This window comes from Roseomonas sp. AR75, assembly GCF_005222815.1.
Classification (GTDB): Bacteria; Pseudomonadota; Alphaproteobacteria; order Acetobacterales; family Acetobacteraceae; genus Falsiroseomonas.
In genome coordinates, this window is sequence record NZ_STGB01000002.1 from 497601 (window position 1) to 606976 (window position 109376).

At 70.9% G+C, this 109376-nt stretch carries 113 protein-coding genes and 1 riboswitch (2 of these 114 cut by a window edge); of the genes, 63 read left to right on the forward strand and 50 right to left on the reverse strand.

Annotated elements, in window-relative coordinates; all coding sequences use genetic code 11:
• From E4T13_RS10310 to E4T13_RS10335, 6 genes are all read right to left on the reverse strand, one after another.
• Positions 1 to 1423, reverse strand: the 5' portion of a protein-coding gene (locus E4T13_RS10310) for a long-chain-fatty-acid--CoA ligase (RefSeq protein ID WP_137178177.1). The gene continues 149 nt to the left of window position 1, outside the view; only the first 1423 of its 1572 coding nucleotides appear in the window; it begins with the start codon at positions 1421 to 1423; its stop codon lies beyond the left edge, outside the window.
• The gene (locus E4T13_RS10315) at positions 1423 to 2058 is read right to left on the reverse strand and encodes a TetR/AcrR family transcriptional regulator (RefSeq protein ID WP_137178178.1); all 636 of its coding nucleotides are present in this window, start codon (positions 2056 to 2058) and stop codon (positions 1423 to 1425) included. The genes E4T13_RS10310 and E4T13_RS10315 overlap by 1 nt, the downstream gene beginning before the upstream one ends.
• A 64-nt stretch (positions 2059 to 2122) precedes the next feature.
• Complete coding sequence (locus E4T13_RS10320) at positions 2123 to 3088, reverse strand: tripartite tricarboxylate transporter substrate binding protein (protein WP_170984917.1); 966 nt, start codon at positions 3086 to 3088, stop codon at positions 2123 to 2125.
• 37 nt (positions 3089 to 3125) lie between these two features.
• Positions 3126 to 4073 (reverse strand): phosphosulfolactate synthase, encoded by a 948-nt coding sequence (locus E4T13_RS10325; RefSeq protein WP_137178180.1) that lies wholly within the window; start codon positions 4071 to 4073, stop codon positions 3126 to 3128.
• A gap of 4 nt (positions 4074 to 4077) precedes the next feature.
• Positions 4078 to 5463, reverse strand: a complete 1386-nt coding sequence (locus E4T13_RS10330; RefSeq protein ID WP_137178181.1) for an MmgE/PrpD family protein — start codon at positions 5461 to 5463, stop codon at positions 4078 to 4080.
• A gap of 66 nt (positions 5464 to 5529) precedes the next feature.
• A complete protein-coding gene (locus E4T13_RS10335; protein WP_137178182.1) occupies positions 5530 to 6705 on the reverse strand; it encodes a CaiB/BaiF CoA-transferase family protein in 1176 nt (391 codons plus the stop codon).
• A gap of 80 nt (positions 6706 to 6785) precedes the next feature.
• Here E4T13_RS10335 and E4T13_RS10340 point away from each other — a divergent pair, with 80 nt between their 5' ends.
• From E4T13_RS10340 to E4T13_RS10370, 7 genes are read left to right on the forward strand one after another with little or no spacing between them, the layout of a single operon-like run.
• Positions 6786 to 7640 carry a MaoC/PaaZ C-terminal domain-containing protein gene (locus E4T13_RS10340; protein WP_137178183.1) on the forward strand — a complete coding sequence of 285 codons (855 nt, stop codon included), beginning with the start codon at positions 6786 to 6788 and terminating at the stop codon, positions 7638 to 7640.
• Positions 7637 to 8053 (forward strand): Zn-ribbon domain-containing OB-fold protein, encoded by a 417-nt coding sequence (locus tag E4T13_RS10345; protein ID WP_137178184.1) that lies wholly within the window; start codon positions 7637 to 7639, stop codon positions 8051 to 8053. The genes E4T13_RS10340 and E4T13_RS10345 overlap by 4 nt, the downstream gene beginning before the upstream one ends.
• Positions 8050 to 9219, forward strand: coding sequence for a thiolase C-terminal domain-containing protein (locus E4T13_RS10350; RefSeq protein WP_137178185.1), 1170 nt, complete (start codon positions 8050 to 8052; stop codon positions 9217 to 9219). The genes E4T13_RS10345 and E4T13_RS10350 overlap by 4 nt, the downstream gene beginning before the upstream one ends.
• A gap of 8 nt (positions 9220 to 9227) precedes the next feature.
• Positions 9228 to 10157 (forward strand): SDR family NAD(P)-dependent oxidoreductase, encoded by a 930-nt coding sequence (locus E4T13_RS10355; protein WP_137178186.1) that lies wholly within the window; start codon positions 9228 to 9230, stop codon positions 10155 to 10157.
• Entirely contained in the window at positions 10154 to 11311 is a 1158-nt protein-coding gene (locus E4T13_RS10360) for an acyl-CoA dehydrogenase family protein (RefSeq protein ID WP_137178187.1), read from the forward strand. The genes E4T13_RS10355 and E4T13_RS10360 overlap by 4 nt, the downstream gene beginning before the upstream one ends.
• Complete coding sequence (locus tag E4T13_RS10365) at positions 11308 to 12507, forward strand: CaiB/BaiF CoA-transferase family protein (RefSeq protein WP_137178188.1); 1200 nt, start codon at positions 11308 to 11310, stop codon at positions 12505 to 12507. Before E4T13_RS10360 ends, E4T13_RS10365 begins: the two co-directional genes overlap by 4 nt.
• Positions 12504 to 13781 carry a CaiB/BaiF CoA-transferase family protein gene (locus E4T13_RS10370; RefSeq protein ID WP_137178189.1) on the forward strand — a complete coding sequence of 426 codons (1278 nt, stop codon included), beginning with the start codon at positions 12504 to 12506 and terminating at the stop codon, positions 13779 to 13781. The genes E4T13_RS10365 and E4T13_RS10370 overlap by 4 nt, the downstream gene beginning before the upstream one ends.
• 75 nt (positions 13782 to 13856) lie before the next feature.
• Here the strand turns inward: E4T13_RS10370 and katG are convergent, their stop codons facing one another.
• The gene (gene katG, locus E4T13_RS10375; RefSeq protein WP_137178190.1) at positions 13857 to 16067 is read right to left on the reverse strand and encodes a catalase/peroxidase HPI; all 2211 of its coding nucleotides are present in this window, start codon (positions 16065 to 16067) and stop codon (positions 13857 to 13859) included.
• A 258-nt stretch (positions 16068 to 16325) separates the two neighbouring features.
• Here katG and E4T13_RS10380 point away from each other — a divergent pair, with 258 nt between their 5' ends.
• Positions 16326 to 17234, forward strand: coding sequence for a hydrogen peroxide-inducible genes activator (locus E4T13_RS10380; RefSeq protein WP_137178191.1), 909 nt, complete (start codon positions 16326 to 16328; stop codon positions 17232 to 17234).
• Positions 17235 to 17301: 67 nt separating this feature from the next.
• Complete coding sequence (locus E4T13_RS10385; RefSeq protein WP_137178192.1) at positions 17302 to 18732, forward strand: carotenoid oxygenase family protein; 1431 nt, start codon at positions 17302 to 17304, stop codon at positions 18730 to 18732.
• Between the two features lie 45 nt (positions 18733 to 18777).
• On the opposite strand, the gene E4T13_RS10390 is transcribed toward E4T13_RS10385, so the two are convergent.
• Complete coding sequence (locus E4T13_RS10390) at positions 18778 to 19755, reverse strand: tripartite tricarboxylate transporter substrate binding protein (RefSeq protein WP_170984918.1); 978 nt, start codon at positions 19753 to 19755, stop codon at positions 18778 to 18780.
• A gap of 166 nt (positions 19756 to 19921) precedes the next feature.
• Between E4T13_RS10390 and E4T13_RS10395 the strand changes: the two genes are divergently transcribed.
• Genes E4T13_RS10395 through E4T13_RS10410 form a run of 4 tightly spaced genes read left to right on the forward strand, consistent with a single transcriptional unit; the run spans position 19922 to position 23756 of the window.
• On the forward strand, positions 19922 to 20809 hold the full coding sequence (locus E4T13_RS10395) for an endonuclease/exonuclease/phosphatase family protein (protein ID WP_137178194.1): 888 nt from the start codon (positions 19922 to 19924) through the stop codon (positions 20807 to 20809).
• On the forward strand, positions 20806 to 22029 hold the full coding sequence (locus E4T13_RS10400) for a nitrate/nitrite transporter (RefSeq protein ID WP_170984919.1): 1224 nt from the start codon (positions 20806 to 20808) through the stop codon (positions 22027 to 22029). Before E4T13_RS10395 ends, E4T13_RS10400 begins: the two co-directional genes overlap by 4 nt.
• A gap of 9 nt (positions 22030 to 22038) precedes the next feature.
• Positions 22039 to 22920, forward strand: a complete 882-nt coding sequence (locus E4T13_RS10405; protein WP_137178196.1) for a polyphosphate kinase 2 family protein — start codon at positions 22039 to 22041, stop codon at positions 22918 to 22920.
• Positions 22920 to 23756, forward strand: a complete 837-nt coding sequence (locus E4T13_RS10410) for an alpha/beta hydrolase (RefSeq protein WP_137178197.1) — start codon at positions 22920 to 22922, stop codon at positions 23754 to 23756. The genes E4T13_RS10405 and E4T13_RS10410 overlap by 1 nt, the downstream gene beginning before the upstream one ends.
• On the opposite strand, the gene E4T13_RS10415 is transcribed toward E4T13_RS10410, so the two are convergent.
• From E4T13_RS10415 to E4T13_RS10440, 6 genes are all read right to left on the reverse strand, one after another.
• Positions 23744 to 24223, reverse strand: a complete 480-nt coding sequence (locus E4T13_RS10415) for a hypothetical protein (RefSeq protein ID WP_137178198.1) — start codon at positions 24221 to 24223, stop codon at positions 23744 to 23746. The two genes, E4T13_RS10410 and E4T13_RS10415, sit on opposite strands and share 13 nt — an antisense overlap.
• Positions 24216 to 24488: a nucleotidyltransferase family protein gene (locus E4T13_RS10420; RefSeq protein WP_137178199.1), complete on the reverse strand. Its 273-nt coding sequence runs from the start codon at positions 24486 to 24488 to the stop codon at positions 24216 to 24218. The genes E4T13_RS10415 and E4T13_RS10420 overlap by 8 nt, the downstream gene beginning before the upstream one ends.
• 55 nt (positions 24489 to 24543) lie before the next feature.
• Positions 24544 to 24885 carry a carboxymuconolactone decarboxylase family protein gene (locus E4T13_RS10425; RefSeq protein ID WP_137178533.1) on the reverse strand — a complete coding sequence of 114 codons (342 nt, stop codon included), beginning with the start codon at positions 24883 to 24885 and terminating at the stop codon, positions 24544 to 24546.
• A 125-nt stretch (positions 24886 to 25010) separates the two neighbouring features.
• Entirely contained in the window at positions 25011 to 27362 is a 2352-nt protein-coding gene (gene clpA, locus E4T13_RS10430) for an ATP-dependent Clp protease ATP-binding subunit ClpA (RefSeq protein WP_137178200.1), read from the reverse strand.
• A 205-nt stretch (positions 27363 to 27567) separates the two neighbouring features.
• On the reverse strand, positions 27568 to 27918 hold the full coding sequence (gene clpS, locus E4T13_RS10435; protein WP_137178201.1) for an ATP-dependent Clp protease adapter ClpS: 351 nt from the start codon (positions 27916 to 27918) through the stop codon (positions 27568 to 27570).
• Positions 27919 to 28211: 293 nt separating this feature from the next.
• Positions 28212 to 28730: a phasin family protein gene (locus E4T13_RS10440; protein ID WP_137178202.1), complete on the reverse strand. Its 519-nt coding sequence runs from the start codon at positions 28728 to 28730 to the stop codon at positions 28212 to 28214.
• Positions 28731 to 29088: 358 nt separating this feature from the next.
• On the opposite strand from E4T13_RS10440, the gene E4T13_RS10445 reads away from it, so the two are divergent.
• Complete coding sequence (locus E4T13_RS10445; protein ID WP_206030132.1) at positions 29089 to 30264, forward strand: D-alanyl-D-alanine carboxypeptidase family protein; 1176 nt, start codon at positions 29089 to 29091, stop codon at positions 30262 to 30264.
• Between the two features lie 3 nt (positions 30265 to 30267).
• Here E4T13_RS10445 and E4T13_RS10450 read toward each other — a convergent pair whose 3' ends face one another.
• Both E4T13_RS10450 and E4T13_RS10455 read right to left on the reverse strand, forming a co-directional pair.
• Positions 30268 to 31338, reverse strand: coding sequence for a DSD1 family PLP-dependent enzyme (locus E4T13_RS10450; protein ID WP_240791073.1), 1071 nt, complete (start codon positions 31336 to 31338; stop codon positions 30268 to 30270).
• A 46-nt stretch (positions 31339 to 31384) separates the two neighbouring features.
• Positions 31385 to 32482 carry an aminotransferase class V-fold PLP-dependent enzyme gene (locus tag E4T13_RS10455; protein ID WP_137178204.1) on the reverse strand — a complete coding sequence of 366 codons (1098 nt, stop codon included), beginning with the start codon at positions 32480 to 32482 and terminating at the stop codon, positions 31385 to 31387.
• Between the two features lie 66 nt (positions 32483 to 32548).
• On the opposite strand from E4T13_RS10455, the gene E4T13_RS10460 reads away from it, so the two are divergent.
• Together E4T13_RS10460 and E4T13_RS10465 are read left to right on the forward strand one after the other, a co-directional pair.
• Positions 32549 to 33715 carry an acyl-CoA dehydrogenase family protein gene (locus tag E4T13_RS10460; RefSeq protein ID WP_137178205.1) on the forward strand — a complete coding sequence of 389 codons (1167 nt, stop codon included), beginning with the start codon at positions 32549 to 32551 and terminating at the stop codon, positions 33713 to 33715.
• Complete coding sequence (locus E4T13_RS10465; RefSeq protein WP_137178206.1) at positions 33715 to 34542, forward strand: alpha/beta fold hydrolase; 828 nt, start codon at positions 33715 to 33717, stop codon at positions 34540 to 34542. Before E4T13_RS10460 ends, E4T13_RS10465 begins: the two co-directional genes overlap by 1 nt.
• A 4-nt stretch (positions 34543 to 34546) precedes the next feature.
• Here the strand turns inward: E4T13_RS10465 and E4T13_RS10470 are convergent, their stop codons facing one another.
• Positions 34547 to 35104 carry a PEP-CTERM sorting domain-containing protein gene (locus E4T13_RS10470; protein ID WP_137178207.1) on the reverse strand — a complete coding sequence of 186 codons (558 nt, stop codon included), beginning with the start codon at positions 35102 to 35104 and terminating at the stop codon, positions 34547 to 34549.
• A 66-nt stretch (positions 35105 to 35170) separates the two neighbouring features.
• Positions 35171 to 36100 (reverse strand): sulfotransferase domain-containing protein, encoded by a 930-nt coding sequence (locus E4T13_RS10475; RefSeq protein WP_137178208.1) that lies wholly within the window; start codon positions 36098 to 36100, stop codon positions 35171 to 35173.
• A gap of 175 nt (positions 36101 to 36275) precedes the next feature.
• Between E4T13_RS10475 and E4T13_RS10480 the strand changes: the two genes are divergently transcribed.
• From E4T13_RS10480 to E4T13_RS10500, 5 genes are all read left to right on the forward strand, one after another.
• The gene (locus E4T13_RS10480) at positions 36276 to 37235 is read left to right on the forward strand and encodes a tripartite tricarboxylate transporter substrate binding protein (protein ID WP_170984920.1); all 960 of its coding nucleotides are present in this window, start codon (positions 36276 to 36278) and stop codon (positions 37233 to 37235) included.
• Positions 37236 to 37239: 4 nt separating this feature from the next.
• Positions 37240 to 38007: an SDR family NAD(P)-dependent oxidoreductase gene (locus E4T13_RS10485; RefSeq protein ID WP_137178210.1), complete on the forward strand. Its 768-nt coding sequence runs from the start codon at positions 37240 to 37242 to the stop codon at positions 38005 to 38007.
• 99 nt (positions 38008 to 38106) lie between these two features.
• Positions 38107 to 39078: a tripartite tricarboxylate transporter substrate binding protein gene (locus E4T13_RS10490; protein ID WP_137178211.1), complete on the forward strand. Its 972-nt coding sequence runs from the start codon at positions 38107 to 38109 to the stop codon at positions 39076 to 39078.
• A 145-nt stretch (positions 39079 to 39223) separates the two neighbouring features.
• Complete coding sequence (locus tag E4T13_RS10495) at positions 39224 to 40492, forward strand: aconitase family protein (protein ID WP_137178212.1); 1269 nt, start codon at positions 39224 to 39226, stop codon at positions 40490 to 40492.
• Positions 40489 to 41049, forward strand: a complete 561-nt coding sequence (locus E4T13_RS10500; protein WP_137178213.1) for a 3-isopropylmalate dehydratase — start codon at positions 40489 to 40491, stop codon at positions 41047 to 41049. The genes E4T13_RS10495 and E4T13_RS10500 overlap by 4 nt, the downstream gene beginning before the upstream one ends.
• Positions 41050 to 41217: 168 nt before the next feature.
• On the opposite strand, the gene E4T13_RS10505 is transcribed toward E4T13_RS10500, so the two are convergent.
• The 3 genes from E4T13_RS10505 to E4T13_RS10515 are packed head-to-tail and all read right to left on the reverse strand — an operon-like array spanning position 41218 to position 44177.
• Positions 41218 to 41643, reverse strand: a complete 426-nt coding sequence (locus E4T13_RS10505) for an aconitase X swivel domain-containing protein (RefSeq protein ID WP_137178214.1) — start codon at positions 41641 to 41643, stop codon at positions 41218 to 41220.
• Positions 41640 to 42890, reverse strand: coding sequence for an aconitase X catalytic domain-containing protein (locus E4T13_RS10510; protein ID WP_137178215.1), 1251 nt, complete (start codon positions 42888 to 42890; stop codon positions 41640 to 41642). The genes E4T13_RS10505 and E4T13_RS10510 overlap by 4 nt, the downstream gene beginning before the upstream one ends.
• 12 nt (positions 42891 to 42902) lie before the next feature.
• On the reverse strand, positions 42903 to 44177 hold the full coding sequence (locus E4T13_RS10515; RefSeq protein WP_137178216.1) for an ABC transporter substrate-binding protein: 1275 nt from the start codon (positions 44175 to 44177) through the stop codon (positions 42903 to 42905).
• A 121-nt stretch (positions 44178 to 44298) separates the two neighbouring features.
• On the opposite strand from E4T13_RS10515, the gene E4T13_RS10520 reads away from it, so the two are divergent.
• The 4 genes from E4T13_RS10520 to E4T13_RS10535 all read left to right on the forward strand — a co-directional run bounded on the left by E4T13_RS10520 (position 44299) and on the right by E4T13_RS10535 (position 47349).
• Complete coding sequence (locus tag E4T13_RS10520) at positions 44299 to 44478, forward strand: hypothetical protein (RefSeq protein ID WP_137178217.1); 180 nt, start codon at positions 44299 to 44301, stop codon at positions 44476 to 44478.
• A 64-nt stretch (positions 44479 to 44542) separates the two neighbouring features.
• Entirely contained in the window at positions 44543 to 45097 is a 555-nt protein-coding gene (dcd, locus tag E4T13_RS10525; protein ID WP_137178218.1) for a dCTP deaminase, read from the forward strand.
• Between the two features lie 5 nt (positions 45098 to 45102).
• Positions 45103 to 46359, forward strand: coding sequence for a UDP-N-acetylglucosamine 1-carboxyvinyltransferase (gene murA / locus E4T13_RS10530; protein WP_137178534.1), 1257 nt, complete (start codon positions 45103 to 45105; stop codon positions 46357 to 46359).
• Positions 46360 to 46371: 12 nt separating this feature from the next.
• Complete coding sequence (locus E4T13_RS10535) at positions 46372 to 47349, forward strand: MBL fold metallo-hydrolase (protein ID WP_137178535.1); 978 nt, start codon at positions 46372 to 46374, stop codon at positions 47347 to 47349.
• 9 nt (positions 47350 to 47358) lie between these two features.
• On the opposite strand, the gene E4T13_RS10540 is transcribed toward E4T13_RS10535, so the two are convergent.
• Together E4T13_RS10540 and E4T13_RS10545 are read right to left on the reverse strand one after the other, a co-directional pair.
• Entirely contained in the window at positions 47359 to 48129 is a 771-nt protein-coding gene (locus E4T13_RS10540; RefSeq protein WP_137178219.1) for a short-chain dehydrogenase/reductase, read from the reverse strand.
• Positions 48130 to 48141: 12 nt separating this feature from the next.
• On the reverse strand, positions 48142 to 49683 hold the full coding sequence (locus tag E4T13_RS10545) for an acetolactate synthase large subunit (RefSeq protein ID WP_137178220.1): 1542 nt from the start codon (positions 49681 to 49683) through the stop codon (positions 48142 to 48144).
• A 211-nt stretch (positions 49684 to 49894) separates the two neighbouring features.
• On the opposite strand from E4T13_RS10545, the gene E4T13_RS10550 reads away from it, so the two are divergent.
• The 4 genes from E4T13_RS10550 (at position 49895) to E4T13_RS10565 (ending at position 54393) form a co-directional block, all read left to right on the forward strand.
• Complete coding sequence (locus tag E4T13_RS10550) at positions 49895 to 52165, forward strand: fused MFS/spermidine synthase (RefSeq protein ID WP_137178221.1); 2271 nt, start codon at positions 49895 to 49897, stop codon at positions 52163 to 52165.
• Positions 52166 to 52245: 80 nt separating this feature from the next.
• Positions 52246 to 53094, forward strand: coding sequence for a hypothetical protein (locus E4T13_RS10555; protein WP_137178222.1), 849 nt, complete (start codon positions 52246 to 52248; stop codon positions 53092 to 53094).
• 23 nt (positions 53095 to 53117) lie between these two features.
• Positions 53118 to 53585 (forward strand): hypothetical protein, encoded by a 468-nt coding sequence (locus tag E4T13_RS10560; protein WP_137178223.1) that lies wholly within the window; start codon positions 53118 to 53120, stop codon positions 53583 to 53585.
• Between the two features lie 121 nt (positions 53586 to 53706).
• Positions 53707 to 54393: a PEP-CTERM sorting domain-containing protein gene (locus E4T13_RS10565; protein ID WP_137178224.1), complete on the forward strand. Its 687-nt coding sequence runs from the start codon at positions 53707 to 53709 to the stop codon at positions 54391 to 54393.
• A 21-nt stretch (positions 54394 to 54414) separates the two neighbouring features.
• Here E4T13_RS10565 and E4T13_RS10570 read toward each other — a convergent pair whose 3' ends face one another.
• Entirely contained in the window at positions 54415 to 55551 is a 1137-nt protein-coding gene (locus E4T13_RS10570; protein WP_137178225.1) for a helix-turn-helix transcriptional regulator, read from the reverse strand.
• Between the two features lie 168 nt (positions 55552 to 55719).
• Between E4T13_RS10570 and fdhD the strand changes: the two genes are divergently transcribed.
• Genes fdhD through E4T13_RS30765 form a run of 3 tightly spaced genes read left to right on the forward strand, consistent with a single transcriptional unit; the run spans position 55720 to position 57396 of the window.
• Positions 55720 to 56619 (forward strand): formate dehydrogenase accessory sulfurtransferase FdhD, encoded by a 900-nt coding sequence (gene fdhD / locus E4T13_RS10575; RefSeq protein WP_137178226.1) that lies wholly within the window; start codon positions 55720 to 55722, stop codon positions 56617 to 56619.
• Entirely contained in the window at positions 56612 to 57241 is a 630-nt protein-coding gene (gene mobA, locus E4T13_RS10580; RefSeq protein WP_137178227.1) for a molybdenum cofactor guanylyltransferase MobA, read from the forward strand. The genes fdhD and mobA overlap by 8 nt, the downstream gene beginning before the upstream one ends.
• A gap of 29 nt (positions 57242 to 57270) precedes the next feature.
• Positions 57271 to 57396, forward strand: a complete 126-nt coding sequence (locus E4T13_RS30765; RefSeq protein WP_256370443.1) for a hypothetical protein — start codon at positions 57271 to 57273, stop codon at positions 57394 to 57396.
• A gap of 8 nt (positions 57397 to 57404) precedes the next feature.
• On the opposite strand, the gene E4T13_RS10585 is transcribed toward E4T13_RS30765, so the two are convergent.
• The gene (locus E4T13_RS10585) at positions 57405 to 58811 is read right to left on the reverse strand and encodes a solute carrier family 23 protein (RefSeq protein WP_170984921.1); all 1407 of its coding nucleotides are present in this window, start codon (positions 58809 to 58811) and stop codon (positions 57405 to 57407) included.
• Between the two features lie 313 nt (positions 58812 to 59124).
• Between E4T13_RS10585 and E4T13_RS10590 the strand changes: the two genes are divergently transcribed.
• Complete coding sequence (locus tag E4T13_RS10590; RefSeq protein ID WP_137178229.1) at positions 59125 to 60180, forward strand: IS110 family transposase; 1056 nt, start codon at positions 59125 to 59127, stop codon at positions 60178 to 60180.
• Between the two features lie 424 nt (positions 60181 to 60604).
• Positions 60605 to 60913, forward strand: a complete 309-nt coding sequence (locus E4T13_RS10595; protein WP_137178230.1) for a hypothetical protein — start codon at positions 60605 to 60607, stop codon at positions 60911 to 60913.
• A 222-nt stretch (positions 60914 to 61135) separates the two neighbouring features.
• Here the strand turns inward: E4T13_RS10595 and glp are convergent, their stop codons facing one another.
• From glp to E4T13_RS10650, 12 genes are all read right to left on the reverse strand, one after another.
• The gene (gene glp, locus E4T13_RS10600; RefSeq protein ID WP_137178231.1) at positions 61136 to 62383 is read right to left on the reverse strand and encodes a gephyrin-like molybdotransferase Glp; all 1248 of its coding nucleotides are present in this window, start codon (positions 62381 to 62383) and stop codon (positions 61136 to 61138) included.
• An 8-nt stretch (positions 62384 to 62391) separates the two neighbouring features.
• Positions 62392 to 62925 carry a molybdopterin-guanine dinucleotide biosynthesis protein B gene (mobB, locus tag E4T13_RS10605; RefSeq protein ID WP_137178232.1) on the reverse strand — a complete coding sequence of 178 codons (534 nt, stop codon included), beginning with the start codon at positions 62923 to 62925 and terminating at the stop codon, positions 62392 to 62394.
• Positions 62926 to 63001: 76 nt separating this feature from the next.
• Positions 63002 to 64033 (reverse strand): formate dehydrogenase subunit gamma, encoded by a 1032-nt coding sequence (locus tag E4T13_RS10610; protein ID WP_137178233.1) that lies wholly within the window; start codon positions 64031 to 64033, stop codon positions 63002 to 63004.
• Between the two features lie 20 nt (positions 64034 to 64053).
• On the reverse strand, positions 64054 to 64650 hold the full coding sequence (gene fdh3B, locus E4T13_RS10615) for a formate dehydrogenase FDH3 subunit beta (protein WP_137178234.1): 597 nt from the start codon (positions 64648 to 64650) through the stop codon (positions 64054 to 64056).
• Between the two features lie 15 nt (positions 64651 to 64665).
• Entirely contained in the window at positions 64666 to 67593 is a 2928-nt protein-coding gene (locus tag E4T13_RS10620) for a formate dehydrogenase subunit alpha (RefSeq protein ID WP_137178235.1), read from the reverse strand.
• Between the two features lie 19 nt (positions 67594 to 67612).
• Positions 67613 to 67837, reverse strand: coding sequence for a twin-arginine translocation signal domain-containing protein (locus E4T13_RS10625; protein ID WP_170984922.1), 225 nt, complete (start codon positions 67835 to 67837; stop codon positions 67613 to 67615).
• 32 nt (positions 67838 to 67869) lie between these two features.
• Entirely contained in the window at positions 67870 to 68463 is a 594-nt protein-coding gene (locus tag E4T13_RS10630) for a molecular chaperone (RefSeq protein WP_137178237.1), read from the reverse strand.
• A 132-nt stretch (positions 68464 to 68595) separates the two neighbouring features.
• Positions 68596 to 69261: a DUF3306 domain-containing protein gene (locus tag E4T13_RS29845; protein ID WP_170984923.1), complete on the reverse strand. Its 666-nt coding sequence runs from the start codon at positions 69259 to 69261 to the stop codon at positions 68596 to 68598.
• The gene (locus tag E4T13_RS29850) at positions 69258 to 69767 is read right to left on the reverse strand and encodes a DUF3305 domain-containing protein (RefSeq protein WP_170984924.1); all 510 of its coding nucleotides are present in this window, start codon (positions 69765 to 69767) and stop codon (positions 69258 to 69260) included. The genes E4T13_RS29845 and E4T13_RS29850 overlap by 4 nt, the downstream gene beginning before the upstream one ends.
• Positions 69764 to 70825, reverse strand: coding sequence for a DUF6352 family protein (locus tag E4T13_RS10640; RefSeq protein WP_137178239.1), 1062 nt, complete (start codon positions 70823 to 70825; stop codon positions 69764 to 69766). Before E4T13_RS10640 ends, E4T13_RS29850 begins: the two co-directional genes overlap by 4 nt.
• A complete protein-coding gene (locus tag E4T13_RS10645; RefSeq protein ID WP_137178240.1) occupies positions 70822 to 71391 on the reverse strand; it encodes a DUF6505 family protein in 570 nt (189 codons plus the stop codon). The genes E4T13_RS10640 and E4T13_RS10645 overlap by 4 nt, the downstream gene beginning before the upstream one ends.
• Complete coding sequence (locus E4T13_RS10650) at positions 71388 to 72131, reverse strand: biotin/lipoate--protein ligase family protein (protein WP_240791074.1); 744 nt, start codon at positions 72129 to 72131, stop codon at positions 71388 to 71390. The genes E4T13_RS10645 and E4T13_RS10650 overlap by 4 nt, the downstream gene beginning before the upstream one ends.
• 75 nt (positions 72132 to 72206) lie before the next feature.
• Between E4T13_RS10650 and E4T13_RS10655 the strand changes: the two genes are divergently transcribed.
• The 6 genes from E4T13_RS10655 (at position 72207) to E4T13_RS10680 (ending at position 77774) form a co-directional block, all read left to right on the forward strand.
• Entirely contained in the window at positions 72207 to 74240 is a 2034-nt protein-coding gene (locus tag E4T13_RS10655) for a 4Fe-4S dicluster domain-containing protein (RefSeq protein WP_206030134.1), read from the forward strand.
• A 73-nt stretch (positions 74241 to 74313) separates the two neighbouring features.
• Entirely contained in the window at positions 74314 to 75291 is a 978-nt protein-coding gene (locus tag E4T13_RS10660; protein ID WP_170984925.1) for a tripartite tricarboxylate transporter substrate binding protein, read from the forward strand.
• Positions 75292 to 75358: 67 nt separating this feature from the next.
• On the forward strand, positions 75359 to 75601 hold the full coding sequence (locus tag E4T13_RS10665; RefSeq protein ID WP_137178242.1) for a type II toxin-antitoxin system CcdA family antitoxin: 243 nt from the start codon (positions 75359 to 75361) through the stop codon (positions 75599 to 75601).
• Complete coding sequence (locus tag E4T13_RS10670) at positions 75601 to 75927, forward strand: CcdB family protein (protein WP_137178243.1); 327 nt, start codon at positions 75601 to 75603, stop codon at positions 75925 to 75927. Before E4T13_RS10665 ends, E4T13_RS10670 begins: the two co-directional genes overlap by 1 nt.
• A 4-nt stretch (positions 75928 to 75931) precedes the next feature.
• Positions 75932 to 76951 carry an NADP-dependent oxidoreductase gene (locus E4T13_RS10675; RefSeq protein WP_137178244.1) on the forward strand — a complete coding sequence of 340 codons (1020 nt, stop codon included), beginning with the start codon at positions 75932 to 75934 and terminating at the stop codon, positions 76949 to 76951.
• Positions 76935 to 77774 (forward strand): hypothetical protein, encoded by an 840-nt coding sequence (locus E4T13_RS10680; RefSeq protein ID WP_137178245.1) that lies wholly within the window; start codon positions 76935 to 76937, stop codon positions 77772 to 77774. Before E4T13_RS10675 ends, E4T13_RS10680 begins: the two co-directional genes overlap by 17 nt.
• Here E4T13_RS10680 and E4T13_RS10685 read toward each other — a convergent pair.
• The gene (locus tag E4T13_RS10685) at positions 77722 to 78432 is read right to left on the reverse strand and encodes a pirin family protein (RefSeq protein WP_137178246.1); all 711 of its coding nucleotides are present in this window, start codon (positions 78430 to 78432) and stop codon (positions 77722 to 77724) included. The genes E4T13_RS10680 and E4T13_RS10685 overlap by 53 nt on opposite strands.
• Positions 78433 to 78709: 277 nt before the next feature.
• Between E4T13_RS10685 and E4T13_RS29855 the strand changes: the two genes are divergently transcribed.
• From E4T13_RS29855 to E4T13_RS10705, 5 genes are all read left to right on the forward strand, one after another.
• A complete protein-coding gene (locus E4T13_RS29855; protein WP_170984926.1) occupies positions 78710 to 79135 on the forward strand; it encodes a hypothetical protein in 426 nt (141 codons plus the stop codon).
• Between the two features lie 3 nt (positions 79136 to 79138).
• Positions 79139 to 79909 carry a hypothetical protein gene (locus E4T13_RS10690; protein WP_137178247.1) on the forward strand — a complete coding sequence of 257 codons (771 nt, stop codon included), beginning with the start codon at positions 79139 to 79141 and terminating at the stop codon, positions 79907 to 79909.
• The gene (locus E4T13_RS10695) at positions 79906 to 81288 is read left to right on the forward strand and encodes an ATP-binding protein (protein ID WP_137178248.1); all 1383 of its coding nucleotides are present in this window, start codon (positions 79906 to 79908) and stop codon (positions 81286 to 81288) included. The genes E4T13_RS10690 and E4T13_RS10695 overlap by 4 nt, the downstream gene beginning before the upstream one ends.
• Positions 81289 to 81290: 2 nt before the next feature.
• Entirely contained in the window at positions 81291 to 82688 is a 1398-nt protein-coding gene (locus E4T13_RS10700) for a sigma-54 dependent transcriptional regulator (protein WP_137178249.1), read from the forward strand.
• 153 nt (positions 82689 to 82841) lie between these two features.
• The gene (locus tag E4T13_RS10705; RefSeq protein ID WP_137178250.1) at positions 82842 to 83375 is read left to right on the forward strand and encodes an OmpA family protein; all 534 of its coding nucleotides are present in this window, start codon (positions 82842 to 82844) and stop codon (positions 83373 to 83375) included.
• 63 nt (positions 83376 to 83438) lie between these two features.
• Here the strand turns inward: E4T13_RS10705 and E4T13_RS10710 are convergent, their stop codons facing one another.
• Genes E4T13_RS10710 through pdxH form a run of 4 tightly spaced genes read right to left on the reverse strand, consistent with a single transcriptional unit; the run spans position 83439 to position 86948 of the window.
• On the reverse strand, positions 83439 to 84026 hold the full coding sequence (locus E4T13_RS10710; protein ID WP_206030135.1) for a GNAT family N-acetyltransferase: 588 nt from the start codon (positions 84024 to 84026) through the stop codon (positions 83439 to 83441).
• Positions 84017 to 84895, reverse strand: a complete 879-nt coding sequence (locus E4T13_RS10715; RefSeq protein WP_137178251.1) for a universal stress protein — start codon at positions 84893 to 84895, stop codon at positions 84017 to 84019. The genes E4T13_RS10710 and E4T13_RS10715 overlap by 10 nt, the downstream gene beginning before the upstream one ends.
• Positions 84896 to 84933: 38 nt before the next feature.
• Entirely contained in the window at positions 84934 to 86409 is a 1476-nt protein-coding gene (locus tag E4T13_RS10720) for an AAA family ATPase (protein ID WP_137178252.1), read from the reverse strand.
• Positions 86406 to 86948 (reverse strand): pyridoxamine 5'-phosphate oxidase, encoded by a 543-nt coding sequence (gene pdxH / locus E4T13_RS10725; protein ID WP_240791094.1) that lies wholly within the window; start codon positions 86946 to 86948, stop codon positions 86406 to 86408. The genes E4T13_RS10720 and pdxH overlap by 4 nt, the downstream gene beginning before the upstream one ends.
• A 159-nt stretch (positions 86949 to 87107) precedes the next feature.
• Between pdxH and fabI the strand changes: the two genes are divergently transcribed.
• The 4 genes from fabI to E4T13_RS10745 all read left to right on the forward strand — a co-directional run bounded on the left by fabI (position 87108) and on the right by E4T13_RS10745 (position 89900).
• Positions 87108 to 87953 (forward strand): enoyl-ACP reductase FabI, encoded by an 846-nt coding sequence (gene fabI, locus E4T13_RS10730; protein WP_137178254.1) that lies wholly within the window; start codon positions 87108 to 87110, stop codon positions 87951 to 87953.
• 11 nt (positions 87954 to 87964) lie between these two features.
• Positions 87965 to 88270 carry a hypothetical protein gene (locus E4T13_RS10735; protein ID WP_137178255.1) on the forward strand — a complete coding sequence of 102 codons (306 nt, stop codon included), beginning with the start codon at positions 87965 to 87967 and terminating at the stop codon, positions 88268 to 88270.
• 6 nt (positions 88271 to 88276) lie between these two features.
• A complete protein-coding gene (gene aroC, locus E4T13_RS10740) occupies positions 88277 to 89380 on the forward strand; it encodes a chorismate synthase (RefSeq protein ID WP_137178256.1) in 1104 nt (367 codons plus the stop codon).
• Positions 89381 to 89693: 313 nt separating this feature from the next.
• Positions 89694 to 89900 carry a cold-shock protein gene (locus E4T13_RS10745; RefSeq protein ID WP_137178257.1) on the forward strand — a complete coding sequence of 69 codons (207 nt, stop codon included), beginning with the start codon at positions 89694 to 89696 and terminating at the stop codon, positions 89898 to 89900.
• Between the two features lie 39 nt (positions 89901 to 89939).
• On the opposite strand, the gene E4T13_RS10750 is transcribed toward E4T13_RS10745, so the two are convergent.
• A complete protein-coding gene (locus E4T13_RS10750) occupies positions 89940 to 90182 on the reverse strand; it encodes a DUF6719 family protein (protein WP_137178258.1) in 243 nt (80 codons plus the stop codon).
• Between the two features lie 179 nt (positions 90183 to 90361).
• Here E4T13_RS10750 and E4T13_RS10755 point away from each other — a divergent pair, with 179 nt between their 5' ends.
• The 7 genes from E4T13_RS10755 to E4T13_RS10785 all read left to right on the forward strand — a co-directional run bounded on the left by E4T13_RS10755 (position 90362) and on the right by E4T13_RS10785 (position 97688).
• The gene (locus tag E4T13_RS10755; RefSeq protein ID WP_206030158.1) at positions 90362 to 93202 is read left to right on the forward strand and encodes a molybdopterin oxidoreductase family protein; all 2841 of its coding nucleotides are present in this window, start codon (positions 90362 to 90364) and stop codon (positions 93200 to 93202) included.
• Positions 93199 to 93936, forward strand: coding sequence for a 4Fe-4S dicluster domain-containing protein (locus E4T13_RS10760; RefSeq protein WP_137178260.1), 738 nt, complete (start codon positions 93199 to 93201; stop codon positions 93934 to 93936). The genes E4T13_RS10755 and E4T13_RS10760 overlap by 4 nt, the downstream gene beginning before the upstream one ends.
• A 115-nt stretch (positions 93937 to 94051) precedes the next feature.
• Positions 94052 to 94567, forward strand: a complete 516-nt coding sequence (locus tag E4T13_RS10765; protein ID WP_206030136.1) for a sigma-70 family RNA polymerase sigma factor — start codon at positions 94052 to 94054, stop codon at positions 94565 to 94567.
• A 3-nt stretch (positions 94568 to 94570) separates the two neighbouring features.
• Complete coding sequence (locus E4T13_RS10770) at positions 94571 to 95392, forward strand: anti-sigma factor (protein ID WP_137178261.1); 822 nt, start codon at positions 94571 to 94573, stop codon at positions 95390 to 95392.
• 34 nt (positions 95393 to 95426) lie between these two features.
• Positions 95427 to 96764: a sulfite oxidase gene (locus E4T13_RS10775; protein ID WP_137178262.1), complete on the forward strand. Its 1338-nt coding sequence runs from the start codon at positions 95427 to 95429 to the stop codon at positions 96762 to 96764.
• Entirely contained in the window at positions 96764 to 97135 is a 372-nt protein-coding gene (locus tag E4T13_RS10780; protein ID WP_137178263.1) for a hypothetical protein, read from the forward strand. Before E4T13_RS10775 ends, E4T13_RS10780 begins: the two co-directional genes overlap by 1 nt.
• A gap of 211 nt (positions 97136 to 97346) precedes the next feature.
• Positions 97347 to 97688 (forward strand): cytochrome c family protein, encoded by a 342-nt coding sequence (locus E4T13_RS10785; protein ID WP_137178540.1) that lies wholly within the window; start codon positions 97347 to 97349, stop codon positions 97686 to 97688.
• A 49-nt stretch (positions 97689 to 97737) separates the two neighbouring features.
• On the opposite strand, the gene E4T13_RS10790 is transcribed toward E4T13_RS10785, so the two are convergent.
• Complete coding sequence (locus E4T13_RS10790) at positions 97738 to 97953, reverse strand: (2Fe-2S)-binding protein (protein ID WP_306768486.1); 216 nt, start codon at positions 97951 to 97953, stop codon at positions 97738 to 97740.
• Positions 97954 to 98198: 245 nt separating this feature from the next.
• Here E4T13_RS10790 and E4T13_RS10795 point away from each other — a divergent pair, with 245 nt between their 5' ends.
• The 5 genes from E4T13_RS10795 (at position 98199) to E4T13_RS10815 (ending at position 102508) form a co-directional block, all read left to right on the forward strand.
• On the forward strand, positions 98199 to 99137 hold the full coding sequence (locus tag E4T13_RS10795; RefSeq protein WP_137178264.1) for a DmsC/YnfH family molybdoenzyme membrane anchor subunit: 939 nt from the start codon (positions 98199 to 98201) through the stop codon (positions 99135 to 99137).
• Between the two features lie 81 nt (positions 99138 to 99218).
• On the forward strand, positions 99219 to 99818 hold the full coding sequence (locus E4T13_RS10800) for a hypothetical protein (RefSeq protein WP_137178265.1): 600 nt from the start codon (positions 99219 to 99221) through the stop codon (positions 99816 to 99818).
• Between the two features lie 79 nt (positions 99819 to 99897).
• On the forward strand, positions 99898 to 101103 hold the full coding sequence (locus E4T13_RS10805; protein ID WP_137178266.1) for a hypothetical protein: 1206 nt from the start codon (positions 99898 to 99900) through the stop codon (positions 101101 to 101103).
• Positions 101104 to 101223: 120 nt separating this feature from the next.
• A complete protein-coding gene (locus E4T13_RS10810; protein WP_137178267.1) occupies positions 101224 to 101376 on the forward strand; it encodes a peptide chain release factor 1 in 153 nt (50 codons plus the stop codon).
• Between the two features lie 100 nt (positions 101377 to 101476).
• The gene (locus tag E4T13_RS10815) at positions 101477 to 102508 is read left to right on the forward strand and encodes an ABC transporter substrate-binding protein (RefSeq protein WP_137178268.1); all 1032 of its coding nucleotides are present in this window, start codon (positions 101477 to 101479) and stop codon (positions 102506 to 102508) included.
• Positions 102509 to 102523: 15 nt separating this feature from the next.
• Here the strand turns inward: E4T13_RS10815 and E4T13_RS10820 are convergent, their stop codons facing one another.
• The 6 genes from E4T13_RS10820 to E4T13_RS10845 form a co-directional block, all read right to left on the reverse strand.
• A complete protein-coding gene (locus E4T13_RS10820; protein ID WP_137178269.1) occupies positions 102524 to 102823 on the reverse strand; it encodes a hypothetical protein in 300 nt (99 codons plus the stop codon).
• A gap of 35 nt (positions 102824 to 102858) precedes the next feature.
• Positions 102859 to 102968, reverse strand: a riboswitch (SAM-I-IV-variant riboswitch).
• Between the two features lie 43 nt (positions 102969 to 103011).
• A complete protein-coding gene (locus E4T13_RS10825) occupies positions 103012 to 103323 on the reverse strand; it encodes a DUF4387 domain-containing protein (protein ID WP_137178270.1) in 312 nt (103 codons plus the stop codon).
• Between the two features lie 3 nt (positions 103324 to 103326).
• Positions 103327 to 104697, reverse strand: a complete 1371-nt coding sequence (locus E4T13_RS10830; protein ID WP_137178271.1) for an acyclic terpene utilization AtuA family protein — start codon at positions 104695 to 104697, stop codon at positions 103327 to 103329.
• A 26-nt stretch (positions 104698 to 104723) separates the two neighbouring features.
• Complete coding sequence (locus E4T13_RS10835; protein WP_170984927.1) at positions 104724 to 106583, reverse strand: TRAP transporter fused permease subunit; 1860 nt, start codon at positions 106581 to 106583, stop codon at positions 104724 to 104726.
• Positions 106584 to 106590: 7 nt separating this feature from the next.
• Positions 106591 to 107655 carry a TAXI family TRAP transporter solute-binding subunit gene (locus tag E4T13_RS10840; RefSeq protein WP_137178273.1) on the reverse strand — a complete coding sequence of 355 codons (1065 nt, stop codon included), beginning with the start codon at positions 107653 to 107655 and terminating at the stop codon, positions 106591 to 106593.
• Positions 107656 to 107674: 19 nt separating this feature from the next.
• On the reverse strand, positions 107675 to 108532 hold the full coding sequence (locus E4T13_RS10845; protein WP_137178274.1) for a MurR/RpiR family transcriptional regulator: 858 nt from the start codon (positions 108530 to 108532) through the stop codon (positions 107675 to 107677).
• Between the two features lie 140 nt (positions 108533 to 108672).
• Here E4T13_RS10845 and E4T13_RS10850 point away from each other — a divergent pair, with 140 nt between their 5' ends.
• Positions 108673 to 109170, forward strand: a complete 498-nt coding sequence (locus tag E4T13_RS10850; protein ID WP_170984928.1) for a DUF302 domain-containing protein — start codon at positions 108673 to 108675, stop codon at positions 109168 to 109170.
• 1 nt (position 109171) lies between these two features.
• Positions 109172 to 109376: the 5' end (the start) of a YeeE/YedE thiosulfate transporter family protein gene (locus E4T13_RS10855; protein WP_137178276.1), read on the forward strand. It continues 902 nt past the right edge of the window; the window shows 205 of its 1107 coding nt (coding positions 1-205); it begins with the start codon at positions 109172 to 109174; its stop codon lies off the right edge, out of view.

Below are 109376 nucleotides of genomic sequence, written 5' to 3' on the forward strand. Positions count from 1 at the left end.
TCAGCGCGTCATCGTCCGGTTGCTCCGCACCGGCGCGGAGCACGCAGACGGCCAGCAGCGCTTCCCCCCAGCGCGGATCGGGCACGCCGATGACGGCGACGTCGCCGATGGCGGGATGCTCGGCCAGCGCGTTCTCGATCTCGCGCGGATAGATGTTGACGGCGCCGCTGACGACCATGTCCTTCAGGCGGTCATGCAGGGTGATGTAGCCGTCCTCATCCATGCTGGCAGCGTCGCCGGAATGCAGCCAGCCGCCGCGCAACGCCTCCGCGGTGGCATCCGGATTTCGCCAGTAGCCCTTCATCACGTTCGGGCCGCGCACGACGAGCTCGCCCACCGTGCCGCGCGGCACCTCGCGATCCTGCTCGTCGACGATGCGGATCTCCGCCAGCACCACGGCGCGTCCGGTGGCACGCAGCAGCTCCGGCCGGCCGGCCAGCGCCTTCTGGTGATCCACCTCGTTCAGATAGGCGATGCCGCCGGTGGATTCCGTCAGCCCGTAGCCCTGGATCAGGTCGCAACGGAACACATCGAGCGCGCGGCGCAGCAGCGGCACGGAAACCGGCGCTGCGCCGTAGTAGATGACCTCGAGCGCGGAGAAATCGCGCGTGGCGATGTCCGGCACCTCGTCCAGCAGGCGCTGCAGCATGGCCGGCACCATGTTGCAGGTATTGATGCGCTCCTGCTCCAGCAAGCGGACGAAGGCTTCCGGCTCGAAGCGGTCGGTCAGCACGATGGTGGTGCCGTTGATCGCAGCAGTTGCAATGCGCAGCGCGCCGGCTGCGTGGTACAACGGCGTCGCCACCAGTGCGCGGCTGCCCGGCTGCCGCGCGGCGGAGGACGCAGCCATGCTCTGCTCGACATGCGCGATGATGTTGCCGTGGCTCAGCATCACGCCCTTGGGGTGGCCGGTCGTGCCGCTGGTGTAGATCAGATAGTAGAGGTCATCGGTCGCAACGTCGCGCCGCGGCCGCGTCTCCGCCGCTTCGTCGAGCAGGGCGGCGCCGGCGATCCAGCCCGGCGGCGGGGCGGCGTCGAGGGCGACGCAGGCAAGACCCGGCGGCAGGTCCGGCCGCAGCGCCTCGATCGCCGCGACATGCCCCTCGCCTTGCGCGAACACCATGCAGGGATCGGCATCGCGCAGGATCCACAGCCATTCGCGCGGCGCGAGGTGCCGGTTCAGCATCACCGGCGCAACACCGGCCTTGGACATGCCTAGGAACATCATGCCCATCTCCGGCGTGTTGCCGGAGAGCCAGGCAGCGCGGTCGCCGATGCGCGCGCCGCGCGCGATCAGCGCATTCGCCAGCCGGTTGGCCCAGAGATCCGCCTGCGCATAGGAAACGCTGCTTCCGTCCCGACGCAGGAAGACGATATCGGGCCGCGCGGTCGCATGCGTCTCGAACCAGTCATGCACCCGCATCAGTCGCCTCCGCGATCCTCTCGGGACGGCGCCATGCCGCGCGCGAAGAGGTCCAGGAAGGCGTCCGCAATGCCTTCCGGCGCCATCGGTCCGTCGGACCTGTACCAGTTGCTGATCCAGTTGAAGGCGCCGAACAGCGCGAAGCTCGCCATGCGCGGATGCAGGCTGCGGATGGACCCGTCCGCGATGCCCTGCGCGATGATGCGCTCCACCTCGCTGTTCAGTCGCCGCCTGCCGGCATAGAGCCGCTTGCGCAACTCCGGCGGCAGGGAGCCGGGCGTAGTGCTGCGGATCAGGCAGATGCCGAAATCGGTGCACATCACCCGCGCATAGCCGCGGAACAGCAGGCGCAGCCTGTCCCAGCCGGTGCCGGGCGCGCTGCGCACCTGGTCCAGCACCTCATGCAGCTGTTCCGTCGCGATGCGCGAGCAGGCGAAGAGGATGTCTTCCTTGTTCTTCAGGTAGTAGTAGAGGAAGGGCTTGCTGACGCCGAGCGCCTCCGCGACGTCCGCGACCGATGTCGTGTGGTAGCCGCGCTCGGTGAAGATGCGCGCGGCGGCGCGCAGGATCGCAAGGCGCTTTGCCTCTCGCGGATCCTCGCGCGCTTCCGCGGCGGGCTCTGCTGCACTCTCCATCCGGCGCCCTGCGAACTTCTACCGTAGGGTAGGATAGCGACGCGGGCTTGGCGCCGGAAGAGGGTCAGCCACTGATCTTGGCGTCGGCGATCAGCCGGCGCACGCGGACCAGTTCGCGGCTGATATGCGTCGCGAGTTCCTCGGGCGTGCCGGTCGCGCGCTCGAAGCCCAGCTTCGCCAGGCGTTCCTGCATCTCCGCGCCGGCGAGCGCCGCGATCAGGTCCGCATTGATCTTCGCGATCACCGCGGGCGGCGTGCCCGCCGGGGCGAGCAGGCCGTTCCAGCTGTCCATCTCCACGCCGGGATAGCCGGCCTCGGCCATCGTCATCAGCTCCGGCACCAGCGAGGAGCGCGTTGCGGAGGCCATGGCCAGCGCACGGATGCGCCCGGTCTTCGACAACTCCGCGACGGTCGGGACCGAGCCGAACAGCATGGAGACATTGCCGCCGAGCAGCGCGTTCAGCGCCGGCGCCGCGCCGTTGTAGGGCACGTGAAGGATGTCCACCTGCGCGACCAGCTTGAACAGCTCGCCCGCCAGATGCGGCGCGCCGCCGATCGCGGAGGAGCTGAAGGTGAGCTGCCCAGGCCGCGCCTTCGCCAGCGCGACCAGTTCGCGCACGCTGGTCGCGGGCACAGACGGATGCACCACCAGCATCTGCCGCACCACCGCCAGCATGGAGATCGCCGCGAAGTCGCGCACGGGATCGTAGGTGGGCGTCGTGCTGAGCAGGACGTTGGCGCCGTGCGAGGCGCTGTTGCCCATCACCAGCGTGTAGCCATCCGGCGCCTGGCGCGCGGCATAGTCGGTGCCGATGCTGCCGCCGGCGCCGGCCCGGTTGTCCACCACCACCGGCTGGCCCCAGCGTTCCGACAGGCGCTGCGCCAGCACGCGCGCCATGATGTCGGTGGTGCCGCCGGGCGGGTACGGCACCACCAGCTTCACGGCGCGCGACGGGTAGGCTTCCTGCGCGGATGCGCCATGCGGCAGCAGCAGCAGGCCCGGCAAGGCGAGGGCGTGACGACGGCGCATTCTCGATCTCCTCCCTTCTGCCGCGCTGCGCGCGCGGTCAGCTCGTCTTGCGCGGCGGCACCGGGATGGCGTTCCACCACGCATCGGTCGGCAGCGCGCCCTGGGTGCGCTCCAGCGCCTGCATGTAGGGGTGGTCGCCGAGCGGGCCGAAGCCGAAGACCGGCCAGGTGCCGAGGCGGACATGCTCGAGATACTGCACCTCCTCGAGCCGGACATTGCCCATGTTCACCTCGGGACCGAACAGCCGCACCAGCCAGAACTGCTGCGCGCGCCGCTGCACATAGGGGATCATCGAGGAGACCTCGAAGATGATGTTCTCCTGCCCGACCTGCCGCGCGACCTCCAGCACCTGGTCGGTGCCGTGCGGATGGCGCGCGAGGATGTCGGCCGCCGTGTCGCCCATCACCCGGCGCAGCACATGGCCTTCCCAATACGCCTTGGGCGCGCCGGCGGCGAGCAGCGTGCGGAACTCCGCCACCGTCTCCTCGATGTCGAGCTCGGTGTCGGATTTCCGGGTCTTGTCGCCTTCCGAGAACTTCTTCCCGACCTCGCCGATCGGCGTGAAGCCGCGGCGCGCGACATCGCCGACGAAGGCGGCTTCCTGTTCCTGTTCGCGCTGCGTCGTGGAGGAGGAAGAGACCTCGATATGGTCGAAGCCGAGCGCGGCCAGGCGGTCCAGCACCTCGTCTTCCTTGTGCTGCAGCCGCGCGAGTTCCACGACGATCCCGCCGGGCTGCACGCCGACGCCGGCCGCCTTGTAGAGCGCAACCTTGCGCCTGATCTCGCCGACCGGGCTGGTCAGGTGCAGCTCCGTCAGCTTCACGATGTCGATGATGTGGCCGTAGAGCGCCAGCACGCTCTCCACCATGGCGCAGTTGTAGCCGGTGTCGATCACCATGGTGATGCCCTGCTTGCGCGGCTTCGCGCTGCGCGGATGCAGCCCGATGCCGAGGACGCGGTGGAGCGGCGTGGTGTCGTCTTGCATCGGGTCAGCCTTCCAGCAGGGCGGCGATGTCGTTCAGGCGCGGCGCCGTCTCCAGCGCGGCGAGCGCGGCGAAGGCGGCTTCGGCCTGGGGCAGCGGAATGGTCTGGGTGGCGCAGTCCAGGAACTTCGTGCGCAACTCATCGAGCGACAGCGGGAAGTCGGGGTGGCCCTTCGCTTCCTCGGCTCGGCCGACCAACTCCCGCCCGTCCTTCAGGCGGATGGTGACCGTGCCGGGATAGACGCCGTTGCGATACGCGATGGCGGGGTCCACCGCGGTCGTCACGCGGCGCAGCAGCGCCTGCACGTCGGCGCGCGTCACGCGGTCCAGCTTGAATTGCGCGATGCCGCAATCGCCATCCAGCAGCGCCGCGGCCAGGCAGTATTCCATGCTGAACTTCGCCTGTGCCGGCGTCTCCGGCCGATGGTGCACCAGGATGTCCGGCACCAGCGCGTTCATGGTGCAGTGGATCGAATCCACCGCATCCGGATCGGGTGCATGCGCGGCGCGCAGCGCCAGCAGCGCATCCAGTGCCGAATGCGTGCAGCCGCAGCAGGAATAGCGCTTGATGCCGACGCCGCTGGCAACGACTTCCAGCAGCGCGCCGTCATCGTAGCGCAGCGCGGAGAGATCGGGCCGGTCGGCGCCGCCGAACACATGCACGAAGCCGCGCTCGCCATCCAGCGCATCGGCATCGGCCACCAGGCCATTCGCCGCCAGCAGCGCCGCGACCACGCCGTTGCGCGCGGCGAGCCCGGCATGCAGCGGCTTCACCGCAGAGCCGAAGTTGCGGCGGATGCCAGCGGCCGATGACGCGCCGATACCCACGGCCATGCGCACGCCGCGCGCATCGAGGCCGAGCAGCTTCGCCGCGCCCACCGTCGCCGCCAGCGTGCCGAGCGTCGCGGTCGCGTGCCAGCCCGCGGCATAGTGCGAGGGGTTCATGTTCCGCCCGAGCCGCGCCGCCGCTTCCAGCCCCGCGACATAGGCGGTGACGGCCTGCGCGCCGCCGGCGCCGTTGCGCGCGGCGAGCGCGAAGATCGCGCTGACCAGCGGCACGGAGGGATGGCCGATCATGGGCGGCGAGGAATCATCGTAGTCCAGCGCATGCCCCGCCGCGCCATTCGCCAGCGCCGCCGCAGCGGGCGGCAGGCGCAGCGTCGTGCCGAACAGCAGCGCCTCCGCCGCGCCGCCATCGGCCGCGACCACCGCGCGCACCGGCGTTGCATCGGCGGTGTTCACGCCGGCGAGGATGCAGCCGATCGCGTCGAGCATGTTCGCCTTGGCGCGTGCGATGGCGGCTTCGGGCAGGTGCTCGAAGCGCAGGGCGGCGGCGAAGCGCCCGAGCGAGGCGGTGAGCGAATCCCGTGCCTGGCCGCCCTCATCCGGCATGGCCGTCCTCCCGATCCTACCGCACGGTAGGTTCTGGCGGATTGAAGACCTTGGCTGGCGCCGGTGTCAAGCGGCGGGACCGCGCCCAGACGGCTGAGCCGCGGGATCGCCCTGCACGACGACGCCATCGGCTTCCAGCGCCTCGACCTCCTGCGCCGCGAAGCCCCAGTCGGCCAGGATGGCGCGGCTGTGTTCGCCTGGCGTCGGCGGCGGCGAATTCACGCGGCCGGGAGTGCGCGAGAAGCGCGGCGCTGGAGCGGGCTGCGTCACGCCCGCAACCTCCACGAAGGCGCCGCGTGCTGCGGCCTGCGGCGCGGCGGGCGCTTCCGTGAAGCCGAGCACCGGCGCGATGCAGGCATCGCTGTCCTCGGCCGCCGCAAGCCAATCGGCACGTGGCCGCGTCGCGAGGATCGCGGCCAGGCGCACACGCATTTCCGGCCAGCGCGCGCGATCATGCGCGGCTTCGCGCAGTTCGGCATCCGCGATGCTGCAGCGGTCAAGAAAGAGGTGCCAGAACTCCTTCTCGATCGCGCCGACGGCGAGCCACTTGCCGTCGGCGCAGCGATAGGTGCCGTAGAACGGCGCACCGCCATCGAACAGGTTCTGCTCGCGCGCCTCGCGCCACAAACCCTTGCCGTGATAGGCCCAGATCATCGCGGCGAGCAGCGAGGCGCCCTCGGTCATCGCCGCATCCACCACCTGGCCGCGGCCGGAACGCTGGCGTTCGACCAGCGCGGCGAGGATGCCCGCCACCAGCAGCATCCCGCCGCCGCCGAAATCGCCGAGCAGGTTCAGCGGCGGCACCGGCCGCTCCGCCGCGCCGATAGACGCAAGGATACCGGTGGTCGCGAGATAGGTCAGGTCATGGCCGGCGCGCTGCGCCAGCGGGCCGTCCTGGCCCCAGCCGGTGACGCGCCCATAGACCAGACGCGGGTTGCGCGCCTGGCACGCCTCCGGCCCAAGGCTCAGGCGTTCCATCACGCCGGGCCGGAACCCTTCGATCAGCGCATCCGCCTGCGCCACCAGGCGCAGCACCAGCGCGGCCGCGCCGGGGCGCTTGAGATCGACCGCGAGCGAGCGCCGCCCACGGTTCAGCACATCGCCGCGCGTCTGGTTCCAGCGCGCGCCGGGACGGCCGATGCGAATGACCTCGGCGCCCATGTCGGCCAGCCACATCGCGGCGAAGGGACCCGGCCCGACGCCGACCATCTCGATCACCTTCACGCCGTCGAGCGGACCCATGCGACCCTCCCCAGGGGTTTGACAGTGATTCTACCGCTCGGTAGCATCGAGGCAAGGGCCATAGGGAGCGCACCGCCTTCATGCTGGACGTCGCCGCCGTGATGGATTGGCGCTTCACCCCGGTGGAGCAGGCCTATACGCGGCGCGACGCCATGCTCTACGCGCTCGGCCTCGGCATCGGCGCGGAGCCCACCGATCCACGGGCGCTGCGCTACGTCTATGAGGACGGGCTGATCGCCTTCCCCACCATGGCCGTGGTGCTCGGCAATCCCGGCGCCTGGACACGCGATCCCCGCACCGGCATCGACTGGGTGCGCACGCTGCATGGCGAGCAGGGCCTCGTGATCCATGCGCCGCTGCCGCCCGAAGGGCGCGTGGTCGGCACCAACCGCGTGACCGGGATCATCGACAAGGGCCCCGGCAGGGGCGCGCTGTTGATGCAGGAACGCGAGTTGCGCGACGCCGAGACCGGCGCGCTGCTGGCGGTGCGCAGCACCACCTCCTTCCTGCGTGGCGATGGCGGTTGCGGCGCGCCGGCGCGCGAACAGCCCAGGCCGCCCGCCATCCCCGACCGTGCGCCGGACATGGTGCAGGAGATCGCGACGCGGCCGGAGGCGGCGCTGATCTATCGCCTGTCCGGCGACTGGAACCCGGTGCATGCAGACCCCGCCGTGGCCGCGCGCGCGGGCTTCGAGCGGCCGATCCTGCATGGGCTCTGCACCTATGGTATCGCGGGGCGCGCCGTGGTGGCGACGATCTGCGGCGGCGATCCCGCGCGGCTGCGCGAACTGCATGTGCGCTTCAGCGCACCGGTCTATCCCGGCGAGACCATCCGCGTGGAGCTGTGGGAAGCCGGCGCGGAATGGCGCCTGCGCGCCCGCGTGCCGGCGCGCGATGCCGTCGTGCTCAACAACGGCCGCGTGGTGGTGGCATGACCGAAGCCTATCGCGGCGCGCTGCCCGTGCCGACGCCGGAGACAAAACCCTATTGGGATGCGGCGCGCGAAGGGCGGCTGCTGCTGCCCTGGTGCGAGGATTGCGGCCGCCCGCATTTCCATCCGCGCGCGATCTGCCCGCATTGCGGCAGCGGCCGGCTTGCCTGGCGGGAGGCCAGCGGGCGCGGGCGGCTGCACACCTATGTCATCAACCACAAGCCGGCCAGGGGCTTCGAGGACCGCGTGCCCTATGTGATCGCGGTGGTGGAGTTGGAGGAAGGCCCGCGCCTGCTGACCAACATCGACCTTGCGGACTCGACGCCGGAAGCGCTGCGCATCGACATGCCCGTGGTCGTCGGCTTCCGTGCCGTGACCCCGCAGGTCACCCTGCCCGTGTTCCGGCCAGCGCCATGAGTGGCAAGGTCGCCATCGTCGGCGCGGCGGAGACCGACAGGCTCGGCAAGCTGCCGCATCTCTCGCGGCTCGGGCTGCATGCGGAGGCCGCGCGCAATGCGCTGCGCGACGCGGGCATCGCGATGAAGGATGTCGACGGCATCTTCTCCTCCGTCGCCGATCCGAACGAGCTGTCGGAGTATTTCGGCATCGTGCCACGCTACGTGGACGGGCTTTCGGTCGGCGGCTGCTCCGCCATCATCCAGGTGCGGCATGCGGCGGCGGCGATCGCGGCGGGCTACTGCTCGGTCGCGCTGATCGTGCATGGCGAGAGCGGGCGGTCCTGGATCGACATGGAACGCGGCGGCACCGCGGAGAGCCCCGCCGGCCAGTTCGAGGCCCCCTACGGTGCCGCCGGCGCCGCGACGCTGTTCGCGCTGCCGGTGCTGCGGCACTTCCACGAATTCGGCACGACCAAGCTGCAGATGGCGCATGTGCCGGCGGCGACGCGCGCATGGGCGCTGCTGAACCCGAAGGCGATGATGCATGACGCCGGGCCGATCACGCCGGAGGATGTGCTGGCATCCCGCGTCGTGTGTTGGCCCTTCAACCTGCTGGATTGCTGCCTGGTCGCCGATGGCGGCGGCGCGCTGGTGCTGGTGGCGGCGGAGCGCGCGCGGGATTTCCCGAAGCCGCCGGTCTGGGTGATCGGCACGGGCGAAGGCTCGGCGCATCGGCAGGTCGCGATGATGCGCGACTTCACGACATCGGACAGCACCGTGGTCTCGGCGCGGCAGGCCTTCGCGGAAGCCGGCGTGACGGCCGCGGATTTCCGCCACCTGATGTTCTACGACGCCTTCTCCTTCACCCCGATGATGTTCCTGGAAGACCTCGGCTTCTGCGGCAAGGGCGAGAGCGGGCCCTTCGTCGCGCAGACCACGCGCGATGCGGAGGGCCGCGTGGTCTATCACACCGGTCCCGGCGGTCCGCTGCCGATGAACACCAATGGCGGCGGCCTATCCCACGTGCATACCGGGCGCTACGGCATGTTCGCGCTGATCGAGGCGGTGACGCAGTTGCGTGGCGAGGCCGGCGCGCGGCAGGTGCGCGATCTGAACCTCAGCCTGGTGCACGGACCAGGGCGGCATTTCGCCGCGGCGGGCACCGTCGTGCTCTCGAACCGATAGGACACAGGATGCGGCTGGACGGCAGGACGGCGATCATCACCGGCGGCGCCCGCGGCGTCGGTTTCGCCATCGCGCAGGCGCTGGCTGCCGAGGGCGCGCGGGTGGCGCTGATGGATCCCGGCGGCGCGAAGGATGGCGCGCCGGAAGCGGGCTCGCCGGCGGAGGAAGCCGCCGCGAACATCCGCGACGCTGGTGGCGAGGCCATGGCCATCGATGCCTCCGTCGCCGACCACGAGGCCTGCGGCCGCGCCGTTGCGGCGTGCCTGGATCGCTGGGGCCGGCTCGATATCCTCGTCAACAATGCCGGCGTGCTGCGTCCGAAGATGATCTTCAACATGCCGGTGGAGGATTGGGACGCGGTCGTCGCCGTGCATCTCCGCGGTGCCTACAGCATGATCCACCACGCCGCGAAGGCGATGCGGGATGCGCGCAGCGGGCGCATCGTCAACATGGGCTCCGAGGCGTGGCGCGGCACGGTGGGCCAGGCGAATTACGGCGCGGCGAAGGGCGGCTTGTTCAGCCTGACGCGCGCCATGGCGCGCGAACTCGGCCGCTACGGCATCACCTGCAACACCGTGTGCCCCTCCGCCGCCACGCGGCTGACGCTGGACGAGGCAGTGAAGGAGGGCTTCCGCAAGCGCCTCGCGGCGGGGCTGATCACCCAGGCGCGCTTCGAGCAGGTGATGACCATGGGCGGGCCGGAGCACATCGCACCCTTCGTCGCCTGGCTGGTCTCCGATGCCGCAGCGCATGTGAACGGCCAGGCCTTCCGCGTGGAAGCGGGCATGGTCGGCATCTACAACGAGCCGGAGCTGAAGGCGGCCGTGACCAAGGCGGACCGCGCGCTGTTCAGCTTCGAGGAGCTGTCCACCCTCGTCTCCGGCACGTTGCTGCAGGGCTACGTGAACCCCGCGCCGCCCGAGGCCGCCAAGGCATGATGGAAGGCCGCACGATCTACGAGGCGGAGCACGAGCAGTTCCGCCGCAGCGTGCGCCGCTTCTTCGCGGAAGAGCTGATGCCCCACATCGCGCAGTGGGAGGAGGAGGGCATCATCCCGCGCGAGCTCTGGCGCAAGGCCGGCGCGGCGGGGCTGCTCTGCCCAACGGTCAGCCCGGAATACGGCGGTGCGGGTGCGGATTTCCTCTATCTCTGCGTGGTGGATGAGGAGCTCGGCTACACCGGGCAGATGAGCTTCACCATCCAGACCCACACCGACATCGTCGCCGCCTATGTCGAGATGCTCGGCACGGAGGAGCAGAAGCGCCGCTTCCTGCCGGGCATGGTGCGCGGCGAGATCATCGGCGCCATCGCGATGACCGAACCCGATGCCGGCAGCGACCTGAAGGCGATCCGCACCACCGCGCGGCGCGAGGGCGACCACTACGTGATCAACGGCGCCAAGACCTACATCACCAACGGCATCAACGCGGACCTGGTGATCACGGTGGTGAAGACCGCGCCGGAGCTCGGCGCGAAGGGCGTCAGCCTGCTGCTGGTGGAGGCGGACCGGTCCGGCTTCTCGCGCGGCAAGCGGCTGAAGAAGATGGGCATGAAGGCCTCCGACACGGCGGAGCTGTTCTACAGCGACGTCCGCGTGCCCGTGGCGAACCTGCTGGGCGAGGAAAATCGCGGCTTCGCGCAGGTGATGCACGAGATTCCGAAGGAGCGGCTCTCGATCGCGACCATCGCCATGGCAGGCGCCCAGAAGGCCTTCGACATGACGGTGGATTTCGTGAAGCAGCGCATGGTGTTCGGCCAGCGCCTGGCGGATTTCCAGAACACGCAGTTCAGGCTGGCGGAGCTGAAGACGCAGCTCGTGGCTGGCTGGGCGCTGCTGGACCAGTGCATCGTCCGCCACATGCAGGGCGTGCTGACCACGGACGAGGCCGCCTGCGCCAAGCTGTTCACGACCGAGCTGCAATGCCGGATGGTGGATGAATGCCTGCAGCTGCATGGCGGCTGGGGCTACATGGCGGAAGCGCCGGTCGCGCGGATGTATGTGGATGCGCGCGTGCGCCGCATCGCCGGCGGCAGCAGCGAGGTGATGAAGATGCTGATTGCCCGCTCCATCTTCCCGCGCGAGACGCGATGACGGCGTCGCTCGACGGGCTGCGCCTGCTCGATCTCTCCACCGTCGTGGCGGGGCCCTTCGCCACGGAACTGCTGGGCCATCTCGGCATGGATGTCATCCGCATCCAGCCGCCGCCGGCCGAGCCGCCCTGGCCCGAAAAGCCGCCGGGCGCACCGGTGACGGAAGCGGAAGGCTTCACCTGGTCGCTGGCGCGCAACAAGCGCAGCATCTGCCTGGACCTGAAGAGTGCGGCAGGGCGCGCGGTGTTCCTCGACCTCGTGCGCCAGTCCGACATTGTCTACGAGAATTTCCGGCCCGGCGTGATGCAGCGCCTGCGGCTGGACCATGCGACGCTCGCCGCGGTCAATCCGCGCATCGTCAGCGTCGCCATCTCCGGCTTCGGCAGCAGCGGGCCCTGGGCCGAAGTCGGCGCGTACGACGTTGCTGTGCAGGCGCTCGGCGGGTCCATGAGCATCACCGGCACGGGCGAGCCCGGCTCCATCCCCTGCCGCTGGGGCGTGCCGGTCGGCGACATCGCGGGCTCGCTCTATGCCGCGATCGGGCTGATGGCGGCGCTGGAGGAACGCGCGGTCACGGGACGCGGCCAGGCGGTGGAGGTCGCGCTGCTGGATGCGCAGCTCGCGCTGAACACCTATCGCGTGCCGCAGGCTTTCGGTGCGGGCGCGACATTCGACACGCCCTCGCCGCGGCGCGGCGGCGCGGGCGCGGTGCCCTACGGCCCGTTCCGCTGCGGCGACGGCGCGTGGCTGGTGATCGCCGTCGCGTCCAACTTCTGGCCGGCTTTCCGCGCGGTGATGGCGCTGCCGGAGGATCCGCGCTTCGCGACGCTGGCGCTGCGCCAGGCGAACCAGGCCGCCCTGGATGCGCAGCTGGAGCACCTGTTCCTCGCGCGCAGCGCCGCAGCCTGGGAGGAGGCGCTGGTCGCGCGCGGCGTGCCGGCGGGGCGCGTGAACGACATCGCGGACGCCTTCGCGCAGCCACAGGCGGAAGCGCGCGGCATGCGCGTGGCGCTGGATGCGCCGGGCGGGCGGCAGGTGTTCGTCGCCGGCGATCCGATCCGCTTCGCCGGCGAAGCCCCCCTGCCCCAGCGCGCGCCGGTGCCGAAGGGTGCCGACACGGATGCGGTGCTGGGCGCGCTGCCCGGCTACGACGCCGCGCGCATCGCGGCGCTGCGCGAGGCGGGCGCGGTGGCATGAACGCGATCGCTGCGCTCGCCGGCCGCGCCGGGCCGCTCGCCGGGCATCTCGTGCTGGAGATGTGCGGCGACGAACCCTCCGGCACTTTCGGCACGCAGATCCTCGCGGATCTCGGCGCGACGGTGCTGAAGATCGAGCGCCCGCCGCGGGGGGAGCCGGCGCCGACCGTGCTGGCGGAGGGCGATCCCGTGCCGCGCGACATCGCCTATGCCTTCGGGCTCAACCGCAACAAGCGCAGCCTCTGCCTGGACCTGAAGCAGCCGCGCGGGCGCGACGTGTTCGAAGCGCTGGTCCGCATCGCCAGCGTCGCCTACGACAACTACACGCCGGCCGCGGCGCAGCGCCTTGGCATCGACGCGACGGCGTTGCGCGCGATCAATCCGGCGCTGATCTGCTGTTCGGTGTCCGGCTTCGGGCAGACCGGCCCCTGGGCGGCACTGCCGGCCTATGACGCCACGATCCAGGCGCTCGGCGGCGGGATGAGCATCACCGGCACCGGCGACGCGGATGACCCGCCGGTGCGCTGGGGCAACCCGATCGGCGGCATCGGCGGCGCGCTCTATGCCGTGCTCGGTATCCTCGTCGCGCTGCGGCGGCGGCGCGCGGAAGGCCAAGGCGCGTCGCTCGACATCGCGCTGCTCGATGCGCAGCTTGCGATGCACGCCTATCGCGTGCCGCAGGTGCATGGCGGCGCGCGCTTCTCCGCCTCGCCGCATCGCGGCGGCAATGGCGCGATGCCCTACGGGCCGTTCCTGGCGCGCGATGGCCGCTGGTTCGTGCTGGGCATCACCGCGCAGTTCTGGACGAAGGCGTGCGAGGTGCTCGGCCATCCGGAATGGCGCGACGATCCGCGCTTCCGCACGCAGGAGGATCGCCAGGCCAACGAGTCCGCGCTGAACGCGGCGGTGGGCGCGGCGATGCAGGACGCCGATGCGGATGAATGGCAGCGCCGCTTCGTCGCCGCCGGCATCCCGGGCGCGAAGGTGCAGAGCATCCCGGAGGCCTTCGCACATCCCCATGTCGCGCTGCGAGACATGTTGGTCGGCTTCGACCATCCGATCGGGTCGCGGCTGAAGGTGGCGGGCGATCCGGTCAAGCTGTCCGCGCATGGGGGCGCGGGATTCCGCGCGGCGCCGGGGCTGGGCGCGGATACGCGGGCGGTGCTGCGGGATCTGGTCGGGATCGATGAGACGGAATGCGCGGCGCTGCGGGAGGCGCGCGTGGCGTGGTGGCCGCGCGAGGGCGAGGTGCAGACGCGGCCGAGCGTGGTGTAGGCCGCCGCCGATACCAAGCGCCGCGCCCAACCCTCTCCCCCAATGAAGGGAGAGGGCCGAGGCGCAGGCCCGACCTCAGGCGAGGTCGAAGCGGTCGAGCATCATCACCTTGTTCCAGGCCGCCACGAAGTCGCTCACGAACTTCGCTTTCGCATCGTCCTGGGCATAGACCTCGGACAGCGCGCGAAGCTGCGAGTTGGAACCGAACACCAGGTCCACCCGCGTCGCGGTCCACTTCACCGCGCCGGACTTGCGGTCGCGCCCCTCGAACTCCTCCTCCGTCTCGGAGGTCGCGGACCAGACCGTGTCCATGTCCGTGACATTGGCGAAGAAGTCGTTGGTGAGCTGGCCCGGGCGCTTGGTGAAGACGCCATGCGGCGAGCCGTTGGTGTTGGCACCCAGCACGCGCAGGCCACCCACCAGCACCGTCATCTCCGGCGCGCTCAGCGTGAGAAGCTGGGCGCGGTCCACCAGAAGCTCCTCGGCCGAGACCGTGTAACGGGCCTTCTGGAAGTTGCGGAAGCCGTCGGAGGTCGGCTCCAGCGGCTCGAAGCTGGCCGCGTCGGTCTGCTCGGCCGTCGCGTCGGTGCGGCCCGGCGTGAAGGGCACGGTCACGTCATGGCCGGCGGCCTTCGCCGCCGCTTCCACGGCCGCGCAGCCGCCCAGCACGATCAGGTCGGCGAGCGACACCTTCTTGCCGCCCGCCGCGGTGGCGTTGAACGCCTCCTGCACGCCCTGCAGCTTGGCCAGCACCTCGGCGAGCTGCGCCGGCTGGTTCACCGCCCAGTCCTTCTGCGGCGCCAGGCGGATGCGCGCGCCATTGGCGCCGCCCCGCTTGTCGGAGTTGCGGAAGGTGGAGGCGGAGGCCCAGGCGGTGGCGACGAGCTGCGACACGCTGAGGCCGGAGGCGAGGATCTTCGCCTTCAGCGCCGCGATGTCGGCCGCGTCCACCAGCGGGTGCGTCACAGGCGGAACGGGGTCCTGCCAGATCAGGTCCTCATTCGGCACCAGCGGCCCGTGGTAGCGGACCTTCGGCCCCATGTCGCGATGCGTCAGCTTGAACCAGGCGCGCGCGAAGGCATCCGCGAACTGCTCGGGGTGCTTGTGGAAGCGCTCGGAGATGGGCCGGTAGATCGGGTCCATCTTCATCGCCATGTCCGCCGTGGTCATGATCGGCGCGTGGCGCTTGGTGGGGTCGTGCGCGTCCGGCACCAGCGTGTGCGCAGCCTTGTCCGTCGGCACCCACTGCCAGGCGCCCGCGGGGCTCTTGGTCAGCTCCCACTCGTAGCCGAGCAGCATGTCGAAGTAGCCATTGTCCCACTTCGTGGGGTTCGGCGTCCACGCACCCTCGATGCCGCTGGTGATGGTGTGCACGCCCATGCCGCTGCCGAAGCTGTTGCGCCAACCGAGGCCCATCTCGACGATGCTGGCGCCTTCCGGCTCGCGCCCGACATGCGCTGCGTCGCCGGCGCCGTGACACTTGCCGAAGGTGTGGCCGCCGGCGGTCAGCGCGACGGTCTCCTCGTCGTTCATCGCCATGCGCGCGAAGGTCTCGCGGATGTCGCGGCCGGAAGCGACCGGGTCCGGCTTGCCGTTCGGGCCTTCCGGATTCACGTAGATCAGGCCCATCTGCACGGCGGCCAGCGGGTTCTCGAGCTCACGGTCGCCGCTGTAGCGCTTGTCGCCGAGCCAAGTGTCCTCGGAGCCCCAGTAGATGTCCTGCTCCGGCTCCCAGATGTCGGCGCGGCCGAAGCCGAAGCCGAAGGGCTTGAGGCCCATCTGCTCGATCGCGACGGTGCCGGCCAGCACCATCAGGTCGGCCCAGGAGATGGCGTTGCCGTACTTCTTCTTGATCGGCCACAGCAGGCGCCGCGCCTTGTCCAGGTTGGCGTTGTCCGGCCAGGAATTCTCCGGCGCGAAGCGATGCGCGCCGGAGGAGGCGCCGCCGCGGCCATCGGCCGTGCGATAGGTACCGGCGCTGTGCCAGGACATGCGGATGAAGAACGGGCCGTAATTGCCGTAATCCGCCGGCCACCAGGGCTGCGAATCGGTCATCAGCGCCATCAGGTCGCGCTTCAGCGCCGCGACGTCGAGCTTCTTCAGCGCCTCGGTGTAGCTGAAGCCGGCGCCCAGCGGATTCGCCTTCGGCGTGTGCTGGTGCAGGATCGCCAGATTGAGCTGGTTCGGCCACCAGTCACGGTTGGAGCGCGTCGAGAAGCGCGCGCCGGTCGGTGTCGCATGCATCACCGGGCATTTGCCGGCGGCCTGGCTACCATGTCCGTCCATCTTTCCCTCCAATACTGGCAATGTTGACTGGCGCGGGACTTAACTCTCAACCGCGAAAACTTCAAACGACATCGCGATGACATAGTCCCGGCCAAACGGAAGCGCCAGATACACCGCCGCCGATGGCGGCGTCTGCCGCATCGGTGCCCGGTGTATCCATACCGCGGCGAAACTACCCGCATCTGACGGATAGAGGGAAGAGCTATCCTGCCGTAGGTTTCATAGATACAGTCTATCGCCAATGGCAACCATCCTCCGATGAACCTGCGAGACCTCCGCTACCTGCTCGCCGTCGCCGAGCACGGCCATTTCGGCCGCGCCGCCGAAGCCTGCGGGGTCAGCCAGCCGACCCTGTCGGTGCAGATCCGCAGGCTTGAGGACCAGCTTGGCGTTGCCCTCTTCGAGCGCAGCAGCAAGTCGGTCTCGCCCACGCCGGCCTGCGATCGCCTGCTGGGCCATGTCCGGGCCGCGGTGGCGGAGACGGACGCGATCCTCGCCGCGGCGCGCGACCTGCGCGATCCGCTGGCCGGTCGCTTCCGCCTGGGCATCATCCCGACCCTTGCCCCCTATCTGCTGCCGCTGGTCTTCGCGCCGCTGCACGAGGCACTGCCGGCGCTGGAGATCGAACCCTGGGAGGACCAGACCGGCGCGCTGCTCGAACGGCTGCGGGCGCATGAACTGGACGCGGCGTTGCTCGCCACCGAGGTCGAAGGCCCCGACCTTGCCAGCATGGTCCTGTTCTCCGAGCCGTTCCTGGCGGGCCTGCCGCCCGAGCATCCGCTCGCGACGCGGCCGGTCGTGGCGGAAGAGGATCTCGCCGGCGACATCCTGGTGCTGGCCGATGGCCACTGCCTGCGCGACCAGGCGCTGGCAGCCTGCGGACGCAGCGGCGCGCTGGGCGGCTCGCTGCGGGCGGCCAGCCTCTCGACGCTGCTCAACATGGTTGCGGCAGGCTACGGCACCACGCTCATCCCGGGGCTCGCCGCCGGTGTCGCCGAAGATTCAGGCATCGTGCTGCGCCCGCTCGCGGCCAGGGCGGGGCGACAGGTGCGCATCGCCTGGCGCAGCCGCTTCCCGCGCCGCGCCGCGGTGGAGGCGGTGGGCGCGGTGATCGCTTCGCGCCTGCGCGGCTTCTCGGAAGCGGCGGCCCGCGGAAGCTGGAGTTGAGGCGTCGCCATAATCCCGGCGCGAAGCCCAGGCAGGGTCGAGGCAACGGTCCTGCCCCGAGGTCGCGATGAGCACCCCCCCGCCCTGGACGCTGCGCCGAACCCCGCTCGACTGGGTGTCGGACGACCCGCATCTCAGCGGCGCCTTCGCGCCGGTCGGGCCGGAGATCGATGCCGAGGACCTGGAGGTGGTCGCCGGTCGCATTCCGCCGGCGCTGCGCGGCACCTACATGCGCAACGGGCCGAATCCGGAATTCAAGCCGATCTCCTACACCTACCCCTTCGACGGCGACGGGATGATCCATGCCGTGCGCTTCGAGGATGGCCGCGCCCGCTACCGCAACCGCTTCGTCCGGACGCGCGCGCTGACGGTCGAGCGCCGCGCCGGCCGCGCCGTCTATGGCGGCATCATGCATCCGGTGCCGGTGGACCCCACCCTGGTCGGGGAGGATGGCCAGAAGGGGCCATACAAGATCGGCGCCTACATCAACGTCCTCCGCCATGCCGGCCAGATCCTGGCGCTCAACGAGGCCTCGCCCGCTTATGCGATGACGGCGGAACTCGAGACGCTCGGCGAATGGTGCCCGGGCACGGAGCAGCCGATCAGCATCGGCGCGCACAACCGCCGCCACCCGCGCACCGGCTCGCTGTTCGGCATCAGCTACGCGGTCACCATGCCGCTGGTCGATGTGCACGAGATCGGCGCCGACGGCCGCAGGCTGCGCAGCTTCCCCGTGCCCCTCGCCGCACCCAGCATGATCCACGACTTCGTGCTGACGGAGCGCCACCTGGTGCTGCTGGTGGGGCCTGCGATCTTCGATGCCGCCGCGGCGGCCGAGGGCAAGCCCTTCCTGCAATGGCGGCCGGAGATCGGCACGCGGATCGGCGTGGTGCCGCTGGATGGCGGGGCCGTGCGCTGGATGCAGATCGAGCCCTTCTTCGTCTTCCACTTCGCCAACGGCTTCGAGCGCGGTGGGGAGATCGTGCTGGACTATGTCCGCCATGCCGCGCTGAGCCTCGGCCCGACATCGGGGCCGCGCGTGCCGCCGCGGCTGCACCGCCTGGTGCTCGACCTTGCCGGCGGGCCGGTGCGGGATGCGGCGCTGGTGGAGTTCGGCGCCGAGTTCCCGCGCGTGAACGACCTGCGGGAAACGCAGCCGACCCGCTTCGTCTACCTGCCGACGCGCAGCGCAAGCCTGGCGCAGCGCGACCTGCCGACCGGCAGCTTCAACACGCTGGTGAAGGTGGATTGCGAGACCGGCGCCACCTGGCGGCACGATTTCGGCAACCGCGTGATCGGCGAGGCGGTGTTCATCCCCGATGGTGGCGAAGCGGAGGACGCCGGCTACCTCGCCACCTATGCCTTCGAAGGCGCAAGCGGCAGAAGCGACCTTGTGCTGCTGCACGCAAGCGACTTGGCGGCCGAGCCGGCGGCGGTGATCCGCATGCCGCAGCGCGTGCCGCAGGGGCTGCACGGGAACTGGATTCCCGCCGCCTGACCCGGCGCAAGGCCCCTCCCGCTGCGGCGGGAGGGGGCGGGGCGGCTACTGTTGGGGGACGTTCGCGGCGCGCAGGATCGAGCTGTACTGCTCGACCCCATCGGCGACCACCTTCATCACCTTGTCCGGCGTGTCGAAGCCCTCGCGCGGCGACACGCCGGCGAGTTCGTTGAGCTTCGCCGCGCTCTGCTGGATCGCGGTGCGGAAGGCCGTGCCCAGTGCCGTGACGATCGGCGCCGGCGTGGCGGCAGGGGCGAGGATCGGGAAGAATTCCTCGACGATGACACGGGGGATGCCCGCCTCCACCGCGCTCGGCACGTTCGGCAGCGCGGGCGAGCGCTGCTCGGCAAGCACCGCCAGCGCCCGCACGCCGCCGCCGCGCACCTGGCCGAGCGAGGAGGCCATGGTCGGCGCGCCGAACTGCGACTCGCCCGCGACCAGCGCCGCGACGCTCGGCCCGCCGCCGCGGTAGTGCACCAGTTCCACCTTCACGTCGGTGACCGAGCAGAACAGTTCCGCGGCCACGTGCACGCCGCTGCCGATGCCGGCGGTGGCCATGTTGTAGCGGCCCGGATTGGCCTTCAGCAGCGTCACCAGTTCCTGGATCGAGCGCACCGGGAAGTTCGGGTTGGCCACCATGACATAGGGCGAGAAGCCGGCGATCGCGATGCCGACGAAGTCCTTCACCGAGTCATAGGGCACGCGCGCGACGATCGCCGGCACGGTGGAATGGGCGCTGTTGATCAGCAGCGTGTAGCCGTCCGGCGCCGCACGCGCCGCCACCTCGGCGCCAAGCATGCTGCCGGCGCCGGCGCGGTTCTCGATGACGATCGGCTGGCCGAGGATCTGGCTGGCATTCTCCGCCACGATGCGGCCGACGATGTCGTTCGAGCCGCCGGGGGCGAAGGGCACGATCAGTCGGATGGGGCGCGTGGGGCGCCAGGCCGCGCCCTGCGCGCGAACCGCGCCGGGTGCAAGCCCAGCGGCCAGGGCCAGCGAAAGAGTGCGACGGCGCGTCGTCATCCCAGGACGTCTCCCCACTTCGGATCGCGGCAGACCCGGAATTGGGGGCCGGTCCATCTTCTGCGACAAATGATAACCCAGGTGACGGCGACCGCCAAAGCCCGCCGCGTACCCCGACGCATACCGGGGCGGGACGCGCGCGGGGCAGCCTGCTAAGCTCTGCCACATGCGCCGCATCGCGTTCCTGCTCCTCCTCCTCATGCTCGCGACGCCCTTCGCGCCGCCCGCGCGCGCGGCACAGGAGATCAAGCTGGCGACCTGGAACATCGCCTGGCTCACCCTGAAGCCCGCCGGGCATCCCGACCTGCCGCGCGACCTGCGCACCCGCTCGACCGAAGACCTGCGGCTGCTCCGCGGCTATGCGGTGCGGCTCAACGCCGATGTCATCGCGCTGCAGGAGATCGACAGCGTCGAGGCCGCGGAGCGCATCTTCGACCCCGCGACCTATGCAATCCACCTGACCAGCGAATCCGACACGCAGCGCCCCGGCTTCGCGGTGCGCCGCAGCCTGCGCGTGCGGCGCAACCCCGACCTGGCGGAACTCGACATCCGCGCCGGCGCAAGGCGCAGCCTGCGCCGCGGCGCCGACATCACCGTGGAGGGGCCGGGCGGCGAGGCGCTGCGCCTGCTGTCGGTGCATCTCGATGCCGGCTGCCGCGACGATCCGCTCGACCGCGACCTTTCGCGCGACTGCGAGGGGCTCGCGCGCCAGGCGCGCATCCTCGCACGCTGGGCACAGGCGCGGCGCGACGAGGGCGTCGGCTTCGCCATCCTCGGCGACTTCAACCGCGTGATGGGGCGCGACGACGACTTCCTGCGCATCGTCGCGGAAGGCCAGCCGATCCTGCGGCCGACCGCCGGCTTCTCCACCCCCTGCTGGGCGGATGCGCGGGGCGGGCGCCCCTTCATCGACCACATCCTGCTCGGCGGCCCCGCGCGAAACTGGTTCGTCGCGAACAGCATGTCCGTGATGGCCTATGCCGAGCGCGACCGCAGCTTCCGCGAGCGGCTGTCCGACCACTGCCCGGTGAGCGTGCGGCTGCGGCTGCCGTGAACCCACCCTCCTTCTTCCGGCTGACCCTGCCGCTGGCGGGGCTGAATTTCGTCAACCAGGCCTCCCGCACGCTGATCGCCACCATCGGGCCTTTGCTGGCGGTGGAGTTCGCGCTGTCCGCCAGCGAGCTCGGCTTGCTCGCGGCGATGTTCTTCGCGGCCTATGCGGCGGCGCAGCTTCCGGTGGGGCTGGCCATCGATGTGTGGGGCGCAAGGCGCGTGCAGACGGTGCTGGCGCTGGTCGCCGCCGCGGGCTTCCTGCTCTGCGCGGCGGCGACGGGGCCGCTGACGCTCGCCATCGGTCGCGTCGTGACGGGCTTCGGGATCTCCGCCGGGCTGATCGCGATGCTGAAGGTCAACACGCAATGGTATCCGAAGGAGCGCGTGGCGGGGCTGACCGGCCTCGGCGTCTTCGTCGGCGCGATGGGCAGCGTGGCGGCGACGCTGCCGGCGGCGCTGCTGGTGCCGCTGCTGGGCTGGCGCGGCGTGTTCCTGCTGCTGATGGCGATGGCGGTGGCGGTCTCCGCCTGGATCTTCCTCTCCGTGCCGGACCGAGGACCCGGGCCGGCTGCGCCGCGGCGCAGTCTGGCCATCGAGACGCGCGAGTTCGGCCGCATCTTCGGCCACCCGGCGTTCCTGCGGCTGGCGCCCTCCATCGCGCTGCTCTCGGCGATGAACTTCACCTATCAGGGCCTCTGGGCCGGTCCCTGGCTGCGCGACGTCGCCGGGCTGGAGAACCAGGCCCGCGCGACGCTACTGCTGGTGTACGCGCTCGGGCTGATGGCGGGCAGCGCGGGGCTGGGCCAGGCGGCTTCCGCGCTGCAACGCCGCGGCTGGTCGGCCATGGCGGTGCCTTTCGGCGCGATCGGCGTGATGGCGGTGGTGCAGGCGGCGCTGATCGCGACGCCCTCGCACCATCCGGCGGCGCTGGGTCTGCTGTGGTTCCTCTTCGCCTTCTGCGGCGCCGGCGGGCCGGCTGGCTATGCGGCGGTCGGCCAGCGCTTCGGGCCGGAACTCGCCGGGCGCGTCGCCACGGCGATCAACGTGACGATGCTGGTGCTGGTCTTCGCGCTGCAGAACGCGACAGGGTGGATCCTCGACCTGTGGCCGCGCAACGCCTCAGGCGGCTGGGCGCCGCAGGGTTACGGCTGGGCGCTGGCGCTGACACTGGCCTTGCAGCTTGCCTCCATCGCCTGGATGCTGCGGCCGGAACGCCGATAGGAAACCGGCATGGACAAGACGATCGAGAAGGTCCTGGCGCGCTACCGCGTGGAATCCGGCAAGGGCTTCCGGCTGAAGGACCACGATCCGCAGGACGATGGCGGGCTCGGCCTCGACAAGGAGAACGCGCCGGAGATGCTGCAGCGCGGTGTGCAATTCCTCGCCGAGAAGCAGGACATGCTCTACGCGCAGGACCGCTGGTCCGTGCTGTGCATCTTCCAGGCGATGGACGCGGCGGGGAAGGACAGCGCGATCAAGCATGTCTTCTCCGGCGTCAATCCGCAGGGCTGCCACGTGGCCAGCTTCAAGGCACCGAATGCCACCGAACTCGACCACGATTTCCTGTGGCGCCACCAGCAATGGCTGCCGCAGCGCGGCCAGATCGGCATCCACAACCGCTCCTGGTATGAGGAAGTGCTGGTGGTGCGCGTGCATCCCACGATCCTGGAGGCGCAGAAGCTGCCCCCGCGGCTGGTGACGAAGCGCATCTTCGACGAGCGGCTGGAGGACATCGCCGCCTATGAGCGCTACCTGGCGCGGCAAGGCGTGGTGGTGCTGAAGTTCTTCCTCAATGTCAGCCAGGCGGAGCAGCGCAAGCGCTTCCTGGCGCGGATCGAGGAGCCGGAGAAGAACTGGAAGTTCAGCGCGGCCGACGTGGCCGAGCGCGGCCATTGGGACGACTACATGAGGGCGTATCAGGAGGCGATCCGCGCAACGGCCGCGCCGCACGCGCCCTGGTATGTCGTGCCGGCGGACCGCAAATGGTTCACGCGGCTGGTCGTGGTGGCCGCCATCGCGCGCGCGCTGGAAGGGCTCGGGCTGCACTACCCCGAGGTGACCGCGAAGCAGCGCGAATCCCTCACCCAGGCGCGCGAGGCGCTGGACGCGTGATGCTGCGCAGGCTGCTTGCCGGCAGCCTGCCACGCCTGCTCGACAGCGGCGCGCCGATGCGCCTCGCCGCACTGATGACCCCGCGCGCCGGCGCGGAGGAGGTCCGCGGCCTGCGCTATGGCGCGGGGCCGCGCCGCCTGCTGGACCTGACGCTGCCACGCGGCGCGACGGCGGCGACGCCGCTGCTGGTCTTCTTCCATGGCGGGGGCTGGCAGACCGGCTCGCGCGCCGACTACGCCTTCCTTGCCCGCGCCTTCGCCGCCGAAGGGATCGCGGTGGCGCTGCCGGACTACCGGCTCTGGCCGCAGGCACGCTGGCCCGATTTCCTCGCGGATGGCGCGGCCGCGCTTGCGTGGCTGCGCGGCGCGCCCACCGTGCCGCGCGGGCCGCTCTTCGTGATGGGCCATTCGGCCGGCGGATTCATCGCCGCCGCGCTCGCGCTCGATCCTCGCTGGCAGGTGCGGCAGGCGCTGGCCGGCGCGGTGCTGGTCTCCGCCCCCATCGCCTGGCAGCCGACGGACGAGCCGATCCGCAGCATCTTCGCACCCGCGCCGGGCGGGCGGATCGAAGCAATGCCGGACAGTGCGGCGATGCGCGGGGCCCCGCCCCTGCTGCTGATCCACGGCACCGCCGACACGGTGGTCGGCCCGTTCCACAGCGAGCGCCTGGCGGAAGGCGTGGCGGAGGCGGGCGGCACCGCGCGGCTGGTGATGATGGAGGGTGCCGGGCACATCGCGCCGATGGTCGCGCTATCGGCGCCGGCGCGCCGGTTCGGCTGGGCGAAGCCGGCGGCTTGGCACGCGACGCTCGGCTTCCTGCGGGATTATTCGGGCTGAGGCATCAGCAGGCCGAAGGCGCGGCCGAATGCGTCGAAGGCAGGCGGCAGTTTGGCAAGCAGGCGGCGCGCGGCCTCAACGGTGTGATCAGCCTGGCGCATCTCGAAATCGAGATACGCATCCATCGCGACGTGGCGGAACCGCCGAAGCTGCTGCAGAGGCTTCCACAGATGCGGGGCGAAGGCAGGCCGGCTGTCGCTCGCCGCGGTCACGGTGAGCAGCAACTGCTCATGCCATCGCTCGCCATCCGGTCGGATCTCGTCGCTGATCTTCAGGATGTAGAGCGCAGCCTGCTCGAAGGTCGAATAGGCATCCTGCTGTGCCTTCTGGAATACCTTCTCCTCGGTCGCGAGATCCCCCTCGGCCTTCGTCCAGTCACGGCCATCCCAGATCGGGATCGCCAAAGCGAGGTTCGCGGTGGTCGCGTCGCGGTAACGCTCGAGTACGGACCAGCGGGCATCAGCCACAGCGGATCCCCTCCGCGAGCGCCGCGTCGCGGACAGGGCCGGCAAGATCGTCGAAATGCACGATGTCGCCCTTCAGCCCGAGCGACGTGCATATCTCGCTGGCAACCGCTTCGGCCGCCACCCACGCATCGCCTGCCGCGACGACAGCGATATCCGCGTCGCTGCCGCGCCGGGGCGTGCCGCGCGCCATGGAGCCGAACAGCGGGTCGCTCGCCGCCCGGAGGCGGTCGGCGATGCGGCGGTCGAGCTCCTGGATGGTCGGCATGGCCGGCAGCGTAGCACGCGGCCCCGCCCCGCATCACGCCGGACGACGCACTCGCCTACCCCTGCCCCGCCCCGTCCATCGCATCCAGCGCGTGGAAGGAATAGGTCAGCGCGGCGCCGGCGTTCAGCGCGACGGCCACACCGAGCGCCTCGGCGATCTCGGCCTTCGTCGCGCCCGCCGCCTTGGCCTTGCGGACATGCGCGTCGATGCAGCCCTCGCAGCGGGTGGTGACGGCAACCGCTAGCGCGATGAACTCGCGGGTCTTGGCATCCAGGTGCTGCGTCGTCGCGGCGCCGCGGCTCAGCGCGCCGAAGCCCTTGATCAGTTCCGGATGAAGCTGGCTGAACTCCTTGCCACGCTCGCGCAGCGCCGCGCTGTAGCTGTCCCAGTCCTCGATGCGGGTATCGGTGGTCATGCTGGTTCCTCGGTCATGCGAAAGGCGCCGCCCGATGGGACAGCGCCTTCCGGCCAAGGGGATGTCCCCCACCCTGCCCCTCCCCCGCAAGAGCGGGAGCGGGAAAATCACTCCGCGGTTTCGGGCTCGCGCTCCGGCGCGTCGCCTTCACCCTCCTCGGGCTTCGGCAGCGCGGGCGGCGGGACCTCGATGTAGTCGAAGGTCAGCCCGCCATCCTTCAGCCCGACCTTCACCGCGCCGCCCTTGGCGAGCTTGCCGAACAGCAGCTCCTCCGCAAGCGGCTTCTTGATGTGCTCCTGGATCACGCGGGCCAGCGGCCGAGCGCCGTAGAGCGGGTCGTAGCCCTTCTCCGCCAGCCATTCGCGGGCAGCGGAGGACAGCTCGATCGTCACGTTGCGGTCGGCGAGCTGCGCTTCGAGCTGCATGACGAACTTGTCCACCACCCGCGCCACGATCTCCGCACCGAGGCCGGCGAAGGAGATCACGGCGTCGAGGCGGTTGCGGAACTCCGGCGTGAACAGGCGCTGGATCGCCTCCTGGTCCTCGCCGACGCGCGTGTCGCGGCCGAAGCCGATGGCGGGCTTCGCCAGATCCGCGGCGCCCGCATTGGTCGTCATGATCAGGATGACGTTGCGGAAATCCACGGTCTTGCCGTTGTGGTCGGTCAGCTTCCCGTGGTCCATCACCTGCAGCAGGATGTTGTAGAGATCCTGGTGCGCCTTCTCGATCTCGTCGAGCAGCAGCACGCAATGCGGGTGCTGGTCGATGCTGTCGGTTAGCAGGCCGCCCTGGTCGAAGCCGACATAGCCCGGCGGCGCGCCGATCAACCGGCTGACGCTGTGCCGTTCCATGTATTCGGACATGTCGAAGCGGATCAGCTCGATGCCAAGCGTCTTCGAAAGCTGCTTCGCAACCTCGGTCTTGCCGACGCCGGTCGGGCCAGCGAACAGGTAGTTGCCGATCGGCTTCTCCGGGTCGCGCAGCCCGGCGCGGGACAGCTTGATCGCGGCGGCCAGCGCCTCGATCGCCTTGTCCTGGCCGAAGACCATGGCCTTCAGGTCGCGCTCCAGGTTCTTCAGCGTCTCCTTGTCGTCGGTGCTGACGGATTTCGGCGGGATGCGCGCGATCTTCGCGACGATGTCCTCGACATCCTTCAGCGTGACGGTCTTCCGGCGCTTGTTCTCCGGCAGCAGCATGCGCGACGCGCCGACCTCGTCGATCACGTCGATCGCCTTGTCCGGCAGCTTCCGGTCGTGGATGTACTTGGCCGAAAGCTCCACCGCGGCGCGGATGGCCTCCGGCGTGTAGCGGACCTTGTGGTGCTTCTCGTAATTGGTCTTGAGGCCCTGCAGGATCTTCACCGCGTCCTCGACCGTCGGCTCGTTGACGTCGATCTTCTGGAAGCGGCGGACCAGCGCGCGGTCCTTCTCGAAGTAGTTGCGGTATTCCTTGTAGGTGGTGGACCCGATGCAGCGCAGCGTGCCCTGCGCCAGCGCGGGCTTCAGCAGGTTCGAAGCATCCATCGCGCCACCGCTGGTGGCGCCGGCGCCGATGACCGTGTGGATCTCGTCGATGAAGAGGATGGAGCCCGGCTGGTTCTCCAGCTCGTTCACCACCGCCTTCAGCCGCTCCTCGAAATCGCCGCGGTAGCGCGTGCCGGCGAGCAGGCTGCCCATGTCCAGCGCGTAGATCGTGGACTTCAGCAGCACCTCGGGCACGTCGCCCTCGACGATGCGCTTGGCCAGGCCCTCCGCGATGGCGGTCTTGCCCACGCCGGGATCGCCCACATAGAGCGGGTTGTTCTTGGTGCGGCGGCAGAGGATCTGGATGGTCCGCTCGATCTCGCTGTCGCGGCCGATCAGCGGGTCGATCTTGCCCTGCTGCGCCTTCTTGTTGAGGTTCACGCAGTAGTTGGAGAGCGCGTCCTGGCCGCGGCCGCCCCGCTGGGGCTTCTCCTCCTTCTCCGGCGATTCCTCGTTGTTCGGGGTCTGGCTTCCCTGGACCGGGCGCGTCGTGGAGCGGCCCGGCGCCTTGGCGATGCCGTGGCTGATGAAGTTCACCGCATCCAGCCGGGTCATGTCCTGGAGCTGGAGGAAATACACTGCGTGCGACTCGCGCTCGCTGAACAGGGCCACCAGCACATTGGCGCCGGTGACCTCGTCGCGGCCCGAAGACTGCACATGGATCGCGGCGCGCTGGACCACGCGCTGGAAGCCCGCCGTGGGCTTGGCGTCACCGGCGCGGTCGGAGACCAGGCCGGCCAGGTCCTTGTCCAGGAACTCGGACAGGTCGCGCTTCAGTTTCTCGGCGTCCACGCCGCAGGCGCGCAGCACGGTGGCGGCGTCGACATCGTCGGCGAGGGCGAGGAGCAGATGCTCGAGGGTGGCGTACTCGTGCCGGCGCTCATTGGCGAGACCAAGGGCGCGGTGGAGCGTCTGCTCGAGGTTACGGGACAGCATTGGCTTGACGCTCCCTAACGGGTGGCCGAGGCGTTCAACGGAACGCCTCCGCCGGGGTTGCCCACCATGTGGTCACTCCCTCCCCAACTCGACAGAGGCGCCCTGCTTCTTGCGTCGGGTCGCGCGACCGTCCGGTACCCCTCCATGGCAGTGTCCCACGCAAGCGGCGCGGGAAGAAGCCCAGGCCTGTCGGTCCCGGGCCGCCTCATTCCTTCTCGATCGTGCACTGGAGGGGATGCTGGTTCTGGCGGGCCAGGTCCATCACCTGCGTCACCTTGTGCTCGGCGACCTCGTAGGTATAGACGCCGCAGACGCCCACGCCACGACGATGGACATGCAGCATGATCCGGGTGGCTTCCTCCCGGCTCTTGCTGAAGAATCGTTCCAGGACGTGGACGACGAACTCCATGGGCGTGTAGTCGTCGTTCAGCATCAGCACCTTGTACATGGACGGCTTGCGCGTCCGGGGGCGGGCCTTGACGACCACGCCGGTGTTCGGCCCTTCCGTGCCGCCGGTGCCGCCGCCCTGCCCATTCCGCTTGTCGGTGTCGCTCATGCCTGCCCTGAGTGCGCGCCTGGTCGCCTGTCCTGAAAACCGGAACACGCCAACCGGCGGGAGATGCCGCGGCCGGTCGGCGCGATGGAGTCTCGCCCCGTCCGATGGGGCCTGAACTAGGATATCGGACTCACCGGCCTTCAGTGAAGGGCTTGACGCGATATCCCACCGCGAAGAGGGGCGGCTGATACACAAACGCACGAAACCCGGCCCGGCTGCCCCGTAAGGTGGGCAGCCCGGCCGGGCCCGGCAAGCGGACCGGGCGCCGCATGGCACCCGGATGGCTGTCTTGGTCAGGCCGCGAGCGGCTTGCCGAACTTCTCGACCGCGAGCGTCATGCGGGCGGTCAGCGGGGCGTAGGCCTGCTCGGCGAGCTTGAAGGTCGCCTCCTGCAGCTTCGCCGCCTCGCTCATCGAGCGCTCCATCGACGCCTTGGCGAAGGCGGCCTGGATGTCCGCGGCCTCCTTCAGGCTCTTCACGGCGGCCAGCGCCTTGGCCGACTCCATCGCGTGGTCGGTCAGGGCCTGCTGGACGGCGAAGACCTGCTTGCCGATGTCCTGCATGCCCGTGGCGAAGGTCTGCGCGGCCTTCGTCATCGCCTCGATGTTGCCGCGGCCGAACTCCGCCGCCTCCTCAGCCGCCTTGAAGAAACCCTCGGCCGTCTTGGTCACCTGTTCCATATTCTTCTCCATCGCCGCGCGCGCCTGATTGGCGCCCTCGTCCATCATCGTCTTCGCCTGGGCCGCACCCGCCGTGGCATTGCCCGCCACCAGCGCGATCGCCCGCTTGCTTTCCTTCGGCTCAGCAGCCATCCCGTTGCTCCTTCAACCTGCCTTGCGGCGCGGCCCAGAGGCCTGCCGGGAGCCGAACTCCCGGCCCCGAGGATTTTGCTGCACCGCAGCACGAAGGCCTTGTAGCCCCCTGCCACGCATGGTCGCAAGCTTTTTTTGCGGTGCAACATAGCAGGACGCTGTCACGGATTCGTGGCGCGGGAAGGCTATCCCGGCGACGTTTCGGCGCGGGGTCCGATGGCACTGCAAGTGTTGCCGCCAACCCTCTGCGCTAACTGAAAGTTCTGCATACGTCCTGCTATACAGCCGGGCCGCCGATCCCCTAGGCTCACCGCACAGCGCGGGACCGGGGGGTGCCGCGGCAGGGGGACCAGTACGGATGCGTTCAGGCCAAAAGGCCCTGCACGCGGGCCTTTTGGCCTGCGGCATCCTCGCCATCCTGGCTTTCGCCGGCGTGCGACAGGCCAGTGCCCAGATCGGCAGCGAGCGATACGCGGCCATCGTGCTGGACGCTCGCACGGGCGCGGTGCTGACGGCCGCCAACCCCGACGAGACGCGACATCCCGCCTCCCTCACCAAGATGATGACGCTCTACATGGTGTTCGACGCGTTGCGGGAGGGCCGCGTGCGCCTCGATTCGCGCGTGCCGATCTCCGAGGAGGCGGCGTCCCGCCCGCCCTCGAAGCTCGGCGTGCCGGCGGGCATGTCGATCAGCGTCGAGCAGGCGATCCTGGCGCTGGTCACGCGCTCCGCCAACGATGTCGCGACCGCCGTGGGCGAGCGCCTGGGCGGGTCGGAATACCGCTTCGCGCAGATGATGACGTTGCGCGCGCGCTCGCTGGGGATGAGCCGGACCCTGTTCCGCAACGCCTCCGGCCTGCCCGACCCGGACCAGGTCACCACCGCGCGGGACATGGCGACGCTCGGCCGGCGGCTGATCCAGGATTTCCCGGATCGCTACCAGTATTTCGGCGTCAGCCACGCCGAATTCGGCAATGTGCGGATCCGCAACCACAACCGCATGCTGATGACCTATGAGGGCGTGGACGGCATCAAGACCGGCTACATCAACGCCAGCGGCTTCAACATCGTGACCAGCGCCCGCCGCGGCGGGCAGCGCGTGGTCGGCGCGGTGTTCGGCGGCAGTTCCTGGGTGGAGCGCGACGCGCATATGGCGAGCCTGCTCGACCAGTCCTTTGCGCAGCTTGGCGTCGCCCCTCGCGACGTCGCCGGCGGGCCCGGCGTGCTCCGCACGGCGCAGGCGGCCCCGCTGCCGCGCGGGCCGGCTGCGGCGACCGCCCGCACCACAACGACCAGTCGCCAGACCGCCACGCGCCAGACGGCAACCTCGCGCCAGGCTTCGACGCGCCAGGCGGCCAGCCGCCAGACCGCGACTCGGCAGGCCAACACACGGCAGGCCACGACCCGGCAGGCCGCCAGTCGCGGCACCGGGACTACGCGCACCGCGACCGTGCGCGCCCGCGGCACCCAGCCGCCCACCGCCTCGGCGGCGCAGAGTGCAGCGCCGGGCCGAAGCAGCAGCCGGTCGCGATAGGCCTCAGGCCATCGCGCCGCGGGCGGTGATCGGCCAGAGGCACTCCACCCGGCCGTTCCGCACGCCGACATACCAGTCGTAACGGTCTACCGTTGGGTCACAGTGGCCGGGGATCAGCCGGAGCTTCTCGCCGAGCCGCGGTACGCCCTCCCCCTGCAGCGTGCCGTGCTCATCCGCCGCACGGACATAGGTGACTCCCGGGAAGCCGTGGACTACCGGCATGCCCGAATCCGTCGGTAGCGCCTTGTGGCCGGCATCCACCACGGCGACGCCCGGCCGCGGCGCGCTCATCACCTGCGCCAGCACGAACAGCGCCTGGCGGAAGGGCGGCGGGTCGTCGTTGCGGGCGTAGTCGGCATCCATGAAGGCGTAGGAACCGGCCTGGATCTCCGTCCAGACGCCGCTCGCCGCCTCCAGCGCGAAGGTGCCGGTGCCGGCACCGCCGACGATGGCGCAATCCAGCCCGCGCTGCCGGCACTGCTCCACGGTGCGCCGCGTGCCGTCCGTGGCGGCGGCGATGGCCGCCACGCGCTCCTCCGGCTTGCGCCGGTGCTGCGCGCTGCCGTGATAGGCCTGCAGCCCGCCGAAGATCAGGTGCGGGCTCGCCGCGATGCGCTCGGCGAGCGCAACCGCCTCCGGCCCCGGCTGCACGCCGCAGCGGCCGGAGCCGACATCGATCTCCACCAGCACGGTCATGCGCAGCCCGGCCGCCTCCGCCGCCGCCTCGATCGCCGCGATTCCCGCTTCGTCATCGGCGCAGACCGCGACCTTGGCGATGCGCGACAGCGCGGCGAGACGAGCCAGCTTGCGCGGCGCGATCACCTCGTTGCTCACCAGGATGTCCGGCACGCCGCCCCAGGCCAGCGCCTCGGCCTCGCCCACCTTCTGCGTGCAGTTGCCGACCGCGCCGCGGCGCATCTGCTGCAGCGCGACCACCGGCGACTTGTGCGTCTTGGCATGCGCGCGGAGCTTCGTGCCGGTCGGCGCGAGCAGCGCGGCCATGGTGTCGAGGTTGTGCTCGAAGGCATCGAGGTCGAGCAGCAGCGCGGGGGTGTCCACATCCTCCTCGCGCATGCCGGGTTCCGCCGGCGGCCTTTGCATCATTTCTTTCGTCCGTCTTTCACAGAGTGCTGCGCAGGGCGTCCATGATGCGGTCCAACTCGGCCGCGTCGTTGTAGCCGTGGAAGCTGAAGCGGATGCGGCCGCGGCCGTTCCAGGCGAGCACGCCCTGCTCCGCCATCGCCGCGACGATGGCGGCGGCGCGGTCATGCGCGATGCAGACATTGGCACCGTGCCGCGCCGGATCGCGCGGCGTGGTGGAGGCGATGCCGGCGGCGTCGAGCCGCGCCAGCAGGTCCACGGTCAGCGCCTGCACATGCGCCTGGATGGCGCCCCGCGGAAACGCCTCCAGGAAATCCAGCGCCGCGTGCATGACATAGGCGCCCGCATGGCTCGGATTGCCGCGGGTGAAGCGGCCGGCGTCGTCGCGCAGCGCGACCGGCCGCGCCCAGTCGGGCTTGCCCGCCATGCGGATCGAGTACCAGCCTGCCGTCGCCGGCGCCCAGCCCGGCTGCCGCGCGCGGTTCCAATACGCCACCGCGATCCCGGTGATGCCCAGCATCCATTTGTAGCAGGAGGCGAAGGCGAAATCGGCGACCGAGGCCTCGATCGGCATCCAGCCGCTCGCCTGGGTGAAATCCACCACCAGCATCGCGCCCGCGCCATCCGCCACGCGCCGCAGCGCTGCCAGGTCGTGCCGCCTGCCATCCACCATCGAGACGGCGCTGACCGCGATCATCCGCGTGCGCGCATCGCAGGCGGTCGCCACGGCCTCGGCATCCATCATGTCGGCGAAGCGCAGCGCCACGCCGCGCCGCAGCGCCAGCGGCGCGACGACCGAGGGATACTCGTCCGCCGCGACCACGACATTGTCGCCCGCGCGCCAGTCCAGGCTCTCCACCAGGATGGACATCCCCTCCGCCACCGAGGAGACCAGCCCGATCTCCGCCGGCGCCACGGACCAGAAGGCCGCGAGCCGCGCGCAGAGCCGCTCGGCCTCCTCGTCCACCCGCGGCCGGCTGGCCGGGCCCATGGACTTGTCCGCGCCGTAGCGTTCGAAGGAGGCTGCATGGCTGCGCAGCACCGGCGTCTCGCCGCCGGCGCAGACATGCACCGCGCCCGGCGGTATGCGGAAGGCAGCGGGATCGAACAGCGGCAAGCCGGCCTCGCGGGGTTGCGTCCTGCGCCGAGACTGGCACGGTCGGGGGGAAGGAAACAGACCGGCATGGATTTCAGCGAAACCGACACACAGCGTTCCGTGCGCGAGGCGATGGAGCGCCTCTGCGCCCGCTTCGGCGACGCCTATTGGCTCGATTGCGACAAGGCGCACCGCTTTCCCCACGAGTTCCACAAGGCGATGGCCGAGGAAGGCTGGCTCGGCATCTGCATGCCGGAGGCGGTGGGCGGCGCCGGCCTCGGCGTGGCGGAAGCCAGCGTGATGATGCAGGCGATCGCGCAATCCGGCGCCGGTATGACCGGCGCCTCCGCCGTGCACATGAACATCTTCGGACCGATGCCCGTGGTGGTGTTCGGCACGGATGAGCAGAAGGCCCGCATGCTGCCCCCGCTGATCGCGGGGACCGAGAAGGCCTGCTTCGCCGTCACCGAGCCCAACACCGGCCTCGACACCACTCGCTTGAAAACCTTCGCGGAGCGGCAGGGCGACCGCTACGTGGTGAACGGCCAGAAGGTGTGGATCAGCACCGCCCAGGTCGCCGACCGCGTGCTGCTACTGGCCCGCACCACGCCGCTCGAGCAGGTGCGAAAGCGCAGCGAGGGTCTCTCGCTGTTCTACACCGCGCTCGACCGGTCGCGCGTCGAGGTGCGCGAGATCCCGAAGATGGGACGGCATGGCGTGGATTCGAACCAGCTCTTCCTCGACGGCCTGGAAGTCCCGCTGGAGGACCGCATCGGCGAGGAAGGCAAGGGCTTCGACTACATCCTGCACGGCATGAACCCCGAGCGTATCCTCGTCGCCGCGGAAGCCGTGGGCATCGGCCACGCCGCGATCGCCCGCGCCGCCTCATATGCGAAGGAACGCGTGGTGTTCGGCCGCCCCATCGGCCAGAACCAGGGCGTGCAGCATCCGCTGGCCGCCTGCTGGATGAAGCTGGAAGCGGCGCGGCTGATGACGATGCAGGCCGCTTGGCGCTACGACCAGGGCCTGCCCTGCGGCGCCGAGGCGAACGCCGCGAAGTGGCTCGGCGGCGAGGCCGGGTTCGAGGCCGCGCAGACCGCCGTGATGACGCTCGGCGGCTATGGCTATGCGCAGGAATTCCACCTGGAGCGGCTGCTGCGCGAGAGCTTCATCCCGCGCATCGCGCCGGTCTCACCCCAGCTCATCCTCTGCCACATCGCCGAGCGCGTGCTCGGCCTGCCCAAGAGCTACTGATGCAGATCCTCGACGACCTCGCCGCCGCGGCCACGCGCTACGAGACGCCTTGCGGCGAGGGCACGATGGTGTGGCACGCCTGGAACGATGGCGCGGGCGATCCGCTTGTCCTGCTGCATGGCGGTAACGGGTCGTGGCGGCACTGGGTGAAGCAGATCCCGCTCTATGCCCGCACGCGCCGGGTGATCGCGGCGGACCTGCCCGGTCTGGGCGAAAGCGCCGACCTGCCGGGCGAGCAGGACCCGCTGAACGGTGCGCGCATTGTGCTGCCGGGGCTGCGCGATCTGCTGCGCGGGCAGGTGGCGGACCTCGTCGGCTTCTCCTTCGGATCCAACGTCGCCGGCCAGCTTGCCGCGGCGATGGGCGGGGAGCTGCGTTCCCTGACGCTGGTGGGCGGCGCCGCGCTCGGCGTGCCGCGCAACCCGACGCCGCTCGAAAAGATCCGCGACAAGCAGGGCGAGGCGCGCATCGCTGCGCATCGCTTCAACCTGGCATCCCTGATGATCGCCGATCCTGCGAAGATCGATGATCTGGCCGTGGTGATACAGGAATGGAACACGGTGCATGCGCGCTTCCGCAGCCGGAGCTTCGCCGGCACGCCGCTGCTGAAGCTGGCGCTGGCGCAGACGACGCTGCCGCTGACGCTGATCTGGGGCGAACGCGACCAAGTGGCGGTGGGCAATATCCACCGCCGCTTCTCGGCCGCGCAGGAAGTTCGGCCCGATGCGGTGCTGGAGGTCATTCCGAAGGCCGGCCACTGGACCGCCTATGAGGCGCCGGAGGAACTCAACGCCGCGCTGGATCGCGCGCTGCGGCGCGCGGGTTGAGGGCTCAGTCGCGGCGCCGCGCCACCAGCAGCCCCGCGATGCCGGCCAGCAGCAGTCCGAAACCAGCCGGGGCCGGCACCGGCGTCTCGACGATGGCGGCGCTGAAGGTGATCGGCAGCTCGGTATTGCCGTTGCCGACCCCGTTGCTGAAGGGCGGCACGGAGCGGAATTCCAGATAGCCGGGCGTCGGCAGGAAATCGGCGAAGAAGGGATTGGCATAGGTGCCGTCCGCCATCGCGAAGCCGATGCCATGCGTGCTGAGCTGCGCCCCGGTGGTGCGCACCAGGTTGTCCACCGCGAAGGGCGCATTGCCGGGGATGGCCGTGCCGGTCGGCTGCAGCGCCGTGATGGCGATGCCGTTGCGCGTGCCGGTGATGCCGGTGATCGCGTAGAAGCCGGCGCCATCCGGCGTCTCGCCAGTGGTGAAGGTGCCGCTGGCGGCGATGCCGGCGCCGCTGTAGCTCCAGTTCCACAGCAGCTCGGCGTGCGCCTGCAACGGCGCCGACAGCGTCGCCGCGAGCAGGGCCGCCCCGATCACGCGCACCGCATTGACCCCGCGCATCCTTGCCTCCTGGCACGATGCGCGGAGCCTTGCCGATCCCGGCGTGCGGGTCAAACGTGCCGCGCGCTAGGCCGCCTGCGGCAGGTCGAAGGCGAAGCTGTCCATCGCCAGCCAGGCGGCGCAGGCCTCGCCGAGCTTCGCGCGGGCCATGTTCTCGTAGCGCTGGTTGTCCTGCGGCGTCAGCACGTCGCGCCAGCGGCCATTGGTGCCCTTGTGCACGAAGGTGCCGGCACCGCCATCCCACAGCGCGCCGCCCAGCGGCACGGATTTCGTGGCGTTCGCCTTCATCCATGCGAAGCCGCATTGCTGCACGATCCTGGGGAAGCGCGCCTCGTCGATGGCGATGTCGAGGAAGGCGGCGATGCGCCGGATCGAGCCCGGCAGGTCGGCCTTCAGCTCCGCGAAGTGCAGCAGCAGCATGTTCGGCAGGGCGCGGATCTCCCACCAGCTGCGGATGTTCTCCCAGAACGGCCAGAGCGGATGGCCGTCGCCCTCCAGCCAGTCCAGGAAGAAGCGCCGCACATCCGCGGGCGGCCGCTGCATCGCCGGCCCGATGCGGCCGGGCGTGTCGTTCAGAAGCTGGTAGAGCAGGTCGTTGGCATTGGCGAAGTGGTTGTGCATGCTCCACACCACGTCTCGCCCGTCGCGCGCGATGTAGATGTATTTCGCCTTCGGCGCGTAGACCAGCGCATCCACCGGCAGATGCGTCTTGATGAAGCGGCGATGCGCCTGCGCCTCCACGGCCGGCAGCTTCACCTCGGCGGGCGGGACGCGCAGATCCAGCCAGGGCGACATCTCCGCCACCTCCAGCCCGGACTCGCCGTTGAAGATCAGCTGGGAGACGATCTGCTGCAGCCAGGTGGTGCCGGATTTCGCATAGGTGGCGATGACGATGTCGTCGTCGCGGAAGCGGAAGTCGTTCCAGATCGTGCTGTCCATGTGGTGGTTGTGGATCTCGCGCGTCTTGATCGGCCAGCCGGCCTCGTCCGTATGCATGGTCCGCTTCCTTCCCTCGCGCCCCTGCGGCGCCGGGGCGCTGGTTAGGCGCGGCGGATGTCACCCCGATGTCGCGAACGGTTTCGCGTGTGACAGCAGCGAAGGCCGCGCTGGCGGTGCCCTTCGCCCTGCTGTAGGAAAAGGGCAACGTCTGGAACCCAAAAGAGAGGCCCCCATGCTGCGCCGCCGCGCCGTGCTCACCCTGCCCGCCCTGCTTGCCGCCCCGATCGCCGCTCATGCCCAGGCCGCCTGGCCGGCGCGCAACGTGCGGGTGATCGTGCCCTTCCCGCCCGGCGGCACCACGGATGTGGTTGCGCGGCTGGTGACGCAGCGTCTGTCCACCGTGCTCGGTCAGTCCTTCGTGATCGAGAACCGTGCGGGCGCCGGCGGCACCGTCGGCTCGGACGTGGTGGCTAAGAGCCCGCCGGACGGCTACGCCTTCGTCATCTCCAACATCGCCTCGCACGGCGTCGGCCCGAGCGTCTATCCGACGATGCCCTATGACAGCGTGCGGGACTTCACGCATGTCGCGCTGATGGCGGAGGTGCCCTCGGTCCTGGTGGTGAACGTGAATTCGCCGATCCGCACGCTGGCCGATTTCATCGCCGCGGCAAAGGCGAAGCCGGGGATGACGGTGGGCTCGCCGGGCAACGGCACCTCCTCCCACGCGAAGCAGGAGATCCTGAAGCGCTCCGCCGGCATCGACACGACGCATGTGCCCTATCGCGGCAGCGGCCCGATGATGAACGACCTGACCGCGGGCAATGTGGACGCGATGATCACCACGCTGGTCGAGGCCGGCCGCAACGAGCGCTTCCGCCTGCTTGCCGTCACCGCGGATCAGCGCGTGCCGGGCTGGCCGGACCTGCCCACCTTCAAGGAACTCGGCCATCCCGACCTGGTCGCCTCCACCTGGTTCGGCATCTCCGGTCCTGCCAACCTGCCGCCGGCGATCACGGAGAAGCTGAACGCCGAGGTGCTGGCGGCGCTCGCGCAGCCGGACATCGCGCAGCGCCTGCGCGAGGCCGGCGCCACGCCGCGGCGGATGAGCGCGGCGGAATACCAGGCCTTCGTCGCATCCGAGGTCGCGCGCTGGCGCAAGGTGGTGCAGGAAGCGAACATCCGCGTGCAGTAGCGCCATGTTCGCGCTGGACCTGACCGGCCGTGCGGCGATCGTCACCGCGGGATCGCGCGGCATCGGCGCGGCAAGCGCGGTGGCGCTGGCGCGCGCGGGCTGCGATGTCTGCGTGAACTACCGCGCCGATGCCGCGGCGGCCGAGGCGGTGGCCGGGGCGGTGCGCGCGGAAGGCCGCCGCGCGCTGGTGGTGCAGGCCGACGTCGCCGACAGCGCCGCGGTCACGGCGATGGTGAGCCAGGCGCAGGAAACCTTCGGCCGGCTCGACATCATCGTCAGCAATGCGGGCGCCGGCACGAAGGTGCCGATGCACGAGATCGCCGACGAGGAATATCGGCGCGTCTTCGATATCAACGTGAAGGGCTTCGTGGCACTCGCCCGCGCCGCGCTGCCGGCGATGCGCGCCGCGAAGTCGGGGCGTATCATCGCGATCAGCTCCGTGGTCGGGCGCTCCGGCAAGGCGTTCATGTCGCCATCGCCGACCTATGCCGGGGCGAAGGCGGCGCTGATCGGCTATGTGCGCGGGCTGGCGCGGGAAGTGGGCGGCCTCGGCATCACCGTGAACGCGGTGTGTCCCGGCTGGGTCGATTGGGGCAGCAAGCACGCCGCCGCGCCGGCGGAGGTCCGCGCCAGCGCGCTGTCGCAGATCCCGCTCGGCCGCACCGGCACGGCGGAGGACATTGCGAATGCGGTGGTGTTCCTCGCCTCCGACCAGGCGAGCTACCTCACGGGCGTGTCGCTCGATGTGAATGGCGGTCTCTACATGGCTTGAGCGCGGTCACCTGCAGAAAAGGCCAGTGATCTAGGCTTTCGGCCCAAGCCATGCGACGCTTCCCCGCCGCCGCGCGCCGGCGGAGGAGGAAATCGGTCCATGCCCCGCCTGTCGCGGCGCCAGATGGCTGCGCTGCTCGCCCTTCCCCTCGCCGCGCCGGCGCGCGCGCAAGCCTTCCCGACCCAGCCGCTGCGCATGATCGCCCCCTTCCCGCCCGGCGGGCCGGTGGACACCTTCGCGCGCATCCTCGCCCCCGCCATGTCGGACCAGCTTCGCCAGCCCGTGGTGGTGGAGAACCGCGCCGGCGCCGGCGGCATCGTCGGGCTGGAGGCGGTCGCGCGCGCCGCGCCGGATGGCTACACCATCGGCCTTGGCGGGCCGGGCGCACTGGTGGTCTCGCAGCACCTGCTGCCGCGCATGCCCTATGACACGCTGCGCGACTTCACGCCGATCGCGCAGGCCATCGGCGTGCCGGAGATCCTGGTGGTGCATCCCTCCGTGCCCGCGCGCGACATCGCCGCGCTGGTGGCGCTGGCGAAGGCGCAGCCTGGCGCGCTGAACTACGCCTCGGCCGGCAACGGCACCTTCCCGCACCTGGCGGCCGAGCTGTTCAAGCTGCGCGCCGGCGTGGATATCACGCATGTGCCCTATCGCGGCGCCGCGCCGGCCATCACCGACCTCGTCGCCGGCCGCGTGCAGATGATGATCGCGGATGCGCCGGTGGTGCTGCCGCAGATCCGCTCCGGCAACCTGATCGCGCTCGGTGTCGCCAGCCGCGCGCGCTTCGAGGGGCTGCCGGACCTGCCGACCATCGCGCAGGCTGGCGTCGTGGGGATCGAGGCGGATGCCTGGTACGCGCTGCTCGGCCCCGCGGGCATTCCCGCCGACCGCCTGGCGACGCTGCACGGCGCGCTGGTGGCGGCGCTCGCCACGCCGGAGGTGAAGCGGCTGCTCGCCGCGCAGGGCGCGCACGGCATCGGCGACAGCCCCCAGGATTTCGCCGCGCATCTGCGCAGCGAGATCGCGAAGTGGGGCGAGGTGGTGCGCAGCGCCGGGGTGAAGATGGAATGATGCCGCGCACACGAATTGCCGGCCTGCGGCCCGAAGGGCCGAGCGCGCGAAGGCGCGCCGCCGCAGGTGCGGCGAAGCCAAGCGGCACGGAGGTGCCGCGCCCGGCGTCTGAGGGGCACGGAGGCGAAGCCTTCGTGCGCACGCCATGACGGGCCAGACTGCGACGCAGAAGATCATCGCGCGCGCCGCCGGGCTCGAGCGCGTCGGCGCCGGCGACTACGTCACCGTCACGCCGGACGCCACCGTCAGCATGGAGCTGAACTGGCCCGTGCAGATGGCGGACATGAAGCGCACCCGCATCACGCGGCTGCCGCGGCCGGACAAGGCGGTGATCGTGGTGGACCACACCACCAGCGCCGCAATGGGCTCCGCGCACCATGTCTCGCACCAGCGCATGCGCGACTTCTGCGCGGAGCAGGGCATCACGCATTTCTACGGCCCCGGCAGTGGGCTGCGCCACCTGATCCTGCTGGAGAAGGGTATCGCGCGCCCCGGCGTCTTCGTGTTCGGCGACGAGCAGAACATCGCCAGCATCGGCGCGGTCGGGGCGCTCTGCATCCCGATCTCGCGCGAGGTGCTGGTCCCGCTTCTGACCGACGAGACCTGGGTGCAGGTGCCGCGCGGCGCGCGCATCACGCTGACGGGCCGGCTGCCCTTCGGCGTCACCGGCCGCGACCTGGCGCAGGCCTTCCTGCGCGACTTCGGTCCCACGGACAAGCTGCTGCAATGCTCGGTCGAGTTCGTCGGGCCGGGCGTTTCGACGCTGTCGCTGGACGACCGGCAGACCGTGCTGTCCGTGCTCTACCATGCCGGCGCCGACACCGGGCTTATGGCGGTGGACCAGGTCGCGCTGGACTACGTCCGTGCCCGCGACGCCGGCCGGCCCTGGCAGGTCGTGCAGGCCGATGACGACGCCGACTGGCATGTCGAGGCCGCCTACGATCTCTCCGCGCTGGAACCGATGGTCACGGTGCCGCCCGAAGTGCATGGCGGCGTGCCGCTCTCGGAGGTCGCCGGACGGCGCGTGACGCAGGCGACGATCGGCTCCTGCGCCGGCAACCGGCTGGACGACATGCGCGCCGCCGCAGCGATCCTGCGCGGGCGGCGCCTGGCGGATGGCGTGACGATGTACATCACGCCCGGCAGCCGCGAGGTCTACGGCGCCGCCGCGCGGGAAGGCTTGCTGGAAGTCTTCTCCGACGCCGGCGCCACCATCCTTGCGCCGGGCTGCACCACCTGCTGGGGCTATCACGGCCAGCTCGCCGATGGCGAGGTCTGCATCTCCACCAACCAGTACAACTACGCCGGCCGCAACGGCAGCCGCACGGCGGAGATCTTCCTTGCGGGTCCGTACGCCGTCGCCGCCGCCGCGGTCGCCGGGCGGATCACCGATCCGCGGGAGTTCCTGCGATGAGCGGAACGCTTCGCCGCGGCCGCGTCTGGAAGTTCGGCGACCATGTCAGCGGCGATGACGGCATCATCGACTTCGCCGCCGTCGCCACCGGCTTCGGCAAGGCCTTCGACACCGAGAAACTGCGCCGCATCTGCTTCACCCTTCTGCGGCCCGAATTCCCCGACCAGGTGCAGCAAGGCGACATCGTCGTCGCCGGCGTGAATTTCGGCCACCACAACCACGTGGACGCCTCCGTCGCCATGCGCGTCTCCGGCATCAGCGTGGTCATCGTGGAATCCTGCGAATCCGGCCTGGTCCGACGCGCGCTGAATGTCGGCCTGCCCATCATGACCTGCCCCGGCATCACCGCCGCCGTCGCGGACGGCGAGATCCTCGAAGCCGACCCCGCCACCGGCACCATCCGCACCGCCTCCGGCCAGACCCTCCAGGCCCGCCCCTTCTCGCCGCGCATGCTGGACATCTGGCAAGCCGGCGGCGTGATCGAATTGCTGGAGCAGGAAGCGGTGAGGCGCGGGGAGGGCGCTGCCCTCCCCGAACCCCTCCTGCCAGGAGCCTGAGGCTCCTGGACCTGCCTTCAATGGGTGGGAGAGGGAGGGGGCGAAAGCGCGTTCCGGCGCAAGCGGTCGCTCAAGCCCGCTCCCTCTCCCACCCATGAACTCAAGGGTTCCAAGGGGCCACTGCCCCTTGGTGGGGAGGGTCCGGGAGGGGCAAGGCCCCTCCCGCCTTCACCCGCCCCGCCGCAGCAGTTCCACCACGCGGCGGCTCGGGTCCAGGCGGACGTGGTCGCCGGTGCGGATGATCGTGCGCGGGTCCGGCGACCAGCCTTCGGTGATGGGGATGCCGGCGAGCACGGCGCCTTGCACCATCACGGGGTTGGTCACGCCGAAGACGAAGGCCTTGGGCGCGATGCCCTTGGCCTTGATGTCGTTGAACGCCCAGCCGGCGGCGATACCGCCCTTGGCGGTGGGGAAGAAGCAGATCTTCTCCTTGATGCTCAGCCCTTCCAGCTTGTGCCCGGGCTTGGTGATGAGGCCCGTCCAGCGGTCGAGGTCGTAGCGCGGGGAGAAGCCCTCGTCGGAGACGATCGCCTCGCCTTCCACCACGGGGCCGAAGGCGCGGGCGAGGGTGATCGTGGCCAGCGGCGCGCTCATGAGAGTTTTCCCGTGCAGGCGATCTCCACGCAGTCCGCGGTGCGGCGCAGGATGGTGCGGAATTTGTGCGCGCCGATGATGTTCACGATCTTCGCGCTGTTGCTGATCATGTTGCGCCAGCCATTCTTTTCCCGCATCGGCGTCAGGTTCTGCAGGATGTAGAAGCAGACGCCTTCCAGCACGGCGACGCCCGCCTTCTCCAGCGGGTCGAGGTAGCCGAGCTTGCGCGCCGCGCTCAGCACGCCGTTGCTGGTGGTGACGAAGCAGGCGCTGCCGCGCGCCACCTGCCGGCCGGCGAAGAGCTCGGACAGCGTCTTCATCTCGAACAGGGAGAGTTGCGGGCCGCTGAACACCACGAGCCGCGCATCGCCATCGCCGAGGTCATAGCCGCGGTACACCGCCTCGATCCGCGCATCGTCCACGACCATGCGCTCGACATCGGCGGGCACGCTGCCGTGGAAGGCGGCTTCCAGGGTCGGCGCCTCCGGCGTCACGCCGATCATGTGGTACATGCCCATCGAGCCGTAGGAGGCCAGCGCGCAGCCGAGCTGCTTCAGCTCGTCCGACAGCGGCGTGCGCCGGAAGCCGGTGAAGACCGGCACGGCGAAGTAGTTCTGATGGCTCTCGCCGACCAGCTTGCCCACCGCGCCCCAGTCGGCGAGGTCCGCCAGCGTGGCGTCGGAGAGGTCCACGATGAAGCTGCCGCGGCGGTGCTCGTCGAGCTGGAAGCCGTATTCCGGCGTGCGTCCGGTGATCGCCGCGGCCAACGCGGCGGGGCCGGATTCGAAGTTGGTGCGCGCACCGCACAGGCTGTTGGCGTGGATGCAGGTGCCGGTGTCGCCCCAGGCCACGCGCTCCCCGACATGCGGCTGGTAGAGCGTCTGGTAGTTGATGCAGGTGTCGGTCGTCAGCACGTTCATGCCCTGCATCGTCGCGATCACCTCGCGTTCCTTGGCGCATTCGCCGGCGTCCTGGCCGAGCCGCTCGGCCCAGGCGAAGTCGATGCAGCGGGCGTTGGTGGTGATGGGAATGCGCGCGCGGGCGCCGAGCTCGCGCATCTCCTTCAGGAAGGACAGGCCGGCATCACCCAGCACCTCGATGTCGCCCATGACATGCGCGTTGGTGATCGGCACGAAGCGACGGGCGCCGAAGAAGCGGCCGACCTCGATCTGGTAGGCCAGCGCACGGCGCGCCGCCTCGCCGGACTTGCCGGCGAGGATGTCCTGTTCGTCGGCGGTGAGTTCCACGTTTCCCCCTCTTCAACCCAGCAACGGCCGCACGCGGCGCGCGATGTTGGCGGCGATCTCCAGCGCGGGCTGGTTGCGCACCAGCATCGCCTCAACTTCCTCGCGGAAGATGTCCTCGGCGCGCGCCGCATTCTCCCAGCCCGGCAGCGGCGGGCGCGCATCGCGCAGCGCGGCGGCCTCCACCACGGCCCAGGGCACGGCGGCGGCGTAGCGCGGGTCACCCAGCGTGGAGAGCCGCACCGGCCCGTTGCCGTTCAGCGCAGCGCGCAGCGAGGCATCGGCGCTGCCGAAGCCACGCAGCGCCTTGACCGCGCCATCCCGGTTGCGGGCATTGCGGGGAATGGCGAGCGCCCAGATCTCGCTCTTCACCGGCGCCACGGGGAAGCGCGAAACGATCTCGGGCGCCGAAGGCACCGTCGCCACCTGGATGCGGCCGGGATAGCGGCTGGAGGCCGGGTTGTTCAGCGCGGTGAAGCGGCTGATCGGCGAGATCGCGAAGGCCGCGCGGCCCTGCTGCATGGCGGTGGTGACCTGCTCGGTCGAGAAGCGCGGAAAGGTGCGCGGCAGCACGCCTTCGGCGAAGAACGCGCGCAGCAGATCCAGCGCCTTGAGCATCGCCGGCTCCTCCACGCGGAGCTGGAGATCCGACGAAAGGAAATCGCCGTCCCACATCCGCGCGAGGTCGATCATCTGCGACGGCCCCGGCCCGTCCAGCACCAGGCCGTTCACCGCCAGGCCATCGCCGCGGCGGAAGGTGGCGCGGCGCACTGCCGCGGCCAGCGCATCGGGCGAGGCCGGCGGCGCAACCTCCATCCCGCGCTCCTCCAGCAGCGCGGCGTTGAGGAACAGGCCGGAGGTCGCCTGGCGGAAGGGCAGGCCATAGAGCCGGCCGCCGAAGGTGAAGGGGCGGCGCATGCCCTCCGGAATGTCCTCGACCGCCAGACCCTGGAGGACGCCTTCCGGGCCATCCAGCGGGACGAACAGCTCCGCCACGCGCGGGGCGACGTAGCGGTTGAGCAGGAAGGCGAGGTCCACCGCGCCCTCGCGCAGGCTGGCCTCGCGGAACAGGCGGTCATGGATCTCCGGCACGCCGAAGGTCAGCCACTCCACGCGCCAGCCGGCGGGGCCGGCGAGTTCGCCGAGCATGTTGCCGCCGGGGCCCTGGCTGACGGCATTGCGATGGACCGAATGGCCGATGATGCCGAGCCGCGCCTCGGCCTGGGCCAGCGCGGGCGCGGCAAGCGACAGCCCGGCGGCGCCGAGCACGGCGCGACGGGTGAGCGTCATGGCCGTCTCCTCCTTCGCCGCGCTCCTCTGCCGGCGCGGTGCCGGTGCAGCATGACGCCGGCCGGGGCGATGCCACAAGCCGGGCCTTGACCCTGGCCGCGCGCGGCGCTTCTGAGCCGGCATGGACAAGAAGGACACGCCGCCCGGCCGCCCGGCCGAGCGCCCCGCAAGCAGCGCGCGGGCGGAGCGGGAGGCCCGGCTTGCCGCCGCGCTGCGCGAGAACCTGCGGCGCCGCAAGGCGCAGGCACGCGCCCGTGCGGCGGAGGCGCCACGCCGAGACGACACGGCGAAGGAAGGCTGAATGGACGCCGCCCGAGGGTTCCGCTAACCCGGCCGGGACAGCGCGCCTGGGGGTCGTTACGCTCATGCCCATCATGCCCGACAGCTGGATCCGCCGCATGGCGACGGAACACGGCATGATCGAGCCCTTCGTGGAAAGCCAGCGGCGGGAGGGGGTGATCTCCTTCGGCCTGTCTTCCTATGGCTACGACGCGCGCCTGGCCGACGAATTCAAGATCTTCACCAATGTCGACAACGCCATCGTCGATCCGAAGGGCTTCTCGGAGCAGGGCTTCGTCACGCGGCGCGGCGAGACCTGCATCATCCCGCCGAATTCCTTCCTGCTCTGCCACACGGTGGAATACTTCCGCATCCCCCGCGACGTGCTGGTGATCTGCCTCGGCAAATCCACCTATGCGCGTTGCGGCCTGATCGTGAACGTCACCCCGCTGGAGCCGGAATGGGAAGGCCAGGTGACGATCGAGATCAGCAACACCACCCCCCTGCCCGCCCGCATCTACGCGAACGAGGGTATCTGCCAATTCCTGTTCCTGCAGGGCGCCGCGCCGCCCGAGGTCAGCTACGCCGATCGCAAGGGCAAATACATGGGCCAGCGCGGCGTCGCGCTGCCGAAGCTCTGATGGCCATGGACCGCATCCGCATCCGCGGCGGCAAGCCGCTCAACGGCACCATACCCATCAGCGGCGCGAAGAACGCGACGCTGCCTCTGATGACCGCCGCGCTGCTCTCCGACGGGCCGCTGGTGCTGGAGAACGCGCCGGACCTGGCTGATATCGCGACCATGCGCGCACTGCTCGCGCAGCATGGGCTGCTGGTGGAGCACGACCGGGCGGGACGACGCCTGATCCTGCAGGGCAGCGCGACCAACCTGGAAGCGCCCTACGACATCGTGCGCAAGATGCGCGCGAGCGTGCTGGTGCTGGGGCCGCTGCTGGCCCGCTTCGGGGAGGCGAAGGTCTCGCTGCCCGGCGGCTGCGCCATCGGCACGCGGCCGGTGGACCTGCACCTCAAGGGCCTCGAACAGATGGGCGCGACCATCGCGCTCGACAGCGGCTACATCGAGGCGAAGGCGCGAGCGGGCGGGCTCAAGGGCGCGAAGATCATCTTCCCGCAGGTCAGCGTCGGCGCCACCGAGAACCTGCTGATGGCCGCCTGCCTGGCCGATGGCGTGACCGAGCTGGTGAACGCCGCGCAGGAGCCGGAGATCGGCGACCTCGCCATGTGCCTGATGCGCATGGGCGCCCGCATCGAGGGCATCGGCACGGGCAAGCTGACGGTCGAAGGCGTGAAGAACCTCGGCGCGGCGACGCATCCGATCATCCCCGACCGCATCGAGGCCGGCACCTTCGCTTGTGCCGCCGCGATCACGGGCGGGCAGGTGATGCTGGAAGGCGCGCGACTGACCGACCTCGGCGCCGTCGCGCGCGTGCTGCGCGACGCCGGCGTGGATGTCGCGGAGCGCAATGACGGGTTGATGGTCAGCCGCCTGAACGGGTTGCACGGCACCGACGTGATGACGGAGCCCTTCCCAGGCTTCGCCACCGACATGCAGGCGCAATTCATGGCGCTGATGTGCGTCGCCGACGGCGCTTCGATGATCACCGAGACGATCTTCGAGAACCGCTTCATGCATGTGCCGGAGCTGATGCGCATGGGCGCGCGCATCAAGTATCACGGCCAGAGCGCGATCGTCCGCGGCGTGCCGAAGCTCTCGGGCGCGCCGGTGATGGCAACAGACCTGCGCGCCTCCGTCAGCCTGGTGCTGGCGGGACTGGCGGCGCAGGGCGAGACCATCGTGAACCGAGTCTATCACCTAGACCGCGGCTATGAGGCGGTGGAGCGCAAGCTCGCCGCGGTGGGGGCCGATATCGAGCGCATCTGAGGGGGCGTGGCGATGCTGCAGCCGGTGGACCGCCTGGAGATCCAGGTGCTGGTGGACAACGTCACCGACAGCCTCTCCCGCGTGCCGCCCTTCGTCACCCGCGAATGGAACGTGTTGCGCCGCTTCGGCCTGACGCGGACCAGCGGCGGCGCACTGTGCTGCGCCAATCACGGGCTTTCCCTGGTGATCACGCTTCATCGCGGGGCCGCGCGCCATCGATTCCTGTTCGATGGCGGCCCCGATCCCTACGCGATCGCGCGCAACGGCCCGAAGCTCGGCGTGCCCTTCGGCGAGATCGAGGCGGCGATGCTGAGCCACGGCCATTGGGACCATGCGGGCGGCATCCCGAAGGCGCTGGAGTTCATCACCGCGGCGAATGGAGGGCGGGCCGTGCCGCTCCACCTGCATCCCGGCATGTTCCGCGAGCGCGGCGGCCGCCAGCCGGATGGCGGCGTCTTCCCGATGGATCGCGTTCCGGCGCCGCAGGATTGGGCGGCGATGGGTGCTGCGCCTGTCGTCACCGACCGGCCGGCCGCGCTGTTCGACGAGACGCTCTGGATCAGCGGCGAGATCCCGCGCCGCACGCCCTATGAGCGCGGCCTGCCCGGCCAGGTGGCCCGCGCGACCGAGGCCGACCCGTGGGAATGGGACGAGCTGCTGATGGATGAGCGCTTCTGCGCCGTGCATGTCCGCGGCCGCGGCCTGGTCGTGTTCAGCGCCTGCTCGCACGCCGGCATCGTCAATGTGCTGCATGCGGCGCGCGAGAGCTTCCCTGACGTGCCGCTGTTCGCCGCGATGGGCGGCTTCCACCTCTCGGGCGAGAACGAGGCGATCATCCCGGAAACAGTCGCCGACCTGGCGCAGTTCGACCTGCCGCTGCTCATCCCGGCGCATTGCACAGGCTGGCGCGCCGTGAATGCGCTGGAGCGCGCCTTCGGCGAGCGCGTGGTGCCGGCGGCGGTGGGGAAGCTGTTCGTGCTGGAACCGTAGCGCCAGCCCTCAGCGGAACATCGCGCCGCCATCCACGTCCACGACCGTGCCGTTGACATAGCCGCCGCGGGGCGAGGCCAGGAAGGCAGCGAGGTCGGCGATCTCGCGCGGCTCGATGGCGCGGCCGAAGGGCAGCCCCGTCAGCGTCTCCGCCCAGCGCGCCTCGTCGCCGAACTGCTGCTGCGCATTGGTGCGCGCCAGCGTCATCATCCGATCGGTGCGCGTCGCGGCGGGGTTGATGCCGAAGACGCGCACGCCGTGCGCGACCGAAGCGCCGCCGAGCGCGGAGGTGAAGGCGATCAGCGCGGCGTTCGCCGTCGCGCCCGCAATGTAGCCCGCGCGCGGCGTACGGCCGGCCATGCCGATGATGTTGCAGATCACGCCCGCCTTCCGCGCCTCCATGCCCGGCAAATAGAGCTGGCACAGGTGGATGTAGCCCAGCAGCTTGAGGTCCCAGGCCGCGCGCCAGCGCTCCATCGGGATGTCGGAAAGCCGCCCGCCGGGGATCGCGCCGGCGTTGTTCACCAGGATGTCCGGGTCGGGATGCGCCGCGTGCAGGCTGGCGCGACCCGCATCGGTCGAGAGGTCGGCCGCGAAGGTTTCCACCGCCACCTGCGCCTTGCCGCGCACAACGTCGGCCGCTTTGGTCAGTGCGGCCGCGTCGCGCGAGACGAGGATGATGTCGCAGCCGGCCTCCGCGAAGGATTCCGCGCAGGCCAGCCCGATCCCCTTCGAGCCGCCGGTGATGAGAACGCGCTTGCCGGTGAGGCCGAGGTCCATCGACATAGCTTCTCAGATCTCCAGCTCGATCACGAACGGACCCTCGCGCGAGAAGGACTGCTTCATCAGGTCGGCGCAGCCTTCCAGCGTCGCGGTCTTCGCCGCCTCCACGCCCATGCCGTTGGCGAGCTTCACCCAGTCGAGGTCCGGATTGCCGAGGTCCATCATGTCCATCGCCGTGCGGCCCGGATTGGCGCCGACGCCGCGGTATTCGCCCAGCAGGATCGCGTATTTGCGGTTGCTCAGCACGATGGTGGTCACCGGCAGCTTCTCGCGTGCCTGCGTCCACAGCCCCTGCAGCGTGTACATGCCGGAGCCATCGGCCTGCAGGTTGATCACCCGGCGCCCCGGCGCGCCGACCGCCGCGCCGGTCGCCAGCGGGATGCCGCAGCCGATCGCGCCGCCGGTGATCTGCAGCCAGTCATGCTTCGGCGCGCAATGGGTTTCCTTGAAGAAGCCGCGGCCGAAGGAGACGCTTTCATCCGCCACGATCGCCTCGTCCGGCATCAGCGCGGCCAGCGTCCGCGCCAGCCCCTCGGGTGTCGGCGCGCCGCGCGCGGGCTCCGGCCGCGGGCCGGGATCGGGCAGGTCCGCGGCCGGCGCGCGCAACTCCTCCGCCAGCGCAGTCAACGCCTGGATCGGGTCGGCCTCGTAGCGCGTCAGCAGCACGGCCTCGGCGTCCTCGCGGCAATGCAGTGACGGCTTGCCAGGATAGGCGAAGAAGCCGACGGGCATGCGGCTATTGACCAGCACGATGGTCGTGTACGGCTTCAGCGCCTCCAGCGCGACGTCCACGGGATAGGGCACGCGCTCCAGCGGCGGGCGGCCGCGGCCCCGCTCGAAGCGGCCGTTCGAGCCCTCCGCCATCAGCGCGGCGCCCGTATGCGCGGCGATGCGCCAGGCGAGCTCCTGCGCCTCGGCCGTCAGCGCCAGCCCGCCGAGCAGGATCAGCACGTCCTTCCGGTCCCGCAGCACGCGCGCGGCGTTGCGGATCGCCATCGGGTCGGCCTGCGGCGCGGCGGGCACGGGCAGCGCGGCGGCGGGGCCGACCGTCGCCTCGTCCCAGCAGGTGTCCGACGGCAGGATCAGCGTCGCGACCTGCCCCGGCGAGGTCCGTGCGGCCTGCACCGCGACTGCGGCGTCGCGCCCGACCTCGTCGGCGCGGCGGACCGTGCGGGTCCAGGCCGACACGCCGCGCGCGAAGCCCTCGGTATCCGCGGTCAGCGGCGCATCGAAGGGCCGATGATAGGTCGCCTGGTCGCCGACGCAGTTCACCATGCCGGACCGCGCGCGCCGCGCATTGTGGATGTTGGCCAGACCGTTCGCGAGGCCGGGCCCGCAATGCAGCAGCGTCGCCGCCGGCTTGCCCGCCATGCGCCAGTAGCCGTCCGCCATGCCGGTGACGACGTTCTCCTGCAGGCCGAGGACGCAGCGCATGCCGGGGATGCGGTCCAGCGCGGCGACGAAATGCATCTCGCTGGTGCCGGGGTTGGCGAAGCAGACCTCCACCCCCGAGGCCAGCAGCGTATGGACCAGACTTTCCGCGCCGTTCACCCGACCGCTTCCCTGTCACCGTGAGGCGGGGAAGCTGCGCGGGCCGCGCCGCGCCGGCAAGAGGGCCCGCGCCGACAATCCGGTGGGGCGGCTCGCGACACCGTGAGCCCCCCTTTACGAACCGTCATGGTGCCGCAATCCTGCCTCCATCAGGGGGCAAAGGGAAACGATCGGTCCCGGGGGGGGGGCCCGGTCGAGGGGGACGGGGGACATGCCGCGGCTCGCGGTCGCATTCTTCTGCTCGGGCTTCGCTGCGCTGCTGTGCCAGATCGTGTGGCAGCGCATGCTGGGCATCTTCGCGGGATCGGACACGGTCTCCGCGGCGCTGGTGGTGGGTGCCTTCCTGGCGGGGCTCGGCCTCGGCTCGATCCTGGGCGCAAAAATCGCGGACCGGCTGACGGCCGCGCAGGCGCTTGTCGGCTTCGCGCTGGCCGAGGCCGGTGTCGGCGCCTTTGCCCTGGTGTCGAAGCTCTTCCTCTACGATTTCCTTGCCACTGACCTGGCCGGCGTGGTGGACGCGCCGGCGGCGATCTTCGCGCTCTGCTTCGCCGGGCTGGTGCTGCCGACGACGCTGATGGGCGCGTCGCTGCCGCTGCTGGCGCGGGCCATCGCCACCAGCCTCGACACCGTCGCGGAACGGGTTGGCACGCTCTACGGGCTGAACACGCTGGGCGCGGGCCTCGGCGCCCTGCTCGGCGGCTGGCTGCTGGTGGGCAATCTCGGCTTCGTCGGCGCGCTGGTGCTGGCGGCCGGGCTGGACGCCTTCGCGGCGCTGCTCGCGCTGACCCTGCTGCCGGCCTTGCGCCGCACGGAAGCCGCGATGCCGCGTGCGGCGGCAACGCCGAAGGCCGTGGACACCGAGCCCTTCGGCAGCCTTCGGCTGTGGTGCCTGCTGGTCTTTCTTTCGGGCTACGTGATCGTCGCGCTGGAGATCGTCTGGGTGCGGCTGATGGGCCAGGTCGGCCAATACCACGCCTATCTGTTCCCCACCGTCCTCGGCGTGTTCCTGCTGGCCGACGGCGCCGGCATGGCAGTGGCGGCGCGCATGGTGCGCCGCATGAAAGACCCCCGCCCGGCCTTCTTCATCACCCAGGCCGGCGGCTTCGTGCTCGGCGCGGCGCTGATCCTCGCCCTCTACTGGGCGCTGCCGCATTGGCCGATCAGCAGCGTCGTCAATGCCGACATCCAGCGCCTGCGCGGCGAGGGCCTGGCCACGACGATGCTGCTGATCGTGCTGGTGGTGGGCCCGCCCAGCTTCGTCATCGGCATGACCTTCCCCTTCGTGCAGCGCGCCGTGCAGCAGGACCTGGCGAGCGTCGGGGCGCGCGTCGGCTGGGTGCAGCTTGCGAACATCCTCGGCAACGCCGCGGGCTCGATCGGCACGGGCATCGTCACCTTCCACCTGCTCGGGACCGCGGGCACGCTGCAGCTTCTCGCGGTGCTGTCGCTGCTGCTGGTCCTCGGCTGGCTGTGGAAGGCGGGCTGGCGGCGCCGGCCGGAGGTTGCGTTGGCCGCCGCCTGCGTGCTGGCGCTGCTGGCGCTGCCCTCCAACGCGGCGCTGTGGTCGCGCCTGCATGCGGAACAGCCGGGCCATCGCACCGCCTGGGCCGAGGACCGCTCCGGCGTCGCCTTCTTCCGCGATGACTCGGCCGATGCGACGCAGCCGCATGGCCCCTTCTTCATCCAGGGCTTTGCGCAGGGCCGCATCCCGTTCCTGCCGATCCATCAGTTCCTGGGTGCGGTCGGGCCGCTGCTGCATGCTGATCCGGAGCGCATCCTGTGCATCGGCATCGGCTCCGGCGGCACGCCCTGGGCGGCCGGCATCGCGCCGGAGACGGCGAGCATCCGCGCCATCGAGCTGGTCGGCCCGGTGATCGCCGCGCACCAGGAACTGGCCGAGCGCAACCCGGATGGCCCGATCGCCGAGATGTTCCGCAACCCCCGCTGGACGCTGGAATACGGCGACGGCCGTCGTGCCCTGTCGAAGGGGGAGACGCAGTACGACGTGATCCAGGCGGATGCGATCCTGCCGGAGGGCTCGCATTCCGGCCTGCTCTATTCCCGGGAATTCCTGGAGCAGGTGCGCCGGCGGCTGGCGCCCGGCGGGATCTATGTGCAGTGGGGGCCGACCCGGCGCGCGGTCGAGACCTTCGCCGCGGTGTTCCCGCACACGCTTCTGCTGATGCCCGGTTCCGTCCTGATCGGCTCCGACAGCCCCATCGATTATGATGCGGAGCGGCTTGCGGCACGCTTCGCCGATCCGCGGGTCGCCGCGCACCTCGCCCAGGGCAACCGCGACTTCGCCGACTACCGCAGCTTCTTCACGCGGCCGCCGCTGCGCTGGGAGCCGGGCAGCCCGCGCGCCGAGGCGTCCCTGACCGATGTGTTCCCGCGCGACGAGTTCTACCTGAACAATCCGGTCCGCATGACCGTGGACCTGACAAGGCCATCCGACCTCATGGTCCAGGCGGAGTCTCGCTGACGCCGCACGCAAGATATTTCCACGGCCGCGGAACCATTGCTAATCTGTGGCAATGCGGCGCGGCGAAGGCGGGTATGCACTTGCCCCGCGACGCGGAGGGGGGCGTCGCAGCCATGCCCGCGTCCGGTATCGCGCGTTTCGGCGCGCTCGTCATCGTCCTGCTCGCGACGACCTGCCTTGAAGCCAGGGCGGGCATCCTCGGCATCGCAACCGGGGTGGCGCCGCAGGCAAACCCGGCGGCGAACCTGATCGCCAATGGCGGCTTCGAGAGCGGTGCCGCGGGCAACCAGATGTGGACCGGCAACGGCCCCTACACGGGCGCGAATACCGGCGGTCCCGGCGTCTCGATCCCATCTTGGAGCGCCAGCTACCCCAGCGGGGCCTATGGCTGGTGGGGCCCGCTGCCCATGGCCGCCGCGCCCTGCGCTGAGGGAGCGAACTGCGTGTATTTCGGCAATTGGATCACCGCGGCATCGCAGACACCCAGCTTCGCGGCGAACGGCATCGTGACGTTCCCGGGGCCCGTCGCCTTCACCAACACGGTGCCCACGAATCAGGGCCAGGTGACGCTGTCGCAGACTGTCGGCCTGACGCCCGGCGCGACCTACCTGCTCGATTTCTGGGTCACCGGGGAAGGACCGCCGAGCCTGCCAAGCGGCGTGTTCGGTCTGGGCATCGGCACGCAGTCCGTCTTCCTCGAAGTCACGACCGGGACGCGGCGCTACTACGTCACCTTCACGGCCGATGCCGCGGCCACCCCCATTGCCTTCACCAATTGGGGGCACATCCAGACAGGCCCCGGCGTGACGACGGAACTGGTACTCGATGATGTGATCCTCAACCGCGTGCCTGCGCCCGGCGGCCTTACATTGTGCGCGGTCGCACTGGCCGCCCTCGCGGCCGCGCGGCCGAGAGCGGCACGCCGCTAGGCGCTGCGGGATCTCGTCGCCGTATGTGGCGGACCCTCGTGATCGGCTTCCTGTGCGGCGCCATAGCCGTGCCGCTGTTCCATGAAGGCACGAATTTCCTGCTTTTCCACAACTACTTCTGGCTGCGCACGACGCTCGGCGTGCCGGAGGGCCTGCGCCCGCCATCGGCCGGCTTCAGCTTCCGCTTCGCGCCGCCGGTCGGCCTGCCGGAACTGCTGAACCTGCTGTTCTGGGGCGGTAGCTGGGGCGTGTTGCTGGGATTCGTACTGTGGCTGCTGCGTCCCCCGGTGCTGCTGGCCGGCTTTCTGTTCGGCGCTTTGGTGTGCACCGGTTTCGGCTTCGCGCCGTACTACGGCGAACAGGGCCTGCCGATCTGGAACGTCATCTATGTCTGGAACTGGGCACGCATCGCGCTGGTGAACGGCGCATGGGGCTGGGGCGCGGCTGCACTGATGCAGGCCGCAGGTCTCGGCGCGCGATTCCGCCGCTGACGGCGCAACCGCTTCCGCTACCGCCGCGTGCAGGTCGCGCGAAAAGTTTACAACCTCACGGTTCTATTCATTCGCTATACGGTGCGTTATGATGTTCGAACTTGTAAGGCGAGGTGTGGACATGTTCCGGACAGCGATAGCGGCGGGTGCAGCGGCTCTTTCCTTCGCGGTGGCATTGCCCGCCACGGCGGACACGATCTCGGTCGAGAGTATCCAGTTCAGCAATCAGTCCCGGCAGGTCAAGATTGTCGGGCTGGGCGTGGACGAGACGGTGAACGCCGGGCGGTTCATCGTTCGCACGGTGACGCAGCAGGAGCTGTTTCTCTGGTGCGTCGACATCTTCAACTCGCTGAACCGCGGCATCTACAGCCCGCCGCAGCTGTTCGAGACGGGCGACCTGACGAATGACGGCGCCACCCCGCCCAACCCGCTCTCCGCCGCGCAGATTTCTCGCGTCAACGGTCTGGTGACCGAGGGCGATGCCGCGCTGGCCAACCCGGGGACCAACACCTCGCTGTACTCGGCGGCCTATCAGGTCCTGATCTGGGAGACGATCTACCCGACCGTCACCTTCGATGCCGTGAGCAACGACGTGGACGCGCTGGTCGCAAGCCTGCGGCCCGGCACCTACGATGGCGGCGGCGGGACCCTCTACACGCCGATCCTTGCGAATGGCGATCCGGACGACAAGCAGAAGCTCTTCGGCGGCGGCCCGGACCCGATCAACCCGGTGCCCCTGCCCGGCGCGCTCGGCCTGTTCGGCTTCGCGCTCGCCGGCCTGATCGTGGCGCGCCGCGCCACGGCCTGAAACCCTGCACCGCCGCCCGGCTCATCCGGGCAGGCGGGACAGCAGCGCGACGAGATCCGCCTGACGCCGGCATCCGGTCTTGCGCCGTATGCCGGCGAGTTGCGTACGGACCGTCTCACGCGAGACACCACGACGCTTCGCGTGTTCCTCGAGCGTCCGGCCCGCCGCCAGCGACGCCGCGAGCGCCGATTCGGCCGCCGTCAGCCCGAACAGCCGCGCCAGCAACGCCGCATGCGGCCGCGCCCGCTTCTCGCCATCCGTGACCAGCAGCATCGCGCCGCGGAAGCCAGGGGCCTCGCCGGCCGCGGCGCGCGCCGTGACCGGTATCGCGCGGATGGTCCAGGGCGCGCCGCCGGACCGCCGCGGCACCGCCAGGCTGCCCGCCAGCGGAAGCAGCCCCACCCTCCCCTCCGCCGCGGCAAGCCCTGCCGTCACCGCCCGGCCCAGCGCCGGCCGCGCCGCTGCATCGGTGGCGTCCAGGCCGCGCTGGCCCAGCGACAGCCCGTCGCCCTGCGCAACCATGCCCAGCAGGGACGCATTGGCGAAGACCAGGTGCCGCTCCGCATCCAGCAGCGCGACGCCGTCCGGCAGCGCATCCAGCGCCGCGCGCAGCCCGCCTTCCGGCACGCTGCGCAGGTTCGCGAAGCCGGATTCCGCCGCGAAGCAGCGCCGCAGATGCGGGAACAGCGCCTCCATCAGCGCCAGATCGCCCGCGTCGAAAGCCGCCTCGTCCGCGCGGCGGTGGAACGCGAGGCTGCCGATCGCCTCGCCGGAACGCAGCACCGGCACGCCGATGGCGTGGAACGCCGCGTCGTTGCGCTTGCCCCATTCGTTCCAGAGCCGGCTGCGGCGCAGCGCCTCCGGCGGCACCGCGCGCGCCATGTCCCATACGCCGAGCGACAGGCGGGGAACGGCCTGCGCCCAGGGGTCGTGCCGCACCCAGTAGCGCGAATACTCCTCCAGCGCCGCGCCGCCGACGCCGCCTTGCGTGGCGGAGACGCTGCGCACCGGCCGTCCGGCCCGGTGATGCACGAGATGCACGGCATGGCCGGAGGCGCCGACGCGATCGGCGACGTCGCGCAGCGCGGGCAGCAGGCCGCGCCCGTCCAGCAGCGCTTCATACAGGCCCAGCGCGAGGGTGGAGACGTCTGTTTGCACGGGTGTTGTTTCGCGAGCGGTTGATCCGTCGCACAAATGCGCCCGGACCTGTTTCACCTTGCAAGGAGATTGGTTGAGAAAGAACGAACGTTCTCACCCTTTCGGGTGAAGCCGATTGCAGGCTGCACGCTTGCGGTGGCGCCCGCGCCGCACCACCCTTCCCGCGTCATGACCACGCCCCTGTTGCGCGTCCAGCCCGACCCGACCGACCCCCGCCTCACCCGCCGGGTCGCCGGCATCGACCAGACCGGCGCGCGGATCGAGACCGCGGTCACGGTCGAACGCCCGCTCACGCTCTATCTGAACGGGCAGGAGATCGTGACGATGATGACGATCCTGGACCGCCCGGAGGACCTCGCGCTCGGCTATCTGCTGAACCAGGGCATGCTGCGCCGGTACGATGCGGTGGCCGGCGTCGAGTACGACGAGGATCTGGCCGTCGTCGTCGTCCGCACCGACCGGCAGACCGATTTCGAGGCGAAGCTCAGGAAGAAGACGCTGACCTCCGGTTGTGCCCAGGGCACCGCCTTCGGGGACCTGATGGAGGATTTTGCCTCCGTGCGGCTGTCTCCGACAGCCGAGTTGCGGACAAGCTGGCTGTATCGCCTGCTCCACCGCATCAACACGCTGCCGAGCCTGTACCTCGAGGCCGGGGCGATCCATGGTTGCGCGCTGTGCCGCGAAGACGAGCCGATCGTCTACATGGAGGATGTCGGCCGTCACAATGCGGTGGACAAGATCGCCGGCTGGATGTTCCGCGAAGGCGAGCAGCCGGAGGACAAGATCTTCTACACCACCGGCCGGCTCACCTCGGAGATGGTCATCAAGACCGTGCGCATGGGCATCCCGATCCTGGTTTCGCGCTCCGGCTTCACCGCCTGGGGCGTGGAACTGGCGCGGGAAGCGAACCTGACGCTTATCGGCCGCTGCAAGGGCAAGCGCTTCGTCGCGCTGGCCGGCGAACAGCGCATCGTCTTCGACGCGGATCTCGCCTATGTGCCGGAGGAAAGCGCGAAGCACTGGCGCAAGAACAGCGCGGACGCCATCGCCGGTTCCGACGATGCGTGACGACACGCTCGGCGTGGTGCTCGCCGGCGGGCTGGCGCGGCGCATGGGCGGCGGCGACAAGCCGCTGCGGCGGATCGGCGGCCGGCCGATCCTCGATCATCTGCTGGACCGGCTGCGTCCGCAGGTGCCGGCGCTGGTGCTGAACGCCAATGGCGATCCCGCACGTTTCGCCGCGCATGGCCTGCCGGTGATCGCGGACACGCTGCCAAATCACCCCGGGCCGCTGGCGGGCATCCTCGCCGCGCTGGAGCATGCGGCGGCGGTGCACCCGGACCTGCCCTGGGTGGTCTCCGTCACCGGCGACGCACCCTTCATCCCCGGCGACCTCGTGGCGCGGCTGCATGCGGCGCGGGAGGACGCGGGCGTGCCGCTGGCCTGTGCAAGTTCCGCCGGCCGCACCCACCCGCCGATCGGCCTCTGGCCGGTGGCGCTTCGCGCCGAGTTGCGCGCCGCGCTGCTGGCGGGCGAGCGCAAGATCGACCGCTGGACGGCGCGCCATGGCTGCGCCGAGGCGGCCTGGCCGGCCGCGCCCCACGACCCCTTCTTCAACGCGAATGCGCCCGAGGACCTGGCGGAGGCCGAGATCATCTTGCGCGCCGCCCACGCCGGTTTTACTTCGTAGATGCAAGGTTCAGCGGGGAGGCCGCGCCCATGAAATCCGTCCTGATCGGCTGCATCGCGGCCCTGGTCGTCGCGATCGGCGCCTATGCCGTGCTCGACACGCGCGTGCAGCAATCCGCGGACCAGCGCTTCAGCACCACCAGCGTCCGCCTGTAGCGGCCGCTTCAGTCCTCGAAGACCAAGCGCATCTCGCAGTCCTCGCCGCTGTTGCGGCGGGTGACGGCCAGCGCCTCACGCGTGGCGAGCCAGAGCGCGAAGGTGTCCTGTGCGGAATCATCCTCCAGCAGGTCTTCCGCCTGCGGTGGGCGTGCCGCCGGCTCCGGCAGCGGGCTGCCCTGCCAGGCGAGCAGCAGGTCCACCCGATCCTCGCCGCGCCGCGCGCTGACCTCCAGCGCCGCCACCCGGTGTCGTCCCAACACCTCCGCGATCTCCACCAGCGCGCGCTCGATCGCGCGTCCGGTCTGGGGCCTGAGGCCCCAGCCGCGCGCCGTCTCGGCCGCCCATTCGCTGGCCTCGCGCCCCGCATCCAGCCCGGGTGACAGGCGCACTGCGGCGCGCTGCGTCACCAGCGGCATGGTCGCGAGATTGGCCAGGAAGGCCAGCATGGCACCAAGCGCGAGCGGCGAGGCAAGCGCCGGCACATGCGCGGCGAAGGCCACCGGCGCCGTGGCCGCGGTCATGCCCGCCCCCATGCCGAGCGCCACCACCATGGACCGACGCGCATCCAGCAGCCGCACTGTCGCAAGCTGTGCGCCCTGCACGATGATGAAGCCGGAGACATAGATCAGCGTCGCGGCCTTCACCGAAGCCGGTGCGACCACGAACAGCGCGACAAGCTTCGGGCAGAAGGCGACCAGCACCAGGATCGCCGTGCCGATCCAGACGATGCGCCGCGCCAGCGTGCCGGTGGCAACCGAGAGGCCGGCAGCCGCCGTCGCCGGGCCGGGTGCGGCGGCGCCGAACGCGCCCGCGGCGATGATCGCGATGCCGTTGGCCAACAGCCCGCGTTGCACCGGCGGCGGGTCCGGCCGCGTCCAGCCGGCATCCGCGGCGCGCTGGATCATCAGGAAGCCGCCGGCGGCGGAAGCCTTCGCGGCGACCAGCGCCAGCAGGAAGGCGGCGAGCGGCGCCGGCTGCATGTCGCCGAAATCCGGCAGCCAGGGGTGCGGCAGGTCAAACCAGGGACTCGCGGCGACCACCGCGGCCGCGTTGGCCGGCACCTCGCCCAACAGGATCGCCAGCACCACGCCGAAGGCCGCGCCGACCAGCACCGAGAGCCGGGCGAGCTTCGTGCGGCTGAGCGCCACCACCACCATCGCCAGGATGCTCGCCAGCATCACCACCACGCCCATCGGCCCGGGCGCGCTGCCACCAGCTTGCAGGCCGAGGATCTGCGTCGCCAGCAGGATCAGCGAGACGCCGATCAGCATCACCACCACGCCGGCGACCTCGTTGGGGATCAGCACGCGCAGCCGGCGCATCGCGAAGCTCAGCAGCGCGGCGACGATGCCGGCGATCAGCAATCGCGGCGGCACCACCGAAGCCGACCCCGGCGGCGCCCGCAGCCGCATAGGCGCCGAGCATCGCCGGCGCATGCGTGCCCGGCACCGGATAGCCCGAGCCGAGCGGCCCCCGCGTCAGCAGTTGAAGCCCCTGCCACAGCGCGACGGCCAGGATGGAGAGGCACAGGAAGCGCGTCGCCTCGGCCGGGTCGGGCGAGAGTGCCGCGGCCGGCGCCGCCGCCAGCACGAAATACACCGACTGCACCGCGACATGCTGCAGCGCCAGCCAGAAGCTCGGGACATGGCGTAATCGCGGGCGGGATGCCGGCTGACGGCCGGCGGTAGCGTCCGCAAGGGGATCGACCCCGCAGGAGGACGCGCCATGGACCAGCAGCAACCCGCCCGGCACTACGCCGGCCTCGACGTTTCGCTCGACAACACCGCCGTCTGCGTCGTGGATGATGCCGGCGCCGTGGTCTGGCGCGGCAAGTGCCCGTCCGAGCCGAAGGCGATCGCCGCCACCCTGGCCGAGCGCGCCCCGGGCCTGGTCCGGACCGGGCTCGAGACGGGCCAGCTCTCCAACTGGCTCACCCTCGCCCTCCGGCGCCTGCACGTGCCGGTCGTCTGCCTCGACGCCCGGCACGCCAAAGCGGCGCTGGCCATGCGGATCAACAAGACCGACGCCAACGATGCCCTCGGCCTCGCCCAGGTGGTCCGCACCGGCTGGTATCGGGAGGTGGCCGTGAAGGGCATGGCCGCTCAGGAACTGCGGATGCTCCTCGTCGCCCGCGCTGGGCTCGTCACGCAGCGTCAGGCGATGGCCAACACCATCCGCGGCCTGTTGAAGTCCTTCGGCTTGACCATCCCCCGCGGCCCGAAAGGCCTGTTCGAGGGGCGCGTGCGCGCCGCGGCCGAGGGGAACGACGCGCTGCTGGCCATCGTCGAGCCGCTGCTGGTCGCCTGGCGGACGCTGCGCGAGCAGGCGGGCGTGCTCGACAGCCGGATCAACGCACGCGCCAAGGCCGACGCCGTCGCCCGGCGCTTGATGACCATCCCCGGCGTCGGCGTGGTGGTGGCGCTCGCCTACACGGCAGTGGTCGACGACCCCGAACGCTTCCGGAAGTCCACCTCGGTCGGCGCCTACCTCGGCCTCACGCCGCGGCGCCAGCAGTCAGGCGAGACCGACTTCTCGAGCCGCATCTCGAAATGCGGGGACGGCCTGCTGCGGTCCTACCTCTACGAGGCCGCCAACGTGCTGCTGACCCGCCACCCGCGGCCGAACCCGATCAAGGCGTGGGGCCTCGGCCTCGCCGCGCGCATCGGCATGCGGCGCGCGAAGGTGGCTGTGGCGCGCAAGCTCGCGGTGGTGATGCACAGCATCTGGCGCAGCGGCGGCGAGTTCCGCTGGGAGGCGCCGGTGGCGCCCGCGGCCGCATGACGGCCGGAAGCGGCCAGCACGGGATCCGTCCGGCGTAGCGGCGCCGGGCGGTCGCCTGTCCCCACCGGGACGAGGCTTGGCGACCCCGAGTTCCTCGTTGCGGCGTGCCCCGGCACGACCGCGTTCGGGACATACGGGCGCCGGCCTCCCCCCGATGCCATGGTGCGGCTGCTTGGCGGACCGCGGAAAGAACCATGCCCTGGTGGTGGGTGGGCTGACCTGACTTGGTGCCCCGGCTGGACAAGCGTCGGGCCGTGCTCGCGCCGGTCAAGGCCGCTACGGGCTGCGCCCTCCGCGCCGCCTCTGGCGGTGGCCTGCGGCCAGCCCTGACCGCCGCTGCGCGCGACCCGCCTGGAGAGGATGGCCGGGACGGAGAAACGGCCCCTTCGACCGAACAGACAAACTCGTGCAGGATTGCGGTGCGATGTCGAACGGCCGGAACAAGTACCAGTCACGGGAGAACCGGGCGAAGGTCCGCCAAGTGTTCATGGACAGCTGGGACCCGATAGGTGTGCGCGAGGTCCCGGAGGCGCAGGACGAGTACGATGCATACGTCGGCCGGGTTTACGTCATGCTGATGGATGAGAAAGCATCGGCCAAGGAAATCGCTGACTGGCTGTACGCCGTGGCCACCGGCCACATGGGTCTCTCGCCATCAACCTGGCTGGAGGAACGGGGCCGCGAGACCGCCGAGGCGCTCGTCGCCCTACGACCGAGCTTCGCAACGCACTGACCATCCATTGCCCCCTTGCGCATGGCGACGCGATTAAAGAACGAGGGGCGAGGGCGTGTCGAGCCAGTAGACCAGTCCGGTCGGCCGCTGCATGCGCCGGTCCGCATCGCGGCTGAGGCTGCTGAACAGAGCGGAGACGAGCGACATGGCGTGTCCGGGTCGTTTCGTCCCAGCCTATGCTGCAACTTCGCCTGTAGCCAATTGCCTCGGGTGCCCCGCGGCTCAGAACACCGCGCGGAAGGGCAGCACGTGGACGCGGTCGCCCGGCGCGACCTGAGTGACCTCCTCCGGCAGTTCGGCGAAGGCGTCGGACTGCGTGAGGGAGGTCAGCAGCCCCGCCCCCTCGCGCGGATACTTGCGGGCGACCGGCAGGTCCGCGCCGAAATCGAGCGACACGCGCACATATTCCCGCCGCCCCGCCTTCTTGCGATAGGCGAAGTCGGACAGCGCGGTGAAGCGCGGCAGCGGCTCCGCCGCGGCGCCGGCCAGGCGCAGCAGCAGCGGGCGCGCCAGGTGCAGGAAGGTGACGACGGCGGCCACCGGATTTCCCGGCAGGCCAACCACCGGCGTGCCGTCCACCACCCCCATCGCCGCAGGGCGCCCCGGCTTGATCGCCAGCCGCCAGAACACGAGGCGGCCGCCGGCCTCGATCGCCGCCTTCACATGGTCGGCCTCGCCGGTGGAGACGCCACCGGAGGTCAGCAGCAGGTCATGCGATGCGGCCGCCTCAGCGAGCGCGCGCGCGGTCGCTTCGCGATCATCGGGCAGGATGCCGAGATCGGCGATATCCGCTGGCAGGCCGGCCAGCAGGGCCATCAGCGTGAAGCGATTCGAATCGTAGGTCTGCGCAGCGCCGAGCGCAGCGCCGGGCTCGGCCAGTTCGTCGCCGGTGGAGAACACGCCAACCCGCACGCGCGGCCGCACGGCAAGGCGCGTGCAGCCCAGCGCTGCGGCAAGCCCGATCTCGGCCGGGCCGAGGCGGCGCCCGCCGGCGAGCGCGACCGCGCCGCGTGGCACGTCCTCGCCTTCCGGCCGGCAATTCGCGCCGCGCTTCAGGCCGGGCGGCAGCAGCACCGCGCCGGCATCCTCCCGCGCATCTTCCTGCATCATCACGGTATCGGCCCCAGGCGGCATCGGCGCGCCGGTGAAGATGCGGATCGCCGTGCCGGGCGCGAGCGGCGCCGCGCTCGCACCCGCCTGCAACCGACCGGCCACGGCCAGCCGCGTCTCGCCCTGCGCGGCGAGGTCGGCATGGCGGAATGCGTAGCCATCCACCGCCGAATTGAAGAAGGGCGGCAGCGCAACCGGCGCGGCGAGATCCTCCGCCAGCACGCGCGCCAGCGCGGCGGCGAGCGGAACCGTCTCGGTGCCGGGCAGCGGCGGCACGCGCTCGGCGATCAGCGCCTCCGCCTGTTCCACCGCGAGCAGCTTGCCGCCGAAGGCGAAGCAGTCGTCGCTGAGCTGGGCCATCGACGTATCTAGCGCGCGGCGAGCACGGCTTCCAACGGAGACGCCTTCTCCAGCACCAGCGTCGCGATCGCGGCGATGTCGTCCAGATGCGCCCAGGGCAGCGCCGCGCCGGGCAGCGGGACACCGGGCGGCGCCGCATCGGCGGCGATGGCGGCGACGAAGGGGTCCTCCGGATGGATCCAGGGCTTGCGGTTGGCGGCGCGATGCACCTCCAGCTTCGGGTGCCGGTCGCGCTTGAAGCCCTCGACGATCACCAGGTCCACGGTATCGAGCCGGCGCAGCAGTTCGGCCAGCGTCGGCTCCGCCGCGCCGCGCAGCTCCGTCATCAGCGCCCAGCGATTGGCGCTTGCCACAAGCACCTGCCGCGCGCCGGCGCTGCGATGGGCGTAGCTGTCCTTGCCGGGCTGGTCGATGTCAAAGGCGTGGTGCGCGTGCTTGAGCGTGGAGACGGAGACGCCGCGTGCGGCGAGTTCCGGAATCAGCCGCGTCATCAGCGTGGTCTTGCCGGCGCCGCTCCAGCCGGCCAGTCCGATCAGGCGCACCGCGCGCTTGCTCCCCTGCATGAAAAAGGGCCGGGCGCGTCGCCGCGACCGGCCCGGTCCGTTGCGGCGCCGCCGGTCAGTCGGCGCCGGCGGCCTTCGCGCCGGCGGGACCATGCACGGTCGCGCGCGCCTTGGCCATCTCCTCCTCGACCCAGAGGGAGTGATGCTCCTTCGCCCAGTTCACATCCACCTGGCCGGAGCCCATCGCGTCGAAGGCGCCCTCCATGCCGAGCGAGCCGATGTAGATGTGGCCCAGCATCGCCGCGATCATCAGCACCGCGATCACGCCGTGCACCACATGCGCAAGCTGCTGGCCTGCGATGTCGGTGAAGAAGAAGGGGAACATCAGCAGGTAGCCGGAGACCGCGACGGCGGTGCCGCCGATCACGGTGATCCAGAACACCATCTTCTGCCCGGCATTGAACCGCCCAGCCGCCGGATGCCCCGCCGCGAGCAGCCCACCGCCCGCCTTCATCCAGGAGACATCGGTGCGGTTCGGGATGTTGTCCTTCACCCAGGCGAGGAACAGCACGACGATGCCGAGCGCGAAGGCGAAGGACAGGTAGTTGTGCGCGAACTTGCCCCACAGCGTGATCGTGGCGAAGGCCTCCGACCCGATCAGCGGCAGCACCAGGTGCCGCCCGAAGGTGAGGTTCAGCCCGGTCAGCGCCAGCACGACGAAGGAGCTTGCAGTCATCCAGTGCGCCGCGCGCTCGATGCCGTTGAAGCGCTGGATGGTGCGCCCGGACTTGCCGCTGTCGATGCGGATGCGGCCCTTGGTGGCGTAGAACAGCACGATGACGGCAAGCATGCCGAGCACCGCGACGCCGCCGATCCAGGCCAGCGTCACGTTGTGGAACTCGCGCCAGTCGCGACCCATCGGCTGCACCAGGCTGGCGGCCTGCTCGTCGGGGATCGAGATGCGCCCGCCGATCCGCCCGCCCTGCAGCGCCTTCTGCAGCTCGAGATCCTCCGCCGTGAAGCCGGGCGGCGCGGGGTTGGTGGGCGTGCCGGTGACCGGCCCGCCGATCTGCGCGAAAGCCGCCGGCGCCGGCGCGGCCATGAGGCCAAGGCCGAGCGCCAGCGCGGGCAGGATGCGTGCGAACATGGTGGTTCTCCTCCTGCCCATCAGACCGTGATGGTCTCCTTGTAGGCGGTGCGCCAGCCCCAGGCGCCGGAGCCGTAGCCGCGCTTCTGCACGCGCTCGCGATAGATCGTGGCGATCATCTCGCCATCGCCGGCGAGCAGCGCCTTGGTGGAGCACATCTCCGCGCAGAGCGGCAGCTTGCCCTCGGCCAGGCGATTGGCGCCGTACTGGATGTATTCGACGGCGGTGTTGTCCTGCTGCGGACCACCCGCGCAGTAGGTGCACTTGTCCATCTTCCCGCGGCTGCCGAAATTGCCGACGCGCGGATATTGCGGCGCCCCGAAGGGACAGGCGTAGAAGCAGTAGCCGCAGCCGATGCAGGTGTCCTTGTCGTGCAGCACGACGGCATCCGCCGTGGTGTAGAAGCACGCCGTCGGGCAGACCGCCGCGCAGGGCGCGTCGGTGCAGTGCATGCAGGCCATCGAGATCGAGCGCTCGCCGGGCTTGCCGTCGTTCAGCGTGACGACGCGGCGGCGGTTGATGCCCCAGGGCACCTCGTTCTCGTTCTTGCAGGCGGTGACGCAGGCGTTGCACTCGATGCAACGGTCGCTGTCGCAGAGGAACTTCATGCGGGCCATGGTCTGCGCCTCCCCTTACGCCGCGCGGATCTGGCAGAGGGTGACCTTCGTTTCCTGCATGAAGGTCACCGGATCGTAGCCATAGGTCGTGACGGTGTTGACGGATTCGCCGAGCACGATCGGGTCCGTGCCCTGCGGATAGTTGCCGCGCTGGTCGACGCCCTGGAAGAAGCCGGCGAAGTGGAAGGGCATGAAGGCCACGCCCTTCGCCACGCGCTCCGTCACCAGGGCGCGCACGCGCGCCTTGGCGTCGTTCTCCGGGCCGCTGACCCAGACCCACTGGCCTTCGCGGATGTTCCGCTCGGCCGCATCGGACGGGTTGATCTCGACGAACATGTATTGCTGCAGCTCGGCGAGCCACTTGTTCGACCGCGTCTCCTCGCCGCCACCCTCGTATTCCACCAGGCGTCCGGAGGTGAGGATGATCGGGAAGTTCGGCGCCACCTGACGGGAGCGGTTCTGCACCGTCACGCCAAGCTGCGGCATGCGGAAGGCGCGGCGGTCGGCCAGCGTCGGATACTGCGCCAGCAGGTCGAGTCGCGGCGTGTAGATCGGCTCGCGATGCACCGGGATCGGGTCGGGCAGGTTCCAGGCATTCGCCCGGGCCTTGCCGTTGCCGAAGGGGATGCAGCCATGCGCGATCGCCACGCGCTGGATGCCGCCCGAGAGATCGGTCGCCCAGGAGAAGGTGCCGCCGTTCGCTTCGATCCAGCCCTTCTCCTCCGCGGTCAGATCGTCGTACCAGCCGAGCCGCTTGAGCACCGCGGTGGTGAATTCCGGATAGCCGTCCTCGATCGCCGAGCCCTTCGACCAGGACCCCTGCGCCAGCAGCGTCTCGCCGTTGCGCTCCACGCCGAAGCGGGCGCGGAAGGTGCCGCCGCCATCCTTCACTTCGAGATTGGTGTTGTAGAGCACATGCGTGCCGGGATGGCGCATCTCCGGCTTGCCCCAGCAGGGCCAGGGCAGGCCGTAGAAGTCGCCGCGGATCTCCTCCGGGGCGTCCGCGGCGGCGCGCAGCGTCACCAGATCGAACTTGTCCTGGTGCGCCATGTGCGCCTTCAGCCGCTCCGGCGACTGGCCGCAATAGCCGGTGCTCCAGCCGCCGAGGTTGATCTCGCGCAGCACGCTCTCGGGCGTCGGCTGGTTGCCCTGCATCTCGAAGGTCTTGAACATGTCCGCGGTGAAGCGGATCTCCATGTTCCGCTTCTCTGCCGCGGCGTCGAGCGCCTTGGAGAGAAGGTACATCGCCTCGAGGTCGTTCTTCGATTCGAAGATCGGGTCGACGACCTTGTAGCCCCATTGCAGCGAGCGGTTGGACGCCGTGCGGCTGCCGTCCATCTCGAAGCTGGTGCAGATCGGCAGGAGGTAGGTGCCGTCCTTGCGTTCCGACAGCGCGGAGAAGGTGGTGGGATGCGGGTCGGCCACGACCAGCAGCTCCAGCTTCTCCATGCCCTTCGCGGCTTCCGGCATGCGGGTGACGGTGTTGCCGCCATGCCCGAAGACGATCATGCCCTTCACGTTGTCGGGCTGCTGCACCTGGTCCTTCGGCAGCAGCACCGCGTCGAACCAGCGCGTGGAGGGGATGCCCGGGCCTTCCATGAACTGCTTGTTCACGAAGCGCGCCAGCATGCTCTCGTAGGAGACGTTCCAGACGCGCGACCAGTGCTTCCAGGCGCTGTCGGCCAGCCCGTAGTAGAGCGGCAGCGTGCCGACATCGAGGCCGAGGTCGGTCGCGCCCTGCACATTGGTGTGGCCGCGGAAGATGTTCGCACCGTTGCCGTTGCCGCCCACATTGCCGGTGGCCAGCAGCAGGATGCAGAAGGCGCGCACATTGGCGGTGCCGACGGTGTGCTGCGTCGCGCCCATGCACCAGATCAGCGTGGAGGGCTTCTGGGTCGCGAACATCTGCGCGACCTTCTTGAGCTGCTCGCCCGGCACGCCGGTGACGCGCTCCACCTCGGCCGGGTTCCACTTCGCGACCTCGCGCCGGACATCGTCCATGCCGTAGACGCGCTGCTGGATGAACGCCTTGTCCTCCCAGCCATTCTCGAAGATGTGCCACAGCATGCCCCAGATCACCGGGATGTCGGTGCCGGGACGCAGGCGGACATATTCGGTGGCGTGGGCCGCGGTGCGGGTGAAGCGCGGATCGATGACGATCATGTTCGCGCGGTTGATTTCCTTGCCGCTCAGCACGTGCTGCAGGCTGACCGGATGCGCTTCCGCCGGGTTGCCGCCCATGATGATCATGGTCTTGGCGTTGCGGATGTCGTTGTAGGAATTGGTCTGGGCGCCGTAGCCCCAGGTGTTCGCCACGCCCGCGACGGTGGTGGAGTGGCAGATGCGCGCCTGGTGGTCCACCGAGTTGGTGCCCCAGAAGGCGCCGAACTTGCGGAACAGGTAGGCCGCCTCGTTGGTGAACTTGGCGCTGCCGAGCCAGTAGACGCTCTCCGGCCCCGATGCGGCGCGGATCGCCATCATCTTGTCCGCGATCTCGGTCATCGCGACGTCCCAGCCGATCCGCTGCCACTGCCCGCCGACCAGCTTCATCGGATACTTCAGGCGCCGGTCGCCATGCACCAGCTCGCGCACCGCCGCACCCTTGCAGCAATGCGTGCCGCGGTTGATCGGGCTCGCCCAGCTCGGCTCCTGGCCGACCCAGACGCCGTTCTGCACTTCGGCGGTCACGGTGCAGCCGACCGAGCAATGGGTGCAGATGTTCTTGATCGTCTGCACCGGCTTCGCATGGTCGATCACGCCCATCGCGGCGCCGGCGGCCTTCGCGCGGGTCGGCGCAAGACTGCCGATGGCGGCGAGGCCCGCACCGGCGAAGCCGGCCTGGCGGAGGAAGGCGCGGCGGTCGAGGCCGCCGGAGGAGAGTCCCTGATAGGCAGCGGCCAGCCGCTGCCTGGCGGCCTTGCCTTCGGAGCGCTTGATCAGCATCGGCGATGTCTCCCGGCGCTCAGTATTCGTAGCGGTTGGTGCGATAGAAGGCCTGCACGTCGGCCGCGTTGGGCCGGTAGCGCGCGGCGAGGCGATGCGATTCGTCCTCCTTGCGCGCCTCGGCCGCGGGAACGCTGTCCGCGCGCTGGGCCAGCGCCGGCGCCGCGGCCGCCGCGGCCGTGCCCAGGCCGAGCGCCTTCAGGAAGCCGCGCCGCACCGACTTCTCCTCCCCATTCGCAGCCATGGTCCCAGCTCCCCTTTGTTCGGGTTGATGCCTCATGCCGGCAGGTCGGCCGCCGCCGCCTCCAGCTCGACCGCGATCCGACCGAGCCGGCCGACCGCGCGATAGAAATGCGCCCCGTCCGCCTTCTCCAGGTCGGCGAAGAGCCGGCCGGCCCAGGGGCGGATGTGGCGGGCGAAGAAGGGCTGCGCGTCCTCCGGGCCGGCGGCGAAGGCGCCGACGATCAGCCCGGCATGGGTCTCGCAGAGGAAGGCGATGTGGTCCTCGGGGTCCGACACGCCCTCGGCGCGTTCGATGCCGAGCCGCCTGAGGTCGCCGCGCAGGTCGGCCAGCGGCCGCTCATGCAGGAAGCCGGTCAGGTAGTAGGAGGCGTAGGGCAGGATCTCGCCGCGGCCGACCCCGATGAACAGGTCGAAATACTCGCGCTCGACCGCGTCCGGCGTGGTCGCGGCGGCGGTGGCGAGCGCCGCATAGGCCTCGCCCAGCTCGCCGGGTACGCCACGCAGCAGGCGCAGCCGGGCCAGCAACGCGGCATCCGGCGCGCTGCCCATGAGGCGGCCGAGCAGCGCGAAGAGCCTGCCGCGCTCCGCGTCCAGCTGGTCGTGGGTGGTCGAATCCGTTCCCTGCATTCCGCCCGCCTCGTGGGGACGCCGCGGTTCCGTCTCACGCGTCAACGAAGCGCCTCCCCTTGGGATGCAGGCAACAGCACCCGGTGCAATTTCGCAAGGCTTTGTGCCCGGCAATAAGTGGAATTATCCGGTTCATGCTGGCAGGGCCGAGCCGTGGCGCCGCCGCGGCGGCGGCGCGGACCCGGCCAGGGCGGCGTCCGGCGGCACGCCCGGGCCCGGCATGGCGCCCACGGCAGCATCGAACGCGGCCGGCGCCTCGGCGATCGCGGGGGCAGGCTCGGCCTCCGGCGCAGGGGACGCCGGGTCCGCCGGGTCCGCCCCAGGCCCCGCCTCGTCCGGCTCGGCCTTGCCGATCGCCTGGGCCAGCAGCTTGCGCGCCTCGCCCACCAGTTCGTCGGCGAAGCCCGGCGGCAGGCCGCCCGGGGTGTTGAAGTCCCATTGGTAGTCCGCCGTCTCGATGAAGTCGCGGATCGAGGGATCGAGGCTCCACATCCGCCGCAGCGCCGCACCGCGCAGCGCGGCCGGGACGCCGGGGCGGAGGAACGGGGAGAAGTCGCTCTCCGGCGTCAGGCTCTCGATCGGCGGCAGGCTGGCCGGGTCGATGGCGGGCAGGTTCGGGATCGGGCAGGAAGCGCGCTCCGGCACGGGCGGCGGTTCGGCGGCCGGCGCCAGCCCCGGCTCGGCCTGGGCCTCCTTCGCCTCCGTGCTCCCGGCCTCGGACCCATCGCGCTTGCGGCGCGACCAGCGGGCCCAGAAGCCTTCCCCGTCCGCCTCGGTTCCGCGCTCCGCGCCGCTCACGCCCCGCCGCCTTCGCCGGGGCCGCGGCGGGCGAGCGCCTGGGGGTCGGCGCGGTCGCGCTTGCGCTTGTGGAACTGGCGTTCCTTGTGATGCGCCGCGACAAAGGATTCGGCGGCGGCGCGCAGGCCGGGCGGCATGGGCAGCGCCTCCAGCAGGTCGTCGCCGGCATCGGCATAGAGATGCGCCTCGCCCGGATCGACCGTGACCGTCTGCAGCATCACCCCAGGCGCCGATTCGGCCGGGCGCAGCGTGACCCAGACCAGGGGCTCGGCGGCTTCCAGATTGTGCTTGTAGTTCTCGGTGTCGGTCGGATGCAGGGCAACCTCCGACACGCCGGCGAAGAACAGGGCGCGGCCATCCTCCTCGCGCAGCAGCGTCCAGGGCGGCACGGGCGGCGCTTCCTCCAGCACCTGCACGGCGCGCCAGACTTCCGCCACCCATTGCGTCACGCCAGGCCGGCGCTCGGCAAGGACCGCAACCGGGATGCGCAGGCTGTCGGGCGTCATGCGCCGGCCTCGCGCGGCAGCAGCGGCAGGCCGGCCATCAGGTTCTGCGGCTTCATCCGCAGCTTCTGCGCCCCATCCATCGCCAGCGCCAGATACACCGGCCGCCCCGCCACCTGCGGCAGAACGCGGGAGGCATCGGCGAAGTCCAGCACGCCGAGCCACAGGATGCGCGCCAGCCTGGCCTGCGCCACTTCCCGCCCGTTCCAGAGATCGTTTGCGATGGCGGTCGCCTCGGTGTCGAGGCCGACATGCCAGGTCCAGTTCGCATCCTCGATCACCGGGACCGGCCGGATCGTCACGGCCTCGCCCAGCATGTGGCGGATGAAGACCTCCAGCGCGCGGCCGAGCGCCTTCTGGCCCGCGCTGTCCTGCACGATGTCGAGCGCCAGGTCGTGCGCGTCGGAGCGGGCGAAGTAGCCGGGCGCGTTGGCCTCGGTCAGGACGTCGATCTCGATCTCGCGCGGCGCCGCGCCCGCCTCGACCAGCAGGTTGCCGAGCGGGCCGAGATCGCCCGCGGCGGCTTTCATCTCCAGCACCTCCTCGTCGGCGAGCAGGGTGGAGCCCTGGTGGATGCCGGCGCGCTGCGGGCGGAACAGGCATTCGGCGGCGCGCAGCACGAAGGGATCGCCTTCGCCCTCCATCGCCGACCGGACGACGAGATGCGTCAGCATCTGCAGGAAGAGCGGCGGGATGCCGGCCACGCCCTGTTCGTAGAGCCGCAGCCACGCCGCTTCGAGGTTGGGCGCCGCCGCCACGCGATCGCGAAACGAAAGAAAAACCTGCCAGTTCTCGCGGGCGTCGGGGTCGGCCAGGGCGGCGATCTCCGCCGCCGGCACGGCGCGCAGCGGGTCGGCGAGCAGGGCCGCGTGCAGCGCGCGTTCCGCCGCGCAGGCCTCGTCCGGCGGCACCAACTCGGGCCGGGCGCAGAAGGCGCGCCAGAGATCGGGCGTGGCGTGGATGCGCCCGTCCTCGCCCAGGTCGCAGAGATGATGGCCGCAGGCGACCCAGAAATCGCCGGGAGCGAGCGCGGGATGGTGATGGTGGTGCGGGTGCGTCATGGGCGGGCGGGCCCCTTGCCCGCTGGCAAGGCCTGGCCAAGCGCGCGGAGGTCGGGCTGCTCGGACGGCTCCTCCTCGCCTTCCACCACGGCCATGCCGAACACGGGCAGGCGATCGAAGGCGGCGTGCGGCGTGTCGCGGCGGTGCAGGGTGCGGAAGCGCTCGCGCTGCGCGCCCTCCTCGATGCTGCGGGTCAGGGCCAGGATCGTGCCTGGCTCGTGGTCGCAGAGGCTTTCGGCGAAGGCGATCTCCTCCTCCGCCGCGGCGCGGGCGGCCGCGTCGTCGGGCGCGCCATGTGCCGCGCGCAGATGCGCGGCCAGCGCCGAAACGGCGGCCTCGCGCTCGGCGGCGCCGGCCTCGGCCACCTCCACAAGGGTGGACCAGCCGAAGCTCGCCAGACCCAGGAACCCGCCGCGGAAGGCCTGGCGGCGGCGGCCGGACATGGCCGCAGGGTCCTCGTCCCAGAAGGCAAAGCCGCCGGGCACCGCCCATTCGCCGGGCTCGGCCGCGGGCTCGTAGATCAGCGTGTCAGAGGAATCGAGGCGCAGGGTGCGAGGCAGCTTCATGCCAGCGCCTCCCGCAGCACCGTACGGCGCCGCACGCCCTCGCGCTCCGTGACCAGGTCGCCGGTGGCGGGGTCGAGGCCATGCCGCCCGGCCGCCTGGTCCATTTGCAGCCGCGCGAGGTAGCGCTCGGCAAGACGCGTAAAGCCCCCGGTCGGGCCGCCGCGCTGCCATTCCGCCAGGTTGGCCATCAGGTGCCGCGCCCAGGCGGCGGTGAGTTCCCGCGCCGAGGCGTGCTCCGTATCCCAGCCCTCCTCGGCCAGCGCGGTCTGGTGGACGCCATGGCCGGGCTCCCAGCCATGCGGGAAGGCGAGCCGCGCCTCCACCCCCACCACAATCCAGTCCGGCACCGCATCCTCGGCGCAGCCTTCCGGCCAGGCGAGGCGCGCGCCGCCGACCTCGCCAGTATTCACCAGCAACCGCGCCGGCCAGGCGATCTGCATGGGGATCTCGGGCGGCCCGAAGGCGCCGAGCGCATCGGCCAGGGCGGAGACGGCGACGAACAGCGCGGGGCGGGCGGCGGCCAGCGGCAATTCCGGCTCCAGCACCACAGCCGCCTCCATCCGGGCGGCGGAGCGGACCCAGGCGAGCGTGCCGGCGCCATGCTCCGGCGCCAGCGCCACGGCGCGCGCGAGCGCATCCCCGGCCTCGCGCAGCGGCACCACGGGCGTGAAGACGGAGGGCAGCTCCGACAGGTCGGTGCTTGCGGATACGGCCGGAATGCTCCCTTCCCTCCCTCGCAACGGCGCGACAGCGGCGATATATGCGCCGGGAATGACCCAGCCTAGGGGTCGGGAACAGGGACGCGCCAAGCCCGCATGACCGTTTTCGTCTGCAGCTGCGAGGACACGATGCCGCTCGACCGCCGCGCAATCGGGCGCGGCTGCGGCGGCGAGGGCAACCTGCGCGATGCCGAGCAGCTCTGCCTGGCGCAACTCGACCGGTTCCAGGCGGCTCTCGCCGAGGGCAGGCCGATCACCGTCGCCTGCACCGCGCAGGCGCCACTGTTCCGGCAGGAGGCGGAGGCGGCCGGCTTCGCCGAGGCGCTGGACTTCGTGAACATCCGGGAGACCGCCGGCTGGTCCGACGAGGCGAAGGCGGCCGGGCCGAAGATGGCCGCGCTGATCGCCGCCGCCGCGGTGGAGATGCCCGCCGTGCCGCTGGTGCCGCTGGCGAGCGAGGGCGTGACCCTGGTGCTGGGCCGCGACGCCGTGGCGCTCGAGGCCGCGCGGACCCTGGCGGATGTGCTCGACATCACCGTGCTGCTGACCGGCGCCGAGGCGGTGGAGCCGCTGCGCGCCGCGGAGTTTCCCGTGGCGCGGGGCGTGGCGCGTGCCGCTACCGGCTGGCTCGGCGCTTTCGAGGTGACGGTGGATGGCTATGCGATGCCGCGTCCCTCCTCCCGCGCCGCCTATGCATGGGGGCCGCACCGCGACGGCGCGGCCAGCCGGTGCGACGTGATCTTGGACCTGACGGGCGGCGTGCCGCTGTTCCCGACGCATGAGCTGCGCCAGGGCTATCTGCGCGCCGACCCGGCCGATGGAACCGCGGTGGCACGCGCGGTCGCCGCGGCGCGGGAGCTGGTCGGCGCCTTCGACAAGCCGCGCTTCGTGAACTTCGACGCTTCGCTCTGCGCGCACAGCCGCAATCGCCGCACCGGCTGCACACGCTGCCTCGACCTGTGTCCCACCGGCGCGATCACGCCGGGCAAGGATTCGGTGGTGATCTCCGCCGAGATCTGCGCCGGCTGCGGCGCCTGCGCGGCGGTCTGTCCCACAGGCGCCGCCAACTACGCGCTGCCGCCGGCCCAGGCGATGCTGCAGCGGCTGCGCACGCTGCTGCTCACCTTCCGCGAAGCCGGAGGCGAGGCGCCGCTGGTCCTGGTGCATGACGAGGCCGGCGAGGCGATGATCGAGGCGCTGGCACGGCACGGCGACGGCCTGCCCGCGCGCGTGCTGCCGCTGCGGGTGAACGAGGTGTCGCAGCTCGACCTCGGCTTCCTGCTCTCTGCCTTCGCTTGGGGCGCCGCGCAGCTTCGCCTGCTGATGAAGGCGAAGCGCGCGCATGGCACGGAGGGCGTGTTCCGCAACCTCGACTACGCGACGCATGTCCTGGCGGGGCTCGGCATTGCCGATCACGGCGCGGCGCGGGCCGCGGCGATCGAGACCGACGATCCCTTCACCCTGGGCGAGGCGCTGCGCGCCGTCCCGCGCCGTGGCCTGCCCTTCCCGCCTTCGACGCATCTGGCCCTCGGCGCGCCGCGGGAGATGCTGCGCCAGGCGGCGCGCGCCCTGGCCGAGGGCGCGCAGAAGCGCGAAGGCGTGATCGCCATGCCCGCGCTGGCCCCCTTCGGCGAGGCGCGGGTGGAGGTGGCGGGCTGCACGCTCTGCGTCGCCTGCACCAGCGTCTGCCCGACCGGCGCCTTCAGCGCCAATCCGGAGCGGCCGCAGCTCAGCTTCCTGGAGGATGCCTGCGTGCAATGCGGCCTCTGCGCCGCGACCTGCCCGGAGAAGGTGATCTCGCTGGTGCCGCGGCTGAACCTGGCGCCCGAGGCGGCGCAGCCGCGCGTGGTGAAGGAGGAAGACCCCTTCTGCTGCGAGCGATGCGCCAAGCCCTTCGGGGTGCGCAGCCAGATCGAGCGCGTGACGCAGAAGCTGCAGGCCCAGGGCCATTGGATGTTTGCCGACCCCGCGCGGCTGCGCGTGCTGCGGCTCTGCGAGGATTGCCGCGTCTTCGAGGCGACCGACGGTGGCCTCGACCCCTATGCCGGACCGCCTCGCCCCATTGCGAAGACCAGCGAGGACTACCTGCGCGAGGCGGAGCGGGCGAAGCGCCAGGCCGAGGAAGGCTGAGAAAGGCATCGCGGCGGTTCCCTTTCGCCGCGACCTCCCGCAGGCTGCCAGCCGCAACGCCAGGAGCCAGCTCATGACCCGCCTCACCCGCCGCGCCGCGCTGGCCGGTCTTTCCGCAATTCCGCTGATGCGCCCGGCGGTGGCGCAGGGCCCCTGGGCGCCCACGCGGCCGGTGCGGCTGCTGGTGGGATTCCCGCCGGGCGGCGGCGCGGATATCCTCGGGCGGCGCCTGGCGGAGAACCTGGCGCCGGCGCTCGGCCAGCCCGTGGTGGTGGAGAACCGGCCCGGCGCCGGCGCGCAGATCGCGGTGGACGCGGTTGCCAAGGCGCAGCCGGACGGGACGGTGATCGGTCTTTCGCCGCTCGGGCCGCTGACCGTGAACGCCTTCCTGCGGCCGGGGCAGCTGCCCTACGACCCCGCCACCGACTTCACCATGCTCGCGCATGTCTGGGACCAGCCGAACCTGCTGGTCGGCTCGCTGAACGTGCCGGATGGCTGGCCCGCCTTCCTGCCCTGGCTGAAGGCGCGGCCGGAGGAGCCCTTCGCCTCGGTCGGGCCCGGCACCTCCAACCACCTGACGGGCGAGCTGCTGTCGCGCGCGCTCGGGCTGAAGCTGCAGCACGTGCCCTATCGCGGCACGCCGGCGGCGCTGACGGACATCCTGGCCGGCCGCATCAACCTGTTCGTGGACAACGTGCAGGGCTCTATGGCGCTGGCGAAGGACGGCAAGGTCCGGGCGCTCGCCGTCACCACGGAACGCCGCGTGGAGGTGCTGCCGGAGGTGCCGAGCATGGCGGAGCTCGGCCTGCCCGACGTGACCGTCTCCTCCTGGCAGGTGGTGATCGGCCCGGCGCGGCTGCCGCCGCCGGTCGCCGCGCGCCTGGCCGCGGAGCTCGACAGGGTGATCCGCGCACCGGAGACGGTGCGCTGGATGGCCTCGATCGGCGCGCAGGCCGCGGGCGGCGGGCAGGCGGCAGCGGAGGCGATGGTGGCGCGCGAACGCGAGCGTTGGGGCCGGGTGATTCCCGCGATGAACCTGCGGCTCGACTGAGCGACAAGCGGCACTGCTTGGTGCGGCCGGGGCGCGGGCCTATCTTCGGCGGCGTGGAGGATCGCGGATGAACGCGCCGTTCGGGCCGAAGCGCCGCCTCGAGATCGAACTGGACGAAGAGCTTGCCGCTCGCGCAGAGGCGCTCGGCGTCAACATCTCTCGCGTGGCCGCCGACGCCGTCGCGGCGCGCGTCGCGGAGACCACTCCGTCGCTTCAGGAGCGGCGTGACCGAGCCGAGGCCCACGCCAGGTTCAGCAAGGCGTTCATCGAACGCTATGGCGGCTGGGGTGACGAGTTCTCGACGCTCTGATGGCGCAGTTCGACGTGCATCGGAATCCGGGCCGCGCGACGCGCGAAGTTCCGTATGTCGTCGTCCTGCAATCCGCTTGGTTCGACAGTCACCCGCGACGCCTCGTGGCGCCCTTGCTGCTCGTGAGCGCCGGCAGAACACTTGGCCTTGCCACGCACATGCCGCAGTTCGAGATCGAAGGTCACGCCGTGCTGCTCGACCCTCTTCAATGCCAGCCGGTGCCACGCACACAGCTCGGCGCCCCCGTCGCATCGCTCGCGGATGATGAGAGCGCGTCCCGCATCATCGCCGCGATGGATGAAGTCCTCACTCGCGTTTACGGCTGATCCCATGACCCAGACCAATCGCCGCATCCTGCTCGCCCGCCGCCCGCAAGGCGCGCCCGTGCCCGAGGATTTCCGCCTCGACGAGGCGCCGCTGCCCGACCTCGCGGAAGGCGAGGTGCTGGTGCGGCATCGCTTCCTCTCGCTCGACCCCTATCAGCGCGGCCGCATGGACGACGCGAAATCCTACGCCAAGCCGGTGGCGATCGGCGGCGTGATGGAATGCCAGGCGGTCGGCCAGGTCGCCGCCAGCCGCGATCCGCGCTTCAAGGAGGGCGACTGGGTGCTCGGCGGCTTCGGCTGGCAGACGCATTCCGTGCGCCCCGCAAAAGCGCTGATCGCGATCGACCCCCAGGAAGCCGCGCCCTCCACCGCGCTCGGCGTGCTCGGCATGCCGGGCCTCACCGCCTGGGTGGGCCTCAAGGACATCGGCGAGCCAAAGCAGGGCGAGACGCTCGTGGTCTCGGCCGCGTCCGGCGCGGTCGGGCAGGTGGTCGGGCAGTTGGGACGTATCGCCGGCTGCCGCGTGGTCGGCATCGCCGGCGGCGCGCGCAAATGCGCGTATCTGAAGGACGAACTCGGCTTCGACGTCGCGGTGGACCACAAGGCCGACCTCGACGCGCAGCTCGACACCGCCTGCCCGGAGGGCGTGGACATCTACTGGGAGAATGTCGGCGGCGCGGTGCAGGCGGCGGTCTTCCCGCGCTTCCGCGACTTCGGCCGCATGGTGATGTGCGGCATGATCGCGCAGTACAACACCGCATCCGGCGCCGCCGCTGCCGGCGCGCCGCCCGGCCCCAATCTCGGCCCGGTCGTGCGCAAGCGGCTGCGCATCCAGGGCTTCATCGTCGGCGACACCGGATGGAAGCGCTACGCGCAGTTCCGCGCGGAGATGCTCGGCCACATCGCGGCAGGCCGCCTGCACTATCGCGAGGATATCGTGCAAGGCCTGGATGCGGCCCCCGACGCCTTCATCGGCCTGCTGCAGGGTCGCAACTTCGGCAAGCTGCTTGTCGGCCTCGACTGATCCGGCCGACGCGGCGCTCGCCGCGCGGCTCGACGGCCACCGCCTGCTGCTGTGCAACGGGCTGCTCGGCGAGGTCATCGCCGGGCTGCACATGGACTACATGTCCACCCAGCTCGACTGGCTGCGCGGCCTCGGCCTGAGCGTGGCGCGCGCGCCGATCCCCACGGCCGCGCGCATCGCCGAGAACGCGGCGCGCATCGCGACGATCATCGAGGGCGACGACGCGCCGATCATCCTGATCGGCCATTCCAAGGGCGGGCTGGAGGCGCTGTCGGCGCTGCTGATGCCCGGCATCGCCGCGCGCTGCCGCGGCTTCCTGGCGCTGCAATCGCCGTTCCACGGCTCGCCCGTGGCGGATGCCGCACTCGGCTACGGGCCGTTGCGCGACCTGGCGGATCACGCGCTGCGGCTCGCGCGGCTCGGCGACGGGCAAGGGCTGGCGGATCTCACCTGCGCGGTGCGGAAGCCCTGGATGGCGGCGCATGAGGCCGGGATCGCCACGCTGACCGCGCGGCTGCCGGTGGCGAGCCTGGCGACGGCGCTGTCCGATCCCTGCCCATGGCGCGACCGCGCCTACCTGCCGCTGGCGCGCTGGATGGAGGAGAAGGGCGCAGGGCCGAATGACGGCCTCGTTCCCGTCGCCTCCACCCGCCTGCCCGGCGCGCGGCACGCGGTGTTCGCGGGCGGGCACCGTGCGCTGGTGGCCACCGGGGCGGGGCGCGACCCGGTGGCCTTCCTGCGCGCGGAGCTTTCGGCGCTGCTCGGGCTGGCTACTCCTTCGCCACCTCCACCAGCACCAGTTCCGCATCCTCCTCCGCGGTGATGCGGATCTCCTTCTCGTCCACGATGCCCGCACCGTCGCGCGCACCGAGCTTCGCGCCGTTCACCGTGACGGCGCCCTTTGCCGGCACGAGATAGGCCGCGCGGTCGGCGCCGAGCGTCTGCACCAGCGTCTGGCCCGCCTTCAGCGTGGTCGCCATCACCGCGCCATCCACGTTCAGCGGCAGCGCGCCGTTGCCCTGGTCCTGCGGCCGGCCGGAGGCCAGCACCTCGAAGCCGGCCTCGCGCGCCGCCTTGGGGAACTGCTTGGCGCCCCAGTTCGGCTTCGCGCCGCGGCGGTCGGGGATGATCCAGATCTGGAAGATCTTGGTCGTCTCCGGCTCCAGGTTGTACTCGGCATGCACCACGCCTGTGCCGGCGCTCATGATCTGCACGTCGCCCGCTTCGGTGCGGCCTTCGTTGCCCATGTTGTCCTTGTGGGTGATCGCACCCTCGCGGACATAGGTGATGATCTCCATGTCGCGGTGCGGATGCGGGTCGAAGCCGGTGCCGGGCGCGATCTCGTCGTCGTTCCACACGCGCAGCCGGCCCCAGTTGGTGCGATCGGGGTCATGGTAGTTGGCGAAGGAGAAGTGGTGCTTCGCCTTCAGCCAGCCATGGTCGGCGCCGCCGAGGCTGCCGAAGGGTCGGATGTCGATCATCGCCTGGATCTCCTCTGGGTCGCGTGCTGCGGCCCTCTCGTTCGCCGCGCAAGATGGGGGCGCGGCACCGCCGGCACAGCGGGGCGGTGCGGATCGGCGGCATTCATCGCGCCAATGACGGTGGGGCAAGGCTGGTGGGGCATATCCCCCAGCGGGGGGCCGAACCCCCAATTTAAAGTGTTCATTTTCAATGGATTGGCATGCGGCGAGCGGTTGGCACGCGCGGTGCAGTGACCCTGGCATCCGGCATCCCGCCGGTGTCGAGGGAGACCCTGCCATGTCCAGCCGCCTTCTCGTTGCCGCCCTGCTCGGTGCCTCCGCCCTGGCGCTCTCCGGCCTGCCGGCCGATGCCGCGAGCCGCTTCCAGACGCCTGCCATCGGCGAGCAATCGGTCGCGATCACCCCCGCCCGCGAGGCGTCCGAAGGCCCGCGCCGCGAGGACCGCCGGCAGGACCGGCGCAATGACCGCCGCAATGATCGCCGCAGCACCGAAGCGCCGTCCGACCTGCAGCTGCTGCTCGCCCGCGAGGCGTCCGAGGGCCCGCGGCGCGAGGACCGTCGCCAGGACCGCCGCAACGATCGGCGCAACGACCGCCGCGGGGCCGCGCTCGACAGCGCGGACGACGGCTTCATCCTGCTGGTCCGCGAAGGCTCCAGCGGCGGTGGCCGGCAGCGCCGGAACGGCGGCCGGACCGGGCGCTGAGCCATGCGGGCATGTCGGCAAGGCGGGCTGGCGGCGCTGCTGGCGCTGCTGCTCGCCTCGCCGGCGGGCGCGGTGGAACTGCGGCTGGCAGCCGCCCGCGAATTCTCCGATGGCCGCGAGGGCACGGGCAGCGGTTCCGCACTGGTACCGCTGCAGGCCACCCTGTCCGGCGACGGCGCCTATGCCACGCTGCGGCTGCCGGCGATCGCCCCTGGCACGCCAAGCGCGATGCCCTTCGATGCGGCTTCCAGCCGCGATGCACGCATTGACGGGCTCGGCGATGCAAGGCTGACGCTCGGCCACCGGCTGTTCGAATCCGAGGACGGTGTCCTGCTGGAATTCGCGCTGCGCACCCGCCTGCCTTCGGCCTCGACGCCGGCGCTGGCCGGCGGCGTCACGGAGCACCTGCTGCGGCTCGATGCCTCCGTGCCGCTCGGCGAACGGGCAACGCTGGATGTCTCGGGCGGCAGGCGCGTCGCGCCGCTCGCCCCGTCCGCGCTGCGCGGCAGCGACTATTGGAGCCTGGCCGGCGTGCTCTCGGTCCAGCTCGACGCGGACTGGAGCGCCGGCATGATGCTGGAGGCGCAAGACCGCCAGACCTATACGGACGCGCCGATGCTCGACCTCGGCGCCTTCGTGGAGCGCGCGGTGGCGCCGGACCTGACGCTCGGCCTGGTCGCCTGGCATGGCGCCGCGGGTGGAGGGCCCGCCTTCAGCCTGGGACTTCGCCTCGCCTACCGGGTCAGCCTCGGGCTTGATAGGCTGGCGCGATGATGGACGGGCTGGTGCAGCCGAGCGGCAGGGAGGCCGCCCGCACGGAGGGACGGCGCGGCTTCAACCTGCTGCGCTGGTTCGCGGTGCTGAGCCTCGCCTGCGTCCTGGCCTTCGGCATCGGCACCGCGACGGTGCTGAGCCGCTTCCTGACCGAGCAGATGCTCGACCGGGACGCCGAGGTCAGCGCCGAGTTCCTGCAGAGCATCGTGCAAGCGGAGCGCACATGGTCCTGGTTCTCCGACCCCGCCTCCGCCGCCGCGCGCCTGCCGCTGGAGAGTTTCTTCAACCATGTCGCCCAGCTCCCGGGCGTCGTGCGCGCCAATGTCTTCGCTGCCGACGGCACCGTCCTGTGGTCGAGCAATGCCGAGATGATCGGCCGCCGCTTCGACGACAACGCCGAACTCGCCACGGCACTCGGCGGTCGCATCGCCGTGGAATCCGGCACCGTACCCAAGACCGAGCATGTCGCGCTGGAACAGGATGCCGGCGGGAACCGCTTCACCGAGGCCTATCTGCCGGTCTGGGACGAGGCGCATCGCCGCGTCATCGGGGTGGTCGAGATCTACCGGCTGCCCGATGCGCTGTTCGATGCCATTGATGGCGGCGTGCGCCGGATCTGGATCGCCGCGGGGCTTGGCATGCTGCTGCTCTACGCCGCGCTGTTCGGGCTCGCGCTACGTGCGCAATGCCTGATCGCCCGCCAGCAGCAGGCGCTGCTGGAGGCGGAGGCGCTGGGCGCGGTCGGTGCGGTCGCCTCCGCCGTCGCCCATGGCGTGCGCAACCCCCTCTCCTCCATCCGCTCTTCCGCCGAGCTGGCGGCGGTGGAGGATGCGGATGGCGCGCGGCAATGCCTCGCCGACATCCAGCGCGAGGCCGACCGGATGGAGGGTTGGGTGCGGGACCTGCTGCTGCAGGCCCGCGGCGAGGCCGTGGCGCCCGCCGCGGTGGATGTGAACCTGGTCCTGGAGGAAAGCGCGCGCACCTTCCTTTCCGCCGCAGCGCGCCAGGGCGTCGCGCTGCGCGTCGCGACCGCCCCGGTGCCGCTGGCGCGCGCGGAACCCGGCGCGCTCGGCCAGGCGATCGACAACCTGCTGGCCAATGCGATCGAGGCGATGCCGGAAGGCGGGGCACTCGATCTCTCCACCGGCGTCGCGGCCGGCGGGCGGCAGGTGGAGATCGTCGTGGCCGATACCGGCGGCGGGCTGCCCAAGGCGCTGCGCGACGGCCGGCTCTTCTTCTCGACCAAGGCGCGCGGCACCGGGCTCGGCCTCGTGCTGACGCGGCGCATCCTCGCCCGCCACGACGGCGCGCTGCTGCTTGAAGGCCGCGCCGGCAGTGGCACGCGGGCGGTGATCCGCCTGCCGGTGGCGAGCGCCTGAGCATGGGCCACGGCATCCTGCTGGTCGAGGACGAGGCGACGCTGGCGCGCAACGTGCAGCGCTACCTCGAGCGCGACGGCTTCGAGCTGCGCATCGCGGCCACGCTGCGCACCGGCTGGCGCGACTTCGAGGAGTTCCGCCCCGACGTCGTGCTGCTGGACCTCAACCTGCCCGATGGCAGCGGCCTCGACCTGCTGGCGCGCATCCGCGGCGTGGACCGCCAGGCCAAGGTCATCGTGCTCACGGGCCATGGCAGCGTGCAGACCGCGGTGGAGGCGATGAAGTCCGGCGCCTGGGACTACCTGGCGAAGCCGATCGCACTCGGCGAGCTGAAGCTGCTCGTGGACAAGGCGCTCGGCCAGGGCCGGATGGAGGAGACGCTCTCCTACTACCGCGGGCGCGACGCGCGGCAGGGCGGGCTCGAGGCGATGCTCGGCGCCTCGCCCGCCATCGCCGATCTCAAGGCGCGCATCGCGGGCCTGCTGCAGGCCGAGCGTGCGATGGCCGAGGGCGACGCGCCGCCGCCCGTGCTGATCCGCGGCGAGACCGGCAGCGGCAAGGAGCTGGTCGCGCGCGCCCTGCACTACGATGGCCGCCGCGCCGAGGCGCCCTTCATCGAGGTGAACTGCGCCACGCTGCCGACGCAGCTGGTGGAAGGCGAACTGTTCGGCCATGAGCGCGGCGCCTTCACCGACGCGCGGGAGCGCCGCATCGGACTGGTGGAGGCCGCGCATGGCGGCACGCTGTTCCTCGACGAGATCGGCGAGCTCGATCCCGCCGTGCAGGCGAAGCTGCTGAAGCTGCTGGAGGATCGCACGGTGCGCCGGCTCGGCGCGGTGCGGGAGCGTCGGGTGGATGTGCGCTTCGTCGCCGCCACGCATCGTCCGCTGGAGGCGCTGGTGAAGGAGGGCCGCTTCCGCGCCGATCTCTACTACCGCCTGTCGGTCGTGCAGCTCGCCGTGCCGCCGCTGCGCGACCGCGCCGGCGACGCGGCGCTGCTGGCGGCGCACTTCCTGGCGCTGCACGGAAGGCGCTACGGCCGCCCCGGATTGCGGCTGGATGCGGAGGCGCTGGCGCTGATCGCGCGCCACCCCTGGCCGGGTAATGTGCGGGAGCTGCGCAACGCGATGGAGCAGGCGGCGCTCTCGGCCGGGGAGGACCGGGAGCTTGGCGCCCTGCATGTCGCGCTGGCCCCCGCGACCGTCGCGGGCGCGGGTGCGGCGCCCGGCCCGACGCTGCGGCAGATGGAACGCGACAGCCTGGTGCAGACGCTGGACCGGACGGGCGGCAATGTCTCGCAGGCGGCGCGGCTGCTCGGCATCAGCCGGGACACGATGCGCTACCGCATGACGAAGCATGGGCTCGACGCGGCGGCCGGCGCCCTGACGGAAGGCGACTGAACCGGCCTCCGGCGGATTTGCCGGAAAGGGATAGCGTCGGCGGCTGCACGAATCGATCCGCCTGGCGCACAGTCCGGCGCTCGTCCGGGATGATGGCCAGGCGCCCCGCCCTGCCCCGCCCGCTTCCGACGTCTCCCGAGGAGGAGTTCCCCCATGCGTCGCACCTTCCTTAAGCTGGCGCTCGCCCCGGCCGTGCTGGGTCTCGCCGCCTGCGTCTCCGAGCAGCGCTACGACGAGCTGCAGCAGGCCTACACCCAGCTGCAGTCGCAGTACAACGCCGACCAGGCCACGATCCAGATGCTGCAGGGCCGGCTCAAGGTCACCATGACCGACCGCATCCTGTTCCCGTCGGGCGGCTACCGTATCACGGAAAGCGCGCGGCGCGAGCTGGCCAAGATGGTTCCCACCTTGCAGGGCCTCCGCCAGACGCGCGTGATCATCGAGGGCTACACCGACAACACCCCGGTCGGGCCGGAACTGCGGCGGGAAGGCATCTCCTCCAACCTCGATCTGTCCTCGCGCCGCGCGGACACGGTGGCGGACGAGCTGATCCGCCTCGGCGCGCCGCGCGCCATCATCTCGGCCGATGGCCGCGGCGATGCGAACCCGATCGCGCCGAACGACACGCCAGCCGGGCGCGCGCAGAACCGCCGCATCGAGATCACGCTGGTCGGCCCGGGCAACTGAGGGCCTCGGCCAGGCCGGCCGGACCTCCACCCCAGCCCTCCCCTGCTACGCGGGGGAGGGAGGCTATCGCGGCAAGGGAGCCCGGCTCAGGGCGATGCGGAAGCGCAGCGCCTCGCCGCCGCCGAAGCTTTCGGGGCGGGTGAACCGCTCCACCAGGCGACCGCCATGCGCCTCGATCACCCTGATCGAGGCGACGTTGCCGGGATCCGTGCTGAGCTCGACCCAGGGCAGGCCGAGCGGCGCGATCTCCGCCAGCAGCAGGCCCAGCGCGCGCGTCGCATGGCCTTCGCGCTGCCGCCAGGGCACCACCAGATACCCGATATGGCCGAGGACATGCGGCGGCAGTGCGGTCGTACCGCGCTGCCAGCGGAAATGCACCACGCCGCAGAAGCCATCGGCCTCGATCCAGCGGGTGAAGCCGGGCAGGCGCGGCACCTGCCGTCCATCCGGCAGCGTGACGCTGCCCTGCCCCACCGGATCGTCCAGCGAGGCGACGAAGGCGGCCGCGTCCTGGTCGATCGCCGCCACGTGCTTCGCTGCCACGGCCGGGCCGAGGAAGGTCGAGGGCTCGAAACCCCGCCGCAGCGCGTCGGCGTAGCCCGGCGCCAGCTCGGCGGCCGGGCGCAGCAGCCTGGTTGGCGCTAGCGGCACATCAGGACGGGCAGGTCCGCATTCTCCAGCACATGTCGCGTCACGCCGCCCAGGATGAGCTGGCGCAGCCGCGAATGGCTGTAGGCGCCCTGGCACAGCAAATCCGCGCCGAAATCCCGCGCGGCGCCGAGCAGCCCGGCGCCCACTTCGCGCGTGGCGGGCTTGAAGGGCACCACCTCCGCCTCGATCCCGTGCCAGCGCAGATAGGCGCGGATGCCCTCCGCCGCCGGCCCGCGGCGCTGGTAGTCGTCGGAGCAGAGGATGCGGACGGCCTGGGCGCGGTGCAGCCAGGGCAAGGCCGCGGCGACGGCTGCGGCGCTCTCCGCGCTGCCATTCCAGGCGACGGCGACGCGCGTGCCCATGGTCTGCGGCGCGACGCGCGGCGCGATCAGCACCGGGCGGCCGGAATCGAACAGCACGGCATGCAGCGCGTCCGAGGAGGACACATCCTCCTCGGCCTCGGGGTGCGGCACCACGGCCATGTCGAACAGCCGCGACTGCTGGGCGACGATGTCCTCCTCGCGGCCGGAGATGGTCTCGAAGCTGATCGTGACGCCCTGGGTCTTGGCCGCGGTGTTGGGATCGCTGGCCAGGACGATGTCGCCATGCGTCGCGGCGAAGCGGTCGAAGAGCGAGCGCACGCGATTGGCGCGCTCGCCGCTCTCGCGCTCGGTCGCGGCCATCATCTCCTCGATCATGGCGCCCGAGAGGCCCTCGCCGGCGAGCGGCGCGACATCGCGGGCGTCCACGCGGACATGCAGGCAATGCAGATGCGCGTGCCAGATGCGCGCGACGTCGAGCGCGGTGGCAAGCGCCGCCTCGCCGGCAGCGGTACCCGTCAGAGGCAGCAGCAGACGACGGTAAGCCATCGCGGCTCTCCCTTCCTCGAAACCTTCCCTGCGAAACTTTATGCCTCGATTTTGCCGTTCAAGGCCAGAGCAGCGAAAGCCGCGGTGCGCGAATCGCCCGACGAATCCAGCCGCTGCCAGTCGACCGGGCCGGGATCGGCCTGCGCCGCGCGCTCCAGCACGGCGACCGTGGCGTCGGATGCGTCGTGGCTGCGGCCCTCGACGCGGCGGCGCAGCACCGCCATCGGCGCCTCGAGCCAGAAGCCGTGGAAGGGATGCGGGCCCGCGGCGGCGCGGGCGGCCTGGCGCATCGCGGGATCGAGGAAGACGGCGTCCACCACGACCGAATGCCCCGCATCGAGCGTTGCGCGCGCGGCGGCGAAAATCTCGCCATGCACCGCGGCGCTTTCCGCCGGCGCATAGGCGCTCTCGGGCAGGCGTTCCTCCGGCGCGATGCCGGCGCGGCGCTTGCGCACCTCATCCGTGCGCAGATGCAGCGCACCGGGCGCGACGCCGAGCGCCGGCGCCAGTGCGCGGGCGAGCCAGGTCTTGCCGGTGCCTTGCAGTCCGCCCACCGCGACCAGGCGCGGCGGCACCGGGCGCAGATAGCCCGCGGCGGCATCGAGATAAGGCGCGCCATCCCCGCCGCGCCGCGCCTCGACATGCGCGCGCACCATGGCGCGCAGCGCCAGCCAGACGGGCAGCGCGCCGAGCATCCCGATGTCGAAGCCCCGCGCCAGGATGCGGTTCATCACACGATTCGCCGCGGCGCGTCCGAGGCGGACATCCAGGTCCATCAGCAGGAAAGCGAGATCGTAGCCGACATCGATCCGCGCCAGCGCCTCGTCGAATTCCAGCGCGTCGAAGGCGACCGGGCGGCCTTCCCACAGGCAGAGATTGCCGAGATGCAGGTCGCCATGGCAGCGGCGGACGAAGCCCTTGGCCGCGCGATCGGCCAGCAACGGCGCGGCGGCGTCGATCCGCGCGGCAAGCGCCGCGGCGATGGCGGCGACGCGCGCCTCGTCCAGCCCGGTGCCGGCGCAGCTTTCGACATTCCCGGCGAGCACCGCGCGCATCCGCGCCGGTGCGTCAACGCCTGCGGTTACCGGCGCCCGGGCGTGCAGCGCGACCACCGCATCGGCGACCGCGTCGAGCAGCGCACCATCCAGCCGGCCGCGCGCCGCGATCCTGTCCAGGAAATCCTCCGGCAGGACGGGCGCCATGCGCAGCACCCAGTCCACTGCCTCCCCTTCCCCATCCAGCGCCAGGCTGCCATCGGAGGCCCGGGTGACCGGCAGCACGTCGCGATAGATGCCGGGCGCGGCCGGCTGGTTCAGCTCGAGCTCGCGCCGGCAGAATCGTTCCCGCGCGCCGAGCGTGGAAAAATCCAGGAAGGGCAGGCGCACCGCCTTCTTCAGCTTCAGCGCTGCATCCTGCCCGACATAGACGGCGGAGATATGCGTCTCGATCGGCGCCGCGCCGGTGATCCGGGCGAGCAGCGCGGCGACGGCCTCCTGCTCCGCCGGGATGGTCACGGGTAGAGCATCTCCGTCTCCCACCCGCCACCGGCACGGTGGAACACGCGCCGCTCGTGCAGGCGGAAGGGCATGTTCCGCCAGAACTCGATCCGGTCGGGCACGAGGCGGAAGCCCGACCAGAACGCCGGCCGCGGGATCTCGCCGATGCCGAACTTCATCGTGTATTCCGCCACCGCCTTCTCCAGCGCGAAGCGCCCTTCCAGCGGGCGGGATTGCCGGCTGGCCCAGGCGCCGATGCGGCTGCCGCGCGCGCGGGAGGCGTAGTAGGCGTCCGCCTCCTCCGCGCTGACCGCCTCCACCGCGCCTTCCACGCGCACGCTGCGCTGCAGCGACTTCCAGTGGAAGGTCATCGCGGCGAAGGGATTGGCGGTGAGCTCCCTTCCCTTGCGGCTTTCGAGGTTGGTGTAGAAGACGAAGCCGCGCGCATCCACGCCCTTCAGCAGCACCATCCGCGCCGACGGCCTTCCCTCCGGCGTGGCGGTGGCCAGGCAGACGGCGTTGGGGTCGTTCGGCTCGGATGTCGCAGCCTCGGCCATCCAGGCCTCGAACAGGGCGATGGGATCCTCATCGGCCTTCAGGCGGGCGGGCTGGTCCAAGTCGGGCTCCCTCGGCGGGTGGCGGCCGGGTGGCTTGCCCCGGCCAGGGGCATGTGCCATCCCGGCCAGACCCCCGCAACCAGTCGCCGGTCCGCAGAAATGCCCTCATCGGAAGTCCCCGAACCCAGCGTTGCGATTCCGACCGGCACGCTGATGGCCGGGCGGCGCGGCGTGGTGATGGGGGTGGCGAATGACCGCTCCATCGCCTGGGGCATCGCCCAGGCGGTCGCGGCGCAGGGGGCGGAGCTGTGCTTCACCTACCAGGGGGAGGCGCTGGAAAAACGGGTGCGCCCCCTGGCCGAGCAGGCCGGCTCGAAGCTGGTGCTGCCCTGCGACGTGACCGACGACGCCAGCGTGGATGCGGTCTTCGAGCGGGTGAAGGCGGAGTGGGGCGGGCTGGATTTCCTGGTCCATGCCATCGGCTTCGCCGACAAGCAGTATCTGCGCGGCCGCTACATGGACACGCCGCGGGAGGCCTTCCTGCAGGCGATGGACATCTCCGTCTATTCCTTCGTCTCCGTCGCGCAGCGCGCGGTGCCGCTGATGAAGCCGGGCGGCAGCCTGCTGACCATGAGCTATCTCGGCGCGGAGCGGGTGACGCCGCACTACAACGTCATGGGCGTCGCCAAGGCGGCGCTGGAAGCATCGGTGCGCTACATGGCGGCCGATCTCGGCAAGGCGGGCATCCGCGTGAACGCGATCAGCGCCGGCCCGATTAAGACGCTCGCCGCCAGCGGCATCGGCGATTTCCGCTACATCCTGAAGTGGAACCAGTACAACGCGCCGATGGAGCGCAACGTCACCATCGAGGATGTGGGCGGGGCGGGTTTGTATCTGCTTTCCACACTGTCCTCGGGCGTGACGGGCGAGGTGCATCACGTGGATTGCGGCTATCACGTCGTCGGCATGAAGAACCCGGACGCCCCGGACATCGCGACGGTCTGAAGGAGGACGCCATGGCGCGGGCGGCGATCGCGGCGGTCCTCGGCGTGCTGGCGGGGCCGGCCGTTGCGCAGGAGCCTCCGGTCTGCAAGGCCTCCGGCTGGACACCGCTGCGCAGCGCCGCCGAGGTGCAGGCGGCGGTGCGTGAGCATGCCTGCCCGCCCGGCAGCCGGCTCGATGCCGGGATGACCGTGGCCGGGCAGGCGGTGGTGCTTCAGATGAGCGGTCTCTGCACGCCCGACAGCGTCCGGACCCGTACCGTCCGGCCCACGCCGGATGCGCGCGTACTGGGCTTCACCTGCATCCTGGCGGCGCGCTGAGCGAGCATGTCCCACAACAGCTTCGGCCACCTGTTCCGCTTCACCACCTGGGGCGAGTCGCATGGCGCGGCCATCGGCTGCGTCGTGGATGGCTGCCCGCCGCGCATCCCGCTGACGGAAGCCGACATCCAGCCCTTCCTCGACCGCCGGCGCCCGGGCCAGAGCAAGTTCGTCACGCAGCGGCAGGAGCCCGACCAGGTCAAGATCCTGTCCGGCACCTTCGAGGGCGTGACGACGGGCACACCGATCTCGCTGGTGATCGAGAACCAGGACCAGCGCAGCAAGGACTATGGCGAGATCAAGGACCGCTTCCGCCCGGGCCATGCCGACCTGACCTATGAGCTGAAATACGGCGTGCGCGACTACCGCGGCGGCGGACGGTCCAGCGCGCGGGAGACGGCGATGCGGGTTGCCGCCGGCGCCATCGCGCGCAAGGTGCTGGAGGGCGTGACGATCCGCGGCGCGCTGGTGGCGATCGGCGGCGACTGGGTGGACAACGCCAACTGGGACTGGTCCCAGACGCACGAAAATCCCTTCTTCTGCCCCGATGCCGTCGCGGCCGCACGGTGGGAGGAGAAGCTTGGCGCCGCCCGAAAGGCGGGCTCCTCGATGGGCGCGGTGATCGAGGTGGTGGCGGAAGGCGTGCCGCCCGGCCTCGGCGCGCCGATCTACGGCAAGCTGGATGCCGACATCGCCGCCGCGCTGATGTCCATCAATGCCGTGAAGGGCGTGGAGATCGGCGCGGGCTTCGCGGCCGCCGGCTTCTCCGGCGAGGAGAATGCCGACGAGATGCGGATGGGCCCGGACGGCCTGGTGCGGTTCGAGAGCAACCATGCCGGCGGGATCCTCGGCGGCATCAGCACCGGCCAGCCGGTGGTGGCGCGCTTCGCGGTGAAGCCGACCAGTTCCATCCTGACGCCCCGCCGCGCCGTGGACCGCTTCGGCAACGAGGTGGAGGTGATGACCAAGGGCCGCCACGACCCCTGCGTCGGCATCCGCGCCGTGCCGGTGGGGGAAGCGATGATGGCGCTGGTGCTGGCGGACCACCTGTTGCGCCACCGGGCGCAGAACCCGGATGCGCCGGGCCAGGCGCGGCTGCCGCGGAACTGAGGCGGCGACGGCGGCACGGCCTGCCAGGCCCCCACCCCGACCCTCCCCCGCGCCGCGGGGGAGGGAGCAGAAGCGAAGCCAGGCGCGGCTGCCGCGGGACGGACCCGCGGTCTTCATCACGGATCCGTCAGCATTTCGGGCTGGCGCCGAGGGGCGGAAACCTCCATATGAAAGGGGTCACGCTTTCCGTTGGCTCGGCCTGTTCTCCAATCTCCGTCCCGGGGTGCCGAGCCCGGAGCCGCACCAATCAGGCCGGCTGATCCGTTGTGCGACGTTCGCGCAGCGGCCTCGTGCGTTACGGAACATACCCATCATGGCCATCGGCACCGTCAAGTGGTTCAACGCCACCAAGGGCTACGGCTTCATCCAGCCCGACGACGGCTCCAAGGACGTTTTCGTCCACATCTCCGAGGTTCAGCGCGCCGGCATGCAGGATCTGCGTGAAGGCGACAAGATCGATTACGAGCTGCAGCAGGGCAACCAGGGCAAGTCCTCGGCCACCCGCCTGCAGCGCGCCTGACGCTGGCGGCGCGGCCTCCGGGTCGCGCCTCTTTCAGCGTCAGGATCGCGGCACGCACCGGATCTGGCGCGGCTGGCCCGGTATCGTGGCGCCAGACTGCGTGCGGTTGCTGCCCCCGACGATCTCCCTGATCTGTCCCGCGGGGCAGGAGCCGTCATCCACCCAGACACGCTCGCCCTGGCGCAGCGTGCCTGGCGCGGGCGTTTGCGTGACGATGCGCGGCGTGCCGCCATACTGAACCAGCAGAAGCGCGGCAGCGAGGGTCGGCGGAAGCGCGATCATCGCGGCAGCGTATCGCCGGCCGCCGGCCGCGGCGAGAGCCGCCCGCGCGCCTGCCCTGAATCTTTCCCGGTCAAGGGCTTTTCGCCTCGCGCCGCTGCCCCGATACTTGCAGCCCTCGGGAGAGCGTGATGCCTGACACCAACCTGCCGCGCGACGATCGCGCGGCCCTCCCGCGGCGCATGACGGGCCATGGCGAGGTCATCGAGACCTCCGCCCCCATCGGCGACGCGGTCAAGACCACGACCTGCTACATGTGCGCCTGCCGCTGCGGGATCAAAGTGCATCTCAAGGACGGGCGCGTCCGCTACATCGAGGGCAACCCGGACCACCCGGTGAACCGTGGCGTGCTCTGCGGCAAGGGCTCGGCGGGGATCATGACGCAATATGCGCCGTCCCGTCTGCGCGCGCCGCTGAAGCGCGTCGGTCCGCGTGGCTCGGGCGAGTTCGCCGAGATCTCCTGGGCCGAAGCGATGGAGATCGCCACCGGCTGGCTGCGCAATGTGCGCGCCACCGATCCCCGGAAGCTCGCCTTCTTCACGGGACGCGACCAGTCGCAGAGCCTGACCGGCTTCTGGGCCGCGCAGTTCGGCACGCCGAATTTCGCCGCGCATGGAGGCTTCTGCAGCGTGAACATGGCGGCCGCCGGGCTCTACACCATCGGCGGCAGCTTCTGGGAGTTCGGCGAGCCGGACTGGGAGCACGCGAAATACTTCATGATGTTCGGGGTCGCCGAGGATCATGATTCGAACCCCATCAAGATCGGCCTCGGCAAGCTCAAGGCGCGCGGCGCGAAGTTCGTAAGCGTGAATCCGGTGCGCACCGGCTATTCCGCCATTGCCGACGAGTGGGTGGGCATCCGCCCCGGCACGGACGGCCTCTTCGTGATGGCGCTGATCCACGAGTTGCTGCGCACCGACCGCGTCGATCTCGACTTCCTCGTCCGCTACACCAACGCGCATTGGCTGGTGGTGAAGAACCCGGGCGGCGCCGATGACGGGCTGTTCGCGCGCGACGCGGATGGCAAGCCGCTCGCCTGGGACCGCGCGCGCGGCGCGATGGATGCGGCAACGCCGGCGATGCAGCCGGCCATCGTGGGCGAGCAGACGCTGCCGGATGGCCGCGTCGCCGTGCCGGTCTTCCAGCTGATGGCGGAGCGCTACCTCTCGCCGGACTACGCGCCCGACAAGGTCGCGGCGACCTGCGGCGTCTCCGCCGAGCGCATAAGGCGCCTGGCCGCGGAGATCGCCGACATCGCCTTCAACCACACCATCACCATCGACCAGCCCTGGACCGACAGCCTCGGCCGCCGGCACGAGACGATGGTGGGGCGCCCCGTTTCCTTCCACGCGATGCGCGGCATCTCCGCCCATTCCAACGGCTTCCACACCTGCCGCGCGCTGCACCTGCTGCAGATGATCCTGGGCGCGATCGATGTGCCGGGGTCCTGGCGCTACAAGTCGCCCTTCCCGCGGCCGATCCCGCCGGGGCCCGGCCCGGCCGGCAAGGGCGCCAAGCCGAACACCCCGCTGGCCGGCAATATTCTCTCGTTTCCGCATGGGCCGGATGATCTGCTCGTCAATGACGACGGCAGCCCGATCCGCATCGACAAGGCCTTCTCCTGGGACGCGCCGCTGGCGCTGCACGGGATGATGCACATGGTCATCGGCAATGCGGGCAAGGCCGATCCCTACGAGATCGACACGCTGTTCATGTTCATGGCGAACATGGCCTGGAACAGCGCGATGAACCCCGGCGAGGTCATCCGCATCCTGACGGAGACGCGCGAGGACGGTGAGTACCGCATCCCGCACGTGATCTACTCGGACGCCTATTTCTCCGAGACGGTGCCCTATGCGGACCTGATCCTGCCGGACACGACCTATCTGGAACGCTGGGACGCGATCTCGCTGCTCGATCGTCCGATCGGTTCCGCGCATGGGCCGGGCGACGCAATCCGCCAGCCGGTGATCCAGCCCGACCGCGACGTGCGCGGCTTCCAGGAGGTGCTGATCGAACTCGGCGCCCGCCTCGGCCTGCCGGCCTTCGTGAAGGAGGACGGCTCACCGAAGTTCAAGGACTATCCCGACTACATCATGAACCACCAGCGCATGCCCGGCGTGGGCCCGCTGGCCGGCTTCCGCGGCGAGGACGGCACGAAGAAGGGCGTCGGCGAGCCGAACCCGAACCAGCTGCAGAAATACATCGAGAATGGCTGCTTCTGGCGCCATCACCTGCCGCCCGAGCAGCTGTATTTCAAGCACGCCAACAAGGCGTATCTGGAAGACAGCAAGGCGATGGGGCTGATCGGCAAGTCCGATCAGATCGTGCTGCAGATCTACAGCGAGCCCCTGCAGAAATTCCGCCTCGCCGCGCAGGGCCATGGCGCGAAGCAGCCGCCGGACGAAGCGACGCGCGCGCGCATCGCCACCTATTGCGACCCGCTGCCGCTCTGGTACGCGCCGCTCGAGCAGCAGCTTCACGACACGTCCGGTTTCCCGCTTTCCGCGATCACGCAGCGTCCGATGGACCATTATCATTCCTGGGGCAGCCAGAACGCCTGGCTTCGGCAGATCCGCGGCGCCAACAAGCTCTACATGCACCGCATGACGGCGCACCGCCTGGGCCTGCATGACGGCGACTGGGTCTGGGTCGAAAGCCGCAACGGGCGCGTGAAGGGCCAGCTTGCGCTGATGGACGGGGTGAACCCGGATACCGTCTGGACCTGGAACGCCATCGGCAAGCGCGCCGGTGCCTGGAACCTCTCGCCCGACAGCCCGGAGGCGACGCGCGGCTTCCTGCTGAACCACGTGATCAGCGAATGGCTGCCCGCACAGGAAGCCGCCTACCGCTTCGCCAATGCCGACCCGGTGACGGGCCAGGCGGCGTGGTACGACCTGCGCGTGCGCGTCACGCCCTGCGCGCCGGAGGAGATCCCCGTGACCGACCCGCATCCCACGGCGCTGGAACGGCCGCCGGGCATGAAGCCTGCACCCGACCTGGTGCGGGAGCCGGGCAAGTGACCGAACTCCCGCCGCCCACCGCGCGAAAGCTCGGCCTGGTCATCGATCTCGACACCTGCGTCGGCTGCCAGGCCTGCGCGACGAACTGCAAGCAGTGGAACACCGGCGGCCATCTCGGCCCGCTGCCGGACTTCAACGCCTATTCCGCCGGCGCCGAAGGCGTGTGGTTCAACCGCGTGCATTCCTATGAGGCCGGCGAGGGCGAGGAAGGCCGCACGGTCCACTTCCCGCGGTCGTGCCTGCATTGCGAGACGCCGGCCTGCGTCACCGTCTGCCCGACCGGCGCAAGCTACAAGCGCGCCGAGGACGGCATCGTGCTGGTCAACACGGAGACCTGCATCGGCTGCGGCCTGTGTGCCTGGGCCTGCCCGTACGGCGCGCGCGAACTGGACGAAGACGAGGGGGTGATGAAGAAATGCACCCTCTGCGTGGACCGCATCTACAACGAGACCATCCCGGAGCCGCAGCGCCAGCCCGCCTGCGTCATCACCTGCCCGGTCGGCGCGCGTCATTTCGGCGATCTCGGCGACCCGACCAGCAAGGTCTCGCGCCTGGTGGCGGAGCGCGGCGGCTATGACCTTATGCCGGAGATGGACTACGCGCCCGTCAACAAGTACCTGCCCCCGCGGGAGAAGCCGGTGATGCGCGTGCGCGACCTGGAGGAGGACGCGCCGACGCCGATGGACATCCGGAACCCGCTGCTGCGCTGGCTGGACCGGGCGCTGTCGCGCTAGGCGCACGGCACTTCGCGAAAATCTTCGGCGGTCCGGAATAACCTCGCCGTCCCGCGCGTCTCATCCGGCATAACGGCATCGCGGCGAAGCAGATGCGCGCATGGGGATGGAAGCGGTGAGCGAGCGGGACAGGCGCATGGAAGCGCTGGTGCCTGCATTGCGCCGCTTCGCCTGGTCGCTCACCCGCAACGCCGACGTCGCCGACGACCTGGTGCAGGACTGCCTGGAGCACGCCCTGGGCGCCTGGCACCGGCGTCATGCGGACGGAGACCTGCGCGCGTGGCTGTTTGCCATCCTCTACAACCTGCATGTCTCCGGGCGGCGCCGCGACGCAAGGCGATCGCGGCTGCTTGGCGAGGCGACGGCCCACGACACCGGCGCCCAGGCCTCCAGCCAGGATGCCGCGGTGCACTGCGCCCAGGTGCTGGCCCAGCTCGACACCCTCCCCGAGGAGCAGCGCGCGGTGCTGCTGCTGGTCGGCGTGGAGGGGCTTGGCTACGGGGAGGCGGCGCAGGTGCTGGACCTGCCGGTCGGCACGGTGATGTCGCGCCTGTCGCGCGGGCGCGAGCGATTGCGGCGGATGTCGGATGCGAAGCCGGCCGGCGTGCCGGCGTTGCGGCGGGTGGTCTGAGCCATGGCCGCTGACCCGACCCCACCGATCGGCGAGGACGACCTGCACGCCCTGGTGGATGGCGTGCTGGATCCGGCGCGGCTGCCGGCGGTGCAGCGCTACCTGGCCGAACGGCCTGACGAGGCAGCGCGGGTACAGGACTTCACCGCCCAGCGCCACGCGCTGCGCGCCGCGCTGGACTTCAAGGCGCGGGAGCCGATCCCCGCCCGTCTGCGCGTGGCGAATCTGCGGGAGGCGCGCGGCCGCGCCGCGCGGCAGCGCTGGCGCATGGCGGGCGCGGCGGCAGTGCTGGTGGTGATGGGCTCCGGCCTGGGCTGGACGCTGCGCGGCAGCATGGAGCCTCGGCCGGACGCCACCGCCGCGCTGCAGCGCGCCACGGCGGAGGCGCCTGCGCCGCCGCTGCAGGCAATGGCGCGGGACACGGATCTCGGCCTCTGGCTGTTCCGGCGTCTCGGCGAACCCTTCCCGCCGCCGGACCTGACCGGCTTCGGCTTCGCGCTGGAGACGGCGTTCGTCCTGCCCGGCCGCGACGGCCACGCCGCGCAGCTGCGCTACGTGGATGGGGCGGGCACCGCGCTCAGCCTCTGGCGGCGGCCATCACCCGACCCGGTGCCCCGCCAGCTTCGCTGCGTGGACGAGCCGGGTGGCCTGCTGACCTACAGCTGGTCGAATGGCGAGACGCTCTACGCCGTGACCGCGGCGCTGGAGCGCGACCGGCTGCGCCCGATCGCCCAGGCGCTGGAACGCGCGATGGAAGCACCCGCTTCCGTCGCCGGCCCGCTCGCCGGCCGCGCCCGCCGCCCCTGCGACGCCGCGCTGGGCTGACACGACCACCACCAACAGACAGGGAGAGAAACGGATGCCACTGCGCCACGGCAAGGCCGAACGATCCATCCAGGAACTCTATCGCGACGATCCCGAGCGCGGCGACGCGCTGGCCTTCGGGCGGCGCGGCGCGCTGAAGGGCGCGGCGCTGGCAGCGATGGGCGCGACGCTCGGCGCCGCGATCCCCTTCGCGCGCAGCATGCCCGAAGGCACGCTGCCCGCGCTTTTCGCCCGCCCCGCTGCCGCCCAGGGAGCATCCGGCAGCGCGGCGCCGCAGACCCTGCAGATGCCCGGCAAAGGCCCGCTGATCCTGCAGGGCGAGCGGCCGCTCAACGCGGAGACGCCGGAGCACCTGCTCGACGAGCCCGTCACGAGCTACGCGAACTTCTTCATCCGCAACAATGGCGGCGTCCCGGACGCGGCGGCCGATCCGCGCGCCTGGAAAATCCGGGTGGATGGCGAGGTGAACACGCCGCTGGAGCTCACGCTGGGCGAGCTGGAAAGCCGCTTCCCCGTGGTGACGCGGCAATTGCAGATGGAGTGCGGCGGCAATGGCCGCGCCTTCTTCCAGCCGCAGGCGCGCGGCAACCAGTGGGGCAATGGCGCGATCAGCTGTGCCGAATGGACCGGCGTGCGGCTGCGCGACGTGTTGCAGGCCGCCGGGCTGAAGGACAGCGCGCGCTTCACCGGGCATTTCGGCGCCGACCCGCATCTTTCCGGCGACCCGAACCGCGCCGCGATCAGCCGCGGCATGCGTATCCAGAAGGCGCTGGACGAGGACACGCTGATCGTCTTCCGCATGAACGGCCAGCCGATCCCGCAGGTGCATGGCGCGCCGGCGCGGCTGCTGGTGCCGGGCTGGCCGGGCAGCCTCAGCCAGAAATGGTTCACCCGCATCACGCTCTCCGCCGAGCCGCATCGCGGCCAGGGCATGGGCGGCACCTCCTACCGCGTGCCCACCACGCCGATCGTGCCCGGCAGCAACAACAACGGCGCGAGCTTCCACGACCTGGAGAGCATGCCGGTGCGCGCCATCCTCTCCTCCATCGCGCATGGCACGCGCCTGCCCGCCGGCACGCGCAGCCTCGACCTGCGCGGTGCCGCCTGGGCCGGCGACCTGACGGTGCGCGCGGTGGATGTCAGCGTGGACTATGGCGCGACCTGGGTCGCGATGAACGTCGCCGCGCCGGCGAACCGCCACGCCTGGCAGCGCTGGACCGGCCGCGTCGCGCTGCCCTCCGACGGCTATTTCGAGATCTGGTATCGCGGCACCGACAGCGAAGGCCGGATGCAGCCGCATGCGCCGCCGAACTGGAACCCGCAGGGCTATGGCGGCAACCCGATCAGCCGCGCCGCGATCCTGGTCGGCTGATGCGGACAGCGATGTTGGTCGTGCTGGCGGCGGCGCTCGGAATCGGCGTCGCCGCCGCGCAGCAGAACGCCGAACGCGACGCCGACGCCGCGCATGCCATCCAGGCGACGCCGGAGGAGGAGACGATCCTGCCGGATGGCGAGGGCCGTTCGGAAACCTTCGCCTACTGCACGGTGTGCCACAACACCGCGCTGATCCGCCGCAGCCGCTTTTCGCGCCAGCAATGGGACGGGCTGATGGACTGGATGGCGGAGCGGCACGGCATGAACCCGCTGGAAGGCGAGTTCCGCGACACCATCGTGAACTACCTGGCGCAGCATTTCGGCCCGTCCCAGGCGCCAGCGCGCGGGCGCAACCCCTTCCTGAATTGACCGTTTCCCCACTGACGAACGGCCGGGCGACCGCCTGCGCCGCGAAGCCGTGACGTTTGCAGCGGCGGGAGTTCGCCTACATCAAAGGAGCGCGTCGCGCGGAGACAACCGAGTCGCCAAGCAACGCGATGAAGACCAGAAGACCGGGAGCAACAAGTTGGGCACACAATTCCTTGGCGGGGCGCTTGGCGCCTGCCTCATCCTGGCCGGCATGGGCGCCGCGCAGAACGCCGCGGCACAGGACGCTGCGGCGGGACAGCGCGTCTTCAACCAGTGCCGCGCCTGCCACACGATCGATCAGGGCGGACGCAACGGTGTCGGGCCCAACCTGCATGGCGTCGTCGGCCGTCGCGCCGCGTCCATCGAGGGCTTCCGCTACTCCGCCAACATGCGCGAGCTGGCGGAGGGCGGGCTGACCTGGACGACGGAAAACCTCAATCGCTACCTGACCAACCCGAAGGACGTCGTGCCACGCGGCTCGATGGCCTTCGCGGGGCTGCGGCAGGAGCAGCAGCGCAAGGACCTCATCGCCTATCTGGAAGCGCAGAAATAATCTGCGTCCCGGCACGCCCGCCGCGAGCGGGCGTGCCGGACGAAGGCCGCTAGGAGCCACCGCCTCCGGTCGGGCGCTCCTGCCGCAGGATGGTCAGGACCGTGTTGGTGCAGCAGCCACACTGGGCCTGGCAGCCGCAGCCTGCATATAGATCCTTCACCCGTGCGGCACCCGCCGCCACGGCGGCGCGAAGCTGGGCGTCGGTGAGCGCATTGCAGAGGCAGACATACATACGAGCCGGCTCCAGGCACGGGACGCGGTGCATCCCTCTAGCCTAAATGAGAATGCATCGCAACTGCAATTTTCTTGCCGCGCCTTCATGCCGTCGGGCCCGACATGCGCCCCCTGCGGCGAGCGAGACACCATGCTAAGGGAGTGGCCGCGGTAAACTTCCGCGGAGAAGGGGAAAGCGTTGCGACGGCCCTGCCTGCCCGAGCTGAGCGTTCGGCAACAGCCAGGCCGGCTCCGTAGCGCCCTGCCCCGCCCCGACCACGGCCACCGGACAGGCGCATGAACCCTGCACCCAGCATCGTCTTCTTCACCACCGCCTCCGGCGCCGGCTACGGCCTACTGTTCTGGCTGGGACTTCTGCGCGCCGTCGGGCTGGTGCCCGCCTCGCCGGCTTTCGGGCTGACGGCGCTGGCGCTGGCGCTGCTGCTGGTGACGGCGGGGCTGCTCTCCTCGCTCAAGCATCTCGGGCGGCCAGAGCGAGCCTGGCGCGCGCTGTCGCAGTGGCGCTCCTCCTGGCTCTCGCGGGAGGGCGTTGCGGCGATCGCCACCTACGTCCCGGCAGGATTGTTCGGCGTGGCGATGCTGGCCGGCGCGCCAGGCTGGGCCAGCCTCATGGGCCTGCTGGCCGCAGCCGGCGCGGTGGTCACCACCTGGTGCACCGGCATGATCTACGCCTCGCTCCCGCCGGTGCGACAGTGGCATCAGCCGATGGTGCCCTGGGGCTACCTGCTGTTCGGCGCCTTCTGCGGCGCGGCGCTGCTGGCCGCCCTGGCGGCGCTGTTCGGGGAGGCCCGGTTGCCGGCGGTCCTGGCTGCGCTGCTCGGCGCCGGGGCCATCATGCTCAAGCGCGCCTATTGGGACCTGATCGACGCAACACCAGCAGCCGGCACGCCCACCATCGAGAGCGCCACGGGCCTGGGGCGCATCGGCCGCACCCGGCCGCTCGAGCCGCCGCATACCGAGCGGAACTGGCTGCTGCGCGAGATGGGCTTCCGGGTGGCGCGGGCGCATCGCGAGAAGCTGCGCCGGTTGACCATCGCAGGCTTCGCCGCGGCGACGGTGCTGGCGGTACTGGCCCTGCCGCTGCCGGGCGCGATGGCCGCGCTGCTGCTGCTGCCGGCGGCTGCACTGGCCCTGGGCGCCATGCTGGTCGAGCGCTGGCTGATGTTCGCGGAAGCAACTCACACGGTGACGTTGTTCTACTCCGGCGAGGCATAATGCGGTTGCGCCTCGCGGATTGAGCTTGCCGCCCGCCTATGCTCCCCTGCCGGGCCAGCCGGGAGTGCCAGAATGCGTAGCATGATCAGGACGTTGTGGGTGGGTGTCGGCCTGTTTGCCGCATTGCCCGGCGTGGCGGAGGCAAGCTGGTTCCTCAACACCGCAGGCGCGACGCTGTCGGCTGGCGATGGTCTGGCCGTGGAGACCCCCTTCGGCCCGCCGATCACCGTCGGCCCCGGCACCGAATTCACCGGCCGCATCCTGCATGGGGATCAGGCGCTGGGCTTCTCCGTCCAGGTCGATGTCAGCCCCTACGACATCGTGATCGGCATCGTCGCGGACCGGCCCGGCACAAGCGTGACCGGGGGGCCGGGATTGCTGGGCATCACCCTCACTGGCCTGGCGTCCGCGCCGCCGATCCTGCTCACCCGCTTCGCCTGCGCCGAACCGGGCGGCGTCTGCTCCTTCCCTGCCGCGCCCGCGGAGTTCAGCTTCACCGACAACCTGCCTGCCGCGCTGACCATCGGCCTCACCGCGCTGCAGGACGGCGCGGAATACACCCTCGCCATCCCCATCCCGAACGAAGTGCCCGCGCCAGCCTCCCTGGCCGTGCTGGCGGTGGGCGTCGCCGGCCTGACGGCGGCCGGACGCCGGCGGCGGCGCGCGGCCTCGTGCGCCTGACCGCCCGCGCGGCGCGCTTGCAGCGCAGGGTGCTTCGCGTCTAGGAACGCGACAACACCACAACGAACCAGGTCGTCGCATGCCCTCCCCCGCCGACCACCGGCCGGATCCGGTCGACCTTGCGCGATTTCGCGCCCTGTGTGGAAACCGACGCTGGGCCGCGCGCCTGGCGGAACTCGGTCGTCGCGTCACGGCCGCCTCGCTGGCGGGCCGGGCCGCGCAGCAGCGCCATGCGCTGGAGCTCATCCTTGCGCGCCTGACGGAGCCGGAGGCCCTGGCCAAGGCCTCCACGGCGGAACGCCGCGTCATCGCCTTCGCGCGCCAGGCCGTGCGCCTCGCCGAGCAACTGCCCGCCGGCCCCCGCAAGCGCCTGCGCGACCGCATCGAGGCGGGGCTCGACGGCGACGCCACCCTGGTGCCGCTGTTCCACCTGCTGCGCACCGCCGAGCGGCATCGCGCGCTCGGCTTCGACGTCGCCTTCACCGGGCTGGCCGAGGAGACGCCCTGGGACCTGACGATCCGGCGCGAGGACGCAACCGCCGAGGTGGCCTGCGAGACCGTGTCCGCCGAGGAAGGCCGGCAGGTGCATCGCGGCGACTGGTGCGCGCTGGTGGATCGCGTGAACCCGGAACTGCAGACCTGGCTCGCTGCCCATCCCGGCCGCTACCTGCTGAAGATGACGCTGCCGGAGGGCATGGTCTCCGACGACCAGGTTGCGGAGCTGCACAGGCGGATCAGCGGGCTGCTGGCCGCGCAGCAGCGCCAGGATGCCGGCGCCGACGCGGTGCTGAAGCTGGATCCGCTGGTGCTGGCCGGGGCCCAGGCTGCCGCGCGTGGCCTGCCGGCGCAGCTTCGCGCCCAGTTCGGCGAGGAGGCGCATCTGGCCGTCACCTCCGCGCCGAACAGCGGATCGGTCTTCGTCATGGCGGCCCGCGCGGGGCGCGAGAATGCGATCGCCACGGCCGCGACGCGCCGCATGGGCGAAGCCGCGGCGCAGCGGCTCTCCGGCACGCAGCCGGGCATCCTCTCCATCTTCCTCGACGACCTCGACCGCGGCGAGTGGCGCGGCCTGCGCGAACGGATGGAGCTGGAAGGCGCGACGCGGCGCTGGATGACCGATCCTTCCGCGCGGCGTGTGGTCGCGGTGACCTGCGCCAGCCGGATGGAACTGTTCGGCGCGCCGCCACCGGATGGCGCCCCGGAAGGCGAGCTGCGCTTCCGCAACCCGAGCCATCCGGCAGCGAAGTCGCCGGCGCTCGCGCCTGCCATCCTGTCGTCGAATTGATCACGCCGCGGCCACGCAACCGCTCCCACCTGGCCACGTTCCTGCTGCATGGATCCGGAGCTGCCCGCCCCGCGAGGAGGGCTGCCCAGCCCTTCGGTTCGATGCAGGACACCAGGCAAGATGACCGAGCGCGAGATCGAGACGAAGCTGGCCGAGCTTGACCGGATTCTCAACGATCCGGACACGCGCATGGACCCGCACAAGGTCTGGACGCTGCTGGCGGAGTTGCAGGACAAGCGGCCCCGCGCGCCGGCACCCGCCTCCGCGGCGTGACATCGCCCACCGGACAAATGACGCCACCGTAATCTTTGGCATGGCAGTTGCTTGAGCGGGCGTGGCCGAAAGGCCGCGATCCGCGAAAGGACCCGTGCCGATGCCCCTCTCCCGCCGCGCCCTGCTGGCCGCCCCGGCCGCGCTGCTTGCCAGGCCCGCTCTCGCGCAGGCGCTGACGCAAGTGCGCTTCACCCTCGACTGGCGCTTCCAGGGCGTGCATTCCTGGTTCTACCTGGCACGCGAACGCGGCTGGTTCCGAGAGGCCGGGCTCGACGTCACCATCGACCAGGGCGAGGGCTCCACCGCGACGATCACGCGCATCATGGCCGGTGCCTATGATGCGGGCTTCGGCGACCAGAACGCGATCATCCAGCAGGCGGCGAACCGGCCCGGCGAGGCGCCGGTGATGGTCTACCAGATGTACAACACGCCGCCCTTCGCGCTGATCACCAAGGCGTCCGGCCCGATCCGCACGGTGGCGGACATGGCGGGCAAGCGGATCGGCGGCTCGCCCGGCTCGACCACGATGCAGTTGCTGCCCCTGTTCGCACGGCTGAACGGGCTCGACCTGCCGCGCAACCCCATCGTCTCCATCGCGCCGGCGTTGCAGGAGCCGATGCTGCTGCGCGACCAGTTCGACCTGGGCGCGGTCTTCACCGTCACGGCGCACACCAATTTCCGCGCGCTCGGCCTCGATCCCGACAAGGACCTGCGCTGGTTCCTGTTCTCCGATTTCGGCATCGACCTCTATTCGAACGGCACGCTGGTTTCGCAGCGCCTGCTGCGCGACAACCCGAACGGCGTGCGCGGCATGGTCGCGGCGATCAACCGTGCGATGCTGGAGATCGGCGCGAACCCGCCCTTGGCGGCGGAGGTGATGCGCCGCGTGGACGCGACCATCAATGCGCCGATGGAGATCGGCCGAGTGCAATTCGCCTGGCGCACGCTGATCGCCACGCCGGAAGGCCGCCGGCTCGGCGCGGGCGACCTCGACGATGCGCGGCTGACGCGCGCCATCGCGCAGGCCGTGGAGGTCTTCGGCCTGCCGCGCACGCCGGCCAATGCCGACGTGTTCCGCCGCGACTTCCTGCCGCCGCGCGCCGCGCGCGAATTCGGGCCGGCCACGGGCTGAGGATCGGCACGGGGGCTATGGCGCGTGCGTCTGCGCATGCAGGCGCTCGCCGAGCCAGGCGGCGAGTTCCACACAGCGATCGCCCTCCGCGATGCGCTCGACATGCACGCTGAGATGGCCGGGCCGGCCATCCGGCACGATGCGGCAGGCCTGCGTCCAGGGCTGCGCGCCGGAACGGTGCAGCACGACATAGAACAGCGAGGTCTCCACCCGCCCCGCCCGCGTGCGCCAATCCGCCATGCCCAGGAACACGGCGCGATCATGCGGGCCGAGCAGCAGCGAGAGATCCGGGGCAGTGCCCGCCGTATCGAACATGTCACCCTCCTTCTGCAGAGCGTGACCGACGGCGGCGCATCCCGAATATTTGCCGGAGAGCGGCCGCATCCCCCCTTGCGGAGGCGCCACCGTGCCCGGGAAGGCCGGTTGGCGTTGGGCGTCGGCCCAACTCTTGATGCAGGGCGAGGCATAGCGCGGCGCCGCCGCCGCGCGCAAGCGCTTCGGCGCTACGGCACATCCAGGTCCACCAGCGGGCCGTAGAACTGGCAGCCCAGGATGTCCCAGTCGCCGGGGCTGCCGCTCGGACGCTCGCGGTACAGGGTGAACTTGATCGCATTCGCCAGGTCGAACTCGACATGGTCGGAGATGCGCTCCGGCGGGATGCGGAACAGCGCGGACACCGAAGCGCGGGAGAGCGCACCGCTGCGACGGACGCGATCGTAGGATGCGGCGTCGGGGAAGATGACGTCGAAGGTCACCTGGTTCACGCCGGCATTCTTGCTGCGGATGGTCTTCGCAAGCTCGTGCAGCTTCGGCATCGCTCAGACCCCCGCTTCCGCGACATGCACCGGGAACAGCGCCATCGGATCCTCGATTCGCATGGTGTGGTTGACGTTCCAGACGAAGCCCGGCGAGGAGCGCATCGTCTCCTTCGTCGTCGCGGCCAGGCCGCTCGATCCCTTCGACCCCGGGATGCGCGCGAGGAAGAACATGCGCGTGGCGAAGTCGGTCAGCTTGTGCGCAAGTTCGTCCGTGGCGGCGAGGCCCTCGACGACGATGCAGACCTCGTGCGGCGTGACGTGGCGCATCGGCTCCAGCTCCTTCAACACGCCGTCGCGGCCGAAGACGTGGAAATGCAGCTGGTGCGGGACGTTGGCGAATTGCCGCTCCGCCGCGCCGCGGCTCCAGGCGATGGCGGCGTCGAGGTTGCGGATCACATGCGGGTCGCGGATGCCGACCACGCCCATGTAGCGCTCGCCCACCTTGCGTGCGCCTTCCAGCTTCACGGTCAGCGGACTGTCGGGCACGAAGCGCGCCCCGGAGACGCGGCAGGAGCGTCCATCCACCTCGGCGTAACGGCACTCCCGCATGTCCAGCAGGCCGCCCAGCGTGCGCTCGAAAAAGGGCGTCTCGCGTTCGTACATCGAATGCCCCGCGGCGGAGGCGACGCTGACGCGCTGGCCCGAATGATAGGGCGTGAGGACGATGTCCTCATCGCTGATCGTGCCGATGATCGCCTCCTTGCCCATGAAGGGCTCGGCGACGAGGGAAGCGCATTCGATCATCTTGCCCATGTGATAGGCCAGCGCCTCGGGGAAGCCGGCGCGGATGCAGGGCGCGGCGGTGATCGCGATGTCGCCGCAGCGACCGCCGACGATCACGTCGGCGCCCATCTCCAGCAGCCTCAGGAAGGGATGCACGCCGGCGACTGCGACGATGCGCGTCGCTTCGCGCGCTTCCTCCGCGGTGAGGTCGGGAAAGCCACCGAGGCCGGGCATCCGCTCGCCCGCACCGAGGCGGTCGGCGATCAGCGCGGCCGGCACTTCGGAATAGAACCAGCCGATGCGGAAGCGCGGCAGGCGGTGGCGCTCCGCGATGGCGCGGAGCATGCGCACCGTCTCGTCCACGCCGTGATTGCTGCCGGCGTCGCCGGCCGAGCCGATGATCAGCGGGATGCCCCGCGCGCGCGACGCGGTGAGGAACAGCTCGAGCTCGTCCTCGACGAACTGGCCGAGCACGCGGTTGTCGCCGAGATAGACCGGGCCGGGATCGGAACTGCCGCCATCGGCGACGAGATAGTCGGGGTTGGTGGCGATCGCGGCATCGAAGCTTTCCCGCCCCGAAGGCGCGGTGCCGAGATGGCCGGTGGAGATCATGATGCGCATCGTCCGGCGGGACGGGGCTTGCGCCATGGGCGCGCTTCCTTCTGGTGATCGGGTCATTCGAGGGTAAGGCCCGCGCGGCGCGGCAGCGTCAGCCGGTGCAGGCTATAGGCGAGCGCCGCCGTAGCGAGGCCGGCGGGCAGCAGCAGCAGGCTCGGCGCGAGTAGCAGCACGCCGGCAGCCAGGCACAGCGCGCGCACCAGCGGATCGAGCCGACTGCCGAAGCGGCCGAAGAAGGCAGCGGCCATCAGCACGGCGCCGAGCGCGCCGCTGACGCCCGCGATGCCGATCTCCAGCGCATCGCCGCGCGCGATCAGCGCGGGGTTCAGCACGAAGAAGAAGGGCACGAGGAAGGCGACAAAGCCGAGCCGCATGCCCACCAGCGCGGTGCGGAACCAGTCGCCGCCGGAGATGTTCGCCGCGATCACGCAGGCGGTACAGGTGGGCGGCGTGACGGAGGCGAGCGTCGCCCAGTACAGCAGGAACATGTGCACCGCGACCTGGTCCAGCCCGAGCCGCACCAGCGCCGGCGCGATCAGCGCGGCGGAGAGGATGTAGGTTGCCGTGACCGGCAGCGGCGCGCCGAGCGCCAGCGGCACTACCGCCGCCACAGCCAGCGCGCCCACCAGGTTGCCCGCGCCGACCTCCACGATGATGGCGCTCACCTTGGGCGCGACGCCGGTGGTGCCGAGCAGCGTGGTGAACATCGCCACCGCGATCAGCAGCGGCGCCACCTGCGCGATGGCGAAGCCGCCGCTGGCGAACGCCTCCAGCAGCGCCTTGCCGCGCGCCTTGAGACCGGCCGGCGTCGGTTCGGCGGCGAGGAAGAGCAGGATCGTTGTGATGCAGGCCCAGAAGCCGGCCTCGGTCAGGTCGGTGCCGCCGAACAGCAGGGTGAACAGCACGACGACGGGTGCGAGCAGCGGCAGCAGGCGCCCCGCGCGCAGCACGTCGCGCGTTGCCGGCAGGTCCGACGCAGGCACCGGCACGAGGCCGCGGCGCCGTGCCTCGAAATGCACGCCGGCGAGGATGCCGATGTAGAACAGCAGGCAGGGGATCGCCGCGTAGCCGATCACCGACAGGTAGGAGATGTTCAGGAAATCCGCCATGATGAAGGCGGCGATGCCCATGATGGGCGGCGTGATTCCGCCGCCGGTGGAGGACATCGCCTCCACCCCGCCGGCGAAGTTGCGGTCGTAGCCGAGGCGGCGCATCAGCGGGATCGTGTAGTTTCCGGTGACGGAGACATTCGCCACCGCGCTGCCGGAGATCATGCCGAACAACGCGGAGGAGACCACCGCCACCTTCGCGGGACCGCCGACGAAGCGGCCCGCCAGCAGCAGCGCGATGTCCATGAAGGTCTGCCCGCCGCCGGTTGCCTGCAGCAGCGCGCCGAACAGGATGAACATGGCGATGAAGGTGGCGGAGGTGCCCGTGAGCGAATCGTAGATGCCGCCCGAGGACCAGGTGAGCTGTTCCAGCACATAGCCCAGCGGGAAACCCGGATGCGCCCAGATGCCGGGCATCAGCGGCCCGACGAAGACGTAGCCGAAGGCGAGCAGCACCATCACGGGGATGGCGGCGCCGCCGGCGCGCCGCGCGGCTTCCAGCACGATCAGCGCCAGCAGCGCGCCGAGCGTCAGCTCGAGCGGCCCGGCGACGCCAACCATGGAGACGATGTCCTGCCAGTTCAGGAAGACCAGCGACGTCGCCACCAGCGTCACGCCGATCATCGCAAGGTCCAGCAGCGCCAGCGGCGGCCGGCGCGTGGCGGGCACCGCCAGCAGCATCACCGTGACGGTCAGCGCGACATGCAGCGAACGCAGCTCGAGGTCGTAGAGCCCTGCCCAGACGGGGACGACGAGCTGCACCACGGCCAGCAGCAGCGCCGCAGCGAAGGCCGCGCGCTGGCGCATCCCGGCCTCAGCGCGGGCCGGCATATTCGGGCGGGATCAGCCGGGCGGGAACGGCGATGCCCTGCTCCTTCGCGAACTGCACCACGCCGGCATGGAAGAACAGCCCCTCGATCTCCGGCGTCTGCCGGAAGGCATCGAGGATGGGATCGAGCCCGGTGGTGGGCGCGAAGGCCTGGTTGATCTCCTCCCAGCCCAGCTTCGCCGCGCGCATCACGCGGTAGCCGACATCCTGCGGCATGTTGCTGCTGGACATCACCATCACGGAGGAGCTCATCTCCTGCAGTGGGCCGACCTCCGGCAATTCGCGAATGCCGCCCTTCGGCGTCTCGATGAAGGTGTTGAGCGGATCGGCGGCCTGAAGCTGGCGCGCCTGCTCCGCGCTGAAGCCGACGACCGTCAGCGGCGTCTGGTAGTGCAGCGCAAGCGTGGCGGCGTCGAAGCGGTCATGCGGGCTGCCCTTGCCCATCGCCACGATGCGCCCGGCGCGAAGCTGGTTCGCGGTGTCCTCCAGTGAGGCCGGCGTCATGACGATGCCGGTGTTGAACACGCGGTTCGCCTCGACAATGCGCTGCATGTCGCGCGTGCCCGGCACGCCCGGCCCCATGCGCTGGCGCGCCAGGCCGGAGAAGCCTGCGATGTGGTGCTGCGCGGCGGCGTCGGCGCGGACATAGATCCGCGTGACGCTGACATTGCGCATGAACATCAGCCGCACCGCATCCCAGGCGCCCTCGCGCTGGAAGGCGCCGCTGCCGGTGCGCACCGCCTGCGCCACGGCCGGGCTGCCGGAGACGGAGAAATCCAGCACGCGATTTTTCATCAGCCGTGCATGGTCGAAGCCGCCGCCGCCTTCCACCGCGGTGACGCTCATCGCCGGGTCGTGCTTGCGCACCACGCCGGTCAGCGCGACCGCGAAGGCATAGACGCTGGACGACGCGGCGACGCTGCCGAGCGAGAGGTTCTCGCGCCTGGTCATGTCGACGCTGCCCTGGGCCAAAGCAGGCCGCGCCAGGATTGCGGTGCCGGCGCCGAGCAGCAGGCGCCGCTTCAGCACGACAGAAGAGACTGGAAGCATGGTCTTGGTCCTCCCCCGTTCAGCTTCGCTGGAAATAGGCGTGTTCTTCCGCCACGGCCTCGAAATCCTGCAGGGCGCGCAGCGCACCGGCGCGATCGGCGGCTGCGACCTCCTCGATCAGCGCGTTCAGCAGGATCAGCGGCGCAGCGTGGAAGGCGACGAAGGAAGCGGACTCGGCGGCGACATGCAGACCGATCTCGCCCTTCAAGTCGGAGAAGGGGCTGTCGGTGACGACGACGCGCCGCACGCCGCGGCGGCGCGCGAAATCCAGCACCGCCACCAGCGCACGCAGGTAGCGCGGGAAGCCGATCACCACCACCGCGTCACGGTGATCCATGCGGCCGAGACGGTCCGTCGCCTCGGTGTCTGCGGTCAGCGACCGTGAGACGTCGAGCCCGAGCTTGTCCAGCGCGAACCACAGGTGGAAGGCGAGCGGCGCGGTGGCGCGCGCGCCGACCACCAGCACGCGCCGCGCGCCGCGCAGCACGCCGGCGGCCTCGGCCAGCGCGGCGCCGTCCTGCATCTCCGGCAGGCGCGCGATGTTCTCCATTTCCTTGCGCATCACCCGCGCCAGGGCACCGCCATCGGCCGTGGAAGGCGGCGCCGCGCGGCTCAGCCGGTCGGTGCCCTTGAGATCGGCGCGCACCATGCGCCGTACCTCCTGCTGCAGGGCAGGATAGCCGCTGAAGCCGAGCGCATTGGCGAAGCGCACCACCGTCGCCTCGCTCACCCCCACCGCGCGGGCCAGGTCGGCGACGGTGGAGAAGGCCACGGCCTGGTAGTTGCCGGCGACATGCCGCGCCAGCGCGCGCTGCGCTGGGGAGAGGTCCCCGGCACGATCCTCGATCAGCTTCACCAGCGGGACGACGGCATTCATGCGGAGGGTCGTGGCGTCTCATGAAGTGGATATTTCATCAGCTTCCATGAATGAAATTTCCATGTCAAGCACGGCGTCCGTAACCTTCCTCGCAAGCCGGCCGAATGCGCCGCATCGCCCGCCAGCGAAGGAGCGCCCGCATGCCCCTCCCCGCCCCGCCATCCCTCGCGCGCCGCGCCTCCCTGGCGCTTGTCGCGCTCTGGCCGATGCTGCGGCCGGCGACGGCCGCGGCGCAGGATGGCGGCCTCGTCACCCTGCCGAGCGCGCATGCCGTCCGCCCCACGCTGGACCGCTTTGCCACGGCAGTACGGCAGGAAGGCTGGGTGGTGTTCGGCGAGGTGGACCACGCCGCCGCGGCCCGGCAGGCCGGTCTGACGCTGCCTGCGCGCACCGTGGTGCTGTTCGGCAATCCGCGCGCGGGCACCGGCGCGATGGCGCAACAGCCCACGCTGGCACTGGACCTGCCGATGCGCGTGCTGGTCTGGGAGGATGCCGCCGGCCGCGTCTTCGTCACGCGCAGCACCGGCGCCGACATCGCGCGCCGAGTCTTCGCACGGCACGGCATCACCGTGCCGCCCGATCAGCAGGCGATGACGGAGGCGCTGCTGGACCGCCTGGTGCGCCAGGCCGCCGGCTGAAATGTCCACCGGCGCGGCCCGCACGCGCGTCAATGCCGGCGCGCTAATCGTCGGGCTGGGCGCCGTGCTGGCCACGGCGGCGACGCTGCCGGGCCTGCCCGATGCCGCCTTGCCCGGCGTCTTCGCCGTGGCGCTGCTGCTCGGTGCCGCCTTCGTGCTGCTGGATTTCGGCTTCGCCGGCGGCTTCCGCGCGCTGCTGGTCGAGG

Excerpts from the sequence above, each read along its gene's own strand:
- E4T13_RS10315 (WP_137178178.1), bottom strand. The coding sequence starts at position 2,058 with ATGGAGAGTGCAGCAGAGCCCGCCGCGGAAGCGCGCGAGGATCCGCGA.
- E4T13_RS10320 (WP_170984917.1), bottom strand. The coding sequence starts at position 3,088 with ATGCGCCGTCGTCACGCCCTCGCCTTGCCGGGCCTGCTGCTGCTGCCG.
- E4T13_RS10325 (WP_137178180.1), bottom strand. The coding sequence starts at position 4,073 with ATGCAAGACGACACCACGCCGCTCCACCGCGTCCTCGGCATCGGGCTG.
- E4T13_RS10330 (WP_137178181.1), bottom strand. The coding sequence starts at position 5,463 with ATGCCGGATGAGGGCGGCCAGGCACGGGATTCGCTCACCGCCTCGCTC.
- E4T13_RS10335 (WP_137178182.1), bottom strand. The coding sequence starts at position 6,705 with ATGGGTCCGCTCGACGGCGTGAAGGTGATCGAGATGGTCGGCGTCGGG.
- E4T13_RS10340 (WP_137178183.1), top strand. The coding sequence starts at position 6,786 with ATGCTGGACGTCGCCGCCGTGATGGATTGGCGCTTCACCCCGGTGGAG.
- E4T13_RS10345 (WP_137178184.1), top strand. The coding sequence starts at position 7,637 with ATGACCGAAGCCTATCGCGGCGCGCTGCCCGTGCCGACGCCGGAGACA.
- E4T13_RS10350 (WP_137178185.1), top strand. The coding sequence starts at position 8,050 with ATGAGTGGCAAGGTCGCCATCGTCGGCGCGGCGGAGACCGACAGGCTC.
- E4T13_RS10355 (WP_137178186.1), top strand. The coding sequence starts at position 9,228 with ATGCGGCTGGACGGCAGGACGGCGATCATCACCGGCGGCGCCCGCGGC.
- E4T13_RS10360 (WP_137178187.1), top strand. The coding sequence starts at position 10,154 with ATGATGGAAGGCCGCACGATCTACGAGGCGGAGCACGAGCAGTTCCGC.
- E4T13_RS10365 (WP_137178188.1), top strand. The coding sequence starts at position 11,308 with ATGACGGCGTCGCTCGACGGGCTGCGCCTGCTCGATCTCTCCACCGTC.
- E4T13_RS10370 (WP_137178189.1), top strand. The coding sequence starts at position 12,504 with ATGAACGCGATCGCTGCGCTCGCCGGCCGCGCCGGGCCGCTCGCCGGG.
- katG (WP_137178190.1), bottom strand. The coding sequence starts at position 16,067 with ATGGACGGACATGGTAGCCAGGCCGCCGGCAAATGCCCGGTGATGCAT.
- E4T13_RS10380 (WP_137178191.1), top strand. The coding sequence starts at position 16,326 with ATGAACCTGCGAGACCTCCGCTACCTGCTCGCCGTCGCCGAGCACGGC.
- E4T13_RS10385 (WP_137178192.1), top strand. The coding sequence starts at position 17,302 with ATGAGCACCCCCCCGCCCTGGACGCTGCGCCGAACCCCGCTCGACTGG.
- E4T13_RS10390 (WP_170984918.1), bottom strand. The coding sequence starts at position 19,755 with ATGACGACGCGCCGTCGCACTCTTTCGCTGGCCCTGGCCGCTGGGCTT.
- E4T13_RS10395 (WP_137178194.1), top strand. The coding sequence starts at position 19,922 with ATGCGCCGCATCGCGTTCCTGCTCCTCCTCCTCATGCTCGCGACGCCC.
- E4T13_RS10405 (WP_137178196.1), top strand. The coding sequence starts at position 22,039 with ATGGACAAGACGATCGAGAAGGTCCTGGCGCGCTACCGCGTGGAATCC.
- E4T13_RS10410 (WP_137178197.1), top strand. The coding sequence starts at position 22,920 with ATGCTGCGCAGGCTGCTTGCCGGCAGCCTGCCACGCCTGCTCGACAGC.
- E4T13_RS10420 (WP_137178199.1), bottom strand. The coding sequence starts at position 24,488 with ATGCCGACCATCCAGGAGCTCGACCGCCGCATCGCCGACCGCCTCCGG.
- clpA (WP_137178200.1), bottom strand. The coding sequence starts at position 27,362 with ATGCTGTCCCGTAACCTCGAGCAGACGCTCCACCGCGCCCTTGGTCTC.
- clpS (WP_137178201.1), bottom strand. The coding sequence starts at position 27,918 with ATGAGCGACACCGACAAGCGGAATGGGCAGGGCGGCGGCACCGGCGGC.
- E4T13_RS10440 (WP_137178202.1), bottom strand. The coding sequence starts at position 28,730 with ATGGCTGCTGAGCCGAAGGAAAGCAAGCGGGCGATCGCGCTGGTGGCG.
- E4T13_RS10445 (WP_206030132.1), top strand. The coding sequence starts at position 29,089 with ATGCGTTCAGGCCAAAAGGCCCTGCACGCGGGCCTTTTGGCCTGCGGC.
- E4T13_RS10450 (WP_240791073.1), bottom strand. The coding sequence starts at position 31,338 with ATGCGCGAGGAGGATGTGGACACCCCCGCGCTGCTGCTCGACCTCGAT.
- E4T13_RS10460 (WP_137178205.1), top strand. The coding sequence starts at position 32,549 with ATGGATTTCAGCGAAACCGACACACAGCGTTCCGTGCGCGAGGCGATG.
- E4T13_RS10465 (WP_137178206.1), top strand. The coding sequence starts at position 33,715 with ATGCAGATCCTCGACGACCTCGCCGCCGCGGCCACGCGCTACGAGACG.
- E4T13_RS10470 (WP_137178207.1), bottom strand. The coding sequence starts at position 35,104 with ATGCGCGGGGTCAATGCGGTGCGCGTGATCGGGGCGGCCCTGCTCGCG.
- E4T13_RS10475 (WP_137178208.1), bottom strand. The coding sequence starts at position 36,100 with ATGCATACGGACGAGGCCGGCTGGCCGATCAAGACGCGCGAGATCCAC.
- E4T13_RS10480 (WP_170984920.1), top strand. The coding sequence starts at position 36,276 with ATGCTGCGCCGCCGCGCCGTGCTCACCCTGCCCGCCCTGCTTGCCGCC.
- E4T13_RS10485 (WP_137178210.1), top strand. The coding sequence starts at position 37,240 with ATGTTCGCGCTGGACCTGACCGGCCGTGCGGCGATCGTCACCGCGGGA.
- E4T13_RS10490 (WP_137178211.1), top strand. The coding sequence starts at position 38,107 with ATGCCCCGCCTGTCGCGGCGCCAGATGGCTGCGCTGCTCGCCCTTCCC.
- E4T13_RS10495 (WP_137178212.1), top strand. The coding sequence starts at position 39,224 with ATGACGGGCCAGACTGCGACGCAGAAGATCATCGCGCGCGCCGCCGGG.
- E4T13_RS10500 (WP_137178213.1), top strand. The coding sequence starts at position 40,489 with ATGAGCGGAACGCTTCGCCGCGGCCGCGTCTGGAAGTTCGGCGACCAT.
- E4T13_RS10505 (WP_137178214.1), bottom strand. The coding sequence starts at position 41,643 with ATGAGCGCGCCGCTGGCCACGATCACCCTCGCCCGCGCCTTCGGCCCC.
- E4T13_RS10515 (WP_137178216.1), bottom strand. The coding sequence starts at position 44,177 with ATGACGCTCACCCGTCGCGCCGTGCTCGGCGCCGCCGGGCTGTCGCTT.
- E4T13_RS10520 (WP_137178217.1), top strand. The coding sequence starts at position 44,299 with ATGGACAAGAAGGACACGCCGCCCGGCCGCCCGGCCGAGCGCCCCGCA.
- dcd (WP_137178218.1), top strand. The coding sequence starts at position 44,543 with ATGCCCATCATGCCCGACAGCTGGATCCGCCGCATGGCGACGGAACAC.
- murA (WP_137178534.1), top strand. The coding sequence starts at position 45,103 with ATGGACCGCATCCGCATCCGCGGCGGCAAGCCGCTCAACGGCACCATA.
- E4T13_RS10535 (WP_137178535.1), top strand. The coding sequence starts at position 46,372 with ATGCTGCAGCCGGTGGACCGCCTGGAGATCCAGGTGCTGGTGGACAAC.
- E4T13_RS10540 (WP_137178219.1), bottom strand. The coding sequence starts at position 48,129 with ATGGACCTCGGCCTCACCGGCAAGCGCGTTCTCATCACCGGCGGCTCG.
- E4T13_RS10550 (WP_137178221.1), top strand. The coding sequence starts at position 49,895 with ATGCCGCGGCTCGCGGTCGCATTCTTCTGCTCGGGCTTCGCTGCGCTG.
- E4T13_RS10560 (WP_137178223.1), top strand. The coding sequence starts at position 53,118 with ATGTGGCGGACCCTCGTGATCGGCTTCCTGTGCGGCGCCATAGCCGTG.
- E4T13_RS10565 (WP_137178224.1), top strand. The coding sequence starts at position 53,707 with ATGTTCCGGACAGCGATAGCGGCGGGTGCAGCGGCTCTTTCCTTCGCG.
- fdhD (WP_137178226.1), top strand. The coding sequence starts at position 55,720 with ATGACCACGCCCCTGTTGCGCGTCCAGCCCGACCCGACCGACCCCCGC.
- mobA (WP_137178227.1), top strand. The coding sequence starts at position 56,612 with ATGCGTGACGACACGCTCGGCGTGGTGCTCGCCGGCGGGCTGGCGCGG.
- E4T13_RS30765 (WP_256370443.1), top strand. The coding sequence starts at position 57,271 with ATGAAATCCGTCCTGATCGGCTGCATCGCGGCCCTGGTCGTCGCGATC.
- E4T13_RS10585 (WP_170984921.1), bottom strand. The coding sequence starts at position 58,811 with ATGCGGCTGCGGGCGCCGCCGGGGTCGGCTTCGGTGGTGCCGCCGCGA.
- E4T13_RS10590 (WP_137178229.1), top strand. The coding sequence starts at position 59,125 with ATGGACCAGCAGCAACCCGCCCGGCACTACGCCGGCCTCGACGTTTCG.
- E4T13_RS10595 (WP_137178230.1), top strand. The coding sequence starts at position 60,605 with ATGTCGAACGGCCGGAACAAGTACCAGTCACGGGAGAACCGGGCGAAG.
- glp (WP_137178231.1), bottom strand. The coding sequence starts at position 62,383 with ATGGCCCAGCTCAGCGACGACTGCTTCGCCTTCGGCGGCAAGCTGCTC.
- E4T13_RS10610 (WP_137178233.1), bottom strand. The coding sequence starts at position 64,033 with ATGTTCGCACGCATCCTGCCCGCGCTGGCGCTCGGCCTTGGCCTCATG.
- fdh3B (WP_137178234.1), bottom strand. The coding sequence starts at position 64,650 with ATGGCCCGCATGAAGTTCCTCTGCGACAGCGACCGTTGCATCGAGTGC.
- E4T13_RS10620 (WP_137178235.1), bottom strand. The coding sequence starts at position 67,593 with ATGCTGATCAAGCGCTCCGAAGGCAAGGCCGCCAGGCAGCGGCTGGCC.
- E4T13_RS10625 (WP_170984922.1), bottom strand. The coding sequence starts at position 67,837 with ATGGCTGCGAATGGGGAGGAGAAGTCGGTGCGGCGCGGCTTCCTGAAG.
- E4T13_RS10630 (WP_137178237.1), bottom strand. The coding sequence starts at position 68,463 with ATGCAGGGAACGGATTCGACCACCCACGACCAGCTGGACGCGGAGCGC.
- E4T13_RS29850 (WP_170984924.1), bottom strand. The coding sequence starts at position 69,767 with ATGACGCCCGACAGCCTGCGCATCCCGGTTGCGGTCCTTGCCGAGCGC.
- E4T13_RS10640 (WP_137178239.1), bottom strand. The coding sequence starts at position 70,825 with ATGACGCACCCGCACCACCATCACCATCCCGCGCTCGCTCCCGGCGAT.
- E4T13_RS10645 (WP_137178240.1), bottom strand. The coding sequence starts at position 71,391 with ATGAAGCTGCCTCGCACCCTGCGCCTCGATTCCTCTGACACGCTGATC.
- E4T13_RS10655 (WP_206030134.1), top strand. The coding sequence starts at position 72,207 with ATGACCGTTTTCGTCTGCAGCTGCGAGGACACGATGCCGCTCGACCGC.
- E4T13_RS10660 (WP_170984925.1), top strand. The coding sequence starts at position 74,314 with ATGACCCGCCTCACCCGCCGCGCCGCGCTGGCCGGTCTTTCCGCAATT.
- E4T13_RS10665 (WP_137178242.1), top strand. The coding sequence starts at position 75,359 with ATGAACGCGCCGTTCGGGCCGAAGCGCCGCCTCGAGATCGAACTGGAC.
- E4T13_RS10670 (WP_137178243.1), top strand. The coding sequence starts at position 75,601 with ATGGCGCAGTTCGACGTGCATCGGAATCCGGGCCGCGCGACGCGCGAA.
- E4T13_RS10675 (WP_137178244.1), top strand. The coding sequence starts at position 75,932 with ATGACCCAGACCAATCGCCGCATCCTGCTCGCCCGCCGCCCGCAAGGC.
- E4T13_RS10685 (WP_137178246.1), bottom strand. The coding sequence starts at position 78,432 with ATGATCGACATCCGACCCTTCGGCAGCCTCGGCGGCGCCGACCATGGC.
- E4T13_RS29855 (WP_170984926.1), top strand. The coding sequence starts at position 78,710 with ATGTCCAGCCGCCTTCTCGTTGCCGCCCTGCTCGGTGCCTCCGCCCTG.
- E4T13_RS10690 (WP_137178247.1), top strand. The coding sequence starts at position 79,139 with ATGCGGGCATGTCGGCAAGGCGGGCTGGCGGCGCTGCTGGCGCTGCTG.
- E4T13_RS10695 (WP_137178248.1), top strand. The coding sequence starts at position 79,906 with ATGATGGACGGGCTGGTGCAGCCGAGCGGCAGGGAGGCCGCCCGCACG.
- E4T13_RS10700 (WP_137178249.1), top strand. The coding sequence starts at position 81,291 with ATGGGCCACGGCATCCTGCTGGTCGAGGACGAGGCGACGCTGGCGCGC.
- E4T13_RS10705 (WP_137178250.1), top strand. The coding sequence starts at position 82,842 with ATGCGTCGCACCTTCCTTAAGCTGGCGCTCGCCCCGGCCGTGCTGGGT.
- E4T13_RS10715 (WP_137178251.1), bottom strand. The coding sequence starts at position 84,895 with ATGGCTTACCGTCGTCTGCTGCTGCCTCTGACGGGTACCGCTGCCGGC.
- pdxH (WP_240791094.1), bottom strand. The coding sequence starts at position 86,948 with ATGGCCGAGGCTGCGACATCCGAGCCGAACGACCCCAACGCCGTCTGC.
- fabI (WP_137178254.1), top strand. The coding sequence starts at position 87,108 with ATGCCCTCATCGGAAGTCCCCGAACCCAGCGTTGCGATTCCGACCGGC.
- E4T13_RS10735 (WP_137178255.1), top strand. The coding sequence starts at position 87,965 with ATGGCGCGGGCGGCGATCGCGGCGGTCCTCGGCGTGCTGGCGGGGCCG.
- aroC (WP_137178256.1), top strand. The coding sequence starts at position 88,277 with ATGTCCCACAACAGCTTCGGCCACCTGTTCCGCTTCACCACCTGGGGC.
- E4T13_RS10745 (WP_137178257.1), top strand. The coding sequence starts at position 89,694 with ATGGCCATCGGCACCGTCAAGTGGTTCAACGCCACCAAGGGCTACGGC.
- E4T13_RS10750 (WP_137178258.1), bottom strand. The coding sequence starts at position 90,182 with ATGATCGCGCTTCCGCCGACCCTCGCTGCCGCGCTTCTGCTGGTTCAG.
- E4T13_RS10755 (WP_206030158.1), top strand. The coding sequence starts at position 90,362 with ATGACGGGCCATGGCGAGGTCATCGAGACCTCCGCCCCCATCGGCGAC.
- E4T13_RS10770 (WP_137178261.1), top strand. The coding sequence starts at position 94,571 with ATGGCCGCTGACCCGACCCCACCGATCGGCGAGGACGACCTGCACGCC.
- E4T13_RS10775 (WP_137178262.1), top strand. The coding sequence starts at position 95,427 with ATGCCACTGCGCCACGGCAAGGCCGAACGATCCATCCAGGAACTCTAT.
- E4T13_RS10780 (WP_137178263.1), top strand. The coding sequence starts at position 96,764 with ATGCGGACAGCGATGTTGGTCGTGCTGGCGGCGGCGCTCGGAATCGGC.
- E4T13_RS10785 (WP_137178540.1), top strand. The coding sequence starts at position 97,347 with ATGGGCGCCGCGCAGAACGCCGCGGCACAGGACGCTGCGGCGGGACAG.
- E4T13_RS10790 (WP_306768486.1), bottom strand. The coding sequence starts at position 97,953 with ATGCACCGCGTCCCGTGCCTGGAGCCGGCTCGTATGTATGTCTGCCTC.
- E4T13_RS10795 (WP_137178264.1), top strand. The coding sequence starts at position 98,199 with ATGAACCCTGCACCCAGCATCGTCTTCTTCACCACCGCCTCCGGCGCC.
- E4T13_RS10800 (WP_137178265.1), top strand. The coding sequence starts at position 99,219 with ATGATCAGGACGTTGTGGGTGGGTGTCGGCCTGTTTGCCGCATTGCCC.
- E4T13_RS10805 (WP_137178266.1), top strand. The coding sequence starts at position 99,898 with ATGCCCTCCCCCGCCGACCACCGGCCGGATCCGGTCGACCTTGCGCGA.
- E4T13_RS10810 (WP_137178267.1), top strand. The coding sequence starts at position 101,224 with ATGACCGAGCGCGAGATCGAGACGAAGCTGGCCGAGCTTGACCGGATT.
- E4T13_RS10815 (WP_137178268.1), top strand. The coding sequence starts at position 101,477 with ATGCCCCTCTCCCGCCGCGCCCTGCTGGCCGCCCCGGCCGCGCTGCTT.
- E4T13_RS10820 (WP_137178269.1), bottom strand. The coding sequence starts at position 102,823 with ATGTTCGATACGGCGGGCACTGCCCCGGATCTCTCGCTGCTGCTCGGC.
- E4T13_RS10825 (WP_137178270.1), bottom strand. The coding sequence starts at position 103,323 with ATGCCGAAGCTGCACGAGCTTGCGAAGACCATCCGCAGCAAGAATGCC.
- E4T13_RS10830 (WP_137178271.1), bottom strand. The coding sequence starts at position 104,697 with ATGGCGCAAGCCCCGTCCCGCCGGACGATGCGCATCATGATCTCCACC.
- E4T13_RS10835 (WP_170984927.1), bottom strand. The coding sequence starts at position 106,583 with ATGCGCCAGCGCGCGGCCTTCGCTGCGGCGCTGCTGCTGGCCGTGGTG.
- E4T13_RS10840 (WP_137178273.1), bottom strand. The coding sequence starts at position 107,655 with ATGCTTCCAGTCTCTTCTGTCGTGCTGAAGCGGCGCCTGCTGCTCGGC.
- E4T13_RS10845 (WP_137178274.1), bottom strand. The coding sequence starts at position 108,532 with ATGAATGCCGTCGTCCCGCTGGTGAAGCTGATCGAGGATCGTGCCGGG.
- E4T13_RS10850 (WP_170984928.1), top strand. The coding sequence starts at position 108,673 with ATGCCCCTCCCCGCCCCGCCATCCCTCGCGCGCCGCGCCTCCCTGGCG.